The 115,343-nt window shown below is 55.2% G+C and carries 100 protein-coding genes and 2 pseudogenes (2 of these 102 cut by a window edge); 56 read left to right on the top strand and 46 right to left on the bottom strand.

Translation table 11 applies throughout. From position 1 onward, the window contains the following. Positions 1-95: the 3' portion of an HIRAN domain-containing protein gene (locus MKZ35_RS12825; protein ID WP_482513665.1), read on the top strand. 238 nt of this gene lie to the left of the window's left edge; 95 of the gene's 333 nt are visible here — the last part of the coding sequence; its start codon lies off the left edge, out of view; the stop codon is at positions 93-95. Positions 96-101: 6 nt separating this feature from the next. On the opposite strand, the gene MKZ35_RS12820 is transcribed toward MKZ35_RS12825, so the two are convergent. From MKZ35_RS12820 to MKZ35_RS12810, 3 genes are all read right to left on the bottom strand, one after another. Beyond that, complete coding sequence (locus MKZ35_RS12820) at positions 102-248, bottom strand: hypothetical protein (protein WP_482513664.1); 147 nt, start codon at positions 246-248, stop codon at positions 102-104. A gap of 121 nt (positions 249-369) precedes the next feature. Beyond that, positions 370-732: a hypothetical protein gene (locus MKZ35_RS12815; protein WP_482513663.1), complete on the bottom strand. Its 363-nt coding sequence runs from the start codon at positions 730-732 to the stop codon at positions 370-372. A gap of 139 nt (positions 733-871) precedes the next feature. Continuing rightward, entirely contained in the window at positions 872-1,276 is a 405-nt protein-coding gene (locus MKZ35_RS12810) for a DUF4268 domain-containing protein (RefSeq protein ID WP_482513662.1), read from the bottom strand. Positions 1,277-1,467: 191 nt separating this feature from the next. Between MKZ35_RS12810 and MKZ35_RS12805 the strand changes: the two genes are divergently transcribed. Next, positions 1,468-3,459, top strand: a complete 1,992-nt coding sequence (locus MKZ35_RS12805) for a monovalent cation:proton antiporter family protein (protein WP_482513661.1) — start codon at positions 1,468-1,470, stop codon at positions 3,457-3,459. A 74-nt stretch (positions 3,460-3,533) separates the two neighbouring features. Here MKZ35_RS12805 and MKZ35_RS12800 read toward each other — a convergent pair whose 3' ends face one another. Beyond that, complete coding sequence (locus MKZ35_RS12800; RefSeq protein WP_482511450.1) at positions 3,534-4,547, bottom strand: IS701 family transposase; 1,014 nt, start codon at positions 4,545-4,547, stop codon at positions 3,534-3,536. A 286-nt stretch (positions 4,548-4,833) separates the two neighbouring features. Between MKZ35_RS12800 and ruvB the strand changes: the two genes are divergently transcribed. Together ruvB and queG are read left to right on the top strand one after the other, a co-directional pair. Beyond that, on the top strand, positions 4,834-5,889 hold the full coding sequence (gene ruvB / locus MKZ35_RS12795) for a Holliday junction branch migration DNA helicase RuvB (protein WP_482513660.1): 1,056 nt from the start codon (positions 4,834-4,836) through the stop codon (positions 5,887-5,889). A gap of 178 nt (positions 5,890-6,067) precedes the next feature. Further along, positions 6,068-7,057: a tRNA epoxyqueuosine(34) reductase QueG gene (gene queG, locus MKZ35_RS12790; RefSeq protein WP_482513659.1), complete on the top strand. Its 990-nt coding sequence runs from the start codon at positions 6,068-6,070 to the stop codon at positions 7,055-7,057. Between the two features lie 45 nt (positions 7,058-7,102). Here queG and MKZ35_RS12785 read toward each other — a convergent pair whose 3' ends face one another. The 5 genes from MKZ35_RS12785 to MKZ35_RS12765 form a co-directional block, all read right to left on the bottom strand. Continuing rightward, the gene (locus tag MKZ35_RS12785) at positions 7,103-7,291 is read right to left on the bottom strand and encodes a hypothetical protein (protein WP_187309951.1); all 189 of its coding nucleotides are present in this window, start codon (positions 7,289-7,291) and stop codon (positions 7,103-7,105) included. Positions 7,292-7,552: 261 nt separating this feature from the next. After that, positions 7,553-8,434, bottom strand: coding sequence for a ferritin-like domain-containing protein (locus tag MKZ35_RS12780; RefSeq protein ID WP_482513658.1), 882 nt, complete (start codon positions 8,432-8,434; stop codon positions 7,553-7,555). Positions 8,435-8,457: 23 nt separating this feature from the next. Further along, positions 8,458-9,165, bottom strand: a complete 708-nt coding sequence (locus MKZ35_RS12775; protein ID WP_482513657.1) for a ferritin-like domain-containing protein — start codon at positions 9,163-9,165, stop codon at positions 8,458-8,460. Positions 9,166-9,365: 200 nt separating this feature from the next. Beyond that, positions 9,366-10,358, bottom strand: a complete 993-nt coding sequence (locus tag MKZ35_RS12770; RefSeq protein ID WP_482513656.1) for a ferritin-like domain-containing protein — start codon at positions 10,356-10,358, stop codon at positions 9,366-9,368. Positions 10,359-10,407: 49 nt separating this feature from the next. Continuing rightward, on the bottom strand, positions 10,408-11,178 hold the full coding sequence (locus MKZ35_RS12765) for a ferritin-like domain-containing protein (protein WP_482513655.1): 771 nt from the start codon (positions 11,176-11,178) through the stop codon (positions 10,408-10,410). Positions 11,179-11,499: 321 nt separating this feature from the next. Here MKZ35_RS12765 and MKZ35_RS12760 point away from each other — a divergent pair, with 321 nt between their 5' ends. The 3 genes from MKZ35_RS12760 to MKZ35_RS12750 all read left to right on the top strand — a co-directional run bounded on the left by MKZ35_RS12760 (position 11,500) and on the right by MKZ35_RS12750 (position 15,038). After that, on the top strand, positions 11,500-12,963 hold the full coding sequence (locus tag MKZ35_RS12760; RefSeq protein ID WP_482513654.1) for a BatD family protein: 1,464 nt from the start codon (positions 11,500-11,502) through the stop codon (positions 12,961-12,963). A 201-nt stretch (positions 12,964-13,164) separates the two neighbouring features. Then, the gene (gene aroC / locus MKZ35_RS12755) at positions 13,165-14,244 is read left to right on the top strand and encodes a chorismate synthase (RefSeq protein ID WP_482513653.1); all 1,080 of its coding nucleotides are present in this window, start codon (positions 13,165-13,167) and stop codon (positions 14,242-14,244) included. A gap of 170 nt (positions 14,245-14,414) precedes the next feature. After that, complete coding sequence (locus MKZ35_RS12750) at positions 14,415-15,038, top strand: NifU family protein (protein WP_482513652.1); 624 nt, start codon at positions 14,415-14,417, stop codon at positions 15,036-15,038. 84 nt (positions 15,039-15,122) lie between these two features. Here the strand turns inward: MKZ35_RS12750 and secDF are convergent, their stop codons facing one another. The 5 genes from secDF to MKZ35_RS12725 form a co-directional block, all read right to left on the bottom strand. Further along, positions 15,123-18,101 (bottom strand): protein translocase subunit SecDF, encoded by a 2,979-nt coding sequence (gene secDF, locus MKZ35_RS12745; protein ID WP_482513651.1) that lies wholly within the window; start codon positions 18,099-18,101, stop codon positions 15,123-15,125. A 142-nt stretch (positions 18,102-18,243) separates the two neighbouring features. Beyond that, complete coding sequence (locus MKZ35_RS12740; RefSeq protein ID WP_482513650.1) at positions 18,244-18,609, bottom strand: hypothetical protein; 366 nt, start codon at positions 18,607-18,609, stop codon at positions 18,244-18,246. Positions 18,610-18,825: 216 nt separating this feature from the next. Further along, positions 18,826-19,452, bottom strand: a complete 627-nt coding sequence (locus MKZ35_RS12735) for a uridine kinase family protein (protein WP_482513649.1) — start codon at positions 19,450-19,452, stop codon at positions 18,826-18,828. A 206-nt stretch (positions 19,453-19,658) separates the two neighbouring features. Next, on the bottom strand, positions 19,659-20,243 hold the full coding sequence (locus MKZ35_RS12730) for a non-canonical purine NTP diphosphatase (protein WP_482513648.1): 585 nt from the start codon (positions 20,241-20,243) through the stop codon (positions 19,659-19,661). Positions 20,244-20,328: 85 nt separating this feature from the next. Further along, positions 20,329-20,691, bottom strand: coding sequence for a hypothetical protein (locus MKZ35_RS12725; RefSeq protein ID WP_482513647.1), 363 nt, complete (start codon positions 20,689-20,691; stop codon positions 20,329-20,331). Between the two features lie 187 nt (positions 20,692-20,878). Between MKZ35_RS12725 and MKZ35_RS12720 the strand changes: the two genes are divergently transcribed. From MKZ35_RS12720 to MKZ35_RS12695, 6 genes and pseudogenes are all read left to right on the top strand, one after another. Beyond that, positions 20,879-21,124, top strand: coding sequence for a type B 50S ribosomal protein L31 (locus MKZ35_RS12720; RefSeq protein ID WP_187309963.1), 246 nt, complete (start codon positions 20,879-20,881; stop codon positions 21,122-21,124). Between the two features lie 178 nt (positions 21,125-21,302). After that, entirely contained in the window at positions 21,303-22,532 is a 1,230-nt protein-coding gene (locus MKZ35_RS12715; RefSeq protein WP_482513646.1) for a GlmU family protein, read from the top strand. Between the two features lie 21 nt (positions 22,533-22,553). Next, on the top strand, positions 22,554-23,687 hold the full coding sequence (locus MKZ35_RS12710) for a DNA polymerase III subunit (protein ID WP_482513645.1): 1,134 nt from the start codon (positions 22,554-22,556) through the stop codon (positions 23,685-23,687). A 222-nt stretch (positions 23,688-23,909) separates the two neighbouring features. Continuing rightward, positions 23,910-24,878, top strand: a complete 969-nt coding sequence (gene hemC / locus MKZ35_RS12705; RefSeq protein WP_482513644.1) for a hydroxymethylbilane synthase — start codon at positions 23,910-23,912, stop codon at positions 24,876-24,878. A gap of 81 nt (positions 24,879-24,959) precedes the next feature. Then, a pseudogene (locus MKZ35_RS12700) lies at positions 24,960-25,600 on the top strand (peptidylprolyl isomerase). An 87-nt stretch (positions 25,601-25,687) separates the two neighbouring features. Next, positions 25,688-26,593, top strand: coding sequence for an SDR family oxidoreductase (locus MKZ35_RS12695; RefSeq protein ID WP_482513643.1), 906 nt, complete (start codon positions 25,688-25,690; stop codon positions 26,591-26,593). A gap of 124 nt (positions 26,594-26,717) precedes the next feature. Here MKZ35_RS12695 and MKZ35_RS12690 read toward each other — a convergent pair whose 3' ends face one another. The 5 genes from MKZ35_RS12690 to MKZ35_RS12670 all read right to left on the bottom strand — a co-directional run bounded on the left by MKZ35_RS12690 (position 26,718) and on the right by MKZ35_RS12670 (position 31,419). After that, entirely contained in the window at positions 26,718-26,939 is a 222-nt protein-coding gene (locus tag MKZ35_RS12690; protein ID WP_482513642.1) for a hypothetical protein, read from the bottom strand. Between the two features lie 327 nt (positions 26,940-27,266). Then, entirely contained in the window at positions 27,267-27,986 is a 720-nt protein-coding gene (locus MKZ35_RS12685; RefSeq protein ID WP_482514744.1) for an ABC transporter permease, read from the bottom strand. 280 nt (positions 27,987-28,266) lie between these two features. After that, complete coding sequence (locus MKZ35_RS12680) at positions 28,267-29,088, bottom strand: ABC transporter permease (protein ID WP_482513641.1); 822 nt, start codon at positions 29,086-29,088, stop codon at positions 28,267-28,269. Between the two features lie 237 nt (positions 29,089-29,325). Next, positions 29,326-31,062 carry an ABC transporter substrate-binding protein gene (locus MKZ35_RS12675; protein ID WP_482513640.1) on the bottom strand — a complete coding sequence of 579 codons (1,737 nt, stop codon included), beginning with the start codon at positions 31,060-31,062 and terminating at the stop codon, positions 29,326-29,328. 147 nt (positions 31,063-31,209) lie between these two features. Further along, complete coding sequence (locus MKZ35_RS12670) at positions 31,210-31,419, bottom strand: hypothetical protein (RefSeq protein ID WP_482513639.1); 210 nt, start codon at positions 31,417-31,419, stop codon at positions 31,210-31,212. Between the two features lie 364 nt (positions 31,420-31,783). Here MKZ35_RS12670 and MKZ35_RS12665 point away from each other — a divergent pair, with 364 nt between their 5' ends. Further along, on the top strand, positions 31,784-33,313 hold the full coding sequence (locus tag MKZ35_RS12665; RefSeq protein ID WP_482513638.1) for a hypothetical protein: 1,530 nt from the start codon (positions 31,784-31,786) through the stop codon (positions 33,311-33,313). A gap of 74 nt (positions 33,314-33,387) precedes the next feature. Here MKZ35_RS12665 and MKZ35_RS12660 read toward each other — a convergent pair whose 3' ends face one another. The 3 genes from MKZ35_RS12660 to MKZ35_RS12650 form a co-directional block, all read right to left on the bottom strand. Beyond that, on the bottom strand, positions 33,388-34,101 hold the full coding sequence (locus tag MKZ35_RS12660) for an OmpA family protein (RefSeq protein ID WP_482513637.1): 714 nt from the start codon (positions 34,099-34,101) through the stop codon (positions 33,388-33,390). Continuing rightward, on the bottom strand, positions 34,053-35,423 hold the full coding sequence (locus MKZ35_RS12655; protein ID WP_482513636.1) for a tetratricopeptide repeat protein: 1,371 nt from the start codon (positions 35,421-35,423) through the stop codon (positions 34,053-34,055). The genes MKZ35_RS12660 and MKZ35_RS12655 overlap by 49 nt, the downstream gene beginning before the upstream one ends. A gap of 99 nt (positions 35,424-35,522) precedes the next feature. Next, entirely contained in the window at positions 35,523-36,584 is a 1,062-nt protein-coding gene (locus MKZ35_RS12650) for a tetratricopeptide repeat protein (protein ID WP_482513635.1), read from the bottom strand. A 290-nt stretch (positions 36,585-36,874) separates the two neighbouring features. On the opposite strand from MKZ35_RS12650, the gene MKZ35_RS12645 reads away from it, so the two are divergent. Then, entirely contained in the window at positions 36,875-37,297 is a 423-nt protein-coding gene (locus MKZ35_RS12645) for a BrxA/BrxB family bacilliredoxin (RefSeq protein WP_482513634.1), read from the top strand. A gap of 98 nt (positions 37,298-37,395) precedes the next feature. Here MKZ35_RS12645 and recQ read toward each other — a convergent pair whose 3' ends face one another. Then, complete coding sequence (recQ, locus tag MKZ35_RS12640; RefSeq protein WP_482513633.1) at positions 37,396-39,594, bottom strand: DNA helicase RecQ; 2,199 nt, start codon at positions 39,592-39,594, stop codon at positions 37,396-37,398. A 256-nt stretch (positions 39,595-39,850) separates the two neighbouring features. Between recQ and MKZ35_RS12635 the strand changes: the two genes are divergently transcribed. The 3 genes from MKZ35_RS12635 (at position 39,851) to MKZ35_RS12625 (ending at position 43,175) form a co-directional block, all read left to right on the top strand. Next, positions 39,851-40,828 carry a KpsF/GutQ family sugar-phosphate isomerase gene (locus MKZ35_RS12635; RefSeq protein ID WP_482514743.1) on the top strand — a complete coding sequence of 326 codons (978 nt, stop codon included), beginning with the start codon at positions 39,851-39,853 and terminating at the stop codon, positions 40,826-40,828. 139 nt (positions 40,829-40,967) lie between these two features. Next, positions 40,968-42,056, top strand: a complete 1,089-nt coding sequence (locus MKZ35_RS12630; RefSeq protein ID WP_482513632.1) for a mannose-1-phosphate guanylyltransferase — start codon at positions 40,968-40,970, stop codon at positions 42,054-42,056. 168 nt (positions 42,057-42,224) lie between these two features. Next, positions 42,225-43,175, top strand: a complete 951-nt coding sequence (locus tag MKZ35_RS12625) for an IS481 family transposase (protein ID WP_482513631.1) — start codon at positions 42,225-42,227, stop codon at positions 43,173-43,175. Here MKZ35_RS12625 and rlmB read toward each other — a convergent pair. From rlmB to MKZ35_RS12600, 5 genes are all read right to left on the bottom strand, one after another. Then, complete coding sequence (gene rlmB, locus MKZ35_RS12620; RefSeq protein ID WP_482513630.1) at positions 43,172-44,104, bottom strand: 23S rRNA (guanosine(2251)-2'-O)-methyltransferase RlmB; 933 nt, start codon at positions 44,102-44,104, stop codon at positions 43,172-43,174. The two genes, MKZ35_RS12625 and rlmB, sit on opposite strands and share 4 nt — an antisense overlap. Continuing rightward, a complete protein-coding gene (locus MKZ35_RS12615; protein ID WP_482513629.1) occupies positions 44,065-45,237 on the bottom strand; it encodes a GWxTD domain-containing protein in 1,173 nt (390 codons plus the stop codon). Before MKZ35_RS12615 ends, rlmB begins: the two co-directional genes overlap by 40 nt. Before the next feature lie 214 nt (positions 45,238-45,451). Continuing rightward, positions 45,452-48,421: a glycosyltransferase family 117 protein gene (locus MKZ35_RS12610; protein ID WP_482513628.1), complete on the bottom strand. Its 2,970-nt coding sequence runs from the start codon at positions 48,419-48,421 to the stop codon at positions 45,452-45,454. A gap of 217 nt (positions 48,422-48,638) precedes the next feature. After that, positions 48,639-49,226, bottom strand: a complete 588-nt coding sequence (locus tag MKZ35_RS12605) for a T9SS type A sorting domain-containing protein (protein WP_482513627.1) — start codon at positions 49,224-49,226, stop codon at positions 48,639-48,641. 284 nt (positions 49,227-49,510) lie between these two features. Then, positions 49,511-50,287, bottom strand: a complete 777-nt coding sequence (locus MKZ35_RS12600) for a biotin--[acetyl-CoA-carboxylase] ligase (protein WP_482513626.1) — start codon at positions 50,285-50,287, stop codon at positions 49,511-49,513. A gap of 44 nt (positions 50,288-50,331) precedes the next feature. On the opposite strand from MKZ35_RS12600, the gene rsfS reads away from it, so the two are divergent. Then, positions 50,332-50,742, top strand: coding sequence for a ribosome silencing factor (gene rsfS / locus MKZ35_RS12595; protein ID WP_482513625.1), 411 nt, complete (start codon positions 50,332-50,334; stop codon positions 50,740-50,742). Between the two features lie 47 nt (positions 50,743-50,789). Then, positions 50,790-52,897, top strand: a pseudogene (ftsH, locus tag MKZ35_RS12590) (ATP-dependent zinc metalloprotease FtsH). Positions 52,898-52,963: 66 nt separating this feature from the next. On the opposite strand, the gene MKZ35_RS12585 reads toward ftsH, so the two are convergent. Further along, the gene (locus MKZ35_RS12585) at positions 52,964-53,986 is read right to left on the bottom strand and encodes a hypothetical protein (RefSeq protein WP_482513624.1); all 1,023 of its coding nucleotides are present in this window, start codon (positions 53,984-53,986) and stop codon (positions 52,964-52,966) included. A 173-nt stretch (positions 53,987-54,159) separates the two neighbouring features. Beyond that, positions 54,160-55,143 (bottom strand): sulfatase-like hydrolase/transferase, encoded by a 984-nt coding sequence (locus MKZ35_RS12580; protein WP_482513623.1) that lies wholly within the window; start codon positions 55,141-55,143, stop codon positions 54,160-54,162. Positions 55,144-55,302: 159 nt separating this feature from the next. On the opposite strand from MKZ35_RS12580, the gene MKZ35_RS12575 reads away from it, so the two are divergent. The 5 genes from MKZ35_RS12575 to MKZ35_RS12555 all read left to right on the top strand — a co-directional run bounded on the left by MKZ35_RS12575 (position 55,303) and on the right by MKZ35_RS12555 (position 61,966). Beyond that, positions 55,303-55,956 (top strand): LutC/YkgG family protein, encoded by a 654-nt coding sequence (locus MKZ35_RS12575; protein ID WP_482513622.1) that lies wholly within the window; start codon positions 55,303-55,305, stop codon positions 55,954-55,956. Continuing rightward, positions 55,931-56,719: a UDP-2,3-diacylglucosamine diphosphatase gene (locus tag MKZ35_RS12570; RefSeq protein ID WP_482513621.1), complete on the top strand. Its 789-nt coding sequence runs from the start codon at positions 55,931-55,933 to the stop codon at positions 56,717-56,719. Before MKZ35_RS12575 ends, MKZ35_RS12570 begins: the two co-directional genes overlap by 26 nt. Next, complete coding sequence (locus MKZ35_RS12565; protein WP_482513620.1) at positions 56,673-57,710, top strand: NHL repeat-containing protein; 1,038 nt, start codon at positions 56,673-56,675, stop codon at positions 57,708-57,710. The genes MKZ35_RS12570 and MKZ35_RS12565 overlap by 47 nt, the downstream gene beginning before the upstream one ends. A gap of 234 nt (positions 57,711-57,944) precedes the next feature. Then, positions 57,945-59,105 carry a zinc-dependent alcohol dehydrogenase gene (locus tag MKZ35_RS12560; RefSeq protein WP_482513619.1) on the top strand — a complete coding sequence of 387 codons (1,161 nt, stop codon included), beginning with the start codon at positions 57,945-57,947 and terminating at the stop codon, positions 59,103-59,105. Positions 59,106-59,386: 281 nt separating this feature from the next. Next, positions 59,387-61,966, top strand: coding sequence for a S8 family peptidase (locus tag MKZ35_RS12555; RefSeq protein ID WP_482513618.1), 2,580 nt, complete (start codon positions 59,387-59,389; stop codon positions 61,964-61,966). Positions 61,967-62,106: 140 nt separating this feature from the next. Here the strand turns inward: MKZ35_RS12555 and MKZ35_RS12550 are convergent, their stop codons facing one another. Next, positions 62,107-62,919, bottom strand: a complete 813-nt coding sequence (locus MKZ35_RS12550; protein WP_482513617.1) for a M57 family metalloprotease — start codon at positions 62,917-62,919, stop codon at positions 62,107-62,109. Between the two features lie 1,091 nt (positions 62,920-64,010). Between MKZ35_RS12550 and MKZ35_RS12545 the strand changes: the two genes are divergently transcribed. The 3 genes from MKZ35_RS12545 to MKZ35_RS12535 are packed head-to-tail and all read left to right on the top strand — an operon-like array spanning position 64,011 to position 65,982. Next, positions 64,011-64,847 carry a PSP1 domain-containing protein gene (locus MKZ35_RS12545; RefSeq protein WP_482513616.1) on the top strand — a complete coding sequence of 279 codons (837 nt, stop codon included), beginning with the start codon at positions 64,011-64,013 and terminating at the stop codon, positions 64,845-64,847. Further along, complete coding sequence (locus tag MKZ35_RS12540) at positions 64,811-65,503, top strand: hypothetical protein (protein ID WP_482513615.1); 693 nt, start codon at positions 64,811-64,813, stop codon at positions 65,501-65,503. Before MKZ35_RS12545 ends, MKZ35_RS12540 begins: the two co-directional genes overlap by 37 nt. Positions 65,504-65,505: 2 nt before the next feature. Further along, the gene (locus MKZ35_RS12535; RefSeq protein ID WP_482513614.1) at positions 65,506-65,982 is read left to right on the top strand and encodes a gliding motility lipoprotein GldH; all 477 of its coding nucleotides are present in this window, start codon (positions 65,506-65,508) and stop codon (positions 65,980-65,982) included. Positions 65,983-66,176: 194 nt separating this feature from the next. Here MKZ35_RS12535 and MKZ35_RS12530 read toward each other — a convergent pair whose 3' ends face one another. Beyond that, positions 66,177-66,371: a cold-shock protein gene (locus tag MKZ35_RS12530; RefSeq protein WP_084446316.1), complete on the bottom strand. Its 195-nt coding sequence runs from the start codon at positions 66,369-66,371 to the stop codon at positions 66,177-66,179. A 221-nt stretch (positions 66,372-66,592) separates the two neighbouring features. Continuing rightward, entirely contained in the window at positions 66,593-66,784 is a 192-nt protein-coding gene (locus tag MKZ35_RS12525) for a cold-shock protein (protein ID WP_133271788.1), read from the bottom strand. A gap of 285 nt (positions 66,785-67,069) precedes the next feature. Here MKZ35_RS12525 and MKZ35_RS12520 point away from each other — a divergent pair, with 285 nt between their 5' ends. Together MKZ35_RS12520 and MKZ35_RS12515 are read left to right on the top strand one after the other, a co-directional pair. Next, entirely contained in the window at positions 67,070-67,294 is a 225-nt protein-coding gene (locus MKZ35_RS12520) for a hypothetical protein (RefSeq protein WP_482513613.1), read from the top strand. A 59-nt stretch (positions 67,295-67,353) separates the two neighbouring features. Then, the gene (locus MKZ35_RS12515; protein WP_482513612.1) at positions 67,354-68,460 is read left to right on the top strand and encodes a hypothetical protein; all 1,107 of its coding nucleotides are present in this window, start codon (positions 67,354-67,356) and stop codon (positions 68,458-68,460) included. A gap of 107 nt (positions 68,461-68,567) precedes the next feature. Here MKZ35_RS12515 and MKZ35_RS12510 read toward each other — a convergent pair whose 3' ends face one another. Together MKZ35_RS12510 and MKZ35_RS12505 are read right to left on the bottom strand one after the other, a co-directional pair. After that, the gene (locus tag MKZ35_RS12510; protein ID WP_482513611.1) at positions 68,568-69,449 is read right to left on the bottom strand and encodes an SDR family oxidoreductase; all 882 of its coding nucleotides are present in this window, start codon (positions 69,447-69,449) and stop codon (positions 68,568-68,570) included. A gap of 84 nt (positions 69,450-69,533) precedes the next feature. Beyond that, positions 69,534-70,403 carry a hypothetical protein gene (locus tag MKZ35_RS12505; protein ID WP_482513610.1) on the bottom strand — a complete coding sequence of 290 codons (870 nt, stop codon included), beginning with the start codon at positions 70,401-70,403 and terminating at the stop codon, positions 69,534-69,536. Between the two features lie 162 nt (positions 70,404-70,565). Here MKZ35_RS12505 and MKZ35_RS12500 point away from each other — a divergent pair, with 162 nt between their 5' ends. After that, positions 70,566-71,369, top strand: a complete 804-nt coding sequence (locus MKZ35_RS12500; protein WP_482513609.1) for a phosphatase PAP2 family protein — start codon at positions 70,566-70,568, stop codon at positions 71,367-71,369. A gap of 74 nt (positions 71,370-71,443) precedes the next feature. Here the strand turns inward: MKZ35_RS12500 and MKZ35_RS12495 are convergent, their stop codons facing one another. Next, positions 71,444-72,439 carry a ComEA family DNA-binding protein gene (locus tag MKZ35_RS12495; RefSeq protein WP_482513608.1) on the bottom strand — a complete coding sequence of 332 codons (996 nt, stop codon included), beginning with the start codon at positions 72,437-72,439 and terminating at the stop codon, positions 71,444-71,446. 236 nt (positions 72,440-72,675) lie between these two features. Between MKZ35_RS12495 and MKZ35_RS12490 the strand changes: the two genes are divergently transcribed. The 3 genes from MKZ35_RS12490 (at position 72,676) to MKZ35_RS12480 (ending at position 80,582) form a co-directional block, all read left to right on the top strand. Then, the gene (locus MKZ35_RS12490; RefSeq protein ID WP_482513607.1) at positions 72,676-73,284 is read left to right on the top strand and encodes a DinB family protein; all 609 of its coding nucleotides are present in this window, start codon (positions 72,676-72,678) and stop codon (positions 73,282-73,284) included. Between the two features lie 499 nt (positions 73,285-73,783). Then, complete coding sequence (locus MKZ35_RS12485) at positions 73,784-80,038, top strand: alpha-2-macroglobulin family protein (RefSeq protein ID WP_482513606.1); 6,255 nt, start codon at positions 73,784-73,786, stop codon at positions 80,036-80,038. Between the two features lie 151 nt (positions 80,039-80,189). Beyond that, complete coding sequence (locus tag MKZ35_RS12480; RefSeq protein WP_482513605.1) at positions 80,190-80,582, top strand: hypothetical protein; 393 nt, start codon at positions 80,190-80,192, stop codon at positions 80,580-80,582. A gap of 175 nt (positions 80,583-80,757) precedes the next feature. Here the strand turns inward: MKZ35_RS12480 and MKZ35_RS12475 are convergent, their stop codons facing one another. From MKZ35_RS12475 to MKZ35_RS12465, 3 genes are all read right to left on the bottom strand, one after another. Beyond that, positions 80,758-81,087 carry a 2Fe-2S iron-sulfur cluster-binding protein gene (locus MKZ35_RS12475; RefSeq protein WP_482513604.1) on the bottom strand — a complete coding sequence of 110 codons (330 nt, stop codon included), beginning with the start codon at positions 81,085-81,087 and terminating at the stop codon, positions 80,758-80,760. A 206-nt stretch (positions 81,088-81,293) separates the two neighbouring features. Further along, on the bottom strand, positions 81,294-82,310 hold the full coding sequence (locus MKZ35_RS12470) for an NAD(P)/FAD-dependent oxidoreductase (protein WP_482513603.1): 1,017 nt from the start codon (positions 82,308-82,310) through the stop codon (positions 81,294-81,296). A gap of 424 nt (positions 82,311-82,734) precedes the next feature. Continuing rightward, positions 82,735-83,703 (bottom strand): DUF2971 domain-containing protein, encoded by a 969-nt coding sequence (locus MKZ35_RS12465; RefSeq protein WP_482513602.1) that lies wholly within the window; start codon positions 83,701-83,703, stop codon positions 82,735-82,737. A gap of 70 nt (positions 83,704-83,773) precedes the next feature. On the opposite strand from MKZ35_RS12465, the gene MKZ35_RS12460 reads away from it, so the two are divergent. Then, a complete protein-coding gene (locus MKZ35_RS12460) occupies positions 83,774-84,787 on the top strand; it encodes an IS701 family transposase (protein WP_482511450.1) in 1,014 nt (337 codons plus the stop codon). Positions 84,788-85,114: 327 nt separating this feature from the next. Here MKZ35_RS12460 and MKZ35_RS12455 read toward each other — a convergent pair whose 3' ends face one another. Next, positions 85,115-85,957, bottom strand: coding sequence for a LexA family transcriptional regulator (locus tag MKZ35_RS12455; RefSeq protein WP_482513601.1), 843 nt, complete (start codon positions 85,955-85,957; stop codon positions 85,115-85,117). Between the two features lie 101 nt (positions 85,958-86,058). On the opposite strand from MKZ35_RS12455, the gene MKZ35_RS12450 reads away from it, so the two are divergent. The 19 genes from MKZ35_RS12450 to MKZ35_RS12360 all read left to right on the top strand — a co-directional run bounded on the left by MKZ35_RS12450 (position 86,059) and on the right by MKZ35_RS12360 (position 110,612). Then, the gene (locus tag MKZ35_RS12450) at positions 86,059-86,307 is read left to right on the top strand and encodes a hypothetical protein (protein WP_331144254.1); all 249 of its coding nucleotides are present in this window, start codon (positions 86,059-86,061) and stop codon (positions 86,305-86,307) included. A gap of 2 nt (positions 86,308-86,309) precedes the next feature. Further along, the gene (locus tag MKZ35_RS12445) at positions 86,310-86,615 is read left to right on the top strand and encodes a helix-turn-helix domain-containing protein (RefSeq protein ID WP_482513600.1); all 306 of its coding nucleotides are present in this window, start codon (positions 86,310-86,312) and stop codon (positions 86,613-86,615) included. Between the two features lie 12 nt (positions 86,616-86,627). Next, positions 86,628-87,236 carry a hypothetical protein gene (locus MKZ35_RS12440; RefSeq protein WP_482513599.1) on the top strand — a complete coding sequence of 203 codons (609 nt, stop codon included), beginning with the start codon at positions 86,628-86,630 and terminating at the stop codon, positions 87,234-87,236. A gap of 1 nt (position 87,237) precedes the next feature. After that, positions 87,238-87,948 carry a DUF1376 domain-containing protein gene (locus MKZ35_RS12435; RefSeq protein WP_482513598.1) on the top strand — a complete coding sequence of 237 codons (711 nt, stop codon included), beginning with the start codon at positions 87,238-87,240 and terminating at the stop codon, positions 87,946-87,948. Positions 87,949-88,126: 178 nt separating this feature from the next. Beyond that, positions 88,127-89,584 carry a replicative DNA helicase gene (gene dnaB, locus MKZ35_RS12430; protein WP_482513597.1) on the top strand — a complete coding sequence of 486 codons (1,458 nt, stop codon included), beginning with the start codon at positions 88,127-88,129 and terminating at the stop codon, positions 89,582-89,584. A gap of 9 nt (positions 89,585-89,593) precedes the next feature. Beyond that, complete coding sequence (locus MKZ35_RS12425; RefSeq protein ID WP_482513596.1) at positions 89,594-90,253, top strand: hypothetical protein; 660 nt, start codon at positions 89,594-89,596, stop codon at positions 90,251-90,253. A gap of 126 nt (positions 90,254-90,379) precedes the next feature. After that, a complete protein-coding gene (locus MKZ35_RS12420) occupies positions 90,380-93,646 on the top strand; it encodes a DEAD/DEAH box helicase (protein WP_482513595.1) in 3,267 nt (1,088 codons plus the stop codon). A 1-nt stretch (position 93,647) separates the two neighbouring features. After that, positions 93,648-95,456 carry a DUF1998 domain-containing protein gene (locus MKZ35_RS12415; RefSeq protein ID WP_482513594.1) on the top strand — a complete coding sequence of 603 codons (1,809 nt, stop codon included), beginning with the start codon at positions 93,648-93,650 and terminating at the stop codon, positions 95,454-95,456. 52 nt (positions 95,457-95,508) lie between these two features. After that, positions 95,509-96,447 (top strand): SNF2-related protein, encoded by a 939-nt coding sequence (locus MKZ35_RS12410; protein ID WP_482513593.1) that lies wholly within the window; start codon positions 95,509-95,511, stop codon positions 96,445-96,447. Continuing rightward, positions 96,357-97,700 carry a helicase-related protein gene (locus MKZ35_RS12405; protein WP_482513592.1) on the top strand — a complete coding sequence of 448 codons (1,344 nt, stop codon included), beginning with the start codon at positions 96,357-96,359 and terminating at the stop codon, positions 97,698-97,700. Before MKZ35_RS12410 ends, MKZ35_RS12405 begins: the two co-directional genes overlap by 91 nt. Continuing rightward, a complete protein-coding gene (locus MKZ35_RS12400) occupies positions 97,648-98,481 on the top strand; it encodes a hypothetical protein (protein WP_482513591.1) in 834 nt (277 codons plus the stop codon). Before MKZ35_RS12405 ends, MKZ35_RS12400 begins: the two co-directional genes overlap by 53 nt. 68 nt (positions 98,482-98,549) lie before the next feature. Next, a complete protein-coding gene (locus tag MKZ35_RS12395; protein WP_482513590.1) occupies positions 98,550-99,299 on the top strand; it encodes a DUF3800 domain-containing protein in 750 nt (249 codons plus the stop codon). 788 nt (positions 99,300-100,087) lie between these two features. Continuing rightward, a complete protein-coding gene (locus MKZ35_RS12390) occupies positions 100,088-101,665 on the top strand; it encodes a hypothetical protein (protein ID WP_482513589.1) in 1,578 nt (525 codons plus the stop codon). Continuing rightward, the gene (locus MKZ35_RS12385; RefSeq protein WP_482513588.1) at positions 101,638-102,531 is read left to right on the top strand and encodes an Eco57I restriction-modification methylase domain-containing protein; all 894 of its coding nucleotides are present in this window, start codon (positions 101,638-101,640) and stop codon (positions 102,529-102,531) included. The genes MKZ35_RS12390 and MKZ35_RS12385 overlap by 28 nt, the downstream gene beginning before the upstream one ends. 28 nt (positions 102,532-102,559) lie before the next feature. After that, positions 102,560-103,507, top strand: coding sequence for an IS630 family transposase (locus tag MKZ35_RS12380; protein ID WP_482512977.1), 948 nt, complete (start codon positions 102,560-102,562; stop codon positions 103,505-103,507). 195 nt (positions 103,508-103,702) lie between these two features. Next, positions 103,703-105,751: a type IIL restriction-modification enzyme MmeI gene (locus MKZ35_RS12375; protein ID WP_482513587.1), complete on the top strand. Its 2,049-nt coding sequence runs from the start codon at positions 103,703-103,705 to the stop codon at positions 105,749-105,751. Positions 105,752-105,762: 11 nt separating this feature from the next. Then, positions 105,763-106,635 (top strand): hypothetical protein, encoded by an 873-nt coding sequence (locus MKZ35_RS12370; protein ID WP_482513586.1) that lies wholly within the window; start codon positions 105,763-105,765, stop codon positions 106,633-106,635. Between the two features lie 16 nt (positions 106,636-106,651). After that, entirely contained in the window at positions 106,652-108,301 is a 1,650-nt protein-coding gene (locus tag MKZ35_RS12365) for a sacsin N-terminal ATP-binding-like domain-containing protein (protein ID WP_482513585.1), read from the top strand. Further along, positions 108,279-110,612 (top strand): protein NO VEIN domain-containing protein, encoded by a 2,334-nt coding sequence (locus MKZ35_RS12360; protein ID WP_482513584.1) that lies wholly within the window; start codon positions 108,279-108,281, stop codon positions 110,610-110,612. The genes MKZ35_RS12365 and MKZ35_RS12360 overlap by 23 nt, the downstream gene beginning before the upstream one ends. 22 nt (positions 110,613-110,634) lie before the next feature. On the opposite strand, the gene MKZ35_RS12355 is transcribed toward MKZ35_RS12360, so the two are convergent. From MKZ35_RS12355 to MKZ35_RS12335, 5 genes are all read right to left on the bottom strand, one after another. Further along, positions 110,635-111,000: a hypothetical protein gene (locus MKZ35_RS12355; RefSeq protein WP_482513583.1), complete on the bottom strand. Its 366-nt coding sequence runs from the start codon at positions 110,998-111,000 to the stop codon at positions 110,635-110,637. A gap of 48 nt (positions 111,001-111,048) precedes the next feature. Then, the gene (locus MKZ35_RS12350) at positions 111,049-111,348 is read right to left on the bottom strand and encodes a hypothetical protein (RefSeq protein WP_482513582.1); all 300 of its coding nucleotides are present in this window, start codon (positions 111,346-111,348) and stop codon (positions 111,049-111,051) included. 185 nt (positions 111,349-111,533) lie between these two features. Continuing rightward, positions 111,534-111,734 carry a hypothetical protein gene (locus tag MKZ35_RS12345; RefSeq protein WP_482513581.1) on the bottom strand — a complete coding sequence of 67 codons (201 nt, stop codon included), beginning with the start codon at positions 111,732-111,734 and terminating at the stop codon, positions 111,534-111,536. Positions 111,735-111,956: 222 nt separating this feature from the next. Beyond that, positions 111,957-112,442, bottom strand: coding sequence for a M15 family metallopeptidase (locus MKZ35_RS12340; protein ID WP_482513580.1), 486 nt, complete (start codon positions 112,440-112,442; stop codon positions 111,957-111,959). Then, the gene (locus tag MKZ35_RS12335) at positions 112,435-112,716 is read right to left on the bottom strand and encodes a hypothetical protein (RefSeq protein WP_482513579.1); all 282 of its coding nucleotides are present in this window, start codon (positions 112,714-112,716) and stop codon (positions 112,435-112,437) included. The genes MKZ35_RS12340 and MKZ35_RS12335 overlap by 8 nt, the downstream gene beginning before the upstream one ends. A gap of 515 nt (positions 112,717-113,231) precedes the next feature. Between MKZ35_RS12335 and MKZ35_RS12330 the strand changes: the two genes are divergently transcribed. After that, positions 113,232-114,359, top strand: coding sequence for an IS110 family transposase (locus MKZ35_RS12330; protein ID WP_482512062.1), 1,128 nt, complete (start codon positions 113,232-113,234; stop codon positions 114,357-114,359). Between the two features lie 60 nt (positions 114,360-114,419). Beyond that, positions 114,420-114,836, top strand: a complete 417-nt coding sequence (locus tag MKZ35_RS12325; protein WP_482513578.1) for a hypothetical protein — start codon at positions 114,420-114,422, stop codon at positions 114,834-114,836. A gap of 398 nt (positions 114,837-115,234) precedes the next feature. On the opposite strand, the gene MKZ35_RS12320 is transcribed toward MKZ35_RS12325, so the two are convergent. Then, positions 115,235-115,343: the final stretch of an SLOG family protein gene (locus tag MKZ35_RS12320; RefSeq protein ID WP_482513577.1), read on the bottom strand. It continues 251 nt past the right edge of the window; 109 of the gene's 360 nt are visible here — the last part of the coding sequence; its start codon lies off the right edge, out of view — the gene reads right to left on this strand; its stop codon occupies positions 115,235-115,237.

Here is a 115,343-nt window from a genome sequence, read left to right as displayed (position 1 = left end):
ATGCTGGATTTAAGTTGGCTGGCCGCCTTACCCATAAAGCCTGGGAAGATGACTGGCTGTATTTGGAAATGGACGTGCTGCTGGTAAGTGAGTAGGGAGGTCTAAGGCCCTATTCGAGAGTAGCTAAACTGGTTGTTGGCCGCGCGAATCAGCTCACTGATTTCACCGATGCTATTAGCTTCAGCAGCTTCAATCACCTGTTTAAGTGGTGTTAGATTAAAGTTCATCGCAAAAAAGCCCCCCAGCATACTGGGGGGCTTTTTTGCGTTTGTTTAGTGGCTTCGTTAGCTCATATTACAAACGCCTAGGTATTTCTACCAACGGCTGAGGTCGGCGGCCTGCTGATTTTGTCGTCGGCTGCCGTGGGCTTTACTTCTTCTCCAAGTAATAAATCGTTTGACTGAAAACGGTGTTGCCACCGGCGGCAACATCGCTGGGCGCTACGCTGACGATGCGCCAGCCCTGGCCCTGGTATTGATTGAGCACGAGCAAGGTAGCTTTGTGCACTTCCGTCATGTTACCGGCCATCTGCTTCGCGCTGAAACGACTGAACTCTAGCTCCTTTACTTCTTGCTTGCCATCGGGCTGAATAGTGACGATGCTGGCCTGCGCATCAAACCCCAGCGACACGCGACTGATAATCATCATGTAGCCGGTGCCGTCGGCTTTGGCAGGATGGAAGGTGAGCCCCAGGCTCAACAGCAAAATGAATAGGACTAGGCGACGTAGCATAACGATTGGAAAAGGGGAGAGAAAGAGGAGTAGCAGGGAAAGATAAGGGCTGGGAAGAATATATAGAAATACTACAACGCCCCTCACCGCAACTCCTCAAACGCGTACTGTGCGTCATTCCAAAACGCATCCAGCGCTATCAGGCGAGGTTTAAAAAAGAAATCAGCTGGGGCCAGTCGTCGCGGCTGAACAGGTTGACGGGCTGCAGCTCCTGGTAAATGCGGCTGATGGCTTGGCCGTTGGCATTCTGAGCTTCCAACCTCCAGATCCAGGCTTCACCCAACGTTTCCTCCAGCATCGTTTTCAACTGCTCTAACTGCTCGAAAAACAGCTGCCGAATTTCTGGGTCGGAATGGGTAAGCTCGATGCCAATGCGGGCGTGGCGGTTGTCGGCGTGCAGGCGGAAAGACAGATTTTTATAACCTGTCTTATAGTTGATCCAGTTGGTAGGTACACCCTCCGCTGAGGGTACCGGGGCCATGTATTGGCCAAACGTGGTCCAGAAGGCTTGACGTAGTTGGACTACTTCTGCTTTACTATACATTCGCTAGATGCGCTTTGTGCGTGTTCGGGAGTTCTTACTACGCAATACTAAGTACAGCGGCTTATTGGTTTTGTGGCGCTGTAAACCAGAACTTAGTAGAGCCTTTGTTACTATTGGTCCCTTGAGGCAAAACTTGGAGAAGCTTTATAGCAAGATTTGCCCCCAATCTCAATTCCTGTTACTGAAAGCCTATGCACGTTCCTATATTTTCGGATGTAATCATTATCCTGCTGCTCTCGGTGGGGGTAATTCTGGTGGTTAATAAGCTACGCCTGCCCTCCATCGTAGGGTTTCTGGTCACGGGTATTGTAGCAGGCCCGTCGGCGCTCCGGCTGGTGAAGGCCCAGGATGATGTGGATATGCTGGCCGAGCTGGGTGTGATTCTGCTCATGTTTACCATTGGCCTGGAGTTCTCGCTTTCCAGCCTGTCCCGCCTGAAGCGAGCCGTATTTCTGGGGGGCACTTTGCAGGTCGGCCTGGCTATTGGCGCCACTTATCTGCTGGCTATCAGCTTCGATTTCTCCACCCCGGAGGCCATCTTTTTGGGGTTTTTACTCTCCTTGAGCAGCACGGCCATTGTGCTCAAGCTGTTGCAAGACCGCCTCGAAATGGAGTCGCCACACGGGCAAGTCACGCTGGCCATCCTCATCTTTCAGGACTTGATTGTGGTGCCCATGATGCTGCTCACGCCCATGCTGGCCGGCAAAGGCGTCGGCAATCCGTGGGCTGATCTGGGCATCCTGGGGGGCAAAATCATTGGGGTATTGGCGCTGGTGTGGTTTGGGGCGCGCTACATTATGCCGCGTCTGCTATTTATAGTAGCCCAAACGCGTAGCCGCGAGCTATTTCTGCTCACCACCATTGGCACCTGCCTGGGCGTTGCCTGGCTGACTTCTACCGTGGGGCTTTCGCTCGCACTGGGAGCCTTTTTGGCCGGCCTTATCATTTCCGAGTCGGAGTACAGCTACGAGGCGGTGAGCAATATTCTGCCCTTCCGCGAAATATTCGCCAGCTTCTTTTTCGTCTCCATCGGTATGCTGCTGGATGTCCGGTTCTTCCTGAACAATCCCATAACTATTTTGCTGATTACCCTGGCCGTAATGGCGGTTAAGCTGCTGCTCACCGTGGGGGCGGCATTGGCGCTGCGCCTGCCTATGCGCTCGGTGCTGCTCGTGGGATTAGCCTTGTGTCAGGTCGGGGAATTCGCCTTTATTCTTTCCAAAGTTGGCTTAGAGGCCGGCATTATGCAGGAGCGGCAGTACCAGTATTTCCTGGCCGTTTCTATCCTGACGATGAGCCTGACACCTTTGGTGATGCTTGGCGCCGAGCCATTTACAACTTTTCTGCTGCGCCTTCAGCTTTTCAAAACATTGGACCAGGGCTTACGCACGCAAACCGACCAATTGCCCCCCGAGCAGGAAAAAACCCTGAACGACCATTTGGTGGTGATGGGCTATGGGTTCAACGGGCGCAACCTCGTAAAAGCAGCCAAATATGCCAAGGTGCCTTATGTAATTATCGAGACGAACCCCATTACCGTGCGCCAGGAGCGGGAGCGGGGCGAGCCTATTTTGTACGGTGATGCCTCGCAGGAACATGTGTTGGAGCAGGCCCAAGTAGAGCACGCCCGCGTAATGGTAGTCGCTATTTCGGACCCGGCCAGCAGCCGCCGCATTGTGGTGGCGTTGCGCAAGATGAATCCGAACTCCTGCATTTTTGTGCGTACTCGCTACATCCACGAAATGGAGGAGCTATACCGCTTAGGAGCCACCGAAGTAATTCCCGAAGAGCTGGAAGCATCCATCGAAATCTTCTCGCGGGTGCTGGCCAAATACTTAGTGCCAATGCCCGAAATCGACAAACTTATCAGTGAGCTACGCGCTGGCCGCTATGATATGTTGCGCCGCCGCTCCCTTACTGAAGGCGAGTGGTCGTCTATGCATGTTTCCCTTGCTGATGCAGAAATGTCAACTTTTCAGGTGTCGCCTGAAGGAGAGCTAGTTGGCAAAACCTTATCCGAAACTGAAGTGCGCCAGCGGTTTGGTATTAGCTTGCTTGCCATTCGCCGTGGGGGGCAAATGTTGTATGAAATGACCGGCGACACGGTCATTAAGCCTAATGATACACTTTACATCTTCGGCCCGCCGGAACGCGTGCAGGAGTTTGCCCGTAGCGCCGATTAGGTGACTCTGCAAGCCCAGGTGGTCATGCAGAGCGGAGGAAAGGATCTTTTGTGTCTTGTTTACAATAGTAGGACTTACGCACTTGCGGGGAGCAGGGCAGGAATGAGGGGCTTGGCGAGCAGCTGGCTCAAGTAGGGAGCCCATTGGTGCTGGTGGGCCTGATAAATCGTTTGGGCCGTTGATCGGGCAAACTCGCGCAGGGACACCCACGCCAGGTAGCAGCAGGCCAGATGGTTGCGCTGGGCCTGGGCACGGCGGCACTGGCATTTCTCGGCCCCGGTCAGCTGCTTGAAGCTGCGGTGAAACTCTTCCACCTGCCAGCGGGTGCGGGTGGTGGCCTCGACCAGCGGTTGGGTAAGCGTAAAGGCGAAGTTGTTGGTCACGACCCATTCAATGTCGCCGTTTGGGGCGACCAGCCGGAACAAGCGCACCGCAAACGGCACCTTCTGCAAGCGTACTTCCAAGCCGGTGCTCCACCCACCCGGCGGCGGGGCTACGTCGGCCAGGGACTGGTAGCCCCCCTCTTTGCTGGCACTCACTAACCGGTTGCTTTTCAGGGTCGTGAAAAACGTCCAACCGGCCCGCTGAATCAGCTTCAGGTTGTCGCTGCCGCTGTACCAGGCATCGAACAGGAGCGTGCGGGCCTGAATTTTATTTTCCGCCACGACGTGGGCGAACATGGCCTGGAAATGCTCGTTTTTGGTCAGGCCATCCAGCTCCGGGGCATAGACGCGGTAGTCCAGGGGCAGAAAATCCCCGGCCTGTCCGCTGCTGTGGACCAGGTTAACCAGGCAGATGCCGGTGACCAGGCCATGTTCGTTGCCCGAATACTGGCGTTTGGCTACTTCAATGAAGCGACTGTAGCGCTTGTCCTGCACGCTATCATCGACCAGCAAAAAGGCCTCCGGCGAGTCGTGGAGCAAGGGCAAGACCAACTCGCGCAACTGCGTGGGCGAAAACGAGCTGCGGCGCAGAAATCGGTTCACTTGATCGTGGCTCACCTGCGACAGGTGCTCGGCCAAGTGCGTACACGTATAATTGCGGGGCGTACTAAGCAGGTACTCGATGTAAGTCGCTTGCGTCACCATAAAGCCAGGCTTTTTCTCAAGTTACTACTAAGTGCGTAAGTCCTAAATAGAAAAAGAACGTCATGCAGAGCGCAGCGAAACATCTCGCCAGCGGTAGTAGGATTACTAATCTTGGGTCAGCACGCGAGATGCTTCGCTGCGCTCTGCATGACGTTCATCTGTAGGAAGTTTACCTGTATTGCTAATATAATTAGTCATACAGGTAAACTAAATATTTTTACTAAAACGGGAAGCATTTTGCCCCCAAAGTGTTACCTTTATTCAACGCCAAACCTATTATTCCGTTATGCGCGAAGCATTTCTCACTGGTGAAAACGACCACATGGATCCTTCCGAGAAGGAGATTGACAAGGCCCTGCGGCCGCTCAGCTTCTCCGATTTTACGGGTCAGGATAAAATCGTCGAGAACCTGAAAATATTCGTCGCTGCTGCTCGGCGGCGCGGCGAAGCTCTCGACCACGTACTCCTGCACGGCCCTCCCGGCTTGGGCAAAACTACGTTGTCGCACATTATTGCGGCCGAGTTGGAAGCGGGTATCAAAATGACCAGCGGCCCGGTGCTTGACAAGCCTTCTGACCTTGCTGGTCTGCTTACCAATCTGGAGACCAACGACGTACTCTTCATCGACGAAATACACCGCCTCAACCCGGTGGTTGAGGAGTATCTGTACTCGGCTATGGAGGACTACCGCATCGACATTATGCTCGATTCGGGTCCGAATGCGCGCTCGGTGCAGATTTCTCTGTCGCCGTTTACCCTTATTGGGGCTACTACGCGCTCCGGCTTGCTGACCTCGCCGTTACGAGCTCGTTTTGGTATCAATGCTCGCTTGGAGTATTACGACTCCGCCTTGCTGACCAGCATTGTGAAGCGCTCAGCCGAGATTTTGCAAACGCCTATCCACGATGATGCGGCCTTCGAAATTGCCCGCCGCTCACGCGGTACACCACGTATCGCCAACAACCTGCTGCGCCGTACCCGCGACTTTGCCCAGATTAAAGGCACCGGCACCATCACCGTTGACATCGCTCAATTTGCCCTGAACGCCCTTGACGTAGACCAAAACGGCCTCGACGAAATGGACGTGCGCATCCTGACAACTATCATCGATAAGTTTAAGGGTGGACCGGTAGGCTTGAGCACCATTGCTACGGCTTGCTCCGAGGAGTCGGAGACGATTGAGGAAGTGTACGAGCCGTTCCTGATTCAGGAAGGCTACCTCAAGCGCACTTCGCGGGGCCGCGAGGCTACGGAAGCTGCTTATCGCCACTTGGGTAAGCTGATGCCTCAGCACCTGCGTGGCAATTCGCCCGGCGACTTATTTGGGGAGCAGCCAGTTTAGTAAGTAGCTTCTTACTTGATTCGACTACTGCATGGAACGCACCGCCCACGGCGGTGCGTTCCTTTTTCACCCGTACTTTACCGCAGAAAGGCAACTTCTACCTTGTGTGTCAGTGGGCGCTAAGTTGCTGCCTCATCCTGCCAAATAGCCGTTAGAAACGGTTTTTTCAGTAAACTTTGTGACTGTCGACGAATCCATTCAAAGCCGTAATACCTCCTTTATCAAGCGCCGGGCGGCGGAGCTGGGCTTTATGTATTGCGGTATCTCGAAGGCGGAGTTTCTGGAAGAAGATGCCCCCCGCCTCGAAAACTGGCTCAACCGCCAGATGCACGGGCAGATGGGCTACATGGCCAACCACTTCGATAAGCGCCTCGATCCGCGCCTGTTGGTAGATGGGGCCAAATCAGTTATTTCGCTGCTGCTCAACTATTACCCCGCCGAGGAAGACCAGCAGCCCGCCGATACCTTACAGATAAGCAAGTACGCCTACGGCCGCGATTATCACTTCGTCATCAAGGACAAGCTCAAAACGCTGCTGGCCGATATTCAGCAGGAAATAGGGGAGGTGGGCGGCCGCGTATTTGTCGATTCGGCGCCGGTGATGGATAAGGTGTGGGCCAAGAAAAGCGGCCTGGGCTGGGTGGGCAAGAATTCCAACCTTATTACGCCCGGTGTAGGCAGCTTTTACTTCATAGCTGAGCTGATCGTTGATCTGGATTTAGCCCCCGACGGCCCCATCAAAGACTATTGTGGCACCTGTCGCAAGTGCATGGACGCCTGCCCCACCGACGCCATTTCAGAGCCTTATGTGGTGGATGGCAGCAAGTGCATCAGTTACTTCACGATTGAGCTGAAGGATCAGGTTCCAACGGAGGTGGGGGGCAAATTAGGCAACTGGGTGTTTGGCTGCGACATCTGCCAAGACGTGTGCCCGTGGAACCGCTTCGCCAAGCCCCACCAGGAGCCGCAATTCAAGCCGCATCCGCAGCTCAAAGAAATGAGCACCAATGATTGGCAGGAGATTACCCACGAGCTGTTTACGGAGCTGTTCAGGCAGTCGGCGGTGAAGCGTACGGGCTATGCTGGCCTCACGCGCACAATTCAGTTTGTAACGGAGCCGCAAACCGATTTCCTCTACAAGGAAAAAGCCCCCAGCGAGGAGGCCTGAGTGGCTGCTCGCTGGGGGCTTTTTCTTGGTACTGCTTACTGTACTCTAAGCGGCTTGGGCAAAAACGCGGTTGAGAATGCGTTGGTAAATGCTCGCGAATTGCTCGTAGCACCAGGTTTTTAGCTGGGTGAGCTCTTCTGGTACGAGCATGCGGAGCGCTTTCCGTAGCTCCTTCTCAAATAGAATTTTGTCGAAGCTCACCTTGAGCAGAATGGTTTTTGCATATTCCAACATTGTAATGAATAGTAAGTAAGGTGGGTGGTAAAGGGTGGTGTATGGGGGGATAATTGTATACGAAAGCCCACATAAAAAGGCTTCCTCCAAGGAGCAAAGCGGTACCTTTTTTCCGAAAGTGTGCAACTCTTTAACAGGATAGTCTCAAAGATAGCTTCAGCCCTCTATGGGGCGCAAGCTCAAGAACAAAAAAAGAACGACCTAAGTCGTTCTCTTGTTGCTTTTTACGTGTTAAATCTACGTTAATAAGCACCTGTATATTTAATACGTAAAAAGACTGACCAATGTAGCCGCCGTGCTGGCTGGCACCGGCTCATCGAAGGCTTCGGCCACTTTCGCCACGGCTACTACGGTGTTCAGGGGTGCCTGATCGAAGGGTACTTGCTTGAGGCCAGCCATAAATTGGTTGACCAAGTCTTCGCCCGCGTATACGGCGTCGGTTTTGCCGGGCACCGCAATGCTGGTGTCGCTGGCGCTCACCCAGTTCTTGACATTTGCCCCCCGCGCCCGCCGCATCGTGCGGATTTGTGACGCGTGCCGCGCCTCTACCGAGTGAATGCGCAAGGCCGCTTCCAGCAATGAATTATCGGTTTGTAAGAACCCTGCTTGCCCTTTGTAAGCTCGTACGCCGGCATCTTCCAGGGTTTGGGCTACTTGCAGAAACGTGTCGAAGTTGGTGAATACATCAGCGAATAAGGCGGGTTGAGTGCCATTCTTGCTGCCCGTAAAGTCGAACCGGGGCTTGGCGGGCAGCGTGCCGCCCGATGCCAGAATAACGCGCTCCAGAAACCGCACATGTAGCTGCTCGTGCAAACGTATGGTTGAGATGGCTGGGCGGGTGCCAGCTGGAAAGAAGTTGGCAGGTACGCTGGGGGCGTTTGGCCCTTCGCCCAGAGCGCGGCCATAAAACTCGCTTTCTAAGTATTCCAGCGTGAGCGCAAGGTTCAAGGAATCGAGGATGGTACGGATGTCGCGGGCCTGGGCTGGCATTATGGCGGTGCCAAGTGCCAGGGGCAACGCTGCCAGCGCCGCCTTGCGACCCAATTGGCTAAGGGGAGCAAAAGCGGCCCGACGCGAGCTAAGCTGGTCGTATAGCGTAGGATCTGTGTCGGCCAGATCGGCGAGGAGTTTAAGAATATTCATGGCGCGGGAGTAACCGAAGAAGCTTAGCCGGGCAGGCTGGCCGCCGAGATAGTGATGTTGAGAAAAGTGTTCACCACGGCTAGGACTTGAGCCGGCGTTTTGGCCGCGTCAAGGCCGTCGAAGTCGCCGCCATCGTTGGCTACTACATCGGCGGCTGCGAATGAATTAGGCAGCAGCAACTCACGGACCAGTGCCGCATGGCGCGCTTCCACGGAAACTATTTTGCCCGCCAGACCCAGATAAACCGGATCAGTGAAAAGCTTGCCGGCACCGTTGTAAGCAGCTACCCCCAAGTCCTCCAACGTTCGCGCCGCCGTGAGCACACCCGCGCGCGTGGTGAGCGTAAAGGAGGAGAAGTCAAACATAGCCGCGCCGATGGCGTTCGTGCCCAGCGCAAACTTGAAGAATTCGCGGTGAATGACTTCGTGGTCGCGCATGTCGGTGAGGTAAGTCAACTCGGCGGCCGACATATCAGCGGGCGGCGCGGCTACCACTTTATCGTAAAAAGCGGCCTCCAGCTGCTCCAGCAAATAAGCATAATTGAGCAGGCCAGTGTCGCCGGTGCCGAGGGTAAACATCTGCTCGGGCGTAACCTCCGGCGTTTCATCATCTTTCGCGCAGCCCGCCAATACCAACGCCGACGAAGCGGCCGTAGCGCCGGCTACTTTGAAAAAAGTGCGTCGCCGCACCGGTCGCGCCGAAAGCAGGCGAGAGAAAGAGGTAGAATTCATATGCATATAAGCGGAGAAATTAATCCAAAAAGCCCCCCAGAAGCAAAAGCGGGCGCAACACAAGCAAAGATAGCCCGATAAGCCAACGCAGGTTATAAATATGAGCCTATGAAGCAGCAAAGTGTTGCATGGTTGAGCTAAAAAACAAAAAAGGACGGCCTATAGGCCGTCCTTTTTAAGGCAATAACTGAAAGCAGCGATTAAATGAACGTGCTGCCAGTAATAACAAACGTACGAGCGATATCCGATACTACTGGTACGGGTAGTGCTTCGTCGAAAGCTTCCGAAAAAGCCGCCGCTGGGAAGTTCAATGAAGCCAAAGCTGTCTGCAGATTCACACCACCTTGTGTCACGTTGTCCTCAGCAGGGAAAGTGATGACAGCAGGCGTATAGGCGGGCGCAACGCCCATAGCGTATACCGGAGCCGTTTGGGCTGGCGCTGGTCCACCACCATCGGTACCGGATATCCAGCTTTTTGGCGAAGCGCTACGGTCGGTGCCGGCAGCAGCCGTTTGCGAAGCCGCATTGTTCATGGCACCAGCACGACGCATCGTACGGATACGCGAGGCGTGACGAGCTTCTACCGAGTGGATGTTCAACGCAGCGGTCAGCACGTCTTTGTTGCTGGCCAGGTAAGGAGCACCGCCTTTGTAGGCACGTACACCCGTATCTTCCAGCGCCTGAGCTACGGCCAGAAAGGTAGCAGGCGAAGTAAACACCGTGGCAAAAGGACCAGGCGTACCACCTTTGCCACCAGTGAAGTCGAAGGTGTTAGCTGCAGGCTCAGCAATGGCGTTGGTGCTTAGGGCCGAGCGGAGGTAGGCAACGTGAGCCGTTTCGTCGTTACGAATTTTGTCTAGAGCCGCCAGGTTAGTGGCGCTGAAGCCAGCGCGCAATGCTGTTTGAGCAGCCGTAGCCGTAGCGCCCATTGCACCTAAGCCTTGGTTGTAAAAGGCTGCCTCCAGATATTCCAGCTTCAAAGCGAAGTTGAGAACATCATTTACGCCGGGGGCCATACTGGTTTGTGCATAGGCCTTGTTCAGGACGGCACCGAAGGCCATCGGAACCGCGGCGGCAGCCAGGGTTTTGCCCATGCCGCTCATGTGCTTGAAAATGCTGCGGCGGGAGTCAAGACGATCGTAAACCTCGGGGTCTACTTTCTCGATTTCAGAAATTATTTGGAAGATGTTCATAACTACAAGTCAATGATTGAGTGGGGGTGAAGACGACAAGCAACCTGCTTTAGACAATGCCGGAAACATTCAGCTTAGAGCCTTCAGCCAGGAACGTATTAGCCGCAGCTACAACCTCCGTTGGGGTCTTAGAAATTTCTAGGCCACTGGCGTTAATCACGTCAGTTCCAACGAAGTTGCCTTCCTGTAGCAAGTCGCGGATAACGGCAGCGTGACGAGCCTCTACCGACACGATTTTGCCGGCCAGCAGCAAGTACAGTGGGCCGTTGCCGGTAGTAGAAATAAAGCGGCCAGCACCATTGTAAGCCGATACGCCCAAGTCCTCAAATGCCTTAGCGGCACCTAATACGCTTGCGCGGTCATTGAAATTGATAGCACCAAAATTGGGATCAAGGTTCTTAATCGGCGTAGCTCCAGCACCCGTAATTGCAGCCTTAAAGAACTCGCGGTGAATAACCTCGTGATAATAAAGGTCGTCCAGAATCTGACGCTCGGCGCTGGTAGCATTCAGGCCGGTATAGTAAGTGCCGGTTCGCAGCTGCGTATAGAAAGCGGCTTCAAGCTGCTCCAGAGCGTAAGCGTAGTTCAATACACCTACATCACCACTACCCACATTAACTAGGGTAGCGCCGGGTGTCGTGGGTGGTGTAGGCGGCGTGGGGTCTGCAAATACATCGTCGTCATCGCAACCCGACAGAAGGAGGGCCGTGGCGCCAGCCGTAGCGCCGGCGTACATGAAGAAAGAGCGACGCTTGATGGGCACGTAGAGCGGCTTATCAAAGCCAGTATCGTCTCCGCCTGCTTTGGTGATTTTGGACATGAGAAAAAAATTAGGGTGAATATAGAAAAGGTAAGGCAATAACTTTTTAGGACGCCTTCGGATGGCGTTTTTGTAATAATCTTAGAAGAAGAGATTATTTAAACACCACTTACGGCTCAGTTCGGAATATGGATTTACTTTTATTACTTTTTTTATTTACATGGCCTTTCAGGCAGATGATTGACAAGTATTTAGACGGGATGTATACATGAGGCTACAGGCATAAAAGCCACTTTCTGCGTAGCTTTGATAAAGACGTCTCATGTTGCTATGCTCAGTCGTTGGTTTGCTCTTTGGGGGGCTTTTTTTCTGGGTTTGGTTATGGGAGGAAGCGTTCGGGCGCAAGCTCCTGTTCCGCAGGCGCGCATCATTCTGGGCAAATCGGACTTCCCCATCAATGAATACTACACCATCAGCTTTAGCCTGAGCGGGACACCGCTTGAGCGCTATTCCGCTTTTCCGGATTTGGAGGGCTTCAAGAAAAGTGGAAAATCCAGCACCACTACTACCCGTATCGTGAACGGGCAAAGCTCGTCGGAACTGACCATCACGCAGCGCTATGCAGCGTATAACGAGGGCGAGTTTGTAGTGAAGCCTTTCGCCATGACCATCAATGGGCTGACTGTCCGCTCATTGGGCGCTACTCTCACGGTGAAGCCGCAACCAGCCGCTGTTCCAACTCTAAGCGCGCCAGCTACTCCGGCCCCGGCGCCAGTTCAGGAGCCACCAGGCATCGGGCTGTTGGATCAGCTGTTTGGCAAGCCCAAGCCGCAGGAATATGTAGAGCCCAAAGACAACGCTTTTCTTGCCCTGGTCCCCGATAAAACGACCATTTTTACCGGCGAGGGCGTACATATTGGGCTGTACTTCTACCTCACGCCCGCCGATCAGGGCTTGCTGGCCTTTCATAATTTTGCCGGCCAGCTCCCCGATATTCTGCGCCAATTGCGGCAGCCTACTGCCTGGGAGGAACCATTTGACGAGCAGGAGATTTATCCCGAAACAGTAGTAGCGGGGGGCAAAACCTACTTGCGCTACCGTTTGTATGAGGCGGAGTTTTATCCGCTCAATGCCCAGCCTCTGGTATTTCCGGAGGTGGCTTTGGAAATGGTGAAGTACCGCATTGCGAAGAAACCCGAAGCGGGCCTCGATAACCGCTTAGCGGGGTACAAAACGTATCGCACTACGGCTCGCACGATTCCGGTACGGGTGCTGCCCCCTCATCCGCTCCGTGACCAAGTGCCCGTGGGCAACTATCAGCTGCGGGAAGCCATCGACCGCACTGCTTTTCGCACCGGGCAAGCATTTACTTACTCGTTTGTGGTGGAAGGCGAAGGCAACCTGACCACGCTAAATGCCCCCCAGTTGCCGCAGCCCCGGCCGGGGCTGGAAATTTACGGCCCCGATGTGCAGCAGGAGCTTACTCGCCAGAGCGGGAGGGTAGGCGGTAGCAAGCGGTTTCGCTACCGTCTGGTGTCAAGCAAGCCGGGGTTAGTGCCTCTTGACAGCTTGTTTTCGCTTATCGTGTTTAATCCGACCACGGCCCGCTACGATACATTGCGGGCCGAAATTGCCCCCCAGGTACAGGGCCGGGCACAAGCCCGCGCCGCCTTCCGTGCCCGGTCCGATGATCCTTTTTACCAACAGGTACTAACCTCCGCCGACAACACCCTGCAACCGGTGGATGCGTACGTCGCCGTGCGTCGCTACGCCAACATTATTTTAGGTGCACTCTTGGTGTTGGCGGGTGTTGGCTGGTGGCGCGGCCGGCGAGTGGAGCCGTAGTGCTTCGTCAAACTCAAACAGACAGTTCAGCACGGACTGGCATCTAAGGATTAGCGCCTCGTAATAAGCAACGTGGTATAGTGGGGCAGCCCGACTGCGCACTGCGTTTGGCAGAACCAGCCGCCGCTTTGTTAGTAGCTTTGAAGCCACATTATTATCAGCCTTCTGAAGGTCTGGCTTCTAAATCCTAGCTTTTTTCATATGAGTAACTCTTTTGGTAAGCTATTTCGGATCACCACTTTCGGGGAGTCGCACGGCGTTGGCATTGGCGTAATAATAGACGGCTGCCCGGCCGGCCTGGCCGTTACGGCTGACATGATGCAGACGGCGCTGGATCGGCGGCGGCCCGGCCAATCAGACCTGACTACGCCCCGCAGCGAGGCCGATAAAGTTGAAATTCTATCGGGGATGTTTGAGGGCAAAACGACCGGAACGCCCATTAGCTTGCTCATCCGTAACCAGGACCAGGCCAGCCACGACTATGCCCACGTAGAGCACGCCTACCGCCCGTCGCACGCCGACTACACGTATGATATGAAGTATGGCCGCCGCGACTACCGGGGCGGGGGCCGCAGCTCTGCCCGCGAGACGGCAGCCCGCGTAGCTGCCGGCGCCGTGGCCGCTCAGCTATTAGCCCACTATGGTATTGTGGCGCAAAGCTACGTGTCGCAGGTGGGGGCCGTGGCCGTGCCGGTGGGGCATGAGCAGCTTGATTTGAATCTGATAGAAAGCAACGCCGTGCGCTGCCCCGACCCGGCTACGGCCGAGCGCATGATCAGCCTCATCCGCCAGACCCGCGACCGGCAGGATACCGTGGGCGGACTGGTGACGGGTGTGGTGCGAGGGGTGCCTGCTGGCTTGGGCGAGCCCGTATTCGATAAGCTGCATGCGGAGCTGGGGAAGGCCATGCTCAGCATTAATGCCGTGAAGGGCTTCGAATACGGCTCCGGGTTTGCCGGTACGCTGCTGTTTGGCTCCGAGCATAACGACGCCTTTTACACCGACGAAGCCGGCGTCGTACGGACCCGTACCAATCACTCGGGGGGCATTCAGGGGGGCATCTCTAACGGGCAGGAAATTTATTTTCGGGTTGCCTTCAAGCCCGTGGCTACCATTTTGCAGCCCCAAACCACCATCAACGACCAGGGCGAGGAAATTACGCTGGCCGGCAAAGGCCGGCACGACCCGTGCGTGCTGCCCCGCGCTGTGCCCATCGTAGATGCCATGACGAATCTGGTGCTGGCTGATATGGTGCTGCGCAGCCGGGCTAATCAGGTATAAGGCAGCAACGGTGAGGCGTGAGGTAAGAGGAGCAGCCACAGCATTCCCTGGCGTTTTGGTATCTTTGCAACATCCGCAGGCGTAGGTGGTTTTAGCTTTAACAGGCTAGCAATTCACCGCCAATCTGCGTAATTTCTCTTCGTATTCTCGCTTTTAAGCCCTTCAACCTCATGGCTGAACTAACTGCCCCGGCCGCTCCGGTTTCCATATATGCCGAAGCCAGCCCCAATCCTGAATCCATGAAATTCGTGCTCAACACCCAGTTCCTCAGCGAAGGGGTGAGCGTGGATTATCCCAACCTGGAAGCGGCGACCAACTCGCCCCTGGCCCAGGAACTGTTCAATTTTGACTACGTGGGTCGGGTGTTTATCGCGGCCAACTTTGTTACCATCACCAAAACCACCGAGCACCAGTGGGCGCATCTTATTCCCGAGCTTCGCAGCTTCCTGAAGTCGTATGTGGAGTCGGGCGGACCTATTTTCCTGGTCGATCCGGCGGCTGAGCAGAAAGCTGCCCAGGAGGAGGCCGCCAACGGCAGCGACTCGGAAGAAGACCAGCAGACCAGCCAGAAGATTATCGACCTGCTCGATAACTACGTGCGCCCCGCCGTAGAGCAGGACGGTGGCAACATCACCTTCAAAAGCTACCAGGACGGCATCGTGACCGTGAACTTGCAAGGCTCGTGCTCCGGCTGCCCTTCGGCCACGGTTACGCTCAAGTCGGGCATCGAAAATCTGCTCAAGCGTATGGTGCCGGAAGTAAAAGAAGTTGTTGCGGAAGGCATCACCATCTAACAAATTCGGTAGCTGCCAATATAAGAAAGCCCCCCAGAACTATTCTGGGGGGCTTTTTTATATTAGCAGCTAGGCTGCAACTACCTAGCGTACGGCCGTCGAGATGCGCGGCGCGTCGGCATCGGGCGTATCGGTGGCTACCGTAGCCTGACGGATTTCCTTGTCGCCGTACGTATCCAGAATGATTGGGGTGGCGATAAACAGCGACGAGTACGTGCCGAAAATTACCCCAATAATCATCGCGAACGAGAACGAGCGAAGCGTTTCGCCACCGAAGATGTACAGTACAACTACCACCAATAATACCGTAGTAGCGGTGATGATAGTCCGGGAGAACGTGCTGTTCAGGGCGGGGTTAGCCACCTGCTTAAAAGTCAAGTTTGGGTTCTCGGTCAGGTATTCCCGGATACGGTCGTAGATAACTACCGTATCGTTGATGGAGAAACCAAGAATAGTAAGGATAGCGGCCACAAATACCTGATCCATCTCAAACGTGAGTCCGAACAGACGAGCAATGGGGAAGGCGGCAATTACAACCAGCACGTCGTGCAACAGAGCGATAACGGCGGCCAGCGAGAACTGCCACTTTTCGAAGCGGAACAGCACGTACACGAAGATCCCCAGGATAGAAAGCAGCAAACTCACGGCGGAGGCTTGCTTGATATCGTCGGCAATGGTTGCGCCCACTTTCGACGTGCTTACAATTGTGGGGTTGTTGGCAGCGTACTGCTGCAAGCCCGTCTTTACGGCTTGTTCTACCTTCTGGTCTGCTTCAGTGCTTTCATCGGTGGCGAGGTAGCTGGTGGTGATACGAAGACGGCTAGGGGTACCAAACGTTTTTACTTCAATCCCCGAGTTCTGCAACTCATCAGTTAGCGCGGCGCGTACGTCGGACGCTACCATTTCTTTGTTGAAATCGACAGTGTAGCTGCGGCCACCCCGGAAGTCAACCCCCAAGTTTGGCCCGCCTTGCACGGCCATCAGCACAAACCCGAGCACGATAATGCTCGTCGAGAAGATATAAGCAATTTTGCGCTTGCCCACGATGTCGTAGTTGACATTCTTGAACAGATTGAGCGAAAAGGGCGTGGTGAACGTCATGTTCGACTTGTCTTTCGTGATCCAATCAATGATCAAATGCGACAAGTACACCGCCGTCAGGAAGGAGGTGAGTACCCCGATGCCGAGCGTGATGGCAAAGCTTTGTACCGGACCCGTGCCGAAGAAGCCCAGAATGACGGCGATAAGCAGGGTCGTAATGTTGGAGTCGAAGATGGCCGAGAAAGCGCGGCTGTATCCTTTATTGATAGCGTCCTTGAGGGTGAGCCCTTGCGCTAACTCCTCCCGAACTCGTTCAAAAATCAGTACGTTGGCATCTACTGCCATACCGAAGGTGAGCACCAGACCAGCAATACCCGGCAGCGTGAGCGCCGTGCCGAACTGGGCCAGTATTCCCAATACCAGGAAAATGTTGAAAGCCAGGGCCAAGTCGGCCACTAAACCAGCTTTGCCGTAGTAAATCGCCATGAAAATCATGATGATTACCAGACCCGCTAGCGAGGAATACAGGCCTTGGTCAATAGCTTCCTGACCCAGCGACGGGCCAACAACAGCCTCTTCCACGATGCGGGTAGGAGCGGGCAGCTTGCCGGCCTTTAGTACGTTGGATAAGTCCTGCGCCTCTTCAATCGTGAAGTTGCCGGAGATGCTGGAATTGCCCCCCGCAATTTCGGCTTGCACAACGGGTGCCGAGTACACATTGTTATCAAGTACGATGGCAACCTGACGGCCCACGTTTGCGGCGGTCAGCTTCTGCCACCGGCGAGCACCGGTCGGGTTCATTTGCATGGAAACCTCAGGGCGTCCGCCCTGGTCGTAGTCCTGGCGGGCGTCGCTTACTACCTCGCCACCCAGCGGGGCTACTGCGTCGGTCGTTTTGCGGATAGCATAGAGCTGCAGGTATTCCTGCTTGTCTACTACGGTAGGCTTCACATCCCACAGGAATTTCAGGTTGGGGGGCAAAACTGCGCGGGCCTCTGCGCTGGCCAACAGGTCATTCACACGAGCTGTGTCGCGTACATTGGAACCCAGTGCGCCGGGCATCGTAAACAGGCGGGCCAATAGGCTGCTCTGCTGCAGGTTGGTCGAGTCGGTGGTAGCAGTAGCATTCTTTTTGGCAAGCTGGCTGGCCAGCGAAGTAGAGTCGCCAGCGGCGGCGGTAGCAGCATCGGTAGTGGTGGCAGCCGCGGCTACAGCAGGCTTGGCGGTAGCATCTTTCGCTACCAGCACTTCGTTCAGCTGGTTGAGATAGGGGGCAAATTCATCGTTGCGCCATACTTCCCAGAATTCCAGCTTAGCCTGGCCTTGCAGCAGCTTACGTACACGCTCGGGGTTGTCGACGCCGGGCAGCTCAATCTGAATGCGGCCTGTGCCTTTTACCCGCTGAATGTTGGGCTGATTGACGCCGAATTTGTCAACGCGAGTACGCAGAATGTTGAATGAACGGTCGATAGCTTCTTCAACTTCCTTGTCGATTGCCCCAATAATCTGCTCGTTCGAAGAATTGATATCAATGCCGCGGCTCTTATTGGTTGTGTTAGCAAAAATGCGAGCCAACCGGCCCTCAGGCGCTACTGAACGGTAAGCCTGTGCAAACAAAGTCGTGAATGGCGTACCCGAATTAGTTTTTTGCAACTCCTGGGCTTGCGCCAGCGCCTTAGTGAAGGCCGCATCCTTGGAATTGCCGGACATGGCCCGCACTATCTCCACCGGCGATACTTCCAGCGTCACATGCATACCGCCCTTCAGATCAAGGCCAAGGCCCAGTTCACTCTGACGCACATCTTTATAGGTGTAGTCTACACCCAGTACGTTGATCACTGGCGCGCGCCACACCGAGTCGAGGTAGCGCTGACGCTTCAGCTGGTTTACCTCCCCGTTGCGGGTGGCATACGTTTCAGCCTGCTGCTGCACCCGGCGCGATACCATGGTGAACGACAGGAAGTAAATGCACAACACCGATACAATAAGGGTGAGGGCGATAATAAGTCCTTTATTACGCATACTAAGTAGTTGATTTGTTACTGTGCTATTGTGCTGAGTACTCCGAAAGTTGGTTTTCCACTGAAGCGGATTGACGAAAGCGATATGCAACCGGCACTAGCGGCGCATCAGCTTTTTATTCAGTAGAAAAGCATCCAATCAGCTAGGGAGCCTGCGGCGAGAGCGCGGCCAACAGCAGGCGGGCGCGGAAAAAATCCGGCAAAGCACCGGGCTGGGGGGCAAATTTCAAGGTCTGCGCCAGCAGGCGAGGCCAAGTAAGCGGCACCGACGCCGGAAACCAGGCGTCAGCGGCGGGTGCCAGCCAAACGGGCACGCTGTCCGTCGCTTCGAGGGTTACTTTCTGCTTTACGACGGCTGCCTTCGGAGCCGCGCCAATTCGCGCCATTTGGCCCCCCGGTATCCGTAGCGTAGCTACTGCCCGGTGGTTCAGCCCTAGCACAAACAGCAGCGTAGCCGCGAGCAGCACGAAACGTAAATGAGCTAAAAAAGTGAGGCGAGCAGAAACCATGAGCAAACTAAGCGCTACAAATATAGCCATTTGGGCTGCGTAGCCCAAAATAGCTACGGCTCGTGAGGTTGTTTTAACCGCTAAATGCAACTACTGTCACCGCTGAACAATCAAAAGACGCCTCGCGAAACTTAGAGTTATAGCCATTGTAACCACAAAGAGCGCAGCCATGCAGCCGCGCTCTTTGTGCTTGCTTCTCTATGAAAAAGACTACTCCTAACGAGCTGCTACTACTTTGTTGCGCAAGAACGACACTAAGACCTCCAATCCTTTGTCAAAATGCCGATTGTTGGGAATCACGATGTCGGCGTCCTGCTTGAAGGGCTTGATATATTTCTCGTAAGTGGGCGCTACGTGGTTGGTGTAGCGGTACAGCACATCCTCCAGATCGTAGCCCCGCTCGTCGCGGTCGCGCACAATGCGGCGTTGCAGCTTCACATGCTCGCGGGCATCGATGTACACCTTGAGGTCGAGTAGGCGAGCGACTTCCTCGAAGTAAAAAACAAAAATGCCCTCCACCACTACAATCGGGGAAGGGCGAAACACCAGCTCTTTAGGCTGAACATTTGGGTTGTTAAACGTGTACTCCGGGCGCCGTACCTCCAGCCCCTGACTGATGCGCAACACATCGGCCGCGTAAGCCGCCGAGTCAATAGAGGACGGTAAATCAAAATTGGTGACGCCATTAGGGTCTACCAACTGGCTCTCACGCGGATGATAATAGTTGTCCTGGGATATCAGACAAATATCGTCCTCAGGAAAAGAAGCGAGCAGACGGCGCAGAAACGTGGTTTTGCCGGAGGCGCTGCCACCCGTAATACCGACGATAAAAGGATGTTGCATGGGGTGGGAAAGCGGCCCGTACCAGCAGGGCCAACCGTGCAAAATTAAGCAAAATGACGCCAGCGTTACGTCTTTTTGAAAAAACGTAATCTAGTCAGGCCAACTACTTCGCTGTATCGAGCTGGTTCAAATGGATATTTAGCCACCAGCCAGCGAGCAACGAAAATCGCGTTGGGGGGCTTTTTTACAGAAAACTACGAAACTTTCTAGCTCTCCCGCTCGGCCAGAAAAACTATCAGTTGCGCTACCGCCCGGCCCCGATGGCTCAACCTGTTCTTCTGCTCAGGCGTCATTTCGGCAAACGTTTGGTGATGGCCCGCGGGCTGAAAAATTGGGTCGTAGCCAAAGCCGGCCTGTCCGCGCGCTTCCTCCATAATGCGGCCTTCTACCACGCCATTAAATTCCTGCCACTCCCCAGTGGGCAGCACCAGCGCAATGACAGTGCGAAACTGGGCGCTACGGTCGGCATTGGGGGGCAAATCCTGGAGGAGTTTGGCCATATTGTCGGCTGCGCTGCGCTGGGGGCCGGCGTAGCGCGCTGAGTACACGCCGGGGGCGCCGCCCAGGGCATTCACCTCCAGGCCGGTGTCGTCGGCAAAACACGAGGTTTGGTAGTGCTGCCACACGTATTCGGCTTTTTGCCGGGCGTTGCCCGACAGCGAATCCTGCGTTTCGGGCAGCTCTTCGTGGCAGCCGATATCCTGCAAACTCACCAGCTCAATCGTAGACGGCAGTAACGCTCTGACTTCGGTAAGCTTGTGCTCATTATTCGTGGCAAAGCAGATACGCATGTGATTCAACTAAGTAAAGGGGTAAAAACTATTTGAGATGGTATCTGAAACGGACTTAAATAGCTTCAAGCCAGTCTGGCAATGATTATCGAAACATCTCCCTGATGCTGTGCCAGGCCTGTTCCAACTCATTTGAAACAGAATCCCAAAACTGGAGGAAGCCGTCCTGAGGTCTTTTTGGGATTTGATAATCAGCCAACTGCGCGGCTTCTGTATGCGAAGCGCTGGAATCGGTGGCTGCGCTGGGCAAATAGAGCGCACGGCTAAGCTGCGACGCTACTTTTTGGGCGGAAAACTGATACGCTAGCGCTTCCGAAGCAAAGGGCAATGGCTGAGTCGTACCTGCTGCATACTGAGCATAAGAGTAAGCTGGGGTAGCTGGTGGCAGGGTGGAAAAGCGAAGCTGTAAAGCGAACGTAACCAAGAGAAAACCAGTTGAATACACCATAAATTAATAGTAGAAGCAAAATAAGTATAGTGCCCAAAACTAATCAAAACCTGCTAGTATGCTCACTGCGAGGCGCAAGGAGTATGAAATGCCTCTCATAAGTTTTTAATTTCAAATGGAACGCGTACTTTTGCAATCCCTTCCGCAAAATCGGCAGGCATAGAAGGTTTTAACGGTATTTCCGACCATGAAAAAAGACATCCATCCCGAGTACCGCGAAGTCGTGTTTCAGGACACTTCCAGCGACTTCAAATTTATCACTCGCTCCACGATGAACTCTACCGAGAGCATCACGATGGAGGATGGTAAGACTTATCCAGTTGTAAAAGTGGAAGTTAGCAGCGCTTCGCACCCTTTCTACACCGGCAAAAACGTATTTATTGACACTGCTGGCCGCGTGGAGAAGTTCCGCAACCGTTACCAGAAGAAGTAGTCATTCGGTTATCCGTTCTGCGTTGTTCTTGGTGGCAACCTAGAGAGCATAGTATTAAAACTCCCGCTGGCATGTCTGGTGGGAGTTTTTATTTGTGCCAACTTGCCGACGAATACATCTGTGGGCCACCTTGCCCTAGTTTTGATTACCGATTCGTGACACCTGTCATCAGAAAGCTATGCACGTCCTACTTTTCGACGATCCTGCTATTCGGCCGCGCCTGTTGCCCTTCACGTTTACCCGGCCCGTGGCTGCCCTGCGTTGCGGCATCCTGACCATCGCCGAGAAATGGCAGCATCGCTTAAGCCAAGAGGTTTTTTACCTGACTGAATCTTACCTGCAAGCTAAATTTCCGGCTGGAGCCGTAAGCGGCCCAGCCCTGGTAATCAACGGTGCCGTGCTACCCGATGAAGCACTCGCGCGACAGGTGCAAAATTTGCCCCCCGGACAAGCATTAGTTGACGGCGAGCTGCTGGTAGCCGCTCATCTACCCGACGCCAGCAAAGTAGCTGAGCTAATTCAGGATGGCTTGGCCAGCACCAGCGAAGTGGCAGAGCCCGTCACCATAATCGGTGAATTGTGGCACCTGTTCCTGCGCAATGGCGCCGAAATTCGGCAGGATTTTGACCTGCTCACGCGTGGTCGAAAGTCCGAGCCCATTGGCGATGCACATACCATCGTTTATGGGGCTGAAAATATCTTTATTGAGCCCGGGGTGAGGATTCGGGCGGCTATTTTGAACGCGGAAAATGGCCCGATTTATCTGGGCAAAAACTCCCAGGTCCACGAAGGCGCTATCATAAAAGGCCCCTTGGCTTTGTGCGAAGGCTCCCACATCAACGTGGGAGCTAAAATGCGTGGCGACAACACCGTGGGTCCTTACTGCAAAGTGGGCGGTGAGGTGGCAAACTCTATCTTTTTCGGCTACGCCAACAAAGGCCACGAGGGTTACCTGGGCAACTCTGTGATAGGGGAGTGGTGCAACCTGGGCGCCGACACCAATACTTCCAACCTTAAGAACAACTACGCCCCGGTCAAAATCTGGAGCCACGTGGCGGGCCGCTTCGTGGATACGGGCCAAACCTTCTGCGGCCTGATGATGGGCGACCACAGCAAGTGCGGCATCAACACGATGTTTAATACTGGTACGGTGGTCGGCGTGGGGGCCAATATTTTCGGGGCGGGCTTTCCGCGCACCTTCATCCCGAGCTTCAGCTGGGGCGGCTCAGCCGGTTTTGAAACTTTTAAGCTGCCCAAAGTAGCCGAAGTGGCCGAGCGCGTCATGGCCCGGCGCCGGCTGGAATATGATGCCGCGGAGCAGGGAATCATGCAGCATGTGTTTGAGGCAACAGCCAAGGATAGAGTGTGGGAGAAAGCTGGCGGAAGACAGCCATCAGTTATAGAATAACCTAACCAAGCGACTACGTTCATGCGCTTCGCTGAAATTCCTGATCAAACCAAAGTCAAGCAGTTGCTGGTGCAGTCGGTGCAGCGTCAGCACGTGGCACACGCGCAGCTTTTTCGGGGCGCTGAGGGCTCGGCTGCTTTGGGATTGGCGCTGGCCTACGCTACGTTTCTGAATTGTGAGGGCCGCAGCCCCACCGATGAGGACTCTTGCGGGAAGTGCTCAGCTTGTCAGAAGATGGATAAGCTGATTCATCCGGACTTGAATTTCATAGTGCCCGTCACCAGCACCAAGCAAGTGCCGAAGGATGCGGTCAGCAGTAAGTTCGCCGCCGACTGGCGCACCTTTGTGCTGGATAATTCTTACCAGGGACTTAATGACTGGATGCAGCACATTGGTGCTGAAAACAAGCAGGGCAGTATTTCCAAGGAGGAAAGCCTGCAACTACTAAAATTAGTATCACTCAAAGCGTTTGAGGGCCGCTTCAAAATCGTGATTATCTGGCTGCCTGAGTTGATGCATCCGGCTGCTTCCAACGCAGTGCTGAAGCTGCTGGAAGAGCCGCCCGCCGCCACTATTTTTCTGCTGGTCAGCCACGCACCCGAACAACTCTTGCCGACAATTATCAGCCGCGTGCAGCCCGTGGTAGTGCGACCTTTCACCGAAGATGAACTGACGGCTTATCTGCACGATGAGCAACATATACCCGAGGCCAAAGCCCGCCAGCTCGCCCAGATAGCTGATGGTAACCTCGGGGCTGCCCTGGCTGCCCGCACCGCCCCCGACAACGACTACTTCGCCTTTTTCACCGAGTGGATGCGCCTGTGTTTCCAGGACAACTTTGCCAAAGTGCTGGAAAAAAGCGATGAGTTTCAAAAGATGGGGCGTGAAAATCAGAAGGAGTTTTTACATTACGCCCTCGGACTGCTACGCAAAGTGCTGCTTTACGGCCTCGATGCACAGTTAATCCCGCATCTGCCCGCCGCAGAGCAACAGTTTGTGACCCGCTTCAGCCGCTTTGTGCATCTTAGAAATGCTGAGTCTATTACCACTGAGCTGAACGATGCTCACTACCACGTGGAGCGCAATGCCAATCCGCGCATGGTCTTCGTGGATACCTCTTTGCGCGTAGCAGAATTGCTAAAAATACCTGTTTAAAGGCTATTAAGCCATAAAATACGTTTTGCTAATTAGCTATAGTTACTGCTAAACGAGCTATAGCCAAGCCATTACTGAAGGCATTTGTAGCTTTGCACTACCACAGAGAAGAGGGTGATACAAGCAGTCTAAGCGTCGTCTTGCTAGGCTCGCCGAGGTATGCAGGAACTTAAATTGCCCCCCAGCAAGCTTTAGTCAGAAGTCATTGATCAAAATACTTAGTTGAAAACTACGCTCTTCGATCGTCCCATCCGCATAGGTACCCGTGGTAGCCGATTGGCACTGTGGCAGGCTAACCACGTAGCGGCCTGCTTGGAGCGGGAGTTATTTCTAACCGAAATCGTTATTATCACCACGAAAGGTGACGTGGTGCTCGACCGCTCCCTCGATAAAATTGGGGCCAAAGGCGTGTTCACGGAAGAGCTGGAGGAAAGCCTGCGCAATGGCACAATTGATATTGCCGTACACAGCGCTAAAGACGTGCAGAGTACTATTCCGGATGATCTGGAGCTGCTGGCCTTCATGGAGCGGGAAAAGGTGAACGACGTAATCGTCAGCTTCGACCCCAGCTTCTCTCTCCAGCAGCCCAACATTGTGCTAGGTACCAGCAGTACGCGGCGTCGCTCTATGCTCAAACGCTATTACCCTGATATCATCACAGCAGAAGCTCGCGGTAACCTGCAAACTCGGTTGCGCAAGCTGGAAGAAGGACAATACGATGCGCTGGTGCTGGCCTTTGCCGGCGTGCACCGTATGGAGTATGACCACCTGATTACGCATGTGCTGCCCGAAACGCAGTTCGTGCCGGCGGCCGGCCAGGGAAGCGTCGCTATCGAGTGCGCCAAGAATCTGGACCTGGGGCGTAAGGTTGCCCTGCAGGGTATTCTGGATCACGCTGACACACATGTATGTCTGCGCGCCGAGCGAGCGTTTCTGCGCACTATGGAGGGCGGCTGCAGCATTCCATCCTTTGCCCTGGCTACGTACACCGATGAGGGCTTGCTTCAGCTCCACGGTGGCCTCATTAGCCTCGATGGGCAGCAGTACGTAGAGGAAATCAGCGCCATCACCGACGTAGACCAAGCGGAGGCTATGGGCGTCAGCTTAGCTGAAACGGTGCTTAGTCGTGGTGGTAAGCAAATTTTAGCTGAGATCCGCAGTCATCGGGAGTCGGAGTCAAGTACGTTTTAAGCTGATTCAGCCTGAAATGCGGGTTCGGCATTTCATAAACTCACCTAATTTCAATCAATTACTACCACAGTTCTTAGTGTTATGAATAGTGTTTTCCGCGTTTGGACGCTGGTTTCGGCTTTTTTATTACTTCTTTCACCTGCTATTAAGGCTGAAAAAGCCCCCCGCAAAAGCAAAAAGGATGAGGTAGTCACCATCAATACCAATCTGGGTGAAATAAAGCTGATTCTTTTCGGTCAGACTCCTCAGCATAAAGCTAACTTTTTGACGTTGGCTGAAAGCGGCTTCTATGATGGCACCACCTTTCACCGTGTTATCCGGGATTTTATGATCCAGGGGGCGACCCAAACACCAAAGACACCGATCCTAACAACGATGGTGCTGGTCAGCCTGATGCCGCTTCTATTCCTGCCGAAATTCGGCCTGAGCTACAACATAAGTTTGGGGCGGTGGCTGCCGCTCGCCAGGGCGACTATAGTAATCCTACCCGCGCCAGCAGCCCATCACAGTTTTATATTGTCCAGAATCATCAGGGTACCAAGCATTTGGATGGTGCTTATACAGTATTCGGGCAGGTAATTAGTGGGCTGGATGTAATCGATAAAATCGCCGCACAGCCCACTGGCCCCCGTGACCGGCCTACTACCGATGTGAAGATGACAGTGAAGGTGGATAAGCTGAAAAAGAAGAAAATCACGGAACTGTACGGATACCAATACTAAGGCCATGGCTGCTAAGTTATTCGTTGCGAACGACTTAGCAGCCTTAAATACTTGTGATATCACTCAGCTATAAAATCCAGTCAAATTATGCGTATTCTACTCACCGGTTCTAATGGGTTGTTAGGCCAGAAGCTAGTTGAATTGCTTCGGCAGCAACAAAGCGTCGAAATCATTGCCACTTCGCGTGGCGCTAACAAGCTGGCAGATCATTACCCTGACCTCCGCTTCGTGCCACTGGATGTAACCGACCGAAGCCAGGTGCAGCAGGTGCTAGGCACCGAAAAACCTACGCACGTTATTCACACGGCCGCCATGACCAATGTGGATGAGTGCGAGCTGAATCGGGAACCCTGCTGGCTGCAGAACGTGACGGCCGTAGAGCACCTCGTGGAGGCCTGCGAGCAGCACCAGATTCACCTCACCCATGTAAGTACGGACTTTATATTCAGCGGCGAAAAAGGCCCCCTGACGGAAGAAGAAGTGCCGGCTCCCATCAATTTCTACGGCGAAAGCAAACTGGCCGCCGAACAAGCGGTACAGGCTAGTAAGGGCTCATGGGCTATTGTGCGGACGGTGCTTGTCTATGGTATCGTGCATGACTATGGCCGCACCAACATTGTGCTTTGGGTACGCGACTCGCTGCGAGCTGGTAAAGAGATTAAAGTGGTGGACGATCAATTTCGCACGCCTACTTTAGCCGAAGACCTGGCTCAGGGCTGTTGGTTGGCGGCGCAGCACAACGCGGCCGGCATCTACAACATCAGTAGCAGCGAACTGCTGACACCTTATCAAATGGCTCTGCAAGTGGCCGATTATTTTCAACTCGATAAGTCCTTGATAGTAAAAGCGGACGGAAGTACGTTCTCGCAGCCCGCTAAACGCCCCCCACGCACTGGTTTCATTATCACTAAGGCCCAGCGAGAGTTAGGCTACCAGCCGCATACCTTTCAGGAAGGAATAGCCCTGCTGGCACGCCAAACCGAAGAGGCATAAGTATAAACGCAAAAAACCCGCGGGCAGAACCTGCGGGTTTTTTAACACACCTATTGCAACAACCTTTATTGTTCCGGCGGCGCTGCGAGCAAATGCCGCGTGCCGAAACCATTTATTTTTAATTCTACCAATTACTATCCGTTGCTGAGGCAACCATACCTACCAGCAAATTGCCAACCATCACTGCCCGGCCACTGCTTAAGGCAGCTTGTGCCACAGTGTAAGGGATTAAGTCTCCATCAATGGTTTCAAAACCTGACATCTGGGGGGCCGATTGCCGCGCCATTTCTATCAATAAGTAACGCAAAGCGTACCCCTGACGACGTTTTAAAAGTAGTGAGCGCATAAGAGCCAGATCAGATAAGCGGAGTGTTAACCAGCAGCGCTTCTAGGCGCTACCCGATCTTCGTTACAATAGTACAACCACAACAGGCCTAGTTGAAAGGAACATAAACCTGCTTTTGTGACTTGAATTATTCTAATATTTTTTAATTATTCTTGTTTGCTTGAATACAGCTGGCTCGATGAGAATAGCATTAATGATCCTTTTTAAAAGGTTTCAATGAATTATGAAATTTGAAACCGCGTTGAACGGCTATTAATGCATGTGCAACTATATGCCGCTTAAAAAGGTATATTTTGTTTGATTTTGTGACATATATAAAACTATATATTAAGCAGAAATTTTGTTAGCAGTTAGCTGCCGTAGTGCTAACGTGGTTCCGGCCAGCGCTAAAGCAGGAAAAAGAACAAGCCACCAAGCTGTAGGATCGAGCCGAGCGGCAGCTAATGTGCGGCCCCAACTAGGTATTTCGGATGGAAGCCCGACACCAAGGAAGGAAAGAGTGGTCTCTAAACTAATAAGGGTACTAAGGCTGAGTGGAAATGCCGCGCGGACGGTTCGCCAGGCGTTCGGTAAAGCATGGCGCCACAAAATTTGCCCCCCAGACAACCCCATAGCTCTGGCAGATTCTATAAAAGGTAAAGCGCGTACTCTTAAAAGCTCAGCCCGTACGAGATGGGCTGGTTCAGGCCAATACGTAAGGGTTAATAACAAGAAAAGGCCTGGTAAGGAGGCGTCCTGCACGGCAGCTAATGCCAAAATGAATACCAAGCGTGGTACAGACGCTAACAATGAACCCGCCCCCAGCACCAATCGGTCAGCCGGAAAGGGCCAGGCGCGACGCAACCCAGGGACGCGCAGTAGCAGTTTGCCTAAGCCAATAGCTACTGCTATGCCTAAAAGCAGGTGCCACCAAATCGGTGCAGCAACAGATAGAACTTCTACTGCCCCCAGCAATAGTAGGCCAGTTAGCAGCCAGTAAACTATTGGAATACGAAGGCCGGAATTACCCCAAAAACCGGCTGCGCTGCCCAAGAAGGTGCCTAACATGGTTGCAAACAAGGCAGCGGGCAAACTCACAAATAATGCTGTGCGCGCTCCGTACACCAAGGCTGTTAATACGTCGCGACCAAAACCATCGGTCCCCAGCCAATGAGCAGAAGTATTTGGTGCGCTGGGGGGCAAAAATGGAGGCTGGGCAATATGATTAAGATCTACTGAATCGGGGGGAAGGGTAGTGGTAGCCAAGGTGCTACTGCCGCTGCACTAGCTACTAATACCAGCCAGCAAACGGCCACCAGGTGCTGAGTAACTCCCTTATACCGAGGTCTCATGCCTGCAAACGAATCCGTGGATCGGTCAGAAAGTATAGCATATCAGCCACTACAAGCCCGATCAGACGCATAAGCGCTACCAGCAAAACGCCCCCCACAAGAACCGGAAAATCGTGCGTAGCGGCAGCCTCAGCGAGTAAGCGGCCCATACCAGGCAAAGCAAAAATCACCTCTACTACTACTGCTCCGGCCACAAGCGCAGGCAGTAAATCGGTGAGTAAGGCAATGACTGGCAGCAGCGCATTGCGTAAAGCGTGCCGCGTCGCCACCTGATAGAGCGACAGGCCTTTAGCGCGAGCGGTAGTTGCATAATTAGCCTTCAGTTCATGACAGAGGGCGTCATGGAGCTGCACAACTAAGGATGGCAGCTTCACCAAAACCAAGCTAGCCAGTGGGAGAGCACTGTAATATAGATAAGTGCCGATTTGGTCGTTCCAGGGGGCATTTTCAGCAGTTTGCTGGCCCATACCATATGCTGGAAAGAGTGGAAGCATATCGGGATTGGCCAGTAGCAGTAGCAGCCCTAATGCTACTACGAATAGAGGTAGAGCATCTATTCCATGCAAAATACTGAGCAAAAAGGCAGGTCCACCACACACGAGCCACAACGCCAGAACTACGGAGAGAATAGTAGCCACTAACGCCGCGCTGGTAGTTAATGGCAACGTAAACCGCAGTGCCTCAGCTAATACGGTCGTAACTGGCTGGCCGCTACGATACGATTGTCCTAAATCGCCCTGCACCGCATTTTTAAGCCATCGATGGTATTGGTTGTTACTACCGTTCCACTGCCAAACGGCCCCATTGGCCGAAGGCACATGTGAAAAGTAAAATAGAGGACCAGTAAGCCCTAGCCGTTGCTGTATCCTGAGAAGTGCGGCTTCGCGTTCGGCTGTGGTAATGCCCCTGCTCCCTACACTTTCATTACTCAGGGTCCGACCTATTAAATCAGTGGTAGGAAGCGTACGACTAAGCAAAAAAACAAGCGAAACAATAGCCCAGGTGGCTGGAATAGTGCGTAGAAGTCGGTACAGAAGAAAACGCCCCATGCAGATTTAGCTTTCCGGCAGGGGTTCGACGGTCATAACTTCATATCCCGGTCGTAGCCCCGATATGCGCAGATTAGTAAGCCGTCGGTCGGCAGCCAGGCGGTAGCGATTAAAAAACAGCACTACCATGGGGCTTTCAGTCCGCATGATAACCTGAAACTTACGGAGCATTTGCGCTTTTCGGTTCGGATTTTCCTCGCGCACGATGGCTTTAATAAGCTTATCACTTGTCGGCGTCCCAAAACGGGTAAAATTGCTGATGTCAGTACTCTCAGAATGCAGCAAGGGACTGAAATCGTAAGCAAAGGGATTTCCTGACAGCGTACGCAGGTAAATATCAAAGTTGCCAGCACGCAGCTTACCAAGCAACAGAGTCGATTCGGTGGGTCGCAACTGAATGGGTATACCAAGCTCGGCTGCGGCATTGCGTAGCTGTAAAGCAATGGTTTCAAATGCCGCCTCGCCCGCCCGATAGGTAATATTTACCTCCAAAGGTTGATTTTGGCCTCCTGCCGTGGGCCGTATCCAGCCGCCTTGGCCTTGCCGCGCCCAACCCGCTTGTCTCAATAGCACTTCCGCTTGTTTAGGATCGTAGGTGAGAAGCGGTAAGCTGTCATTGTAAACTGCTTTTTCCTGAGGATTGATGAGACCAACACTCGGATAGGCCATGCCATTTTGGGTCGCCTTAATAAGAGCTGGTATATCAAATAAGTGACTTAGCGCCTGACGCGTCAGGTGGTGGTCGAGCGGCGCGCGCCTAGTATTAAAACCTACCATAACCATTTCGTACGAGTCAGCGGTGTAGAATTTTAATGCCTGCTGACCACCCTCTGACGTACGAAGGCGATTAAATTCATTGGCCGGCACCATGGGGTAGATGTCTATGTCGCCTCGCCGTAACGCGAGCAAAGCCGTAGCGTTGTCCGGAATTATCTGAAAATCAATCTGTTTTGGGCAGGCTACTAACTGGGGCTGCTGCGCGGGCAGTCGGTCGGCCCACCAGTTTATTTTACGGCGAAAGGTTAGTGATTGTCCACTGCGCCAAGCAGTCAGCTGATAAGGCCCCGAGCCGGGGAGATTCACTGGACTCTTATCCAGATTAGCTGCGTTATAGCGCTGCACAAAGGCCTGTAATACAGGATATTCACTCAACGAAACAGACGCAGCCTGTGTTAGAGCTGCCAGTGGAATAGCGCGCAGCAGCCGTTGCGGGTCCAACGCATACTCAGGTAGAATAGGATAATCGCCAGAGACGTATGTGTACTCTGGGGCTCGTCCTTGGCATACGAGCGTAAATTGGCGCACGTCGGTTGAGTCTAGCCGCACATCTCGGATGAAGCTAAAACGGCTTCGGGCTCCTTCATTTGGCAAACCCGGAGAGTTCATCACTTTCAAGGTAAATACTACATCCTGAGCTACTATAGGTTGGCCACTATCCCAGGTAGCAGCCTCTCGCAGACGGTAAGTAAGCAGCATCAGCGAATCTTGGTATTGTACTATAGGGAGCTTTTCGACAAGCAATGGTACATATTCCTGTTTCTGGTTATCTATGGTCAGTAAATTTTGGTATAATAATCCGATGGCTTGATCGGCAATATCATTGGGATTTAAGAGAGGATTTAGAGACTCCGGGTCGCGTACCCACCGTACCCGAACAGCACCAGAAGACGATGCTTGTGTTTTGCAAGCGGGCAATAAACCAATAAGAATGTAGAGCCCCAGCCCCCAGAGTAGTCGCCGCATAAGCTAACAACCGCGTAGAAACGGCGTCGGGCAAGTTAGCTAAGATTCCCCAACTGGTGGAGATACATCTTAGCTACCTTGCCCGAAGCGTTTATGAAACGGTAGATATAATAGGTATCTACCGAGCGTTTCTAGTAGTTGTCGAACCTAGCGAGCATTGCCGTCGTTCCAGCCGCTGCTGCCGCCAACATTCTGGGTCGTCACGTTGCCGTCATTCCAGCTGCTGCTGCCGCCAACATTTTGGGTCGTCACGTTGCCGTCATTCCAGCCGCTGCTGCCGCCTTCAGCAGTTGCATTAGTAGGAGAGGAAGCTAAAGTAGCAAATTGGAGAAGGGCGAGAGCAAGTAATTCTAGCATGGTTTCAGTTAGTTGTGTTTGTAGTTCAATTGTTGAACTGCACAAATGTGGGACGTTATAAGAGGATAAGAAAGGAAGATTAGGTCCTAAATATGACTAGGATATTATAAATATTATTTTGACTATAAGTAATACAAAAAAACAAATCTATGCTTAATTATATAAGATTTTTTATAGGTTTATGGCTATGTTTGATACGGTTTGGACGATTTGAGTATAAGAATAAGACATAGGTTGATTATGAAATTACTCAGCCTTAAATCGGCTTATTGTAGGTGAGTTACTTATTTTAGAAGTGTAAAGCACTGATATTCGCTCCTTCACTTACTAGACGTATCTTAGTTTCTAAAATTGTATTCTATCCATGGAAGACATTAGTAATCTGGCCAAAATAATTATTGATAGACGGGTTGGAATGCCGCCTTTGATTGATTTCAGCGCCAAATCGTCATTCAACAAAGAAATTGACCTGGTACAGATGCTGAGTAGTGAACAACAAGCTACTCAGCTTCAGGTAATTAAAGCATTATATGGGAAAGTAAATACAATGAATCAGGCTGCACTTCGCAAACTCAAATCGAGGGTACAGAAGAAGCTGCTAAACCATTTGTATTTTCTAGACCATACTGATCCGCGTCAATTTATTTCGAAGCGGTATGAATTACAGTGCCTGGAACTCTTTCATCAAGCAAGCATTCTATTTAAAGAAAGTGAAAGCGAGCTGGCTGAGAGACTGGCACGCAAGTGCTTACGCCTAGCACTTGATGGAGAGTTTACTCAGTATGTGGTTATGAGTTTGGGGTTCCTTCGTCACCTGTATGCTCAACTCAGGAAGCCGAAGCATTACCATGCTATTTCCAAGCAGCTTAAGCACTATCAGGAGTTAGCCAACGTAGAAGAAGAGGCACGGCAGCTATACTTAGACGTTCGAATGGAGCAAACTCAGACTGTACGGTCGCGGCGGTTTCTGCTTAACGAATTATCGGCTCACATAACCAAAATGGAAGGCCTGCATCGAAAGGCCAACACTTATAGCACCTTTGAGTATCTGTATCGGCTGCGCTTAATGCGAGAAGAGCTCTTAGGTAACTTTGAGCAAATTATTGAGATAACAGGCACTACGTCAGCACTATTCGATAAGGGTAAAGTCAATAAGAAACGCTTCGATATTCGCTTTAACAAATTCATGAGTGTATGGGCGCACTTGCGTAGCAAGCAGGTAGTTCAAGGGTTAAACCTGGCGGAGGAATACATCAAAGATTTTCACCCTTCTTCTGATAATTGGTTCTACTTTCTGGAGCACTACATGCTACTGGCATTGCACGCTAAAGAGTACAGTAAAGCATACGAAATACTGCGTTTAGCGCGCAAAAATCCCTACTACGGTAAGCAGCGCGCAGCAGCTATACAGCGCTGGGATCTGTTCGAGGTGTATCTGCACTTTATTCAACCCGAGGGCACGGCTCTGCGGCTACAATTCAGCCAGTTTATTCAAACCGTGCCTGACTATAGCCGAGATAAGCAAGGCTACAACGTGGCTATTCTGGTGCTGCAGTTTCTGTACTATCTGCGGCAGCGCAACCTGGATGCGTTGCTTACCCGTCTGGAAGGGCTGCGGAAGTATGAGCAGAACCACTTGCGGGACCCAGCTACTTTGCGAAGTCAACTGTTCTTTCGGCTGTTGCTGCTAATGGTGCGGGAAAATTTTGCCCCCCAGGCCTGCGAAAAGAAAGGCCAAAGTTTGCTAAACCGTTTGCGGGAAGCTCCACAACCTGGCGATGCGTATGCGGAAAGCGAGATCATTCCCTACGAAGATCTCTGGGAATTAACGCTCAATATTTTGCGGGTAAATGCTGAAGCCAAAGTCGCCGAAGAAGCAGCGCACGAACGATAAGTTTAGCAGTACTCACCATAAAAAAGCTCCCCAGAATATTTCTGGGGGGCTTTTTTAGGCTTTACGTTGCTCATCTATTTGCCGGTTACTTTAAACTCTGTGCGACGGTTGAGCTGGCGACCAGCTTTGGTGGCATTAGGTGCCACGGGCTGGGCATCGCCGTAGCCAGCGAAGGTGAGGCGCGCTTTATCAGTGCCTTTGTTCACCAGATAATCAACTACCGCCTTAGCCCGGCGCTGCGACAAATCTTTATTGTAAGCGCCTTGGCCAACGTTGTCGGTGTGGCCGCTGATTTCCAGGCGCAGAGCTGGAGCTTCCGTCAGTAGTTTCTGTAAGCGCTCCAGCTCGCTGGTGCTTTCGCGCCGTAACGTGGCTTTATCGAAGTCGAAGAAAATATTGTTGAGCACGACTTTAACCCCGACATCCAGCTTTTTAAGGCCAATATCTTTGACTACTTCTGCGTAAGCAGCACCAGCTGGCAGATCAAAATTTTCGGAGTGAAACAAGTATCCCTCCTGACGCACCACGATTCCGTAATTAACGCCCGAGGGAAGCGACACTAGATAACGGCCCGACTGAGCATTGGCTAGAAAGGAAGCAATAACCTCGTTGCGCTGGTTATCAATAACTTCAATGGTGGCTTCCAGTGGTTGCTTCGTTACATCATCCGTCACCACACCTTTCAGAATAGTTACCTGAGCCGTAGCGATGGGTACGGGCGGAGCCAGCAGGGTTTCCTTCACAGGCTGGGCCCGACTAGCCAACAATTGGTCTTCCTGGGAGAGCATGGGGGCTTTTCCGGACCGAGAAAAGTGATTTGGTAAATGTCTTTGCCTCCCAGGCCTTCTTCGCGAAAACTGGAATAATAGCCGTGGCGACCGGAGGCAGAAATCACAAAAAACACATCATCGTCGGGGGTGTTAATGGGCCAGCCAAGGTTTTCGGGCGTGCTCCATTTACCGTTTTCAAATACCGATTTAAAGATATCGTAGCCGCCCATCGAGTTGTGGCCTTCCGAACTGAAATACATTGTTTTGCCGTCGGGGTGCAGAAATACGCCTTCCTCGCCGTAGGGGGTGTTGATGGTAGATCCCAGATTTTGGGCTGGGCCACGGCCTTCCAACTCTACTTTATAAATGTCGCGGCTGCCTAGTCCGCCTTCCTTGTCGCTCACGAAGTAGAGGCTGCGCCCATCAGGCGTGTAAGCCGCCGACGACTCGTGGCCTTTGCTGTTAATGCGGGCTCCTAAGCGCTGGGGCTTGCGCCACTCGGCACCGCGCAGGGTTGCTTCGTGCAGGTCGCCGCCATTGTCCTCCACGTACACCAACATGCGTTGCCCGTCGGGAGAAAGCCCAACCGTAGCATCATGACCATCGGTGTTCACTGGCTCTTTTAGATTGCGAGCCGCAGTCCACTTCTGGCCGGTGCGCGCGCTTTGATAGATATCTTCGAAGAAGCCGCCGGTTTCAGGGTCGGTTTGCTCTCCGGTCGAGTTTTCGCGCCGCGAGGTAAACAGCAGCACCGATTCATCGGCCGAAATGACTGGGCTGTAATCGGCGTAGGGCGAGTTCACAGTTGGGCCGGCGTTATCGATAAAAGCCCGAACGGGCTTCTTACTTATCTTCTGCCCGTTCTCGCACTCAGTTATTTTCTTACGAATATCAGCTAGGAGTGGAGCCGTATTTTTGCCCCCCGTGGCGGGTTGAGCGGCTTTATATTCAGCAATAGCTTCCTGCCATTTTCCATTTAAGTGTAGGCCTCGTCCCAACAAGTAGTGAATGCGCGGATCAGCATCGGGGCTTAACTTATACGATTTCTCCAAATAGCTGAGTGCTCGCGGCTTGAAACCGGAGTGCAGGTAACAGTCACCTATTTTAAGGTTTAGCTCCGCATTGTCCGGATTAAATTTCTGGGCGGCTAGGTAGTGAGGCAAGGCCTGCTCGTAGCGGGGCGGGTCCATATCGTAACTGCCGTCGCCCTCTTTTATTTCGCGCAAAGCAGCTTTTAACCCTTCTTTATCATTACCAAAACGGTCTTTGCTAAACTCAACGCTCTGCGCGTGGGCTGCTTGTGATAAGAGCAGAATGGCCAATAGAAATAGCTTATACATTGTGTTGAGTAATATTCTAACGTGTTCTCTCTTAAGCTGGTCAGCATCAGGGAGTATGTGGCATTTGCCGTCATGCGGCTCGCCGTATGTGTGCCTGCTTTATTCGTTGCTACAGCCGGAGTTAGAGGCATAGCTGCTGCCTGCTTCCAGGCCAAGCTCGGCGGCTTTGCGCCAATCCTGGCAAGCGCCGGCCGCATCGCGGATCATTTCGCGCGCGTGGCCGCGGTTGAGGTAGGCTTCAGCATATTGTGGGTTGAGACTAATGGCTTTGCCCGCATCGGCAGCCGCTTTTTTGTAGTCTTCGAGCTTTAGGTAAGCTGCCGCCCGGTTATTCCAGGCAAAAGCATAAGATGCATCGAGGCTGAGCGCCTTGCTGAAGTCTTCGGCCGCTCCGCGGTAGTCTGCGGCCTCGTAGCGCGTGCTGCCCCGGTTGCAGTAGGCAATGGCGTTATCCATTTTCTTGGTCAGATACTCATTGTAATCGGCTAAGGCACCTTTTAGGTCACCAGCGCGGCGGCGCGTTGCCGCCCGATTCAGTAGCGCCGGGAGCAGCTCCGGTTGTAGCGTCAAGGCTTTCGTGTAATCCTGAATGGCGGCCGTAAAGTTGCCCAGCTGACGTTGCGCGCTGGCCCGATCGTGGTAAGCGTAGGCATAGTTCGGGTCGGCTTTCAGCGCCTGATCAAAATCGGTCTTAGCCGCTTGATATTCGCCTTTTTCAAATCGCAGTGCGCCCCGATAATACCAGGCCGGAGCAAAATCGGCTTTGGTTTCAATGGTTTTTGCATAGTCCTGCTCTGCTTCGGGGCGCTGGCCCATTGCCTCGCGGGCTTGGCCCCGACCAAAATAAGAAGTATGGTCCGTCGGCTCCAATCGAATGGCCGCATCATAATCCTGCACGGCCTGCGGGTAATCTTTCAGTTCGTAGCGAGTGGTAGCGCGGTTGTAGTACGCTTTGGTAAAGTCAGGGCGCGCAGCCAACGCTTTATCAAAATCCTGAATTGCAGCCTGATAGCTCTTGTTGTTGTATTTCGTTACGCCACTATTGTAAAGTTTCTCAGCTAGCTGGGCCGGCGGTAACGTAGTGGCGCGCACGGTGTCTACCTGGGCGTAGGCACTAACAGCGAAACCTGACAGAATAGACAGAATATAGATACGTAGCATGTTACCCGGTATAAATGATTTCTAAACGTTAAATATAATTTTATTTGCTCAATAAGGCTTACAAGTTGCTTTAAACTTAAAATATTTGTGTTTTTACAAGATTTATTTGGCTTCGATTTTAGGTCTGCTAGTACTGAGTTGCCAAATGCCGCACATCTGATCATTTAAATTTGAGCAGGTGCGCAACCACTGCTACTAAATAATGGTTGTGCAGACAGCACCGAAGTTTGCGTATTTTTGCGCTGCCTTCGGGCTTATCGTTTGATTTTCCATTTCAGCCTATATCTCTCATGGCAACCTATCCTGAATACATGGTAGCTCCTATCCGTCAAGACCTTACGTCGGCCGGCTTTGAGCAACTTATGACCCCTGAAGAAGTCGATTCAGTGCTCGGCGAGCAGAGCGGAACCGTACTGGTAGCCGTTAACTCAGTATGTGGTTGCGCCGCTGCCAAAGCCCGCCCCGCCCTGAAAATGGCCTTAGCCAGCGCTGACAAGAAGCCTGCTAAGCTAGTGACGGTATTTGCCGGCATGGAAACTGACGCCGTTGACAAAGCCCGTCAGCACATGCTGCCTTATCCACCTTCTTCACCGTGCATTGCTTTGTTTAAAGATGGTGAATTGGTACATATGATTGAGCGCTACCACATTGAAGGCAGCGACACCATGCGTATCGTGAACAACCTGCAAGGCGCGTTCGATGAGTATTGCTAGATCTTTGGTTTAAATAGCGCTGTTTGTAGCGTTATCAAAAAAGCCCCCTAGATAAGTCTGGGGGGCTTTTTTGTGCTTGAGAAAGCTCAATTTTCCGCTTAGTTGGCGTACTCGCTTAGAAACTTGATGCGCATAAGGCGCAAATCCTCCTCCGTGTACTCGTCGGGGCCGAGTTCCTTGAGGGCCACAGCAATATTGTCAGTATTAGACTGCAGGAAATACTCCGTGATTTCGGCCTGTCGGTCGTGGTCCAGCACACCATCGATATAGTAGTTGAGGTTGAGCTTAGTGCCAGCGTAGCAGATGTGCTCAATTTCCTCCATCAATTCGCGCATGTCAATTCCCTTAGAAGAAGCAATTTCTTCTAAATCCATCTTCTTGTCGATTTGCTGAATGATGTAAATCTTGATTTTCGACTTGTTGACGGCCGATTTCACAACTACATCGGCGGCAGTCATAATGTCGTTATCCTCAACATACTTCTGAATCAGTTGCAGGAAAGGTGTCCCAAACTTAACAGCCTTGCCCTGGCCAACGCCGCCTACGTGAGCGAGGTCGTCCATCTTTACGGGGAAGGTGGTGGCCATTTCCTTCAATGATGGGTCCTGGAACAGTACGTAAGGAGGCAGGTTTTTATCCTTCGCCATCTTCTTACGTAGGGCCTTCAGCATTTCAAACAGGGCCTCGTCGTGGCCGGCGGCCTGTTGCACCTCTTCCTGCTGCTGCTCCTGCTGCACTTCCTCGTCGTAGTTGTGGTCCTTGGTAAGCTTAATAGAGTGAGGATTCTCCATGAATTCCTGACCCTTAGAACTCATCTTTACAACGCCGAGATTCTCAATATCTTTCTCCAGAAAGCCATTGAGCAACACCTGCCGAAGCACCGAATGCCAGAACGCGGCATCGTGCTCTTTGCCCTGTCCATACACTGGTAGTTTGTTGTGGCCATAGCTTTCTACGTGGGCATTGTTCATACCCATCAGCACCGTGCCGATGTGCTCAAGGCCAAAACGCTCCTCCGTTAGCATTACAGCCTTCAAGGCCATTAACACCTCTTCTTTAGCCTCAAAACGCTCTTTGGGGTGCTTACAGTTGTCGCAGAAGCCGCAGTCTTTTTCAAACGTTTCACCGAAATAATGCAGCAGCTGCTTGCGCCTGCACACTGCCGAATCGGCGTAGTTGGCCATTTCCTGCAAAAGCTGCTTACCATTGTCGCGCTCCGTAACGGGCTTGTCTTTATTAAATTTCTCCAGCTTCACGATATCGTCGTAGCTGTAGAACATGAGGCAATTACCCTCCAGGCCGTCGCGGCCGCCCCGGCCCGTTTCCTGATAGTAGCCTTCAATGCTCTTGGGCGTATCGTAGTGGATCACAAAGCGCACGTCGGGCTTATCGATGCCCATGCCAAAAGCGATGGTCGCTACAATAACGTCGGCTTCCTCGTTCAAAAAAGCATCCTGATTGGCCATCCGCACCTGCGGGTCGAGGCCAGCATGGTAGGGGAGGGCCTTTACGTCATTCACGCGTAGCAGCTCCGCAATTTCCTCCACCTTCTTGCGCGAAAGGCAATACACAATGCCGGCTTTGCTCTTGTGCTGCTTTACGTACTGAATCAGCTGTTTTTTGGTGTTGTGCTTGGGCCGGACTTCGTAATAAAGGTTGGTGCGGTTGAACGATGTTTTGAACACCGAAGCATCATCCATTTGCAGGTTTTTCTGGATATCCAGCTGCACTTTAGGCGTGGCCGTGGCCGTGAGCGCAATAATGGGCACGTTGGCCCCCAGATTGTCAATGATGCCACGAATCTTGCGATACTCAGGTCGGAAATCGTGGCCCCACTCCGAAATGCAGTGCGCTTCGTCAATGGCTACGAATGAAATGGTAGCCTTTTGCAGGAAGTCAATGGTTTCGTCTTTGGTAAGTGACTCGGGAGCAACATAAAGCAGGCGCACCTCACCGCTTATTACATCTTTTTTCACCCGATTCATCTCCGATTTCGACAGCGTCGAGTTCAGAAACTGGGCATTCACGCCAAAAGCATTCAGTTGATCGACCTGATTTTTCATCAAGGCAATCAGAGGCGAAATCACGATGGCCGTGCCCGGCAGTACTAGCGCCGGCAGCTGATAACAGAGCGACTTTCCCGCCCCAGTTGGCATGATAACGAAGGTGTTATGACCGTCGATGACGTTTTGGATGACGGCTTCCTGGGTGCCGCGGAACTGGCCGTACCCAAAAACTTCCTTTAACTTGCCTTTCAGATCAGCCGTGGGCGCTGTTACTTGTTTTAGGGCTGGCATGGTCTCTCTCACTTACTCGGTTATGGATTGCGAACGGGAGTACAAACACGCATGTTGAACTCTCAATCTAATGGTTTTTTGGTATTTACGAAACAGCAGTTGGTTGCTAATTATTTAAATACAGTGTTAAAGCACGGTACATGCCATCAAAATAGCAATACAACTAACAACCATAAGTCTAGAGATTGAAACCAACGACGGGATGAACAACCAACTACTCGACGCCGACTACTCGGTACCGACTATCAAATTTAGATTGAAACCGCAGAACGAACTCAACTCAATTGCAAAAAAAGTGCTTCATGAAGAGGCCAGCGCCATTCAGGGCGTAGCTGAGGCCTTAGATAACACACCAGATTTTGCACAATGTATAGAAGCAATACTATCTTTGCGTGGTAGAGTAGTGGTGACGGGCATTGGCAAAAGCGCCCACATCGCAGCCAAAATAGTGGCTACACTGAACTCTACGGGTACTCCAGCCCTGTTTATGCACGCCGCCGACGCTATTCATGGCGACTTGGGCATGATTCAGGCAGAAGATTTTGTCATTGCCATCAGTAAAAGCGGTGATACGCCGGAAATAAAAGTGCTGGTGCCCTTACTGAAGCGGAAAGGGGTGCCGTTAGCGGCTTTAGTTGCTAATGCCGATTCCTACTTGGCGGTTCAGGCTAATTACGTTCTGCACGCGCCTGTCACTCGTGAGGCTTGCCCGCACAATCTAGCCCCTACAACCAGTACAACCGCCGCGCTGGCCCTTGGCGATGCGTTGGCAGTATGTCTGCTCGAATCGCGGGAGTTCACCTCGGCCGACTTCGCTCGTCTGCATCCGGGTGGCACGCTAGGGAAAAAGCTTTATTTGAAAGTCGGAGACTTGAGTCGGCAGAATCAGGCGCCGCAGGTCCTGGAAAATGCCCCCCTGCGCGAGATTATCTTGGAAATATCGGGTAAGCGTTTGGGAGCAACCGCTGTGCTCAGCGAAGGTGACAATCGCCTGTTAGGCATCATTACCGATGGCGACCTGCGCCGTATGCTCACTAATTTCACTAATCTGGAAGATGTGCGGGCCCATAATATTCTTACGCCATCGCCTATCACTATTGATATTGAAGACTTTGCTGCCGAAGCCCTGGCTCGCATGCAGCAGCGCAATATTACGCAGCTCATTGTGACAGACGCTGGTCGGTTTAGCGGCTTTATTCATCTCCATGATTTGCTGCGCGAAGGTTTAGTATAGAAAGAAGAAAGGCGCGTCTGAACCTGCGGTTTTAGCCCTCACGTTTTGGCCGGATTCGTGCAGAAGGGGGCACAACCCTGAAATATTTCGGACCTTCGCCCCGATTTTACTTTAACCCGGCTTCCGTGAGGCCTGCTCTATGACTCAAAACACGTATCTCGTCGTGATGGCGGGCGGCATTGGTAGCCGCTTCTGGCCCTTTAGCCGCACCAATCATCCCAAACAGTTTCATGATGTGATGGGAGTAGGCCGGTCGATGTTGCAGCTTACTGTAGATCGTTTTGCCGGAATTTGCCCCCCAGAGAATGTTTTTGTAGTAACCAACCGCGATTACAGCGAGCTGGTACAGCAACACCTGCCCGATTTGCCCCCCGACCAGATTCTGGGTGAGCCAATTGGCCGCAACACGGCGCCGTGCATTGCCTACGCCAGCTACCGCATCGCACAGCGCGACCCGCAAGCGGTCATCATCGTGACGCCCGCCGATCATGCCGTGCAGCGTGAGGACGAGTTTCGGGATATTATTAGTCAAGCTGTAGCAAGTGCCCGCGCCCAGGACATTCTCATTACGCTCGGCATTCAGCCCTCCCGACCCGACACCGGCTACGGCTACATTCAGTTTATTGATGGCGACCAGAGCGAGTTATATGGTAGCCTGCGGAAAGTAAAAACCTTCACTGAGAAGCCCAATCTGGAGTTGGCAAAGATGTTCGTGGAGAGCGGCGACTTTCTGTGGAATTCGGGTTTATTTATCTGGCGTGCCGAAGTGATTATGCAGGCTTTCCATCAGTATCTCAGTGACATTGCAGAGGTATTCGACGAAGGACTCGATCAGCTGGGAACCAGCAAGGAGGAAGATTTTATCACCAATGCCTACTCCCGTTGCCGCAACATCAGCATCGACTACGGCATTATGGAAAAGGCCGACAACGTGTACGTGCTGCCCGCCGACTTCGGTTGGAGCGACCTAGGCACCTGGGATTCACTACACCGCATTGGTCGCGGCGACGAGAATGGCAATGTGGTTGATGGTGATGCCATCCTCTATGATACCCGCGAGTGTGTAATCAAAACTCCCTCTGAGCGTTTGGTAGTTGTGCAGGGCCTAGAAGGCTACATTGTGGCCGAGTACGACAACGTATTGCTCATTTGCAAGCGTACGGAGGAGCAGCGGGTAAAAGAGTTTGTGGCAGATGTTCGGGCCAAGAAGGGTAACGGGTATAATTAGGCTGCAACCAGATCCAGTAAAAATCAGCGCCCGGCGGCCAACTCACTGAGTCGGCCGCCGGGCGCTGATTTTTGTAACCAAGTCTTAAGCCAGGGACTGACTAACAGCTAGTTGTATGGTCCCAGAGGATAATGGGGTAACTTTGGGGTCTGCTTACAAAGCAAATCTATGGGAAAAGTACCACATGGCTGCGCCCGCACAACGCCGGCAACTCGGCGCCTTATCCAGCAAAGTACAGAAAGCTTACAAACGCTAGCCGCGCGCTTCGGCATCGACCCCAAGACGGTGGCCAAGTGGCGTGACCGGACCACCACGGAAGAGGCCGTGCGGGGCCCCAAACCCGCCTCAACCGTCCTCACGCCCGCCGAAGAAGCCGCCATTGTCGTGTTTCGCCAGCAGACCCTGTTGCCCCTTGATGACTGCCTCTACGCCCTGCAAGAGGCCATTCCCACCTTGAGCCGCTCGTCGCTGCACCGCTGTTTACAGCGGCACGGCCTCAGCCGCTTGCCGCCCGGCGAAGAAGAGGGGAAGAGCAAAAAAGCCGCGTTTAAAGCCTACCCCCTCGGCTACCTGCACCTCGATTTTGCCGAGGTCCAGACCGAAGAAGGCAAACAGTACCTGGACGTGGCCATTGACCGCACGAGCAAGCTGGCCTTTGCCGAACTGCACCCCCACGCCACGCAGGCCGTCGCCGTCGATTTTCTGCGACGGGTGTTAGCCAAACTCCCGTATAAAGTACACAAGCTACTGACCGACAACGGCATCCAGTTCCGAAATTTGCCGCATCACCCGCACGTGGGCCGTCATCCGGTCGGGCAGCTCTGCGACGAATGGGGCATTGAGCAGCGCTTTACCAAGCCGGCCCATCCCTGGACCAACGGCCAGGTCGAACGCCTGAACCGCACACTGAAAGAGGCCACGATTAAGCGCTTCCATTACGAGACAACCCACCAGCTCAACACGCACTTACAGACCTTTTTACTGGCGTACAACTTCGCCAAACGACTCAAGCGCCTCAAAGGACTTACGCCCTACGAATTTGTTTGCGCCGAATGGAGGAAAAATCCTAGTATATTTCACCGAGACCCGGCTGACCTTACTCCGGGACCATACAGCTAGTAGCTTTGCAGACGCTGCCGCAGTACCTCGAATAGCATAATACCGCTGGCGACGGATACATTCAATGAGCCAATTTGACCAGCCATTGGAATGCGCACTTTATGGTCAGCAAGTCTTAAATATTCGGGCGAAATACCATCTTCTTCGCTGCCCATAAGTACTGCTACGGGGCCAGTGAAGTCTATGTCGGCTGTTTCAAGGCTGGTTTCGGTCTTTTCCGTACAGGCTACCACCTGCACGCCTGACTGCTGGAGGAAGGTGATGGTTTCCTTTAAATTAGGCTCCCGGCATACCGGAATCAGATTCAGTGCTCCAGCGGAAGTTTTGAGCGCGTCGCCATTTATCTGGGCAGCGCCACGGCTGGGAACTACAATAGCGTGGACGCCCAAACACTCCGCGTTGCGGGCAATTGCACCGAAATTACGCACGTCCGTTACACGATCAAGCAACAGAAGCAAAGGTGTTTTGCCCGCCTCAAATAAGCCCGCCAGAATACTGTCTAGAGGAGCATAATCGATGGGTGAAACGAAGGCTACCGCGCCCTGGTGATTTTTGCGCGTCAGGTCGTTGAGCTTCTCCAGCGGCACCAGTGACACCGGAATAGTGGCGGCTTTGGCCAGTTCCGTTATTTCCTGCGTAATGCTGTTTTTAGTACCGCGCAGCAGAAAAATCTTCTCCAGCGTGCGGCCTGCACTCAGCGCTTCCTGAATGGGACGCAAGCCAAACAGCATATCGATGCTGCGGTCGGCGGCTGGTCGGTGCGGGTAGCGCGGCTTGTAGTCAGGCTTATCCGCTGAATTTCCGGAGCGGGCAGCATCTGGCCGGTCACGGTCGCGGCGGGGCTCGTGGCGCGTACCGTTTTCATCGTAAAAGGTGCGGCGCTGCTCGTTCAGCGGGCGGGACGGGCGTTCGTCAGGGCTTTTCTCCATTGCTCCACGGCGGCATACCAAAGCATTTCGTGCTCTGGTCGGCGCACCAATTCATAGTGTTCGGGGGCAAAGGTACTGGGTTTGGCGCGGAACACATACGTGCTGTTGCCCACGTCGGGCTGACGGTATACCCAGCGTTCCTCAGTGGCTGTGCGGTACACGGCATCGGGTGGCCCCATCACCACGTAAAGCATGCCTCGGTCAGTCATCCAGCCGGCTTTATAAGCGGAGAAAAGCTGATTAGCCGCTGCTACCCGGCCGTAATAGGTGCGAATGAGCTGGCGAGCTCCGGCCTGCTGGCCATTAGCTGCATTAAGCCAAAATTGGTCTACTGCTTTTTTAGGAGAGGGAGCATCGTACAGCTTTTTCCGCTCGACGGACGACGTGAGGTAAATAAGCGGCTGGATAAGGTCGGCAGCAGTTGCTAGTTCCGGGAAGCTATTCTCCTCGACTAACAAGCTGCTGGCCGGGCCTCCGGAACCGTTGTTCAGCAAATACAAACCGGCACGTTGCAATGCAACCAATTGCCCGGCCTGAAAGGTGATGGAATCCTGGACGCCTAAGGTGCGCGGAGCCGGTGGCTGTGCCGCCGGATTGGTCATGGGGGGCAAAGCGGCCGTGAAATTGCTTTCGTAGCGCCGCAACAGTAAGGGCTGATTCAGGCCGTAAGCGCTTACTTCGAAAGGTTCGCTTGCGTGCACATAACGGCGCAGAAGTGGAACACCCACTGAATCGACCAGGATAAAGGGCCGCGCTAGCCGCTCGGCGGTGAGCAGGAGCCAGGCTTCGTCGCCGGTGTCGGCGGCGTTGGAGCCCGGTTGCAGACTTAGCACTTGTCCTGCCCGCAGCCGAGTGAGGGGCACACAGAATTCAACCAGCGCTGCCGTGCCTACGCGTTTTGTGTGCTTAATAAGCTGATTTATCGTGTCTTGCCACACGGGCTGCTGGGCGTCGTAGCTCGGCCAGAGTGCTATACGCAGCGGCTGCCCCGACCCGACTACGCTCCCATTAGGAAAGCGAACATATAAGCGCAAACTATCCGCTTCCCGACGAGTATCTACTACCACGCGCCGCGCCACGCTGTACTGCCCGGCGAAGTCGCGGCGGCTGGCGGCGGGCTTGCTGGCTATCATACAAACCAAAAAGCAGAGAAGTAGCAGGACGGGGTATCTAATCATGGATTACATTATATACAGCCTTGAACGAATTTTAACGGCTGCTCAGCAATTAATAACGAGTTAGCTTTATTTTAATTGATTAACACTAAAAAGCCCCCCAGTACCAACCTGGGGGGCTTTTTACAAAATGATTCCTAATCCAATTCCAGAAATCAGCTCAGCCTAAGCTCTACTGACGTGGATAATACTGATTCAGCAACTCCACTGCCTTGGCGGCGCGGGCCTGGTCCTTGATCTGCTCGGCGGCCTGATACACGCTTTGCAGGGTCAGCAGGTTGCTTTGAATTTCCATCTCAAACAGGCTGCCATTCGTTGTCGAATAATATGCCAGCGCCTGTTGGGCGCGGTTGGTCATCGTATCCAGAATGTCGGTGGCTTTCTTCCGTTCGCCTACGGCTACGAGCGGCCCCACAAATTGCGGCGTGTAGTAATCATACGGAATAGACGCATCAGGCATGACGGCGAAGGCCTTTTCCAGCACCTGCTTCGCTTTTACTTTGTCGCCGGCCGCCAGGTAAGCCTCGGTTAGGCGGGCAAACTTCTCCCGATAGTTAGCGGGGAAACGCAGGCTGTTCTCGTCGTAGTAAACGTTGGGGTCGTTGAGGTTGCGGAAAGCGAACTTCTTCATCATGTTCTCAAACATGAGGTCCTTGGCCACGTATCCTTCGTTGCCGCGCGGGTCGTAATTGGGGTCGCGGGCGGGTAGGATGCGGTAGGCCATGCCTTCGAGCTGGAAGTAAGGCTGCAAGTTCATCATGTCGGAGGGCACCACGGTGCTGGAGAAGTAGATGGGCCGCTGCCAGTTATTGGTAGCCAGCATATCCAGAATCACCAGGTTTTTCTTCTCAATGGCGCCACCGCCCATGTCCCACTCCATACGGGGCACCAGCTGCTTGCGGCGCTCGGCCGGAATAATGCCGGAGCGCATCACCGCGGCCGTGTCTACGGGCAGGAAGAACTTCTTGGTAGGGAATGACAGCAGCGACCGGCCGCTCTGGGTCTGGACTTGCAGCAGCTGGCTATTCTCATCAACCAGCTGAATAAACTCCTTCAGATTAACCTGCTGCACGGCCGGATTTTCCACAAAAGGTAGATAATCGTTGGTGCCCTGCACGTAGTTCTGCGGCTTCATCGAAATAGGCAGCGGCTGCGACTTATAAGCGCGGCGGCGCATCTGCTCGATGTACCAATCGGTGTTCAAATAGCTTAGTACGGCTACGCGCACATCGGTGCGTACGCCTTCTACTTCCTGGGCATACCAGAGCGGGAATGTGTCATTATCGCCGTTGGTAAACAGGATAGCGTTAGGAGCCAGCGAGTTAAGTAGGTTCTTTGCCGAATCTACGGAGCTGTAACGGTCCGAGCGGTCGTGGTCGTCCCAGCCCTGAGCGGCCATGATGCCGGGCGCTAAAAGGCCAAGAGCAAGTGCCACTCCCGCCCGCACGGTATCGGCCTTAAGCACGCTGCGCAGCAACTCTGCTAAGCCAAGCACACCCAGCCCAATCCAGATGGCGAAGGCGTAGGTGGAGCCTGTAAAGGTGTAGTCACGCTCGCGGGGCTCGATGGGCGGCTGATTCAGGTATAGCACAATGGCCAAGCCGGTAAACAAGAACAAAAGGCCCACAATGAACGCATTGCGGCCGTCGCGCTGGGCGTGGAAGAACAGCCCTACCAAGCCCAGTATCAGCGGAATAGCGAGGAAATTGTTGTGCGCTTTGCTGCCACCGATACGAGCCGGCAGCTCGCTCGCGCCGGCACTGGTAGGCCACACCACGCCCGCTTGCTGCACGTCGCTTTCGCGGCCCACGAAGTTCCAGAGGAAGTAGCGCCAGTACATGTGGCCCATCTGGTAGCGGAACAGAAAGCTCAGGTTCTGGCCCATGGTAGGCTTCACTTCCGGCTGCACGTCTACCCATTTCTGGTAGTAGCGAATGTGGTCGGGCTGCGGACTGTAGAGGCGGGGCAGCAGCATCTTGTCTTCAGCCCGATAGATGGTTTCGAGGCGGCGCTCCGCAATCACATATTTGTCGCCCTCGCGCACGTAGCGCGGCGCACCCTCAATCTGATCAACCGGCTGAGCGCTAAACTGCGGGCCGTAGAGCAACGGCCGGTCGCCGTACTGCTCGCGCTTAAGATAGCTCACAAAGGAGAGCACATCGTCGGGCTTGTTTTCGTCGATCGTCGGGTTGAAGCCCGAGCGAATCGGCACGATCAGGTAGGACGAGTAACCGATCAGAATAAACACGAACACCAGCATACCGGTGTTCACAAGCTGGCTGCCTTTGCGGAAAGAATAGCGGAAGCCGAAATAAATAATGGCCAGCAGCAGCAGCACAAAGATGATAACGCCCCAGTTGAAAGGCAGGCCTATACTATTCACGAAGAACACCTCGAAGGCGCCGGCAATAGTTGGAAGGCCAGGAATGATACCCGCCAGAATTGACCCCACGATAACCATACTCACGACCAGCGTCAAAATGCCCCCCAACAGGGTAGGATTGGCAGTGCGGCGGTAATAGTAGATGAAGCCCAGTGCCGGCAGCGCCAACAGGTTGAGCAAATGGACACCAATAGACAAGCCAATGATATAGGCAATCAGAATCAGCCACTTGTCGGAATCGGCTTCGTGGGCGCGATTTTCCCACTTCAGCATAATCCAGACTACAACCGCCGTACACAGCGACGACATGGCATATACCTCGCCCTCCACGGCGTTAAACCAAAACGAATCGGAGAAGGCAAATGCCAAGGCTCCCACAGCACCGGCTCCCAGAATAAGGAGGGTTTGGCCAAAAGTAGGCTCCAGATTAGGCTCTAGGTTTGGAACAGCGCGGTGCAGTACCAGCTTTTTGGCCAGTATGGTGATGGTCCAGAAGAGAAAGAGCACCGTAAAGGAACTGCTCAGCGCCGACAAGGCATTTACCAGAACCGCTACCTTGGTCACATCGCCGAAGGAAAACAGCGAGAAAATGCGTCCTAACAATAGGAAGGTAGGAGCGCCGGGAGGGTGCGGTACCAGCAGCTTGTAAGAGCAGGCAATAAACTCGCCGCAGTCCCAGTAACTAGCGGTGGGCTCCAGGGTAATCAGGTAAGTAAGTGTGGCAATGGCAAATACAAGCCAGCCAATTAGGTTATTCAAACTTTTATAACGGTGCATACTTGCTTGGTCAGAGAAGGGCCAAAAGTAGATAATAAATCCGGCCGTACCGCAGATTTGCCCCCCAGTTCATTCCTGACTGGTTTTGGCACACAAAAAAAGCAGCCGATTGGTTCGGCTGCTTTTTAGAATGCGGAATACGCTGTAAAAGAACATCAGGCAAAGAGTTGCATGACGAGCTGTTCTAGTGTTGGTTAATCTAGTGCTGTAATACCAAACGCTTCGTGCTTACCACTTTGTCTTTCACAAGCAGGCTGTAGAAATACATGCCGGCCGGCAGATCCGAAAGGTTCATAGCAATGCCGGTGCTAGCCATATCGGCACGCAGGGGAAGGGTGCGCACCTCGCGGCCGATGATATTGCTAAGACGGAATTTGTAATCGGGACCAGGAGTTTGTGAGAGGCTAACAACTACCATTCCACGAGCTGGGTTAGGGTACACGCTTAGGGTCGGCATGTTAAGCCGGGCGTCCTGTACCGAAGTTGCCTGGGCACTCACAGCCTTTGCGACAGATTGCCCCCCAAGACCCGAAAATGGGCTGCGGAACGCAAAAATGGTAGGCGCTGGCAAGTTGCTAAACGGCGTATTCCGAAAGGTATTGGTAGAAAATTCTGTGCGCAGAGGTGTAGTAAGGCGGCTTGAGCGGCTGCCCAGACCCATTTGGTATTGTTGGGGGCCGCCACCGGCCGGTGGCGGGTATTGGGGCGGATGCACCGTAGTGGCAACCGCCGAAAGCTGCGCCAGAAACAGCGTCAGCACTAATAACAAACGAGTAGAGATAACCATGGTGTGTTTAGCTAGAATGAACCTGGAGCCGGAGCAACCAAGTAGAAAGTGGGTAGTTAGAAAAGCTCCCAGGTTTTATGCAGTAGATTAAAACAATCACCGTGCCTGCTCCTACAGCTACTATTTGCCCAGCGGATAGATACTTCCTTAGATGCAAAGGTTGCAGGAAGGTTTATTGTTCCATTAAATTATTTGAATGTAATCAAAAACCACGATGTTACTATACTTTATAGACTAACAACATAGTTATCTAGATGAAACCTTCATAATTGTGGGGTTATGGTTTACCCTAAGAGAGTATTGGGAAGATATTTTATCTGTTGTAAAGCAAAGTGTCGCAGCTGCTTATCAATCACTACAAGCAGTTGTCCGGCCTCATCAATACCTACGATCCGGCCGGTTACAGGTCGTCCGTCCACTTCATAAGGATGAATCTCTTGGTAGCGATATAGCACTTGCAGGTAGGCTTGGTGGAGGGCCGCCACCTGTCCAGCCCGCAATTGCAGATAGCGTTTCTCCAGGAACTCAAGCAGGCTGGTAGCCAGTGCGGGCAAGGCATATTGCCGGCCTGTGAGGCAAGCCAAAGATGTGGCCGTAGGCACTGCAAATTCGCGTTGGTTTATATTTAAGCCCAAACCAACGATGCTAGATTGAATTTTAGGGCCGCTTAACGTGTTTTCGATTAAAATGCCCCCCAGCTTTTGCTCCCCGAAAAAAATATCGTTCGGCCACTTCACCCGAAGCGCGGGGTCGGGGCCGAGCAGACCACTAGCCCAATCGTAGACGGCCAAGGCTACGGCCTGGCTTAACTGAAATTGATCGGGGGCAGCTAAGAATGTGGGGCGCCAGACGACCGACATGGTCAGGTTTTCGCCGGGCTGAGCTTCCCAGCGGTTGCCGCGTTGGCCGCGGCCGGCGGTCTGTTTGTCGGTAATGACCACGCAGCCGTCGGTGGCGCGGTTTTGGCCAATTAAGCGCTGTGCCTCCGTGTTTGTAGAGGCACATTCGGGCAACCAGATTAGCTGTTGGCCCGTGAAGAGGGTTTGGGGGAAAATAACCACCGCCTGATTTTCTTACTTTGTGATTTCAAACCTAACAATACCCTATGAAAAGTACCCTGGTTCGGCAAGATTCGGACAGTTTGGCAGACGTGGTTGTGCACGGCATGCAGGAGAAAAAGGCAGTTGACATTGTTGTGCTCAATCTTAAGGAACTTAAGAACGCCGTTGCCGATTACTTCGTTATCTGCTCCGCCTCCTCCGACACCCAGCTTGATGCCATTGCCCGCTCAGTAGAAGAAGAAGTAGAAAAGATAACTGGTCAGAACCCTTGGCAAACCGAAGGGCGCACCAACCGCGAGTGGGTGTTGCTGGACTATGTAGATGTAGTAGTACACGTTTTTCTGCGCGACCGGCGTCAGTTTTACGCTCTGGAAGAGCTTTGGGGCGATGCCGATATAAAGTATTTAGAGGAGGAAAACGTCATCGTTTCTAACGCAGTGGGAACGAACAAATAGCGCAGGCGGCGTGTTCCGCCTTTGTCTTTCCCTGACATATCTTATTCATGCCTAATACAACACCCAAAAAGAAAAAGCCCATGCTGCCGACGCCCACGCCGCGGCCTAGCATGCAGCTTTTGGTGCTGGGCGGGTTGGTATTGTTCATCTTCGCGATGTTCTATTTCAACCGCAGCAACTCCACGACCGACATTAACCAGCAGCGATTTGAACAAATGCTGCTGGCTGGTGACGTCCGCGACGTGACACTCGTGAACGACCGGGCCGTAGAGGTGACGCTGAAGCCGGAAGCCGCCAAGAGTGCTAAATACAACGATGAGCTGTCCCGCCGCGGACCGCTCACCCTCGAGCAAGGCCCACAGTTTGCCTTCCGAGTCGTAGATGGCAAAACCTTTAAAGAAGACCTTGATAAGATTCAGGCAAACCTGCCGCGCGAGCAGCAAGTAGGTCTGAATATCGATCAACGTCAGGATGGCTACGGCCTGCTATCTAGCTGGGGCTTGATTATCCTGTTGATGGTTGGTTTCTGGTTCCTGATGCGCCGCATGAGTGGGGCAGGCGGTCCTGGGGGGCAAATTTTCAACATCGGCAAGTCGCGCGCAGCTCTTTTTGAGGGTGGTGACAAGGTGAAGATCACCTTTAAGGACGTAGCTGGTTTGGAAGAAGCCAAAGAGGAAGTAGAGGAAATCGTAGAGTTTCTCCGCAACCCTTCGAAGTTTACGGTTCTGGGGGCAAAATTCCGAAAGGCGCTCTGCTGATAGGTCCTCCCGGTACGGGTAAAACCCTCATGGCGAAAGCTGTAGCTGGTGAAGCCGACGTTCCGTTCTTTTCGCTCTCGGGTTCCGACTTCGTCGAAATGTTCGTGGGTGTAGGTGCTGCTCGGGTACGTGACTTGTTTAAGCAAGCCAAAGCCAAAGCGCCCTGTATCATCTTCATCGATGAGATTGACGCCATTGGTCGCAGCCGCAGCAGCGGTAAAATGCCCGGCGGCAACGATGAGCGCGAAAACACCCTGAACTCGCTGCTGGTAGAGATGGACGGTTTCGGAACCGATTCCGGGGTTATCATCCTTGCCGCTACCAACCGCCCCGATACGCTTGACTCGGCGTTGCTGCGTCCCGGTCGCTTCGACCGTCAGATAAGCATCGATAAGCCCGATATCAACGGCCGCACCCAGATTTTCCAGGTGCACTTGAAGCCTCTGACGCTGGGTCCTGATGTGGATGCACGTAAGCTGGCTGCTCAAACGCCTGGTTTTGCTGGTGCGGAAATAGCCAATGTCTGTAACGAAGCCGCGCTTATTGCCGCCCGCCGCGACAAGAAGATGGTGACAATGCAGGACTTCACCGATGCCGTTGACCGCGTAATTGGTGGATTGGAGAAGAAAAACAAAATCATTTCGCCTAACGAAAAGAAGATCGTGGCCTACCACGAGGCTGGTCATGCCATTACGGGCTGGTTCCTGGAGCACGCCGATCCGTTGGTGAAAGTGAGTATTGTGCCGCGTGGCGTTGCTGCGTTGGGTTATGCTCAATACCTGCCGCGCGAGCAGTTCCTATACAACACCGAGCAGCTCACCGACGAGATGTGTATGGCCCTTGGTGGTCGCGCGGCTGAGGACCTGGTGTTTGGCAAGATCTCGACTGGTGCCCTGAGCGACTTGGAGCGCATCACCAAGATGGCGTACAGCATCGTGACCATGTATGGTATGAACGAGAAGCTAGGCAACATTTCCTTCTATGATTCGAAGGGGCAGAATGAGTATGGCTTCAGTAAGCCGTATTCGGAAGCTACCTCCCAGATGATTGATGAAGAAGTGCGCACCATCATCTCCGATGCCTACGAGCGCACGAAAGCGTTGCTCACCGACCGTCGTCATGAGCTGGAGATTGTAGCCAAAGAGTTGCTGGAAAAGGAAGTGCTACTGCAAGACGACTTAGAGCGTCTGGTAGGTAAGCGTCCTTACGATACCCAGACCAGCTACCAAGCTCACATGGCCGGCACTGACCGTAGCGAAACCCTAAGCGAGCGTAAGGGCGAACATCCTATTCCGCTCAGTGACGACCTGCCCGCGAGCAATCTTCCCGGCCTGGACTATGGTCCTGATAATAGCCCCGAAGGCCGTCAGGATGCTCCCGTAGGAACGACGTTGTAGATCAACAGATGCGAAAAAGCCCCCCGGATACATATCTGGGGGGTTTTTTTATGTCAAATTCTAAAATTACTCTAACCCTTTAACGTTCGTGTACCTTTGCCCATTTCGGATTCCAGCCCGCACAATACTACGCTCAAAGTCTTTAGAGCTATTCAGCGTTTTATAAAAGTCATTCAGATACCTAGTAGCAAATAGCTTCTCTTCCTGGGTCAGATAAGGGCACGATAGATAGACATTGTAGATAGCTGGTTTTCGGGTGTTAAATAGCTTGCTGACTTCTGCATACGTCTCTGGAGGAAAGTTATAGCCCCGGAAAAGGCGCTGCCGCACCGATGTGATGCCAAGTTGCTCAGGAGGCACCGCATAAGGTGCCATTACTAGGCCGCTGTAATCAAAATCATAGGCTACGGGAACCGGCTTGGCTTGCGGGCTTATGTTCAGCATTCGGATGTTGTGCCGATAAGGAACCGACCAATCCGTATTCCCTATCATGTATTGAAAAAGCGCGAGCGTAGCCATGTCTTTCTGATTCATGTGCTCCATGCCAATGAAAAATTGCTTTGGAACTAGGATCGCACCGTTGCGCGAGGCCATGGCCTTCGCATCCTCCAGAAAGAAAGCGTAATAGACAGTTGCCTTGCCTTTGCGGCCATTATCCTGATAAGTGATGCGGCACAGCCTAACCCGAAAACTCTTGTCGGTCAGAGCATTATAAACCTTGTACACCAGATATTCACGCAAAGTATAAGTGTCCTCCAGGCAATGGGTTATGAGCTTCAACTCTTGTACCTTACCAAAAGGAGAACTCATAATGTCGGGTGGAAAGCTCACCAGCAGCGGCGGAAAGCCGCATACCGTAGGGTCTTTGCGCCGGTTTCCACGGACCTTCACCTGCACTGCCACCGCTTTTAGGGCAGCCGCAGTATCCCGATAAGTAAGTACCGCCGGATGAAAGCTAGGAGTAGCTCCCCGGTCTTTCAAAATGTTCTCCAGGGGTAGAGCAAGCGTGAGTTCTACTACTTCGTCTCGGGAAAAGAAAGGATTATCGTCGGCTTGCGTATATAGCTTTTCCTGGTTGCCAGCCGGCATGGTTGGCGGCTGGAAAACCAGCAAACTCAGGCTTGCCAGAACCGATAAAATCCGGACTATCACAGCGAAATGCCATCTTATAGCTAAGGATTTGAATAGCCTGTATTATGAAGCAGTGAACAGCAGCGCCAGAAATGCTTTTCGCTTCAGGCTATTATGAAAATAGCTAATTATCAGCGCTTAAACAAGCTTTCAATTGCCTTTCCTTGACTTTGCTCTAGCGGGAATCCTAGCAAAAAAGCCGCGGTCGAAGCTACATCCGGCAGGGTGTAAGTTTCAGTTATGGTCCGGCCTTTCTTAAAGTCCGGCCCTAGTGCTAGGAGGCTAATATGCCGACACCCTTCGCAGTCGTCGCCATGGTCCACGAAGCCTGAGCCAATGCCGTCGAGGTGGCGGCCGTGGTCGTTGGTGATAAGTAAAGTCGTAGTGTTTCTATAGGCTCTATTCTTCTGCAGAAAATCGTAAAGCTCGCCCACGTATTTATCATCGCGGACTATGCCTCGGAGATAATTATCCCAGTTGCCAGCGTGCGCGTAGCCATCGGGTTCCATAAAGTTGATAAGCACCAGATTGGGCTTGTGCTCGGTCAAAATTCGCTTAGCGGCTACCAACGTCAACGAATCGGCACGATAGCCACTGCCAGGGCCACTTATGCCGCAGTCAATAGAAGGCTGAAACTGGTCTTTCCATTCTGGGTTCAAGGTATTGGCCAGAATGTGCAGCTTGTCTTTACTGGTAATCAGCCAGGCTGCGGTAGCAGGCTTGCCGGTAGCTTTGCGCCAGATCTGAAAAATGGAGGGCTGCTGGGGTAACTCCGACTCAAAGTTGTCTATGGGCTGATTGATGCCCGTGGTGAGGGCGGTGTGGCCCGAGTTGGTGTAGGTGAAGCCGTTGTTGTAAAAGTTGGAAAAGAATATGCCGCGGGGCTTTAGCCGCATAGCCATCTGAGGAATAATGCCGGGAGTGGCGCCCCACGTTTCGGAATATCGGGGACCATCAATGACTACGATGATGACATTTTTGGTGCGCAGGCCTTTTTTTGCGGGCGGGGGAGCAAATGAAAAGAGGATCAGCAGCCAAAAGAAAAGGACATACCGCCGCCAGTTGCTGCCAGCTATAAAGGAGCTTTGTCGTGCATAATGGACTAGGAAAGCCATGGCGTTTAGCCGAATAAGGAGCGTTTTTGCTTTCGATAATCTGAGCTAAGAAATTGAAGACGCATGGTATATAACTGCTAATCAATATATAAAATAATCGCCACTTGTCCAATAGAGAGTGGAGCGTTGCTTGGTTTGACTCTGCTACCTTTGCCTATCATGTCTGATACCTCCCGCGACCGTATGCTGCGCCGCATCCGCGAGGCGCTGCTCCAACCGGCGCCCCAGCCGGCTGCCCCCGATTTTTCTGCTCCGCTACACCCTCCACTAACCGACGATCTGGCCATTCACTTTGCTCAGAGCTTCGCTAGGGTCGGGGGGGCTTTTTACTACTGCGAGTCGGAGGAGCACTTCTTCGATCAGCTATTCGTCTACAAAAAAGACAAGCAGCTGGATAACCTCTTCGTCTGGGAGCCGGAACTGAAAAAGATGCTCCACGAGGGCGGCGTAGCCTTTAGCGGCGACGAAACCAACTTCATCAAGAAAGCCGATGCGGGCCTTACCACCTGCGAAGCCCTGGTGGCACGCACGGGCAGCATACTGGTAAGCGCCGCTTCGGCTGCCGGGCGCCGCCTGAGTATTTACCCCGATCAGCATTTGGTGCTGGCCCGCACCTCTCAAATTGTGCCCGACATCGGCGACGGCTTAGCAGTAGTTACGGCCCGCTACGGCGACCGGCTGCCCTCCATGATTTCGTTGACTACGGGGCCCAGTCGCACGGCTGATATTGAAAAAACGTTGGTGCTCGGAGCGCATGGTCCGCGTAGCCTCGTGTTGTTTTTATTGGATGACGCCCCCCTTGCAACTACCTGATCTGGCGCTGCCGACCGGCCGCAAGGTGTACTTCGCCTCCGATTTTCATCTCGGCGCCCCCGACGCCGCCAGTTCCGCCGCGCGGGAGCGCCGCATTGTGCGCTGGCTCGACACGGTAGCGCAGGATGCGGGTGCTATTTATCTGCTGGGAGACATTTTCGACTTCTGGTTTGAGTATCGCCATGCTGTGCCGCGCGGCTTTATTCGCCTGCAGGGCAAGCTGGCCGAACTCACCGACGCAGGCCTACCCGTTACCTTCTTCACCGGCAACCACGATATGTGGATGTTCGACTACTTTACCAAAGAGCTGAACATCCCCATTCTGCGCCATCCGGTAAGCCAGCGCATTGGCAATAAGCTGTTTCATATTGGGCACGGCGACGGTCTCGGGCCAAAGGACCACACGTATAAAGTGCTCAAGCGGGTATTTGCCAGCCCGGTGTCGCAGTGGTTGTTTGCGCGTCTGCATCCGAATTTTGGAATCGGGCTGGCCAACAAATGGAGCCGTCGCAGCCGAATTCAGAACGCGGCCGCTGACGAAAAGTATTTTGGAGAAGATGAATGGCTGCTAGTGTACTGCCGCGAGCTAGAGCAGCGCCACCACCACGACTACTACGTGTTTGGCCACCGCCACCTGCCGCTCGATGTGCCCGTAGCGCCCGGCAGCCGCTATCTTAACCTAGGCGAGTGGGTCAATTATTGCTCTTATGCCGTGTATGACGGACAAGATCTGGCGTTGCAGCACTTTGAATCGGAGAAGTGAGAGAGCAGAAGTGAGTGGGGAGAAGCGAGAAGCGAGAAGCAAGAAGCAGCCTATTGTCTCACTTCTCACTTCTCGCTTCTCACCTCTATTCATCATCTTACTTCTCACTTCTCACCTCTTACTTCTCACCTCTATAAAAGCCCAAACCACGGCACCTCGTGCCGGCTCCGTCGTGCCGCCCGCCCGCACCGCGCCCGATTCAGTGAACAAAGGGAAAATTGCCCCCCAAAGCGCAGTTGTCTCAACTAATGGCTGGACGCTGGTTCGCACCATTAACTTACGTCAGCCCGGTGCGGCTTCCTTGGATCGGCGCGGCAACCTCTACGTAGCTGACGGCCAAGACAACATCCACCAATACGGGCCCGACGGCCAGCCGCTCAACGTGTACTCGCCGCCCTTGCCGGGGCACACCGCCCAGCTGGAAGCCTGGAACGTGTCCAAGATTATGGCTTTTTACGACGACCGCCAGGAAATACGCCTGCTCGATCGGTTTTTGGCCCCCATCACCCAAATCCGTCTCGGCGACTATTTCGATGGCCTCGTCCGGGTAGCCACCCTGGCCCCCGACGATAAGCTGTGGCTGCTCGACGAAAGCGACTTGACCCTGCGCCAGTTCGATCCCACGCCCCAGCGCTTCGGGCAAAGTACGCCCCTGGATTTGATTATTGGCCGCAGCAAACCGGATTTTCGCTTTCTGCGACAGTATCAGAACAACCTTTACCTCGTGGACCGCACCAGTGGCATCTTCGTGTTCGATAACCTGGGCAATTACCGCAAAAAGCTGCCTTTCGTTGGTTTAAACACTATAGGATTTCGTGGTGATGAGCTGTACTATCTGGCGGACGGGGTACTGCACTTTTTTCAGCTCTATACCCTCGCCGAGCGCACGCAGCCGCTACCAAACGTAGAAGGCAGTACGAGCCAAGTGTTGATGGGCGAGCAATTTGCGTATTTGATAACACCCACATCTGTGTTGGTGTACAAGCTCTGATTGCTGAGGTTGTAGAGACGCGAATCCGCGTCTCTACAAACGCTATTAGCTAAAAAGCCCAAACCGTTCAACCTTTCCGCCTTGAGCAGAAGGGTTTTTTTGTGTCGCTGCTTTACTATTCCCAGACCTGACCCAAAGTAACCTCAGTCGGAATCTGCCCGTTAAGCTTTCTATTACTCAGGCACTTCTAGCGCTTCTGCTCTTCTTACTTTTTCCAAAACCAACCTTATCACTATGAAAGCACTCGTGTTTCACGGGATGAAAGACGTTCGCGTTGACAACGTGGATGATCCCCAGATTGAAGAGGCCCGCGACGCCATTATCCGCGTGACCAGTACCGCCATTTGCGGCTCCGACTTGCACATTTATAACGGCGGCATTCCCCAGCCCCGACCCATGGTACTCGGCCATGAGTTTATGGGCATCGTGGAGGAAGTGGGTAAAGGCGTGGGCAACCTCAAGCGCGGCGACCGGGTAGTAGTACCCTTTCCCATTGCCTGCGGAACGTGCTTCTTCTGCAATCACGAGTTGCCTGGCCACTGCGAAAACTCCAACCCTGATCATTATGGCCCCGAGGGTGGCGTAGCTACTCAAAAAGGCGGTGCTCTATTTGGCTACACCGATCTGTATGGTGGCTACAACGGCGGGCAGGCTGAGTACGTGCGCGTACCTTATGCCGATTTTGGCCCCCGCATCATTCCAGACAGCCTGACCGATGAGCAGGCTTTGTTTCTAACCGACATTTTCCCAACCGGCTATTCCGGCATTGACTGGGGCGAAGTGAAAGGTGGGGAATTTGTCGTCATTTTCGGCGCTGGCCCGGTAGGCATTATGGCTGCCAAATCGGCGTGGCTGCGCGGCGCGGCGCGCGTACTGATTGTCGATCCGCTGGAATATCGCCTCGATAAAGCTCAGCAGACGGCCAATTGCGAAGCTTTGGTGTGGCACGACCATAAGCAGGTGGTAGAAGTCATTCGCGAGCTGACGCAAGGCCGTGGAGCCGATGTGTGCGTGGAAGCCGTAGGCTTTGAGCCTGTACGCAATCTGGCCGACCGCGCGAAGGCAGTTATCAACTTTGAAAAAGGCTCTATTAAGGTGCTGGAAGCCTGCATGAGCGCCGTGCGCCGGGGCGGCATCGTAACCGTTTTGGGCGTGTACGGCTCGCCCTACGATAATTTCCCCGTGCATCAGTTCTTCGATAAAGGTATTACGCTGCGCGGCGGACAAGCACCTGCTCATAAGCACATCGACAAGCTGCTTAAATACGTGGTTGATGGCAAGGTGAAGCTCGATGACATTATTACGCATAGCCTGCCCCTGAGCCAGGCGGCGCATGGCTACGACATCTTCCGCAATAAGAAAGATAACTGCGTGAAGGTAGTGCTCAAACCATAATCAAATGCATTGTTTTCTCTCATAAGAGAAGCGTCCATCGCCAGTGATGGACGCTTCTTTTATGAGTTAGGAGTCTGAGAAAGGCCCTTTTTGGATGGAAGTAGAACGCTACAGTGTCGGCAGGATTCTACTTATATTTGGTCAAGGACATTAACTTAAATCGGGCCGGGCCCGCTGCCAATCTATACGTTCGGTGCATGGGTGATAACTACGAATCTAGCACACGCATATTGGCAAGAAAATGCGGGCTGTGGCTGTTGTGGCTATGGTGTTTGCCGGGCGTGAGTTGGGCACAAGAATATTCGCTGGCCCCGTCGGCGGCGCAGTCGAAGCTTGCCCCGCCGCTACGAACTGCTAAACAGCCAGCTACTAAATCTTACCGCGTAAGCGTGCAGTCCACCGCTGAATTTAAGGCCTGGATGCGTCAGGAGCTGCCTTCTGTGGATATCAGCCGGCATGTTGCGCACGGTAGTGTCTATACCCTGAGCGGCGTAAATACCCGACAATTAGCTAAGCTGCTTACTTGTTCTTGGGTCACTTTCGTGGATGTGCCCAGCCGTCAGGCCCGCGAAGAACGCCCCCTGGACAACTCCGATTTGGTCGTCAATGCCATTGCTCCGCTTCATGTCCGGTTTCCCGACCTGGGCGGCCAGGGAATGATAGTTTCGGTGAAGGAAAGACCATTTGATGCTGCTGACATTGATTTTCGGGGCAGAGTTGTGGCAGCGGCAGGAGCCGCACCGGCAGTTTCGGCCCACGCCACGGCTATGGCTACCCTAATTGCGGGCGGCGGCAACTCGGCGCCATCGGGCAAAGGGGCTGCCTGGCAGGCCCGGCTAAGTACCGCCGACTTCAGCGAGCTGATGCCCGATGATGGTGCCCGCCTGACACAAACCGGGGTGTCAGTCCAGAACCATTCCTACGGCGTCGCCATCGAAAACTATTATGGTCTGGAAAGCCGCGCCTACGATGCTCATGCCACGCAGTATCCACAGCTGGTGCACGTTTTTTCCTCCGGCAATGATGGTAATAAAACCAGCCCTAGTGGCAGGTACGCCGGCCTGGCGGGCGTAGCCAACATGACCGGACAGTTCAAAATGTCGAAGAATACGCTGAGCGTGGGCGCCACCGACAGTCGCGGCAAAGTGGTGCCGCTCAGCTCGCGTGGTCCGGCGTACGATGGGCGCGTAAAGCCGGAGCTGGTTGCGTACGGGGCCGATGGCTCCTCCGATGCGGCAGCCTTGGTTTCGGGGGTGAGCCTGCTGATACAACAAGCCTCCAAAGAGCAGCTGGGGGGCATTTTGCCCCCCGCGTCCCTCGTAAAAGCAGCATTACTTAATAGCGCCAACGACACCGGCCGTCCGGCCATAGACTTTGAGAGTGGCTATGGCCAGGCCGATGCGCTGGGCGCAGTCCAAACGATTCGTGAGCGGCGCTTTTATACGAGTTCAGCTACTCAGAATTCCGAGCGGATATTTACCATATCGGTGCCGGCCGGCAGTCCTGAGCTGAAAATCACGCTGGCCTGGCACGATCCTGCCGCTGCCCCCGACGCAACTCAGGCTCTCATCAATGACCTTGATTTAGAGCTAGTCCAGCCTGCCACCAAGCAACACTGGAAGCCGTGGGTATTGAGTCATTATCCTCACCTGGATTCCCTGGCCCTGCCGGCCCGCCGCCGGCCCGATCATCTTAACAACGTAGAACAAATTACGGTGGCTGCGCCTGCTGCGGGCGTTTATGAGCTGCACGTGCGCGGCTTCTCAGTATCTCAGGGGCCGCAAGCCTTCAGCGTTGCCTATGAGTTCGGGGAGACAGGTTTTTCTTGGCTCAACCCGCTCGGAGGGGCAGTTTTTGCCCCCGGTTCTGCCCAAGAGCTGCGCTGGCAGTGGGCAGGTGCCACCACCACGGCCCGCCTCGAATACCAGCCGCTTGGCAGTTCCGCTTGGCAGGTAGTTAATTCGGCGGTAGAGTTGAAAACCGGCTTTACTACTTGGAAAACACCCAATTCTGCTACCGTCGCTCAGTTGCGAATGGTGGCGCCAGCTACTGTGTACCTCTCTGAAACGTTCCTGATTCATGCGCCGCTAAGCTTACAGGTCGGGTATGCCTGTCCGGAAGAAGCGCTGCTGCAGTGGCCGGCGGTGCCCGGCGCTACCGAATACCAGTTGTATGGCCTAAGCGCTACTGGCCTGGAACCTCTGCGCCGCAGCCAGGATACAGTAGCTCTTCTTTCCGCAACGGAACTGCCGTTACAGTATTTCGCCGTGGCACCAGTGCTGGGGGGCAAAATGGGGAAGCGTAGCCCTAGTATAGAATACAGTCAGCAGGGCACGGGCTGCTACGTGCGTGCTTTCATTCCGCGCCAGGCTGTTACGGATACGGTTTTGCTCGACCTTGAAATTGGCACCGCCTACGGTTTGGCAAGCCTGCATCTGGAGCGGCAAGCCCCCGATGGCAGCTACGAAACTATCCAGACCATCGCGCCCGTGCAGGACTTGCAATTTGCCCTCACTGATCCGACGCCATATTCTGGGCTCAACCACTACCGCGTCCGGCTAAATACGGCTGGGGGGCAAATTTTCTATAGTTCGGTAGAAGACGTGCAATACGCGCGCACCAGGGAGTTGCTCGCGTATCCTAATCCGGTGCGAGCGGGCGAGCCCCTTCAGCTCATCACGGGTTCCACGGGCTCCATCCATATCCAGCTCTATGATCTGTTGGGGCGCTTAGTGCGCGAAGCCACGGCTACTGGCACCATCAACCCACTCGATACCAGTGGCTTGCGTAGCGGAACCTACCTCGTGCGCGTAACGCCTGAAAGCGGCCCTGGAATCACACAGCGCATTATTGTGCTGTAAAAGCGCCGCAATACGTAAAGCTCAAAAAGACAAGAAGCCCCAACTCCACTGGAGTTGGGGCTTCTTGTTTGCATCCGTTCAAGATACTTTTAAATGATGATGCGTACGGGCATCGGTACTAAGCCAGTGGGTGAGACTGGTTAGTATAAGTAACGAAGTGCCGTACGGTCGTTGGCGTTGAAATAGCGGTTAGCACCAGTGCCGATGCAGGCTAGCATCCAGGAGTTAGGATCGGCGCTGCTTGGTGTGCCGGGGATAAGAATGGCGCCCACCGTGCTGGCTCCTTCGTTGGTATACTGACCACCGCAGCTATAGCTCCGGTCCATATAGTCGGTGTGGCGGAAGCCAATGCAGTGACCAACTTCATGGGCCAGAATAGTAGCCAAATAGTTAGTATTAGGGTTGGAGCCGATAGCGCCCGTGTTTACCTGCACGCGGTTGAAAGGATTACCGCCCGATGGAAAGCCAGCCGAGGCCAGGTAGTCGGAGCCACTGGGCGCTGCGGTCAGCAAGATGCCATAGTTGGACGACACCCGCTGAAAGCGAATCAGCAAGCCCTCTGCGTTGTAGCGGCGAATAACTTCGTCAACGGCTGCTACATAAGTGGATGGCAGGCTAGTGGAAATGGCAATGCCAATCGTGCGCCCCGAGCCCACGCTCACCAGATTGTTGGTGCGATACTGCTCTTCTTCACCCACGCGCAGCATTTTGTAGTCCGGCTTGCTGTCTAGGTCAGCCTCGGAGAGTAAAATATCGCCCTCTACCAGGTAGCCGTCGTCTACGCGCTTGGCATTCTGGGTGCTGAGGCCCAGTTCTTGAATTTTGGATTTAACTTCTGCTGAAATTTCATTTTTAGCGACTACTTGGTTGCCGTCTTCTTTTTGGCAAGAAGAAAGGGCTACTACCGAGCAGGCAAGCAAGGCAAGCGATGAGAGGTAATTTTGGATTTTCATACAGAATTGATTTGGTTTTGGGTGAAAGTGGGTGGAAAAGCGAACGGATGCGGGATGCGGTAAATGTTCTAAAAGTTCAAAAGCTTTACGTTGTGACTTTGCATAGGAATTCCCTGCTGCTTTTCACAAATGAAAAAACACGTTTGAAAGCAGGAAAAAGCGGTAGCTTGTAGCCTAGCAAAGGCTATAAGCTAAGAAAGTAGTACGGCCAAACAGTGCTTAAGCAACTGCCCTAAGCTTCATACAACCAAAAAAAGCGGTAAGGGGGAGTTGGAGGCCTGATATTGCCTTCGCGCCAAAGCGCGAGGTTAACTTGCAGCCGGAGAGGCAGGCAAGTTGAACAGACAATGTGCTGGCGACCCGGCCAAGCTGAGGCGGAGCGGTTAGCAGAAACAGCGCGTAAAAAATAGCCCATAGCACACCTTATGTCCGACGACGAGTTTCGTCAGATGGTACTGTTGCCGGAAAGGTGTGGGGTAGAAAGGGCGGGAGCGAATCAGAATAATCTAATTCCTGATGACTTTACGAAGATGTATAAATAAAGTGATGATTTAAGGGAAAAAAGATGAAAAATATTCTCCTTAATTTCATATGTGTCTGATAATCTGTAAGATTATTTTATGCACAAGACCTCGAAAACGTACAGATATAGTCTGTTGAACAAGCAATCAGTAAAAGATGCTAGGGAATCACCCTTTGGCAACACTAGTAACAGGAATTGCTGAGAAGTAATCCGGTTGATTTTGCCCTCTTAGCCTGCCGGCTGCTTGCCGCGCTTTTCTGGCAAACTAGCAGCTGCTACTATTTTCTTCCGGCTGATAGGAATAAAAGAAAGCCTTTCGTTGTTAGAGCGACCGATATTTAGATGGGTTGTAGCTTTTAACTGAAGCTTATTACCAGGCCCGGAAGCACGCCTTCTAAATGCCTATCTTTGTTCATAATGGTTTCCGTGCGGATTTTAATGCCGCCTCACGATATATATACTTCAAGCCGTGGCTTGCACATCTTGTTCCTCCGGTGGGGGCTGTTCTACAACTGCTAAGGGCTGCGGCTCGAAAGGCAGCTGTAGTTCGGGCTGTACCCGCCTCAACGTGTTCGACTGGCTTCAGGACGTAGCCCTGCCCAGCGACTTTAAAGAGTTCGATATTGTGGAAATCCGCTTCAAAGGCGGCCGCAAAGAGTTTTACCGCAATAAAAGCCGTGTGCCTCTGGTGACGGGCGACGCCGTGGTAGTAGAAGCTGCCGGCAACGGCTGGCATCTGGGCCACGTGTCGCTGAAGGGCGAACTGGTGCGCTTGCAAATGCGCAAGAAAAAAGCGGAGGTAGACGCCAAAGACATGCGCAATATCCTGCGGGTGGCCACCGAGCAGGATGAGGAGCGCTGGCAAGCCGTGCGCGACCTCGAAACAGGCACCATGTTCCGGGCGCGCTCGGTAGTAGAAGAGCTGCGCCTCAAAATGAAGCTGTCGGACGTGGAGTACCAAGCCGACCGCACCCGCGCTACCTTCTTTTACTCCGCCGAAGACCGCGTCGATTTCCGCGACCTTATCCGCCGCTTAGCCGATGAGTTTCGGGTACGGGTAGATATGCGCCAGATCTCGCTGCGCCACGAAGCCGGTCGTCTGGGAGGCATTGGCTCCTGCGGCCGCGAGCTGTGCTGCTCCACCTGGCTCACCGATTTTAAGAGCGTGAGTACCACGGCCGCGCGCTACCAGAACCTGAGCCTGAACCCAGCCAAGCTTTCGGGCCAGTGCGGCCGCCTCAAGTGCTGCCTGAACTACGAGCTTGACACCTACCTCGATGCCCTAAAGGACATTCCGCAAGTGCAGCGTCCTTTGCTGACGGAAAAAGGAGAGGCCTTTCTGCAAAAAACCGACATCTTCAAAAAAGAATGTGGTTTGCTCTGCGCGGCGACAACAACTGGGTAATGCTGGACACGGAGCGCGTGCGCGAAATTCAGGACATGAATAAGCGTGGCGAAAAGCCCGAAAGCCTGCTGCCACCCGTACGGGAAGAGGAGCGTGCCCCCGAGGTATCGGCGCACGTAGAAGGCAACCTCGACCGCCTCGACGACAAGATAAAAGGCGGCAAGCGTCCTAAGCGTCGGAAGAAGAAGGAAGGGGCCGAAGACAGCGCCCCTTCTGCTACTGCGCCAGCCCGCACGGCCGTATCAAAGTCTAACCCTGATGCTTCCAGCGGAATAGAAGTGCCCGCTGCTCCCTCCGATGAGGCTCGTCGGCCCAGGGGCGCGGCGGCGCGGCCGCTCAATCGGCGCAACAACCGCTCACGTTCCGAAGGAGGCCGCTCAGGCGAAGCACGCTCCGAAAACAAGCGCCCTGATGCTCCCCGGCCCGAAGGCAACACAGCTGCGCCACGCCCCCCACGCGGCGAAAATCGCCCCCCACGCGAGGGCGGAGTTCGACCCGCTGGTGACGCTAATCCTAATCGTGACGCCAATCGGGAAGCTGGCGCAAACCGTGGCGGCCGCGAAAATCGCCCCCCACGGCGCGGCGCACGGCCACCCCGGCCAGGAGGAGGAGGTGAAGGCAATGCAGGTACCTCGCCTACGCCCTCAGCTTCTTAAGTATGCGCTCTTACCTCCGACTTTGGCCGGTGCTTTCTCTTTTTCTGCTGGCCGCCTGCGACTCGAATCAGGTATTTGAAAAGAATGCGGACTTCGACAATTATACCTGGACAGTACAGGAAAAGCCCACGTTTGAGTTTGAAATTCAGGATACTACTCAGCGTTACGACATTGGTTTCAATGTGCGCAATGCTTCCATCTATGGCTACTATAATCTGTATGTGAAGCACCAGTTGTTCGGGCCAGATGGCAAGCCGATGTCCACTCTGCTTCATCAGATGATCCTCATGGACCCGCTTACGGGAGAGCCTCGCGGCAAAGGCACTGGTGATATTTACGACCATCAGTTTGTGGCCTTGCGCAACCAGCGGTTTCGCCAGCCCGGCACATATAAAATCGTGCTCGAACAGTACATGCGCCAGGATCAGCTGCCCGGCATCATGGCTGTGGGTGTGCGTGTAGCAAAGGCTGAAGACTAAGTGGACTTGCAATTGCCACTAAAAAAGCCCCCCAGCGTATGGCTGGGGGGCTTTTTTAATGGCAATTCGGCAAAGCTAGTATATAAGACTTCTGAGTAGCGGAAATTTAATTAGAAAGAATAAGCCACAAAAAAATCCCGTCTCAGCTAGAGCTAAGACGGGATTCAGAGTGCAGCGTTGGCTGTCCGAAAGGACTATTGTACGATGCGCACGTTTACGGCGTTCAGGCCTTTTTTGCCTTGCTGAACCTCAAACTCTACGCGGTCAGTATCGCGGACGGGCTGCATAAGGCCGGTAGCGTGAACGAAGATATCCTCGCCGCCGCCGTCGGGGGTGATGAAGCCAAATCCTTTGGTTTCATTGAAAAATTTTACGATACCGGTGCTCATAATAAATGAAATGTGGTGAAGAATGGGGCAAAGATAGTGTTAATTCCGACTTATGCTGGTCAGCGTCAGCCGCAACATCATCTGGAGGCTAAGAAAGCAAGCTAAACCGCTGGCTGTATTATTTGTCAAATGGCGAAAATGTGACCCTGGGGGAAGGGAAACAGCGTTTTACGCAAATTTTAACTAAGAAAGGTGCTGAGAGCCTACCTTCTTAATTGGTGCTAAATGCGCTCAACCTTCACGGCGTTCAGTCCTTTTTTGCCTTCTATTATATCAAATGATACCCGATCATTTTCGCGAATCTCGTGAATCAGGCCTGTCTGATGCACGAATATTTCCTGATTGTCCTCATCCTGAACGATAAAGCCGAAGCCTTTTGACTCATTAAAGAATTTTACTTTGCCCGTTTTCATTGACTGATACTAACTAAGGTTGGGGTTGAATAGTGGCCAAAATTAAGGCTATTTTCTGATCACTGGTACTAGTTGAGTTTATAAATACCCGCTGGTAAGGAGGTTTAAAAGCTTGCCTGGAGCATATAGGGCTACTAATGACAAAGAAATGAGGGTGTTTTCATCATCCAGTAGGATAGCGTCAGCGGGTTTTACTGGCCGCTCGCTAAAATCAACTCTGCGCCGGAGGCCGCGTATAGTTCTGGTGACAACATCCTTGTTTTTCCATCCTAAATAGTGCGCCCCATGAAAAACGAACCCATAAATCAGAACGAGAATGCGAGCCCCGAAAGCCTTTATAATGATTCGCACGCCGCCGCGTCGAGCGAATCATTGGTTGCTTCGGAAATGAGCGTCGGGAAAGGTGCCGTGACGGGCGAAGAAGGGAAGGAAGAAAATAAAGAGGCCAACCCTGCAGTAATGGGGCAAAACCCGGACAGAGAACGGCTGTCGGGCAACCGGACCAACTAAACTGCCAAGCAAGCAGGGCAATAACCTAAGCAGCTCATCGCCAACTGCTACCCGAACTTATGGAAAACGAACAGCCCGATCAAAACGCAAAGCTTAACCCTGAAGCAGGCAACCCGCTGGCCAATAGCCGCACCCAGCCCGAAACGCCGGGCATGACGGGCCACTCGTCTGCCGGGGCTCCGCTCCCCAAAACGGCTCCGGCTGCGGCCGCCAGCCCCGAAAATATAAATGACCAGCCAGCAGTAGCATTGCCCAATCCATACGTTGACCTCGCTAATGATCCGACCATTGAGGTGCCGTATGGGGGTAATTTTGGTAATAGCACCCAGCCCATTTTTCACGATGATGATAGGCGGGAAAACCAGCTGAGTGGGCCAGGCCGTGGTGAGTTTGGCCCCCAGGATGCTGGCTCTACCCAAGGCGGCTACGGCAATCAGTACCGCGCCGACGAGGTGTACGGAGGCAAGCTGGGGCCTCAGCAAACTACCCGAGGTGGCTACGCGGGTGGAAAGCCAGAAAACAATACGGCCCCGACGGAAGCGCAATACTCAAGTGCGCCGAGTCCGGACCGGCCGGAAGGCAGCACCTTTGGTACTGAGCCCGGCACTCCGCGTAGCGGCACAACGGTAGATAGCCATTATGCTAATGACAATGACTCGCCCCGCAGTGGAACCGGATATAGTGATGATTACGGGCGGACGTCGCTAGGCGGCGCTTCAACCGCTGGCGCCAATTTGCCCCCCAACCAACGTAACCAGACCGAAGACTACCGCCCCTCGCAGGATGGCCACGACAGCGACGGACTGGCTTATCAGCCAGTAGCTACTGAGCCGCGCACCACCGAGCTAGGCGGCCGAGATGAGCCCGGCCCGACTGGTGAGCCAGATTCGCCCACAAAAGGCAGTGGCTCTGCCTCCCGCACCGGCTACGTAGAGTCGGATGGGGAGCGTAGTCAGAGCGGCGATGTGGCGGAAGGTATTGGGTCGCGTGGCGGCTCTTATAATGACTCCAACGCCAATAAAAACACGGGCGGCGCGTCAGCAGAAGAGACTATCCGAGCCGATGATAATCAGGCACCTGTACCGCCACGCGCGAATGAGACCAGTGACTACGGTACCATGCCGCGTCGTAATGCCGGCCGCGACAACGATTCAGAACGGGAATAAAGCGGAAGAACTCTTTCCTTATCTGTATTGAATACGCTATCAAAAAAAGCCCCCCAGATAGTCTGGGGGGCTTTTTTGTGAGGCTAAGCTTTGGCTTTGAACGCAGCCTAAGAAGCAGGCTGAAAATGGCGGCAGTAGTCGTGGGCAAACTGCTCCATTGCGTGGGGCCCATGACCCGTGAGATCTTGCACGGCAGAGGTGGTATCGGCTGCGTAGCCGGCCTTACTGATGGCGTGCAGCTCCAGTAAAGCATCGGTCATCCAGGCGGGCAGCTGGGCCATTGCCTGCCGGGCGGCCGCTTCGGGGACATCTACATACGACACTTCCCGGTCACAAGCCTGGCTGATGGCTTGGGCCACTTCCTGCCCACCAAGCGCAGCTGGCCCGGTAAGAGTGTAGGCTTGGCCGTGGTACTGGTTTATGTCGGCCGTCAGAATGGTGGCAGCTACGGCAGCAATATCGCGCACATCGATATAAGCTACTTTTGCGTCTCCCAACGGCAGATAAAACTTGCCCTCGTGCCGGATGGAGTCGCTGTATTGCTCCACAAAATTCTGCATAAAGCTGCTTGGCCGTAAAATGCTGTACAACAGACCGCTTTGCTCCAAATACTTTTCTATTTCGCGGTGCCAGCGCCCCAGCTGAATACCCGGCTCGGCCTCAGCGCCAGCGGCCGACAGCCGCACAATCTGGCGTATACCCGCTTGCTTGGCAATATCAATGAATTGCTTGCTGATAGCCACCTGGTCGTCGGTGAAGGGCGTAATCATAAACACGCGGCCCGCGCCGGTAAGCGCGACGCGTAAGGTTTCGGGCTTATGAAAGTCCATTTCGACCAGCTGCACGCCCGAGGTAATGTGACTGAATCGGTCGCCCTTGATAATAGAGTGCACGCCAGCGCGCACCGTCAGGCCACGATTGGCCAGAGCCAAAACCAGCTCCGAGCCGACAGTGCCCGTTGCGCCAGTAACCAGAATTGTATCAGACATTTGGTAAGTGTTGAAGGTGAAGTTGAAAGAGCCAGTGGCATGCGGTAGCGAGTCAAACGTACTGCTTCCTGCTCTCAGCAGTTACTATTTCTTCTGATAGGTCGCCTGGAAGATTTTGCCTCCCTCATTACTCAGCAAAAAATCGTGGTCGTTGATAAAAACAATGGCTTCAGCCTGGCCGGTCTGCGAAAGCGGCAGGCAGCTTTTGGCCCCATCAAAAAGTTTGGTGTCCGCCGTGCGCTCAATCAGGTAAGCGTAGCCGTAGCCCAGCAAGGCCACCGTGCGCCCATCGGGGCTGATGTCGGCGGCCGTAATCCAGGTGTTCGTCTGCATGCTATCCACGAGGCGGGCGGTGTGGGTGCCGGGGCGCGCGGGCAGCACATAATACTTAACCCATTTGCCCTCACCGCGGTTTTTGGTGAATAAGTGTAGGCTGTCCTGATGAAAGAAAAATGCCTCACAGTCGAAGTTGCGGGCAATTTTTTTGGGCGGAAACGCTCGCTGGTCGGGGTACTCAAACCGAATCGTATCGATTTCCCGCAGCTCGGGGCCGCTGAGGCGATAAATGGCCAAGTTGCGGCGCTTATTCTGGTTATTGCCAAAGTCCCCAATGTAAATGTTGTCTTCTTCATCTCGCGCCAGATCCTCCCAATCGATGTTGGTGAGCGGCGCCAGATCCAACTCCTGGAGCCGGTCGCCCTGCATAGTCACTTTGTAGAGCTTGGCGGTATTGCCGCCGTCGCCGTGGGTCCAGAGGTCGCCCTCGTCATTGGCAATTTCCAGCCCGGAGCTTTCCACTACTTTGTCTTTCTGCATGCGGCCCACCTGCTTCACCTGGTAAGCCTGGCTAACCCGGTCGAAGTCGCCGCGCCCTTTGTCGTTAGCGCAGCCGCAAAGAACAGTTTGAAAAAAAACGAGGATAGGAAAAAGCTTGTCGCGTAGCAATAAGGCCATGAGATAGTGAGTTAGCAAACCTCTGAGCGTGGTGCGCCTGAGCTGTTGGCGCTGGGCATTGGCCATCCATACGAAAGGCAAACCCAAATGGGCGAAGCAGGGCGCAAAAGGCAAAAGATTAGCGTAGCTTACACGCTCTATTATTTAGTATTAAAATCACTGATGCTGAGTTTCTTCAAGTATAGTATTGGACTGTGCCTGCTATTAGCTGCTTCATCGGCACAAGGACAGATAGTTGCAACCGTGTTGCCGGCCGCCGACTCGGTGCTGGCGGCTCATGCGACGTCGCCTAAAGTGCGCTTGCGGCCAACTGCGGCTACGTGGCGAGTGGCAGTGCCCGTCGCCCTGATTGGCCTGGGCTACGTTGGGCGCAACGAAAACTTTCTGGATGAGGCCAAGGAAGCCATTCAGCATGAAAGCCGCGAGGCTTTTCCCCAATTTCATACGCACCTGGATGACTACTCGCGCCATGCCCCTATTGTAGCGGCTTTTGCGTTGCAGGCGGCTGGCCTGCATGGCGAGCAAGGGTTTGTGCCTTTCACGCTGATTTATGGCCTGTCACACGTCGTAAACACCACGCTCACCAGCGGGCTCAAACGCCTGGCTCAGGAGCGTCGGCCCGACGCTGCCGCTGATTTTTCCTCCTTTCCTTCCGCCCACACCAGCGAAGCCTTTATGACGGCCACGCTCCTGCACGAGCAGTTTGGCCACGCACACCCTTGGTTAAGCGTAGCTGGCTACTCGGTGGCCGTAGCTACCGGCACTATGCGCGTCCTCAACGACCGGCACTGGGCTTCGGACGTGGTGGCCGGCGCGGCAGTTGGGTTTCTCTCGGCCGAAACGGTGTGGCGCTTGTATCCGGTGCTGGCCCGGCAGCTACCAGGGCATTGGGGCCAAAAAATGCTTTTGGTACCCACCTACGCGCCCGGCGGCGCGGTGGGAGCAGCACTAGCGGTCCACCTTTAAGGAGTATTCAGAAGTAAAAAAGCCCCCCAGGCTATTTCTAGTGGTTGGGTTTGGCTAAATGCGCACTATCGAGGCTAAAACCGCAGGTAGGGTTGCAGCTTCTCAAACGTCGCGTCGTCGAGGATGCGGATTTTGCGCAGGTCAGTGGCTTGCTGATAAGGGCCGTGCTGCTGGCGGTAGGCTACCAGCACGCGGCCCAGGCGCAGACCCACGTACGGATGGTCTTTTAGCTCGGCCAGCGTGGCGTTGTTTACATCAATCGGCGTAGGAGCAAAGCCCGCCGCGACGAACGTATACTTGCGTAGACTATCCACGAGGTCGGGGGGCAAATTGAAGATTTCGCCCAGCTGCTCTTCCCGCGAAAAGCCCCCCAGGCGTGCCCGATACGCCACTACCCGGCTCGACAGCCCCCGCCCGATACCCCGAATCTGCATGAGCTGGGTGGTGTCGGCCGCGTTCAGGTCAAAAGGAGCCAGGTTGGTCGGCTTACGCGGAAACTTGCTGGCCGGAAAAGACGAAATACGCTCCGGATAGCGACTTTTGGTGGAGGCATAAGTGGCCCGCGCTGGCAGCTCATCGGGCAATTGCATATAAGGCGCGAGGCGAGCGTACACCGAATCGGGAAGGCCGTAGGTGCGGCGAATCTGTGCTTTGGCTTTAAATCCCTGAATAACGTCGCGGTACTTTACTATGCGCTGGGCCACGTAGCGCGGCACCCCGCGCGCCTCCCAGTCAGGTGCCGATAAGGCATTTGGGTCGAAAGCAGAAAGGGCTACCCGCGCTACGGCCGGCTGGGGAGCTTTTCGGCGCGGATAGCGGCTAGCGTAGGTACGCGGCTGACGGGCAGCGGCCAGCTCGGCGGCTAGCGCGTCAAGCTGCTGTTGGTCGGCTTTAGGGTCGTAGTGGGGGAGGGCCGGCTGGAGCAGTTGAGGCAGCGTAAGCCAGAGCACGAGTAGGAGCAATAGCACCACAAACCCGGACGTCTCGCGGCGTGAGAACCCGAAATACCGCCGTACCGCGTCGCGTAGGACTATATGCGGGGCTTTGCGCGGACGCTGACGACTAGGCACGGGGAGGGCAGAATATTCTAATAATGGACACTGCTAATTCGCATAATCAAGTTTCTCATTTGCACAAATCAAGCCTTAACGGCTCCTTCGGCTCTCAATCAGAAAGAAAATAGGATGAAATAACGCTAAACACCCTTATAACCGGAAGAGGGAATGGTGCCTAAAAATTGGCGAAAACCGCTGTAGCCCGTATCATTACGTATTCGTTTTTCGTTCTGCTGCCCACACCCGCACCTATGCCTTCCGCCGTCGTCCGTACTCCTGAGTTTTTCGATCAGCTCGCTGCCGCTGTGCGCTCGGCGCGGGAGGTGGCAGCACAGCGGCTAAGGCAGTTAAGTGAAGACCAGTTGAACCGTCGCCCCTCGCCGGATAGCTGGAGCGTGGGGCAGTGTCTGGAGCATCTTACCATCGTGGGGGGGCATCATCTGCCCATTGTGGTGCGCAAAATTAAGGCGGCCGGTGAGCGGGGCTCTAAGCCAGCCGATACTGTCAAGTCTGGGTTTATTGGCGGCCGCCTCATACAGTCTATGCGCAACCCTATTAGCCAGAAAGCCCTCAAAACGCCCCAGCGCTACGCGCCCAGCGGCAGCCGCCTGCCACGTACGGTAGTAGAAGTATTCGGCCGTCAGCTCGACGAGATGCTGCACCTGATTGATCAGGCCCGGACCATAAACGCCAACCGCGTACGCATTCCTAATCCGCTGATTCCGCTGCTCCGGCTGCGCCTCACCGATGAATTTGCCTTCTTGGTGGCGCACATCGAGCGGCACATGGCGCAGGTAGAGCACGTACTGCAAGCCACCAAGCGTCCCCAGGACGAAGCCGAAGGCAGGCCAGCCGAGTAAGTGATAGGAGTAAGCGCCAACCCACGAGGCGGAAACCACACTCACACGGCCACCAATTGGCTTTTCAATACTCGCAATAGAGTTGCTGTGTGCTGATAAATAGCCAATGGACAGGATGTAGCGCGAACTTTTAGTTCGCGTATCGTTAGTGAATGGTTAAAAAAGCCCGGCAATTTGTTCAACGATACGCGAACTAAAAGTTCGCGCTACATCCTGTTTACTGGTTTCAAAACTGCTTTAAGGTCAGTTTCCGCACTACTAAACCGTAGTGGTGATGCGGATTTACGTTTGCTCATTGCTAAGATTAGTCACCCGATTGTGGTCATCTCAGGAAGCGCTTACGACTACATACGGATGATTCGCGCTCTTATGGAAACGCATGAGTAAGTCGTTGTAAACACACAGTCAGAAAAAAAGGAAGACCACTTTGTGGAATCTGTGCCGCTTGCGCATCAGGTTTTTGCCAACTTGTTCTGCCGCTTTCCATTATTCTGCCCCTATGCGTCTTCTCGGCTTATTGTTTCTGCTGTTGCTCGTCATGATTAGCCCTGCTTCTACCTCGGCGCCCGACCCCAAGAAGTGGCGGCAGATTGATGCGCTGCTGGCCAAAGACCAGACGGCATCTGCTGCCAAGCTGATTGATGAAATCTACCAGCAGGCCCGGCAGCGCCAGGATACGCCGGAATATCTGCGGGCGGTGCTATACAAGCTGCGCGTGCTGAAAGAAAAAGAGGAAGAATCGGACGAAAAGGCTATTGCCTTGGTAGAGTCCGACCTGAAAACGGCCAGGTTTCCGGCCCGCCCTATTCTGCATAGCCTGCTGGCCCAGCTCTACGGCACCTATTACGAGCAGCATCGCTACCAGCTCTACGACCGTACCACCCAGGCCCGCCCTGATTCTATCAGTGCCGCGGATATTCGCACCTGGGATGCGGCCCGCCTGGGCAGCGCCGTGGTGCGCCACTACCGCGCGTCGCTGGCTGATGAGCCCCAGCGCCAGCAGCAACTAACTCTAAAAGAGCTGGGCTACACCGTGCGCCTCGGCGACGCGGAAGGCCAAACGCTCCGCCCAACACTGTATGACTTACTGGCTCATCGGGCGGTAGATGGCTTAGGAAATGATGAATTCTACATCACGAAGCCGGCCCAGCAGTTTGAGCTTCAGGATAAGGCCCTGTTCAGCCCCGCCGCCGAGTTTGTTCGCCTCAAGCTCACCGCCCCGACCGCCGATTCACTGAACGGACAGTTTCACGCGCTCCAGGTATTGCAAACGCTCACCGCGTTTCGGTTGCAGGATGCCAAAAACCCAGCGGCCCTGGCCGACGTGGAGCTGGAACGCCTGCGCTTCGTGCACGAGCACACAGAGCTAGCCGATAAGGACGAGCTATACCAAACAGCCCTGGCCCGCAGCACGGAAACATTTAAAGCCCTGCCGATATCGACGGAATTCTTGGTGGCACAGGCGGAAAGCCTTCAGGAAAGCCAGCCGGCCCAGGCGCGGGAGCTGGCTCTGGAAGCCGAAAAACGCTTTCCAAAATCCCGTGGGGGGCAAAAGGCGCTGGCTTTGCGCCGGCGTATTGAAGCCGTGGAGGTAGGCTTCACCACGGAAGAGGTGGTGCTGCCGAAGCAGCCGTGGCTGCTGAAGCTGGATGTGCGCAACACCACTACGCTCTATGCGAAAGCGTACCGGGTGAGCAATGCCGCCGCCATGCGCCAGCAGGAGCGCCCTGAGTTGTATCAGGACCAAGCGTTTCAGAAAAAATACGCCAGCGCCCTGACCGCCGTCCCCGCCGCGGCCTGGACGCTGAACGTGCCTGGCCCGGCCGATTATAAAAGCCACTCGGTGCAGTATGCCGGGCCAGCGCTGCCGCTGGGCCAGTATCTTATCATCCTTAGCACAAATAAAGAAAACCCGGCGAAGGAACGGACCGGCGTAACTACCGCCTTCGCCTTGGTGAGCGTGAGCGAGCTAAGCCACATTCGGCGGGGCGCCCGCACGCAGGAAGGACCGGAGCTGCTGGTGCTGCACCGCCAAAGTGGGCAGGCGCTGGCCGGGGTGCGGGTAGTGCCGTTTTTTCAGTACTACGACCAACCGAGCCGGGAATACAAGCGCCGTCGGGGTGCCGTGCTCACGACCACCGCGGAAGGCCTGGCGCAGGTTCCGGTGGGCCAGACGACGGGGCAGAACACCCAGCTCCATGCCCTGCTGCTCACCAAAGGGGCCGACTCGCTGCTGGTACGCGAAGGCAACTACTACTTTCCACGCCGCAACCGCAACGTCCAGCCGGAACAGGCCGAGCGGCGCACGTTTCTGTACACCGACCGCGCCATCTACCGGCCCAGCCAGACGCTGTATTTCAAAGGTATTCTAACCGAAAATACCGCCGGCAAATCCCGGCTGCTGACCCGCCAGGCTGTTTCCGTGCGCCTCGTGGATGTGAATGGGCAAACCGTACAAACGCTGCCTTTTACCACTTCTGAGTTCGGCAGCTTCCACGGCTCCATCGTGCTGCCTACGGGCCTGTTGAATGGCGAAATGAGTCTGCAAACCGACTACGGCAACGTCAGCTTTGCGGTGGAAGACTACAAGCGGCCCACGTTTCAGGTTACGTTTGAGCCCGTGGCGGGCACGCCTGTATTGGGGCAGGAGGTAACGATGCGCGGCACCGCCACCGCCTACGCCGGCCAACCAATTGACGGAGCCGCGGTAAGCTACCGCGTCACGCGCCGCACGCTGTGGCCGATGTTTGGCCGGGGATTTGGCGGCGGCCGGCCCGAAATGGAAATCCTGAGCGGTACGGTCCAAACTGATTCAGTGGGGGGCTTTTTGGTGAAGTTCATTGCGAAAGGCGAGGAGCTTGGCCAGAATAAGCGCGGCCCCTGGCAGCCCGGCTACGTGTTTGAGGTAACCGCCGACGTCACCGACGCGGCCGGCGAAACCCGCACCGGCACGCAGCACGTGAGCGTGGGCAAAGAAGCCCTCACGTTGCGCCTGGAACTGCCGGAGCTGCTGAATCGCGAAAAATTGCCCCCCATCCGCCTGTTCAGCACCAATGCTACGGGCGAGGCGCTGCCCGTCCGCGGTATGCTCCAACTCTACCGCCTCGCGCCACCGGCCCGCGCCCTGCGTCCCCGCGCCTGGGAACGGCCCGAGCGCGAAGCCCTGAGCCCGGACGAGTTTAAGCGCCTGTTCCCGCTGGATGCCTACGCCAAAGAAGACAACGACAGCACCTGGACCCGCACGCTGGTGCTAACCCAAGAGTTCGACACCGAAAAATCGCCGCTTCTGCCGCTCTTGACTGCGCCGCTAGCCCAGTTGGCTGCCGGCCGCTACGTGCTGGAAGCCACGGCGGCCGTTGCCAACACTCAGCCAGCCAAAACCGAGCAGCGCTTTACCCTGTATGTGCCCTCGGCCAAGACGCTGCCCATCCCCACGCCCGACTGGTTTATCTCGCTTCAGGATAGCGTAGCGCCCGGCCAACCGGCTCGCTTTCTGGTAGGCAACTCGGAAGCCGGTACGCGCATCTTGCTGGAAGTCGAAGCCCAGGGCGAAAGCCTGCGCAAAGAATGGCTTACGCTGGCGGCCGGCGAACAGCGCCTGGTCGAATTTCCGGTGCCGGCCAGCCTCAATGAAACGCAGCTGTACGTGCATACCACGCAGGTGCGCGATAACCGCCTCTACACCCACACGGCTACGATGCAGGTAGCTACGCCGCCCACGCCGCTGGTGCTCAGCATCGCCACCTTCCGCGACAAGCTGCAACCCGGCCAGCGGGAAACCTGGCGCATTGCCGTTCAGCAAACTAACGGCAAGCCAGCCGACGCGGAACTGCTCGCCACGCTCTACGACCAGTCGCTGGACGCATTCCGTCCGCATTCGTTTAGGACGCTGGAGTTTCTGAGGCCTTATTATCCGGCTGCGTTAATGTGGCATGGCCGATTTGATACGAAAGAGTCAGAGGGGCTGATGAACCAGACCGTGTACGGGCCGAATGTGCGCGACATTATTTATCCGCATATTAACCTGTGGAGCCTTGATGGAGGCCTAGGATATAGGAGCGGAAACCTTGCGGAAGTAGTCGTATCTGATGGTGTTTCAAGATCACTACAAGGACGAGTTGCGGGCGTACAGGCACAAAGTAAGGGCATAAAAATACGAGGTGCTTCTACAGTAGCAACCGCAGCCCCAGCAACTCAGGCAATGGATATGGCTGTCGATTCCAAACAGCTTAATGAAGTTGTCACTACCGGTTACGGAACACAAAAGCCCCCCAGCAGTCCACCCGACCTTTCCGGTGTCCAGGCCCGCAAAGACTTCCGCGAAACGGCCTTCTGGCTGCCTGAACTACGCACCAATGCCCAGGGCGAAACCGTGCTGGAATTCCAGATGCCCGAAGCCGTAACGCGTTGGCAGCTTCTGGCCCTGGCCCACGACCAGCAGCTCCACTCTGGTCTGCTGCGCCGGGAGCTGGTCACGCAGAAGCAGCTCCAGGTAACGCCCAACGCCCCACGCTTCTTCCGCGAAGGCGACCAGCTGCGCTTCACCGCCAAGCTCAGCAACCTCACCGACCAGCCCATGCAGGGCACAGCCCAGCTGTTTCTGCTCGATGCCCGCACCCAGCAGCCCCTGGAAGGCACCATTCTCAAAAGCGCGGCGAACCTCCCGTTTGACTTAAAGGCCAACCAAAGCAGCGCCCTCGCCTGGGACCTCGCCATTCCGGAAACCGCCGAAGGCAAGGTGCCGCTGGAGGCCATTACCTACCGCGTAGTGGCCCAGGGGCAATTAGTAATGAAGAATGAGGAGTTAAGAATTGGGAAGGCAGCGCGCAAAAAGACCAAAAGCCAGAAACCAAAAACCAAAAACCAAGAAACATTTTCCGATGGGGAGGAAAACACGCTCCCCGTGCTGCCCAACCGCCTGCTCGTGACGGAGAGTCTGCCGCTGCCGATTGTGGGGCCGGCCACGCGGGAATTTGAGCTGAAAAAGCTCACCAGCACCACCTCACCCACGCGCCGCAACTACTCGCTCACGCTGGAAATGACCCAGAATCCGGCCTGGTACGCGGTGCAGGCGCTGCCGTATCTGATGGAGTACCCCTACGAGTGCTCGGAGCAAATCTTCAGTCGGCTGTACGCCAATCTGCTGGCGGCCAAAATCCTGCAAAGCAACCCGCGCCTCAAAACGACTCTGGAAGAGTGGAAGCGCGCCGCCCAGGCCGGCGACAAAGCGGCGCTGGCCAGCAAGCTGGAGCAAAACCAGGAGCTGAAGAGCCTGCTGTTGCAGGAAACGCCCTGGGTGCGCGATGCCCAGTCGGAAACGGAGCGGATGCGCCGCCTCACAGAGCTGTTTGATGAGCCCCGCCTGCAAGCCGAAACTACTCGCGCCCTCACCAAGCTGGCCCAGATGCAAAAGTCCAACGGCGCCTTCCCCTGGTTTGAGAGGATGCCCGACGACCGCTACATCACCCAGCTCATCGTGGCCGGGTTTGGTAAGCTGACCAAGCTGGGAGCTTTCGACGCCAGCCAAAACGAGGCTGGGGGGCAAATTTTGCGCAACGCCCTGCGCTACCTCGACGAGCAAATGCAGCGCGACTACGACAATCTGCGCAAGCAGCCCAAGGTTGACCTCAAGCAAAACCACCTCGCCGACCTGCACATTCAGGCCCTGTACGCCCGCAGCTTCTGGCCAAATGTGGTTGTTGCCAAACCCGCGCAGCCGGCCTACAATTATTATCAGCAGCAAGCCGTCACGTATTGGCCTGCCCAAACCCGCTACCTGCAAGCCCAGACGGCCCTGGCTTTACACCGCGGCAAAACGGCTCCCACCGCCGTGAGCAACATCCTGCAAGCCCTCACCGAAAACGCCCTACATTCCTCGGAACTAGGCATGTACTGGAAGGAAGTGCGCGGCGGCTACTACTGGCGCGAGGCGCCCACCGAGACCCAGGCTACCTTAATCGAGGCCTTCGACGAAGTGCAGAACGACCAGAAATCGGTGGATGAAATGAAGCTCTGGCTGCTCAAGCAAAAGCAGACTCAGAACTGGGAGAGCACCCGCGCTACCGCCGACGCCTGCTACGCCCTGCTCCTGCGCGGCTCCGATTGGCTGCAGCCCACTCAGCCTATTCAGGTAACGGTAGGCGGAGTGCCAGTGCAACCCACCGCCCAGCAAGTTGGCACGGGCTACTTCAAAACCACTTTCCCCAGTGCCACCATCCAGCCGGCCCAGGGGAAGGTGACCGTGAAAAAGACAGATGCGGGCGTGGCCTGGGGGGCACTTTACTGGCAATACTTTGAGCAGCTGGATAAAATAACGCCCGCCGCCACGCCTTTGCAGCTGGAGCGTCAGCTATTTCGGGAGCAGCGTGCCACCGGCGGCCCCAAGCTGGAGCGCCTGAGCGCTGCCAATCCCATACGGGTCGGTGATGTGCTGGTCGTGCGCCTAATATTGCGCACCGACCGCACCCTGGAGTACGTGCATCTGAAGGATCAGCGAGCTGCTGGTTTGGAACCAATAAGCCAAGTGTCGGGCTACCGATACCAGGGCGGTTTGGGCTATTATGAAAGCCCGCGCGATGCGGCGACCAACTTTTTTATGGGGCAATTACCCAAGGGAACCCACGTGTTTGAGTACCGCCTGCGGGCGGCGCAAAGTGGCGATTTTTCGGGTGGATTAAGTCAGATTCAGTGCCTCTACGCCCCCGAATTCACAAGCCATTCCGCTGGCCAAAGGCTGTGGATTGCGACTAACTAAGCTCCTTAGTCAGCCAAGTTTTTTGCCCCCAAAAAACGGGCTCGACAGTATAGAAATGGCGTTTCCAGTGAGCTAAGGCCTATGTAGACTTGTCTGGGCATGGTTTAGGTCTTACTTTTGCGTCCTCTTAGCCTCTTTTAAAGCGATGCTGATGCGTAAAATATATGTGCTTGCCGGACTGCTTTTGTGCAGCGCACCGGTGCTTGCCCAAGGCAAGAAACCCAATGAAATTTCGAAGTCTGCTGGTCACTTTACAGTACCCATTACGCCGGCTTTGCCCGGCGAGGAAAAGCTCTCCGCCCGGGAGCGCGTCGAGCGGGATTTGCTGATGCCTGTGCGCCGCAAACAAGCCGCCCTCACCTTGCAGGAGGCCAAGCAAGCCGCCGCCGACATTACTGCCCAGGGCGTAGCAGCGGCCGAAGCCAACGCCGCTGAGGAAGCCAAAAAAGCCCCCCAGCCCGCCGCCGCTGAGCCGCACGTTATCTTCTCCACTGCCGACCGCAAACCGAGGCCAGCCGCTAAGAAATCTAGCCGCCGTCGCTAAGTTTGAATCGCGGATTTTGCTGATTAGTCGGATTTCGTGGATTTTGGTGACGACACTTTTTAAATCTAAAAAAAAGCCCCCAGAGAGATTCTGGGGGACTTTTTCGTTCATCAAATAGTAGAAAGCAGTCGTCACCAAAATCAGTGGAATCCGACTAATCAGCAAAATCCGCGATTCAGATAACAGGCATCAACCGCACTACCAATCCATCGAGGCGGGGCGTGATACGGATCTGGCAGGAAAGGCGGCTGCCGGGGCTGAGTGCGGGCAGCGTTTCGAGCATATACATTTCTTCGTCGCCGGGCTCGTCGAGGGCGGGGCCGGCCAGTACTTCCACGTGGCAAGTAGCGCACAGGGCCATGCCGCCGCAGGTAGCCTGAATATCGTAGCCGCTGGCCTTGAGCACTTCCATCAAGCTGAGGCTCATATCGGTAGGAGCCTCTATTTCGCGCCGCTGGCCGGGAGCCTCCTCCACGTACACTCGAACTTCGGTAGCGTCAGTCATATGATTGGGCGTTCTTGATTGTTAGTAATCAGTAGTCGCAGCACCAAACTTATCAATTAAAATTATTGCCCGGAAAAAAAGCGTTGTCATCCTGACGCAGGAAGGACCTTCTCACACCCAAACAGGTCGTTGCTACAACACTTGTTATTCCGTGAGAAGGTCCTTCCTGCGTCAGGATGACAACGATATTTAACGAACAGGCTTAGTTACATCGTAGGCACCCCGTTCACGGTCGTGTACTTCAGCACGTACTTCTTATCCGGGAACATATACTTGTAAGCACCCTGCGCCATCAGGGCGGCCTCGTGGAAACCGCACAAGATCAGCTTTAGCTTGCCCGGATACGTGTTGATGTCACCAATGGCGTACACGCCCGGCACGGAAGTCGAGTAGTCCAGCGTATCGACCTGCACCGCGTCGTTATTTAAGCCTAGGTTCCACTCACCAATAGGACCAAGCTTCGGCGTAAGGCCAAACAGCGGAATAAAGCCATCAACCGGCAAACTTTCGGTTGTGCCGTCGTTGGCGGTGATGGTCACGGCCTCCAGGTTGTCGATGCCATGGACGTGCGTCACGTTAGACGACAGCACGAGGCGGGCCCGGCCGGCTTCGTGCAGGTTCTTTACCTTCTCCGCCGAGTCAGCCGCGCCGCGGAAGGTGGTGCCGCGATGCACCAGTGTTACCTCTTTAGCAATATCAGCCAGGAAAATAGTCCAGTCGAGCGCCGAGTCGCCGCCGCCGGCAATCACGATGCGCTTGTCGCGGAAGGTTTCGGGGTCGCGCACCATATAGTACACGCCACGGCCCTGCTCAAAGCGCTCTAGCTCATCAATGGCAGGCTTGCGGGGCTCAAACGAACCCAGGCCGCCGGCAATGGCTACGGCTTTGCAGAGCACCTCGGTGCCATCGGTAGTGAACAGTTGGAACGAGCCGTCGTCGAGCTTTGCGAAGCGCTCTACCCGCTCACCGAGCGTGAAAGTGGGGTGGAAGGGCTCAATCTGGCGCATCAGGTTGCGCACCAGGTCGCCGGCCAGCACCTCAGGGAAGCCCGGAATGTCGTAGATAGGCTTCTTGGGATAAATCTCGGTCAATTGACCTCCTACGGCGGGCAGCGCATCTACCACGTGGCAGCGCAACTTCAACAACCCAGCCTCAAACACCGCAAACAGCCCCACCGGGCCAGCTCCGATAATACAGATATCGGTCGAAATAGTATTCAGCATGCAATCAAGAATCAGCGAAAAACAAACAAACGGCCCTCGGCCGCTTGAGTAACAAACAAAGCCCCGGAATCGTTGGGCCCGGCGCCACGAATGATGCGCGGCTACCAGGCTTAGGCGTTGCGGGCGCAAAGATAAGTTCAGCCAGCCGCGTTTTTGGTATTGGAGGCAAAATGTACTGGAGCTTGGGATTGACCTACCTTATGCCACTGTACTGATAAACTGGCTAACAGAGGACAGAGTAGAATAAAAAAGCCCCCCAGAGATATTCTGGGGGGCTTTTTTATGGTCGTGTAAGCCGGCGTAGGAACCACGCCAGCAAGAAGAGCGTGCCAATCGGGAGAAGCATGTCCATGCAAGCAAAAATAGGTACTTTCTTTCTCCACCAATACCAATTTCATACGTTCTTCTAAAATCCTCACACGCATTACCAATTTCGGTAAGGAACTTCTGAGTTTGTGACAACTGCTGAGTGTGAACGGCCTGGAGTCAGCCGATTTAAGAAAGCTTGGCACGCAACCTTAGCGAGCTCTTGTTGGGCCCCGGGACTAACAACTACTTTGGTAATGCTAACTGGCTCATTTTCTTTAACTAACGGAATCTTGATATAGGGAATTAGCGTGCTTTTGCCTTCGCGAAATTCCACATTCTTCTCATACAAAGCACTAATAGGAGATAAAGAATGGGTGTGATAAATAATTCTCCACTCTTTCTCTTCCTTGAAGGAGGGGTGTTTTAGTAAAATGGGAATCTCAGGTATGCTATAACGTAACGTTTGTTGACCGTTGAACAATTCCTTATCAGGATTACCAGGGGCTCGATATGGACCTGGATCATATTGCGGGTCGAGTGATGCAAGTTCTGTTTCTAGGGCCTGTTTCTTTTCGGTTTCCTCTTCTGTTAGTGCAGCAGGGATCTTATGTTTAAATTGATTTAACTTGTAATAGATACTGTTATAATGCTGCATTCCTAGATAATATTTCTGTCGTTCTGGTGATGGCATATGAGCTGAGAGGAAAGTTTTAATGTATTTTACTTGCTCATCTTTATCGTATATGCATTTGCCAATCTTCAGAAACTTCCCTGCATGATGATTTATAGATGGAGGAGTTTCATAGGACAACAGAGTATTTAACTGTTCGCGATCAAAGGCAAATGAGTAGCCCCCATTCGGGCAGTAGCCTCGCCATTGGCTTAACAAATCTCCCTCTTCTGTCAAAGACATGGAGAAGGTAGGGGAAAACTTTTTTTCTAGTGCATCAACTCTAAAAAGCGGTTCATACTCCTTATCCATCACCTCTTGCACTAAATTTAAGCCATAGGAATATTCCTGTGCGTCATTTAAATAGGCAACATGGGAAAGCCAAACATGCTTTTGATTAACTATTCCAAGCAAGCCAGCGCTTGAAGAATAATGGTATTAGGACTTACGCACTTAGTAGTAACTTGAGAAAAAGCCTGGCTTTATGGTGACGCAAGCGACTTACATCGAGTACCTGCTTAGTACGCCCCGCAATTATACGTGTACGCACTTGGCCGAGCACCTGTCGCAGGTGAGCCACGATCAAGTGAACCGATTTCTGCGCCGCAGCTCGTTTTCGCCCACGCAGTTGCGCGAGTTGGTCTTGCCCTTGCTCCACGACTCGCCGGAGGCCTTTTTGCTGGTCGATGATAGCGTGCAGGACAAGCGCTACAGTCGCTTCATTGAAGTAGCCAAACGCCAGTATTCGGGCAACGAACATGGCCTGGTCACCGGCATCTGCCTGGTTAACCTGGTCCACAGCAGCGGACAGGCCGGGGATTTTCTGCCCCTGGACTACCGCGTCTATGCCCCGGAGCTGGATGGCCTGACCAAAAACGAGCATTTCCAGGCCATGTTCGCCCACGTCGTGGCGGAAAATAAAATTCAGGCCCGCACGCTCCTGTTCGATGCCTGGTACAGCGGCAGCGACAACCTGAAGCTGATTCAGCGGGCCGGTTGGACGTTTTTCACGACCCTGAAAAGCAACCGGTTAGTGAGTGCCAGCAAAGAGGGGGGCTACCAGTCCCTGGCCGACGTAGCCCCGCCGCCGGGTGGGTGGAGCACCGGCTTGGAAGTACGCTTGCAGAAGGTGCCGTTTGCGGTGCGCTTGTTCCGGCTGGTCGCCCCAAACGGCGACATTGAATGGGTCGTGACCAACAACTTCGCCTTTACGCTTACCCAACCGCTGGTCGAGGCCACCACCCGCACCCGCTGGCAGGTGGAAGAGTTTCACCGCAGCTTCAAGCAGCTGACCGGGGCCGAGAAATGCCAGTGCCGCCGTGCCCAGGCCCAGCGCAACCATCTGGCCTGCTGCTACCTGGCGTGGGTGTCCCTGCGCGAGTTTGCCCGATCAACGGCCCAAACGATTTATCAGGCCCACCAGCACCAATGGGCTCCCTACTTGAGCCAGCTGCTCGCCAAGCCCCTCATTCCTGCCCTGCTCCCCGCAAGTGCATAAGTCCTAGGTATAAATCGGGAGTGCCAGGTGGTAGCTGGTTGTAGAGCATGACCAATTGCTGAAATTACTTGCTATTTAGAATTCGGAAAAGTAGAAGAGGGCAGGGGCTATTTTTTATACTGTCACACACTCGGTCACACACCGAAAAAGAGAAACCCCATTCACGGTCTGTAAATGGGGTTTTTCTAGTATTCTAGTGGTCGTGTAAGAACTACAGTACCCGGTCCCGAAGTCTCGCTAACCTATTTTTTATCAACTACTTACCCCGTCACTAAAATTATCCCTCCAAAAGTGGGGGCGCAAATGGGGGCGCAGAATCCAAATTACTTATTCCGCCACCAGCTTCACATCATACCGGGCCGCCACGTCCAGCAGAATGCTCCGCAGGTGCTGGGAGTCGTGTGCCAGCATCTCCAGCAGCACCAGCATCCGGTCAAACGTCTCGTTAGTGTTGGCCGGGATGCTGCCGGTCAGCAGCGCGTTTACCTGCCACAACTCTTTCAAATCCTTTTGAGGCAGGAAAAAAGGGTCGTAAAACCGGTTGTCCGATAGCAGCTCAATGGGCTCGTTTTTCTTCACCGGCCCGCGCAGGCGCTTTACCATTAGCCGGTCATGCGTCACGACCACGTAAATGTGCTTGGGCTGAATCAAGTCCAGGCGCTCCGTAAACGAAGCAATAACCAGGTCGCCGGGGCTGATGGTCGGCTGCATACTGTCGCCGGCCACCTCGAAGGCCCGCACCGACTTGCCGTGGTAGCCAGGAATGCGGATGGTATCTAGCTCTTCTAGCGTCTCTTCCACGTCACGCGCAATCAGGTAGCCTGCCTGCGCCTTCGTGCTCACGATGCTCACTTGCTCCTCGCCCTGGGTGTTCACCGTCACCGCGTAGGGGACGCCGGGGTAATCATTCGCCGTTTTAGTGGGCTCCGGGGCCGCAGCCGTCCGAATCATCGGCGTTTCCCCGCGCATCAGCCATTCTGCCCGCAGCTCCGGATAGTTTTCCAGGATGTCCATTAAAGTTTCGTAGCCGGGCTTCGATTTATTCTGCACCAGCTTGTACAACTTTTGGGGACCTTCGTAGCCCAAATTTTTGGCTAATTGGTAGGCAGACAGGCCATAATGGTTCATTAAGGCACTAATACGGTCGCCAACGTGCGCTCTTTGTTCCACTTTTATTGCTTTTACTGGGTAAACTTTTTTTGCTTATTTCAACTTTGGTAGCCAGGTTTGTACGACCAACGTCTAAACAAAGATACATAACAGCAAACAAAATGGAACACTTGGCAAAGATTATTTCCGAACTGCGTGCTACGCTGCCCAAGCGCAACGACTACGCCCGCCGCACCGTCGAATTGCTGGCCACCCAGGGCAAGACCTACTCCAAGCAGCAGGTCTACAACATCCTGACCGGCCGCTACCACAACGCCGACGTGGCCGAGGCTTTCATTAGCGTCGTGGAAACCGAGAAGAAGCGCGTTGCCGCTCTCGAAGCCCGCGCCACCAAAGTCACTGCCGCCTAGCCATGCAAGTTGCCCTACTCGTCCCCGAACAGGAGTGGCAGCAGTTGCTGGCCGACGTGCAGCGCCTCAAGGCCACCGAATCCGCTATGCCCAAGCCCGCCCCGCCAGCTCCCGACCGGCTTTTGACCGTCCGGCAGGCTGCCGCTTACCTCAACATCAGCCCCGAGGGTGTGCGCAAAGCCCGCCGGGCGGGCCGTCTCAGCGGCTTGCGCCTCAACGAAAAGGAGTGGGGCTTCCGCGAATCCGAGCTAAACCGCCACCTCAACCGCTACAACCGGCCGCTGCCCGCGCTGGCGCAGGCGGCCTAACCCAATCCGCTCATGTCCCAACTGCTTCCTATCGTCGGCCCTACCGGGTCCGACCCGAATAGCCCTGCTGGCCAAGCCGACGAAGCCACTGCGTCCATCATCACCATTCAAAAGGCCAAGCTCAAAGACCAGCATCTGACGTGCGAATTCACCGAGCAGCGCACGCACGATGCGCCGCCCCGCGCTTTTGCGCTGACATGCGCCGAGCAGGTACACCCCGACCTGACCCACGCGCTGAGCCGCCTGGTGCCGCACCTCTGCCTGCTGGCCGAGCAGCTAACCGAGACACCCGACTACTGGCCCGACGAGTCCGAGGAGTTGCCGGCCCTGTTCGAGCCGTTCACCGTCACCGGCTTCTCCATGGGCCGCCACCAAAGCGGCGTCACGCTCATCGGCCAGCGCGAGCTAGCCGCCGGCCGCGCACTCAATCTGACCACGCCCTACCAGTCGTTCGACGACGAGCAGGCCAGCTACTCCTACGCCGGCTTGCTGGAAACGACGCTTGCTACGGCTCTGCTTGAAGTTGAAGCGGCCCTGCGCGGCAAATGCACCGACTACCGCCAGCTCGATTTGTTCGAGCAGCCGGCCGCCGAGTCCCACCAGTTAACGGTCACCCGCTAGCATGAAGGCCCCCGCATTTATGTTTTACACCGGCGACTTTCTCAGTTCGCCCGATGTGCAGCTCATGGAAGTGCATGAGGTCGGGGCCTACTGCCTGCTGTTATTCAATTCCTGGCAGTCCGACCGCCCCGGCTACCTGCCAGCCGACGAGAACCGCATCCGCCGCACTGCCCGCCTCACCACCGAGCAGTGGGCCACGAGCCGCGAGCTGCTGCTAAGCAAGTTTCCGCTAGCCCCCGACGACCCTTCCCACCGGCACAACCCGCGCCTGGTGCAGGAAGCGGTAAAACAGGCCACGAAGCGCGAGCGGCTGGCTGCCAACGGCCGCAAAGGCGGCCGGCCCTCAACCCAACTGCTTCCTGAAAATAACCAACTGGTTTCCCAAAATCTGCCCGCCGCGCCAGCAATTCAACCAGCAAAGCAATTGCTTTCCCCAGCTAAACAAAAGCTTTCCAGCAAAAAGCAAAAGCCCCCAAAATCGAAAGCAATTGAAAAGGCTTTCAATTTCAGTTTCACTACTTCTAAAGAAGTAGAGGGAGGTGAAGGGGCTGACGCCCCCGCACTCACGCCCACTGCTGCGAAGAAAAAAATACTGTTCCCACGCTGTCCGAGGTACAGGATTTCGCCACCGCTCAGTACCCCGACAGCACAGACGCCCAAGCCGAGGCCGCGGCCTTCTGCGACCACTACGAAAGCAACGGCTGGCGCGTGAGCGGCAAAACCCCCATGGTCAACTGGCGCGCCGCTTTCCGCAACTGGATGCGCCGCCGCCCGCAATTCCAGGCCTCGGCCGCCGCCCGCAGCGGCAGCGGCCCGCCCGTCCCAACCCGGGCCCGCACCTCTCCCAAACCTCTTGACCCCACTCGCTGGAGCTAACTCCCCAATCCGTTATGTCCGAAAATCAACCCAAGCCCTACGCTGTCCGCCGCCCCGCTACTTCAGCCCCCAGCAGCGGCCACCTGCCACCCCAGGCCCTCGACCTCGAAGCCGCCGTGCTCGGAGCCGCGATGCTCGAAGCCGACGCCCAGCGCACCCTGCTGGCTATCCTGCCTAGCGAGGAAGTGTTCTACTGTACCGCCCACCAGCAGGTATACCTGGCCATCCGCGACCTGGTGCAGCAAGGCAGTCACGCTGACTTACTCACCGTCACTCAGCAGCTGCGCCAGCGCGGCACCCCGGAGCGTACTGGTGGCCCGCACTTCGTGGCCGGCCTCACTAGCCGCATCAACTCCGCCGCCCACTTCGAAACCCACTGCCGCCTGTTGCAGGAGCAGCACGCCCGCCGCGTTGTCATTCGCGTCGGCACCGAGCTCACCGCCCACGGCTACGACCAGACCCGCGACCCACTAGAGCTGCTGGCTGATGCGCAAACCCGCCTCACCAACCTCCACCGCATTCTCGAAACCCGCCCCGGCCAAACCGCCGCCGCTGCTTTCGACCCCACGTTTGACCGACTCGCCCAGGCCGTCCAACAGCGTGGCCTCACCGGCATTCCCACCGGCCTCGCCGCTCTCGACGGCCTCACCGGTGGCTGGCAGCCCGGCGACCTGGTGCTTCTCGCCGCCCGCCCCGCGATGGGCAAAACCGCCGCCCTGCTGCATTTCGCCCGCACCGCCGCCCTCGACCACGGCCATCACACCGCCATTTTCAGTCTCGAAATGCCCACCCTGCAACTCATGCAGCGCATGGTGGCCAGCGAGGTTCCCGGCTACTCTAATTCCGACCTGCGCCGCGGCAACCTGCCCGGCGGCCTCGAGCAAGTAGCCCACATCCGCAGCCAGGCTCAGCGCCTGCGCACCCACGGCCACGCTTTGCACTTGGACGATACGCCCGGCCTGAGCATCCAGCAACTGCGCGCCAAATGCGCCCGCTTGCATGCCCAGCACCCCTTGGGCCTGGTCTTGGTCGACTACATCCAACTCATGCGCGGCGACACCAAAGGCAACCGGGAGCAGGAGGTAGGTAGCATCAGTCGTGGCCTCAAGGAACTAGCCAAGGAGCTCAATGCCCCCGTTATTGCGCTTAGCCAGCTTTCCCGTGATGTCGAGAAAAGGGGCGGGGAGAAGCGTCCGCTGCTCTCGGACCTCCGCGAGTCCGGCAGCCTGGAGCAGGACGCCGACTGCATCGTGTTCATGTGGCGTGGCGAATACTACAACATCCCCGAGTACGAGAACGGCACCGCCACCGCCGATACCGTCCTTTTCGACATCGCTAAGCACCGCAACGGCGCCACGGATGAAGTCATAGCGGCCTGCTCCATGCGCCGCGGCACCTTCCAGGACCTTGCATCCTTTGGCGCAGGCCACGGCGGACTACCAGCGTCTCAATTCGACCAGCCCACTTTCTAACCCGCCCCCATGCCTTCCCCAATCGTCATTAGCTGCTTCGACCTCACCACCACGCTTGTGCAACCGTGGGCCAATGCTGGCTACCTCTGCTACTGCGTGGACCTTCAGCATCCGCCCGGCGAAACCCGCGACGGCAATATTATCCGCGTGGGGGCCGATGTGCGCGAATGGCTGCCGCCCTACGGCCCCGTCGCCTTCGCCGCTTTCTTCCCGCCCTGCACCGATACCGCCATTTCCGGCCGCGCCCATTTCCGCCGCAAGGGTCTCAGCAGCGTCATCAAGGCTCTGCAGCTGTTCGAGTGGTCCGCTCGCCTCGCCGCCTGGTGCCAGGCTCCCTATTTCATCGAGAACCCGGTGAGCACCGTCAGCACCTATTGGCGACCACCAGACTTCCGGTTCGACCCCTGCGACTACGCCGGCTACCTGCCGGCCGAGCGCCAGCTCAGCGAAGCCTACACCAAACGCACCTGCCTGTGGACGGGTGGCGGCTTTCAGCTACCCGCCCACAAGGCCGTGGTGCCCATCTTGGGCTCCAAAATGCACAACCTCCCCGATTCAAAGAACCGCGCCAACCTGCGCTCCGTCACGCCCGCCGGCTTCGCCCGCGCTGTTTTCGAAGCTAATCATACAGTCAGCACAGCTAACTTCCTCGCACTCTTGCCACCTTAGAAAATAAGATAGGGCCAAACAAAATTTATTGTCTGGTAGCTAAGGTCAGAAGCCGCGATAGCACACATTATTGCCTTATCTTGACAACTTGTTTGCTGTTGTTTGCAGACTAGATGGTCAAGCTTTATGAATGTATTTACCCTACACAAACAGCTGATTGCTGACTACCAATCCTATATCAAAGGCTTCATCAATATCAAGGATGAGGCAATTCGGGCCAGAGTCGCGAGCGAGCTGGAAGGAGATAAGCTCTGGCCCAAACCATTGCTGCAATTTAATCCAGCCTTCAAACCGGGCCAATCCATAGCGTCTTTATGCGAGGAGGGGATACTACACCCTGAGATGGCCCAGGTGTTTAAAGGGTACGCACTATATGAGCACCAGGTACAAGCCGTGCGACGAGGTAGTGCTGGCCAAGGCTTCATAGTTACGTCAGGTACTGGCTCGGGCAAGTCGCTTACGTACATGGCCACCATCTTCAACGATTTGCTGAGGAATCCGCCGGCTGGGCCGGGCATCCGCGCAATCATCGTTTATCCGATGAACGCCCTCATCAACTCGCAGCACGAGGAAATCAAGCGTTACGCCGCACAATACCTTGAGGCAACTGGCAAACCCTTTCCAATAGAATTTGCCCAATACACCGGCCAGGAGAAAGCCACGGTAAAGGATGAAATTCGGGCTGCGCAGCCGCATATTCTGCTTACTAACTACATGATGCTCGAACTCCTGCTGACCCGGTCGCAGGAACAGCCCATGCGTGAGACGCTGTACAAGAATTTGCGCTACTTGGTATTCGACGAGCTGCATACCTACCGCGGCCGGCAAGGAGCCGATGTGTCACTGCTCATTCGCCGCCTGCACGCGCATGCCTCGCAGTCACTTATCTGCATCGGCACCTCCGCGACAATGGTTTCAGGGGGTACTCTTAGCAACCAGCGCGAACAGGTGGCAAATGTTGCCAGCCAGATATTCGGCACTCCCTTCGGCCCCGACGACGTGGTGATGGAGAAGCTGGTACCTTCCCTCAGCACCCAGGCCAAGCTCCCTACGGCCGACGAGCTGGCTGCCGCATTAGCTACCCCCATAGACCCACACGGCCCCGAGGAGCAGCTGCGGTGGCATCCTTTAGCTAATTGGTTGGAGAGCCATGTGGCCTTGGCCCAGCAGGAGAATGAATGGATTCGCAACAAGCCCAAAAAACTGGCGGATATCGTTGATGAATTGCTTCAGGCGCAAAGCCAGGCAGACCGTGACACGTGTGCAAGCCGGTTGAGCGAGGTCCTGGAGTGGATAAACAACGTGAATACTGCCCGTCAGGCCCGTGGCGAGCGGGTTACATATTTACCTTTCAAACTCCACCAGTTCATTTCTCAGACTGGCTCCGTGTACGTTAGCCTGGCCCCCGGTCCCGACCGCATTATTACGCTCGAACCGGGCGTGCGCCGCAACGACCCGACTACCCAGACCCTCAAACCCATCTACCCCGTCGTATTTAGCCGACAGTCCGGCCACGAATTTATCTGCGTCACCCTTCGTCCCGATACGGCTCAGGTAGAGCCGCGAGAATTCCGCCAAAAGCCCGCCGGTGACGAGGGCGCACAGCCTGGCTACCTGCTGTTGGGCGAGGATATTTGGGACCCAGCCAAAGATTTGGACGAGTTACCCGATGCGTGGCTGAACCATCGCAAGGATGGGTCCGTGGCAGTCGTAAAAAAATACCAGGACCGGATGCCGCTCAGGGTATGGTTTGATGACGACGGTAACTACTCAACATCCTCTTCACCAAAGTTGACTTTGGAAGGTTGGTTTATGTCGGAAAAACTACTTTTCGACCCAACCAGCGGTACTTTCTACGACCCTAAAACCAACGAGGGAACCAAGCTCACAACGCTCGGCAGCGAAGGCCGCAGTACTTCCACCACTGTCCTCTCCTATGCGCTGCTGCAACATCTGGCTCCCGTAGTAAACACTACGGCGGAGCAAAAGCTGCTCAGTTTTACCGACAACCGCCAGGATGCGGCCTTGCAATCCGGGCACTTCAACGACTTTGTGCAGGTCGCTCAGTTGCGGGCCGGTATCTACCGGGCTGTTGCACAAGCTCCCGGCCAACGGCTTGGTCATAGTCAGCTGCCAGATGCTATTTTCAAGGCGCTGGCCCTTCCGCCTTCTGCGTATGTCAACTCCGACATCGTGCCCACGTTTGCCGCTCAGATTCGGGGATACCAGGAGGCACTGAAAGACTTTCTGATGTACCGGGCTCTGTACGATTTGCGCCGCTCCTGGCGCGTCATCATGCCCAATCTGGAGCAGTGTGGACTCCTTCAGATTGACTACGAAGCCATCGAAGAAAACTGCGCCGACGACACCGCCTGGCAGCCTACGCCCATCTTCAACCAACTCACCGCCGCGCAGCGCGCCGAGGTAGCCCGCCAGCTGCTCGACTACTTCCGTAGCTCCTACGCTCTCTACAGCAGCGAGTACCTGACGCCCGAAGCCATGCGCAACAAGGGCACGGTCGTACGGGAAAAGCTAAAAAATCCGTACCGAATCGAAAAGGATGACGAGGAGGAGCCTGCTTATATGTGCATTACGCCCCCGCCCGCCGGTGGGCGTTATTTCACTGTTAGTGCAGGCCGGCAAAGTGCAGTCGGAAAATACCTGAACCGGATAGCGGAAAAGCATTGCCCAGGGCTCGATATGAGGCTGGCTTCCTACAATCTAATCATGCAGGAGCTGCTCAAAAAGTTCTGCGAAGCGGGCTGGCTTCAACCCACCAAAGTAGGAGTGGATGAAGAAGGCAACCCGTTGTATGTGTATCAATTGCGCGCCGACCAGTTGCAGTGGCAGCTGGCAACCGGTACCGCCCGGCGTGATGAGGTGCGCCAATACAGCTACAAGCAAGCTGCGGCTCTCAAGCCGAGCCAGTTCTTCCGCGACCTATACCAAACCAATTTCAGCGAGCAAAAGCAGCTGGTCGGTTCTGAACATACTGGCCAGCTCAATACCGACCAGCGCCAGGAGCGCGAAACCAAGTTCAGAGCCGGTGAAATCAGTGCGCTTTACTGCTCCCCAACGATGGAGCTGGGCATCGATATATCGTCGCTTAACGTGGTGCATATGCGCAATGTGCCGCCCAATCCGGCCAACTATACGCAACGCAGTGGCCGCGCCGGTCGCAGCGGCCAGGCAGCCTTGGTCGTTACGTATTGCTCTTACTACTCACCGCACGACCGCCACTACTTTGCCCGCGCTACCGAAATGGTGGCCGGCCAGGTAGCCCCCTCGTCTCGACCTGACGCAGGAGGAGCTGCTCATTTCTCATCTCAATGCCTTATACCTAGCCGAAGTCGGGGCCCATGCGTTCGAGAATTCGCTGACCGACGTCATTGAGATGTCGCATCCCGACTTACTCCTGAAGGACTCGGTGCGGGCATCCCTGGAGGCCACCGACGCAGCCAAATCCCGGATTCGGGGTGCGTTTCAGCGCATCGTGGCCCGGCTTCCCACGGCTGTGCAGTCCAAGTACTCCCTGAGTTGGATTAACCTGCACGTCGACCAGGTGCCCAGTGTTTTAAATCGCACACTAAACCGCTGGCGGCGTTTATACCAGGCCGCCGAAGTACAGTTGCGCGATGCTCAGGCCATTATTAGCCAGAACATTTACCTCGATGGTACGCCGGAGCGCAAGCGTGCTTTCCGCCTCGAGCGCCAGGCTACCAAGCAGCGCGACCTATTGCGCAACGACCTGGGCCGGCAAAACAATGCTGCCTCCGAATTCTATCCTTTCCGCTATCTGGCGGCCGAAGGGTTTCTGCCCGGTTACAATTTTACCCGCCTGCCCATTCGCACCTTCTTGCCCAAAGGCGACTTCGACGGTGAATTTATCTCCCGTCCCCGCTTCGTGGCCCTGCGCGAATTTGGTCCGCGCAACATTGTCTATCACAACGGCAATAAATTCCGCATCGACCAGCTTCAGATTTCCAACCTGGAGCAAAGCCTGCAGTCTGCCCGCGTAAGCCGGGCGGCCGGTTATTTCCTGACCGGTGCCGAGTTGACCCGCAACGTCTGCCCGTTTAGCAATACTCCGCTCGACAACGCCAGCTCCAAAGAGGAATTCGGGGAAGTACTGGTAGAAATGACCGAAACCCGCAGCGAAGAAATAGAGCGTATTTCCTGCGAAGAAGAAGAGCGCCGTTCCGAAGGATTTCAGATTGAAACGTATTTCAACGTGCCCGGCGGAATGCACACCGTAGTACGCGCCGAAGCCCGGGCTGCGGCCGAGCCCTTTTTGCACATCCGCTACATTCCCTCCGCTCAGCTGGTTCAAGTAAACCGCAAATGGCGCTCCGCTCGTGAGCAGGGTTTTTTAGTTGATATGGTATTTGGTCAATGGATGCGCGAGAATGCTGCCCCCACGGCCAGAGTCACGCCTGGGCAGTTGCCGCCCCGCCGTATTCAATTGTTCACGACCGATACGGCCGATGCGTTGTACCTGGAGCCCATTGCTGCCTTGGCACTGTCCGACAAAGGCGTGGTCACGCTTCAGTACGCCATCAAGCGAGCCATCGAAAATGTCTTTCAGGTCGAATCCAATGAGATTGGCGTCACACTGATGGGGGAGGGGCGCAACATCTTCCTTTACGAAAGCGCGGAGGGCAGCTTGGGTGTGCTGGCTCAATTCGTCCACGACAAAGACATCTTCCATCAGGTGATGGCCGAAGCGCAGCGCCTGTGCCGTTTCGACGACCCCAACTACCGCGAGCCTGCCTCTTACAACGACCTGCTTAGCTACTACAATCAGCGCGACCATCTGCTCATCGACCGTTTCGAAATTCAGGATGCCCTCGAAAAGCTGGTGGCTTGCGACATCCAGCTGCTTACAAACTCTGATTTCGACAGCTACGAGCAGCAGTACGAGCACCTTTGGCAAGCACACGACAAGAGTTCCAGTACTGAGCGCAAGTTCCTCGCCCACCTCAAAAAGCATAAACTGCGCCTACCTGACAAAGCCCAGCACCGGGTTGATGGCATTTACTGCCAGCCTGACTTTTATTATGAGCCGGGCATTTGGGTCTTCTGCGATGGTACTCCCCACGACGAGCCTGCCCAAAAAGCGCAGGATAAGCTGCTCCGGGAGGCCATCGAAAACCGGGGGAGGAGGTGCTGGTGTACCACTACGCCGACTCTTTGGAAGAGATGACCGCCAAGCGCCCCGACGTGTTCTACGCTGTTAATTAGTCCATCCCGCTACGATGCCGCTGTACGAGGCTGGCAGCACCCAATTCCTGTTTCTGCTCCTGTTTTCCTTCTGTTATGAGTTATGCCCCTGGCTCCCTGGTCCACGTCCGAAGCCGCGATTGGGTCGTCATGCCTTCCCCCAGCCCGACGAGTTATTGTTGATTCGCCCTTTGGGCGGGAGTGAAGAGGAAACCACCGGTATTTATTTGCCGCTGGCCTTCAAAGAAGACTTGCCAACCTCAGCCGAGTTTCCCAAACCCGTGCCGGAAGACCTTGGCGATTTTGCCTCCGCAAGGTTGCTGTACAACGCCGCCCGCCTTTCGTTTCGCAGCGGAGCCGGCCCGTTCCGGTCGTTGGCCAAGCTTTCCTTTCGGCCGCGGCCCTATCAGATGGTGCCGCTCATCATGGCCTTGCGCCAGCGCCCCAACCCCGTGCGCTTGCTCGTGGCCGATGACGTGGGCGTGGGCAAAACGGTAGAGGCCATTCTCATTCTCAAAGAATTGCTGGAACGTCGCGAAATTGAGCGTTTCGCCGTTATCTGCCTGCCTCACTTATGCGAGCAGTGGCAGTCTGAGCTGCGCGACAAGGCCGGCATCGAAGCTGTTGTCATCCGCTCCAACACCCAGGCCCGGCTCGACCGCGAGGTGCCCGGCCACGTCACCAGCGTGTACCAGCACTACCCGTACCAGGTCATTTCCATCGACTACATCAAAGGCGACCGGCGCGACGTATTCCTGCGCGAGTGCCCCGAATTTGTCATCGTCGACGAAGCCCACACCGCCACCAAGCCCGCCGGAGCCCAAAAAGCCAGCAGCAGCGTTACCACCTGCTGCATAAGCTGGCCGCTAACCCCCGCCAGCACTTGCTGCTGCTTACCGCCACCCCACACAGCGGCAAGCCCGAAGAGTTTAGCGCCCTGCTGGGCCTGCTCAACCCCAGCTTCGAAACGCTAGACATTCCCAATGCCACTGCTACCCAGCGTCAGGAGCTGGCCCGTCATTTCGTGCAGCGCCGCCGTGCCGACGTGGAGCAGTGGTTGGGCGAAGACACGCCCTTTCCCACCCGCGAGCCCGATGAGCGGAGCTACGCGCTGGCCCCTGCTTACCGCGAAGTCTATGCCGACGTATTGGCCCTGGCCCGTCACCTCACCAAGTCGGCCCAGGGCCTGCGCGGCGGGCAACAGAAATTTCATTACTGGACGGCTCTGGCCCTGCTGCGTGGCGTGATGTCCAGCCCCGCCGCCGGCGTCGAGATGCTGCGCAACCGCCAGCAGAATGCCCGTCCCGAGCCAGTTGGGGAAGATGCTGTGCCAATCGCCCCCGAAACGCTCGAAGCCGACCCTGCTGCTGACCAGCCCAATCCCGTGCTGGACAATGATTTTGGTTTTGAAGGCGATTATACTCCCGCCCAGGTAGTGAGCCGCACCGATTTCACCAGCTCCCAGCAAGCCAAGCTTCGTGAGCTGGTGGCCAAGCTGGAGGATTTGCAGGGCATCGCCAAAGACCAGAAGGCTGCCGAAACCCTCACGCTCATTACCCAGTGGCTGAGCGAGGGCTTCCACCCCGTCATCTTCTGTCGCTACATCGCCACTGCCAAATACTTGGGTGGCCTGCTGCATCAGCACCTCACCAAGGTGGGCCGGCAGGCCGTGCGCGTCGAAACTGTTACCAGCGAAGACCCCGATGAGGTACGTCGCCAGCGTATTGAGGACATGGCCAGTGCCCCCATGCGGGTGCTCGTCGCCACCGATTGCCTCAGCGAGGGCATCAACCTGCAGCATCTGTTTTCCGCTGTGCTGCACTACGACCTGCCCTGGAACCCCAACCGCCTCGAACAGCGCGAGGGCCGCGTTGACCGCTACGGCCAGCCCGCTCCCCGCGTTAAAGCCTATCTGCTCTATGGCAAAGACAACCCCATCGATGGCGTGGTGTTGCGCGTCATCCTGCAGAAAGTCCGGGAAATCCGCAAGGCCACCGGCATCACCGTGCCTTTCCCCGAAGACAGCAAAACGGTTATGGATGCCGTACTAACCGCCGTGCTACTCAGTCCCCAGGCTGCCACGCCTTCCGCTGTTCAATTAGGCCTCGACTTCGGCGAGTCTGACGTGGTGCGCCGCCAGGAGCAGAAGGTAGACAGCGAATACCGGGCGGCCGTTGAGCTGGAAAAAGTCCCGCTCCATCTTCGCCCAAAACGCCATCAAACCTGACGAAGTATCCGATGACCTTCGCCTGGCCGACGAGGCCATTGGGAACCCCGCTGCCGTCGAAGCCTTTGTTACCCAGGCGCTGCCCGCGCTGCTTGGGGCCCAAATCACTCCGCACCGTACCAAAACCGGCGAAGGCGCCGGCTATACGCTGTTCACCACCAACCTGCCCGCCGAGCTGCAAAGTCACTTCGCCGGGCAGCCAACCGTGTCGGTCAGCTTCGTGTCGCCCACGCCTGCCGGTCATCAGTACCTGGGCCGCAACCACCCCTTCGTCGAGCAGCTTTGCCAGGCACTGCTGGCTAACGCCGTGTATCGCAAGGGCCAGGCACCTGCCCGCGCCGCCGTACTCCGCACTGCCGCCGTCACCACCAAAACCACCCTGCTGCTCTTCCGGGTTCGCAACGTCATTGCCGAGCGCGCTTCCCGCCGCCAGCTCGTGGCCGAGGAGATGCTGCTGTGGGGGTATCGGGGCAGCCCGTCTGAGGCCAACTTTCTGACCCACGACGAAGCCCGCGACCTATTGTTCCTGGCTGTTCCCGGCCCCGACCCCAGCTCCCCCGAAGCCCACGCCAACTTCCTCACCCGCGAGCTGGCCCGCCTCTCCGACCTCGAAACGGCCTTCAACCAAGTGGCTGAGCAACGTGCCGAAAACCTGGTGGCTGCCCATGACCGGTTCAGCCACGTGGTAAAGGCCAACCGCTACCAGGTTGTCACGCCCGTGCTGCCAATGGATGTGATGGGGTTGTACGTCTTGTTGCCTTTGTTGCAGGTAGGCAGTTAGTGCATGAATTGAGCGGGTAACAATTCCATAGTCCTGACCTTACCTTAGTCTACCCACCATCTGAGTAAATGCCCGATATCACCACCCCTGAACCCTACACACTCTACGTTGACGAAAGCGGCGACTCCAACCTGGTTATCATCAACCGCGACTTTCCGCTGTTCGTCCTGTGCGGGGTGCTGGTGTCCAACAGCGAGTACCAGGCTGTGCGACGTGCCCTGAATGACTTGAAAGTAACGTTTTGCGGCGGCAAGCAAACCGTTCTGCACTCTCGCGACATTCGTAAGCAAACCGGGGCGTTTACCTGGCTGCAGGTGCCCCAGCTACGGCAGGCATTTTATGATGCCATCAACGCGGTGGTGCAGGAGCAGGCCTACCTGTCCCTCGCTGTTGTGGTGCGCAAAGCTGCTTATGTGGAGCAAGTCGGCCGCCTCACTGAGGATGCCTACGCCATTGCCCTGTCCACGCTGCTCGAAAATGCCGTTTTGCTGCTGGCCCGCTTGCCTGGTCCCCCTTCTCCCTTGCACTTGGTGCTCGAACGCCGTGGTAAGCGCGAAGACCAGGACCTAGCCCGCAACTTCCAGCGCATTCTGCAACTCGGTACCGCGCATCTCACGCCTGCCCAGCTTGCCGCGTATGCGCCCACCATCGACTTCCGGCCCAAGTCCGACAATCTCAACGGCCACCAGCTGGCCGACTTGCTGGCTTATCCCATTGCCCGGCACGTACTGGCTGCCCGCAATACCAACCCCGCCTTCGAAGTCCTTAGCACCCACCTCGACCCCAGCCACGGGCTGTGCATTATCCCTACCCCCTAAAATGAGAACAGGAAGCCAGCCCGAAGGCTGCTTCCTGCCGGCCGGGAAACCCCAGCCCACTAGTTCTCAATGATGCGGGAACTACACCGCCGACCGAGAAACCCCGGTCCACTGCTACTATCAAGCGGGAGCACGACCGCCGACTTTTTCAATGGCTTGCACCACTTCGAAGTCAAATACTAAACGCTGCTTAACTCCGAAAAGTTGAGTAAAAGTAAAGGAAAGTAAGCTAAAGTCAAGCAAAGTAAAGCAAAATGTAACCAAGTGTAAGGCCTGTTATCCTTCGGAAGTCATGCTTTTTATGCCTTGCAGTAGCCCCTGATTGGTTTGTCAGTCGTCCGGTTTCCCAATCCATAGGAGAGGGGCCAACAGGGTGGGGTTCCGCCGGGCCGTCGGTTGTTGATGAAAAGAGGAACAACGGGTGCCTCCGTGCCAGCGAAAATAAAATTCCCCGGCAATCATCCGCAAACTATCTTGCATACCCCTGGCATCCCGCTGTTTCCATTTGCTTTCTCCCTCGTCCACGATTCTTTCATCACGTCCCCTGCTACCAGTCTAACGCTCAAATTATTACCCACTAACTTCAAAGCTGCATCATTCAGCCGGCCAGCCAGCCCGGGACCTTTTCATCAGAAGGCTTCACTTCCTCCGCTGCATCAGCGGCCGAGGAGTAGCGCCAGCTGGAAGGTTTTATTGGTTTCGCCACTGCGCAATTTCGTCCTCGCTCCATCCCGGAGCCAGGGCTAGGGAAGGGGTATCTATCGGCCGGCTGCGGGGATGATTCTCCTATGCGCTTCCCTACCATCCGCATCGAGGGTTCCATCCTCTCGGCCGACATTCTCGACAAGCTCGAAAATGCTGACCTGACCGGCCAGCGCCCCGCCGATTTTGGCTTGCCCGCCACCACCAAGGTTAAAGAGGAGATAGTCCGGGCCTGGACCGATGCCCAGGGCCTGTGGCGCGTGTTCAAGCGCCAGATGGAGAATGTGGCCCCCGACAAGTCGGGTACCGCCGAAACCCGCCGCTACTGGATGCTGCCCCTGCTGGGTCTGCTCGGCTACAACCCTGAACTGCTGCGCGACGCCCCCCGCCTCGACGATAAAACCTACCCCATCAGCCACGCCGATGCCGGCCGCGGCAACCTGCCCCTTCACGTGATGGGCTTCCACGACTCGCTCGACAAAAAGCGCGAGTCCGGTGGCCCCCGCCTGTCGCCCCACGCCCTGGTGCAGGAATACCTCAACCTGCACGAGCACCTTTATGGCCTCGTCACCAACGGCCTGCGCCTGCGCCTGCTGCGCGACAGCAGCCGCCTTGTGCGCCTGAGCTTCGTCGAGTTCGACCTGGAGCGGATGTTCGACGAAGACCATTTCGCCGATTTCGCCGTGTTCTACCGGCTGCTGCACGCCACCCGCCTGCCCGCCGCCGAAGACAAAGGAGCCGACTCGCTCATCGAGCACTACCACCAGGACGCGCTGGAGTCCGGCTCCCGCATCCGCGAGGGCCTCAGCCAGGCCGTGTTTCAGTGTCTCACGGCCTTCGGCAATGGTTTCGTGCAGCACCCCGACAACGCCGCCCTGCGTGAGTTGCTGGAGCAGGAGAAGCTAACCCCCAAGCAGTACCACCACGCCCTGCTACGTCTCGTGTACCGCCTGTTGTTTCTGCTCGTCATCGAGGAGCGCTACTTGCTGTTTCCGGCGCTGCCCGCCCCCGGCGACGAAGCCGCCCGCCAGGCCTCTGCCACCCAGCAAGCCCACGAGCAGCTCTACCAGAAGTACTACAGCTTGGCCCGCCTTCGGCACCTCTGCGAGCAGCCCCACCTCACCCACGATGCCCGCTTCGCCGACCTCTGGCAAGGCCTCGTGCGCACCTTCCGCCTCTTTGAGAGCGAGAGCCAGGGCGCGCCCCTCAGCATCCGGCCGCTGGCCGGCGAGCTGTTTGGGTCCCGCGCCCTGGGCACCCTCATCGACTGCCAACTGCCCAACCACGTGCTGTTGGGCTGCCTACGCGCCCTCACCGTGTTCCGCCACGCCACCACCAACCAGATTACCCGCGTCAACTACGGGGCCCTCGACGTGGAGGAGTTTGGCTCCGTGTACGAAGGCCTGCTCGACTACCAGCCCATCATCAGCGCTGCAACTTCCGGCCGCTGGTCCTACGTGCTGCACAAGGATGACAAGGACCGCGCCGCCAGCGGCTCGCACTACACCCCCGAACAGCTCGTTCAGCCCCTCATCCGCCACTCCCTCGAACACGTCATCACCGACAAGCTGACCACCTCCAAAGCCCAGGTACTAGAAAAAGCCAGCGTAGCCAAGTCGTCCGGCTCCCCCTCTTTTTGGAGAGGGGGTTGGGGGGTGAGGTAGCCCAGGCCCAAGCCGCCGCGCTGCTTTCCATTCGCATCTGCGACGTAGCCTGTGGGAGTGGCCATATGCTGCTTTCCGCCGCCCGCCGCCTGGCCGTGGAAGTGGCCCGCGTCCGCACCCAGGAAGACCAGCCCAGCCCCACCGCCATGCGTCAGGCCCTGCGCGAAGTCATCAGCCAGTGCATCTACGGTGTCGACTACAATCCCCTGGCCGTTGAGCTGTGCAAAGTGGCCCTCTGGCTCGAAGGCCACAATTCCGGCGAGCCCCTCAACTTCCTCGACCACCACATCCGCTGCGGCAATGCCATCGTGGGCCTGGCCCGCGCTGAAGACCTAGAGCGCGGCATCGCCACCGAGGCCTTCAAAACCCTGCCCGGCGACGACAAAGAGGTTGCCAGCGCCTTTCGGAAGCGTAACAAGCTGGAGCGTGAAAACCTAGTGCAAACGGCTACCGACTTTCAGCAATCCGTTGATAGCAGCTTGGGCGCAATTAGTCAGCAGGCCGAGGCCGTGCGTTCCATGCCTGACCACACGCCCGCTCAGGTGGAAGCCAAAGCCCAGGCTTATAGTCGTTTGCGCGGCCCTGAGCTGCAACGGCTTGAGCTATTGGCTCATTTACAAGTAGCGCCGTTCTTCACTGCCAAAACGCCCAATACCAAAGACCGTATCCTGACCAATGCGGCCTACCGCCGCCACCTCACCGGCAAGCATTCCATTCAGGACATAGCCGCCGCCTACGCTACCGAAACCGCCACGGAAAAGCGGTTCTTCCACTGGTTTCTGGAGTTTCCCGATGTGATGGAAGGGAATGGAGGGTTTGATGTGATAATTGGTAATCCGCCATACTTAGAGCGATTCTTAGGTTGATGTATGGGTTTGGGCGTATCTTTTGGATATGAAAGCGTATTCGAATGATTTACGGGAGCGGGTGGCGGCGGCGTGCGCCGCGCCCGGTGCCACGCAAACCGCCGTCGCCGCCCGGTTCTGCGTTTCGGTCTCGTTTGTCGAAAAGCTGCGCCAGCGCCAGCGGGCGAGTGGGTCGGTGGCCGCGCTGCCCCACCGCAGCGGCCCCGCGCCGTTGCTGGACGCGGCAGCCCGCGCCGAGTTGGCGGCCTGCTTGCGCCAGCAGCCCGACGCGACCCTGGACGAGTTGCGCGTGTGGGTGGCCGCGCTGGGCGGCCCGAGTGTGAGCCCAGCCACGATGGGCCGCGCCGTGCAGGCGCTGGACTGGCGGCGAAAAAAGAGCGTCCACGCCGCCGAGCGTGATACCGAGCGCGTGAGGGCCTTGCGGGCGGCCTTTCTCGAAGACGTGCAAGCCGAAGAGTTTGCCTGTTTCAAATTTGTGGACGAAACCAGCACCAACCTGACCTACTGCCGCCGCTACGCCCGCGCCGAAGGCGGGCAGCGCGCCCCGCAAGCCACGCCCCTGCACGGCGGACCGAACGTGACGCTCGTGGCGGCGCTGACTCCGAACGGGTTGCAAGCGGCCATGACCGTGAGCGGGGCCCTCAACGGCGACGTGTTTGCCGCCTATCTCGACCAGGTGCTCGGCCCCACGCTCGTGCCCGGCGACGTGGTCGTGCTCGACAACCTGCCGGCCCACAAAGTGGCTGGCCTGGCCGAACGCGTCGAAGCCCGCGGGGCCCGCCTGTTGTATTTGCCGCCGTACTCACCCGATTTCAACCCCATTGAGCTCGCCTTCAGCAAGCTCAAAACCTGGCTCCGCACGGCCCAGGCCCGCACCCGCGACGCCTTGGAGACGGTCATCCAAACGGCCATCGAATGGGTGACCGAAGCCGACGCGAAAAACTGGTTTGACCATTGTGGCTACCACGTACACTAACCTGAAAATTGCTCTAGGTCATAAGAAGCTGAGTGGTTCGTATGGGGATGATAATCTCAACTGGTTGGTGACAGAGTTCGCACCGGCAGGAGCAATAGACTTAGTAGGGTATTTTTTAGGAGAACATTCTCGTTACTGAGGCCCGAAGGTTTTCAAGCACTTATTGCAACTGGGTCAATTGCCCAGGGAGCAACTATGGAAGGAAGCTTAGGTGTAATACTAAGTGAGGGTGGCGAGATAAATTATGCTGTAAAAAGCATGGCATGGCCAGGAGAGGCAGCTGTAGATGTGGCGTTGATAACTATAACTAAACAAGTTTGGAAGGGGCGCAGATACTTATCCGACCAAGAAGTTGATTACATAGCGCCTTATCTAGATAGTTCCGAAAAAGCAGATGCCCCTTTTACACTTTTTTGCAATAGCAATAGAAGCTTTGTTGGCTCAGTGGTAAATGGAACAGGTTTTATTTTGACTGATAAGCAGGCAGAGTACTTTATTACTTCAGACGAAAGGAACAGAGATGTCATCAAACCATATTTAAATGGTGATGATGTAAATAATAGCATCGACCAAGGACCAAGTAGAAGAATCATTGATTTTCAAGATTGGGATGAGGCATTTTGCGAGAATAACTACCCGGATTGTTTTGAACATATAAAAAAGTATGTTAGACCACACCGTGAGACGGTAAAACGTGCATCTTATAAAACCAGGTGGTGGCAATATGCTGAGCGAGTCGCTAAATTGTACCAAACGATAAGCACCCGTAAGTCAGTGCTCGTTACATCAGAGGTTACTAAGTATTGCACTTTTGCCGCTGTCAGCACTGATAAGGTATTTATGAATACCGTAAAAGTCATTGCTGATGACTCATGGTTAACCGCATCGATTTTATTAAGCAATTTTCATGTTCATTGGTCGTGGAAGTATGCTTCAACAATGGGCGCAAGCACCCTGCGATACATTCCAACGAAAGCGTTTGAAAATTTTCCTTTTCCTCAAAACATCTCAGTCGAGACCCACGCGACGCTAGACCTTATAGGCGAAACCTACCACGAGCACCGCCGCCAACTCATGCTGGATTTGAACCTCGGCCTAACCAAAACCTACAACCTCTTTCACACCCCCGACCTTACCCCGGCCGCCCTGGCTAAAGCTGCTAAGCTCCCCGCCACCGCCGACGCCCCGGCCTTGCACCAGCGCCTGCTACGCCTGCGCGAGTTGCACCGCCAGATGGACGAAGCCGTGGCAGCCGCCTACGGTTGGTCCGGCCTGAACCTCGAACACGGTTTCCACGAGCAGGAATACCTGCCTGAGAATGACCGGGTGCGCTATACCATTTCGCCCGCCGCCCGCCGCGAGGTACTCAGCCGCCTCCTAAAGCTCAACCACGAAATCCACGCTCGCGAAGTAGCCGAGCAAGCGGCCCTGGCTCTGGCCACCAAAACCGCCAAGCCCGCCCGCAAAACCAAAGCCCAGGCCACCGCTCAGCTGCCCCTCACCACCGCGCCCGAGGCCGCCGCCACCTCCGCCGAGCCAGTCGTGGTGATGACCGCCGCACCCCTCGATTTCCCCGAGAGCCTTCCTGAAACCGAAGAGCTGGCCCCCGCATCCGCAGCGCGCCCATCCCGCCGGGCCGCGCCTTTCGAGCGCACCGTATTGGGCGGCGAGGTCATCCACCAGCTGCACGGCTCCCCCGGCTTCGGCCGTGTCAAGCTCATGAAAGGCATGGTGCTACTCGACCTGCACGTCCTGCCCGAAGTAGACCTCGACACCCATTACTACCGTCAGGCCGCTGGCCCCTACGACAACGCCCTCAGTCGCTCCCTCGACCGGCAGTTCGAGCAGCAGAAATGGTACAAGCCCGTGGGCCTGCCCGGTGGCGGTGTGCGCTACGAGCGCCTCGCCAAAGCCGGTGGCCACCAGAAGTACTTCGCCGGCTACTGGGGCCAGTACCAGCCCGAAATCAACCGGGTGCTGGGCCTGCTCCGTCCCCTCAGCTCACAACAAGCTGAAATCGTCGCCACCCTCTACGTGGCTTGGAACGACCTGCTCCTCGACCAGGTCCCAGCCCTCACCGATGCCCGCATCCAGCAGGAAGCCACCACCGCCTGGCACGACAGCAAGCTCCGTATCAGCGCCGAAGAGTGGGCGTGGGGCTTCCAGTTCATCCGCCAAAACGACCTGGTGCCCCGCGGGCAAGGCGAACACTCCCGTATCACCCCTTCAGCTAAAAAGCAGTAGCGGCTCCATTTATGCCTAAGCTGCCACCTCCGCCCGCCGTGCCGGTACCTCCACCTCCGGTTTCGGCCAAAAACTACCTAAACCTGGACAAAGCAGTGGCCTTTAGTGTGCGCGCCGCTTACCAGGCAATGCGCGGTTGGCTACGTGGCCGCCCCCTCGACGAGGTGGCCCTCATGAGCCGCCTGGTTGAAAAGCTGGTGTACAATCCATGCCCACCGTGGCGCTCACCGGCTTATTCTCTTGACCGTCGGCTATTTCTATTACACCGGAAGGGTAAAAAGCAGGTAGATAAGTACGGGGCTGATTTGGCTGTTGCCGTCAATATCTTTGATGAGAGAGCATGGAATGGAAAAGCAGGTGCCAAGCATCTGTTTTCTAAAACTGCCTTGTTTCAATTGAAAAAGGGAGACAACTACGAAGCCAAGCTAACCAGAACCCAGTTGCTGCAAGCCGGCATTTTTGCAAACCGCAGCTTCGTGCTGTATGCACATGAAACAGCGGGGGAGTACCGAATTAAGGCAAGTACCGAGCTGCTGGCCGAGTTCACCAGGCCCGGACAGCAAAGCAAGAAGTTCGATGCCCGGGACTGGTATACTTTGTCGGAGTGGCTCGTACTCTGGCTTACGTGCCAGCAAGGCATTCCCAGCGACGATGCCAGTCGAATAGCTACCGAAGCTCAGTTAACGGCTGAATTGGTGGAAGCAAAGAAGGAGCCCCTCACCTTTTTTGTGAATGGATTTCCAGTAGACAGGCCTACGCAACCTAGTATCAATAACGAGCGCGCTGAACTTAACCAGCAGGGGCGCAATAGCACAATTCGGCTGCCTACAGCTTGGGTAGAAATAAACTTTGCCTTTCCAATCCAGCGAGACCAGCGTCAATAGTCACAAAAAATACAAAATGAGTAAGCAAGCTTTTATCGAAGCACTTTCCGCCGAGTGCTCTAACTATAACCACCCGCGCCAGGCGGAGATGGCAGCGAATCTATTAGATACCGTTTCCAGCGACATCTACTCCGAAAGCCAGCGGTTTGTATTCGAGCTTATTCAAAATGCCGACGATTCTTCCCAAGGCACGGAGAACGAGGTTTATTTTGACTTCTACGACAACTACATCGTTGTCTCGCACAACGGAAAGCCGTTCACCGAAGCCGACATCCGCGCCATCACCAGTGCAGGCGCGAGTGAAAAGGAGGCCGACCCTACTAAAACCGGGTACAAGGGCATTGGCTTCAAGTCTGTGTTTGGCAAATCTAATTGGGTAGGCATCTTTTCCGATGGGTACAATTTCCGATTTGAGAAGGCCCACCACCAAACCCGGCTTCCTTGGCAGGTAATCCCCATCTGGACGGAAGGCACCGAGTTGGATTCCGATGCTGTAAAATACCTGACCCAGGAAAAATACCAGGTATCGACCGTAATATATCTTTCCGAAACGGCCAGCCTCCAGGCCGAGTTGGAAGAGTTGCTGAGCAATGCTCAGATTCTGCTCTTTTTACGTCGGGTAACCAAGATATCAGTTTCAATAAACGGTGTGGACCACTACACCATTTCCAAAACTTCTGCCAGTCCGGAATCCGCTTTTCAGCGAGTCTCCTTATGGAAGAACACGCAGGAAATCAGCTCGTGGCTGGTCAAGTATTTCGATAGCATCCCCATCGACGTCCACACCCGGCAGGAGTTGAAAAAGGACGAGAAAACCCCGCTCAAGCTGAAAGAAGCGGAGTTTACCGAAATAGCCTTTGCTGCCCGCGTCGAAAGTGACCGAATCAGAGCACTGAAAGGTGATGAAAGCCTGGTATTCACCTACCTCCCCACTAAAGTTGCAGACTTTGCTTTTCCCTTCCTGGTCAACGGCAGCTTCTTGACCAATGCGGCCCGCGAAGCCCTACACGAAGACCGGATTTGGAACCAGTGGCTAATCGGGGTCGTAGCTACCAAGCTGTTCGACTGGCTGCAGGAGCTGGCCCTGACCAGTCATCGTTTTGAAATTCTGCACCTGCTGCCTCCGGCCTTTGCTGGTAGCGGCCACGAGCTTAAGAGTGCTTTCGCAACCAGTGCCGCCGCTGCCATTGCTACCCAGGCATTCATTCCATCCAATACGTTAAGTCTAAAGCAGGTCAGTGAAGTCGTAATTGATGACACCGGCCTTGCCAGCTTACCCTTCCTGTCTACGGAAGCCGTCGTGACCTTCGTCAACGACAAAACCGGGAAGTCATTCGACCCGGATTCCTTCGCCAACCGCGACCTGCAGCAGATGAATAAGCTGCGCCCGCTTGGTGCTACCTTCTTCGACGCGGACAATCTGGAGCAATTCTTTTTGTCTGACACATTTACCGCCAGCCACCAGGTCGAGGATAATCATGCCCTCATCGAGTACTTCTTCAAGAAAGCCACCAAATTCGATAGCTCGGGTGAATGGAATCACAAGCTGAAGCTTATACCATTCATTTACAGTGATGACGAGGAGCTTAAATCGCCCGCTACCATCTGCTTCCCTTCCCTGAGTAGCTTCCAGACAGAGTTTGGTGAAAACAGTCTCTGTCATTAACCCCACTGCCTACGCCAAGCTTGAAAGCAATGCCGACCTAAAAAACTGGCTCGAATCACTAGGCGTCAAAGAGCCATCCTATACCGCTTACCTCGAAAATGAAATTATTGGCAATATTGAGAAGTGTATCACCAAGGAGAATTTCCAGAAGGTGACCCGATATCTATTCAATCAAAATAAAAAAGGAACATTATCACAAGCTCACCTAGCTAAACTACAAGACATCCGTTTGCTGTGTTCAAACGGCAAGCTGATTGCAGCAAAAGATTGCTACCTATCCGATTTGTACGAGCCAGCCCTTAAACTGGAGCAGGTAAATAAACTCGCAGAGTATGTTTCCGCTGAGTACAAGCAGCCGCAGGATTTTACCAGCGAATGGAAGACCTTCTTCCTGAAAATCGGGGTGAGTGAAAATATCTCGCTCATTTATGCCTCATGTAAAAAAACCGATACGACGGGCGTGATTGAAGGGGAGTATTTCGACTTGGTGATAAAAGAGGGTAAAGCTAAAAATGGTTATCCGAGCTGGATAACTGAGCTTAATCATGTCTCACTCGATAAGATTCGTTCTTCGCATTATGCTCACAAGTACGATTTTTCTAAGCTGTTTTGGGAGCAGGTTTTTAAGACGGTCAAGCTAGACCAAGTAAAACCGCATGCACTCATTCCTTGGGGAATGTACGGTAGCATTGAAAGAGTGACGAACTATTTTCACTGGTTCTTGAAAAATGTCGCGGTTTTTCCCACAACGCAGCGTACCTGTTTAAAAGCCTCCCAGGTTTATATTAACCTAAAGGAAATAAATGAATTAGCTGGTGCCCATCTGCCGGTATTCGATTATGGCCAACAAATGCCGGACAACTGGAAGGCCTTATTGGACTTCAAGAAACAGCTGGAACTGTCTGATTATTTGAAAATCCTGGAGAGTATCGCTAAGCCTGCTGAGAATGACGGGGGAGAGGTTAGTAAGGCCGAACGGAAAAGAATAGGTCTGATTTATAATAAATTAGCCGCTTTCATTTCCGAGTGCTCAACTGCCGATAAGGCCACGCTTCATGTATGGTCTACCCAGCATCACTTGTTAGCTACGACCGGTGTTTTCGAGATAGCATCAAGCTTGAAGTGGATTAAGCGTGACGGTTTCAACGTACTCAATGGTTCTTTGAAGCCCCTGTACGTCCCTGAAAATTGCGACTCAAAATCCCCTGAATTCACACAGTTCCTGTCATTGCTTCAAATCCAAAGCATTGAAGAGTTTCAATCAGAAGTAGAAGCAGAGACGGAAAGTCCACAGCTCAAAGCACGACTATTAAGCGTATTGCCATATTTGGCATTACTCATTGAGAAGAAGACCTACAAGAGTGCAGAAGCTGAGTTTACTCGAATGAAAGATATTCTGGTCAGAACTACCTTTTATAGTGCATCAGCCATCTATCTGTCATTGGTTTTCCAAGGTGAAACCCATCGGGGCCAGGCTATGAACGTCTTTCAGGACGGAAATGGCGCCTTGTATTTCAAGGGCAGCTGGCGAAGTAACCCACTTACTGTGTTTAACCTTCTTCGGGAGTTAAGCAGCCTCTTGAAAATCAATGGTCTGAATGAGGAGCTACGGGTTCTGCTTGAACTGCCTATTGGAGAAATTCCGGTATGGTTGCTCGATATAGGGGTGCCTGCCGAAAAGTTGGGGCTGGCTCACACATGGATAGGTGGTGCAAATTTAGGTAATGTCGCTCAGCAAGAAATTGCTTTGGACGAAGATGCGGATGAGCTTGTTGATAGTGAGGGCTCTGATGTATTAGATTATGGTTATGAGCAGGGTTTTAGTCCAGAGGTTTCAGCTAGTGAAATCGACTTAGGGAGCGTCCAGGTACATACACGTACGTTCCTGCCAACCCTTCAAACTTCAGTGGCAGGCCACTCGGAAATCAAAGACCAGGGGGTCAGGTTCGAAGTCGGTAGATGGAGTGAAGAATTGATATACAGCTTTTTTGTTAATAACAACGCTGACTTTTCAAACGTCGAATGGCAGAATAAAGACGGAGAGAGCGGTAAGCCCTACGATTTTAAAGTTGTCCATCATGGCGTAGAAAAATATATCGAGGTAAAGGGCACTCCTTCTTCAACCAAAGACGTCATTTATATGTCCAAACACGAATGGCAGTTGATGTTCGAACAAGGCGAGAAATACGAAATTTACCGTGTTACAAGTGCGGGCATTACTGCTTCGGTCAAGATTGACATTATCACCAATCCTAGTAGCAAAATCAAGCTGGGTGAATTGATGCTTACTCCAATTCAATTACAGGGTTAGCGTATATACCTTGTCTTTTCGTTCAGCGCTTGCGCTGCTGTCGCTCTTTCAGCTGCTCCCAGCACCACACCGCCGCCTCAAACGCCTCGGCTGACAGCGTGACCACCGAGTACCGCACCCGGTCCCGCAGAATATAGTCTCCAATGGTATCGTGGTGCCCCTGCCGGCGCAGTTCATCCGCCTGGCCCGGCTGCAGGGCAAGCGCCAGGTGAATCTGGTAGCCGCCCGTCGGTGTGGTGATGACGCTAATGCGCCGGTTGTGCAGCCGCCGCGTAAAGCCGCGACGGCTCTCGTACTGCGCCGGGCTGCCCGGCAGGTGCGCCGGCGGCGTGAGGTACTGCTTCTTCCGCAAGGGTTGTGAGGCGGCCTTCTTTCGTGGGGTCTTCATAAAAAACAGGTTCAGTAAGTAAAAATCAGGGAGCAGCTGCGCGGGGCTTTACGCCACCAGCTGCCCGTTCCATTTCATGAATTCTTCGCCATTCGCCTGCGCCAGTGCTACCCACACTACCGCCACCACGCCCAGCCACCCTACCCGCTTCGCGTCGTCGTAGGCTTCCTCGAAGTAGCGCGTCGCCACGTATTTCACCAAGGCAGGCGTCACCGGCCGCTGGTCCAGCAGGGCCGGTAGCGACAGCCGCCATGGCGCGACTTCATCCGGCCGGGAAATCTCGATTTCCCGCTCCAATCCCGGCCGCTCCGCAATGAACGCCCCCAGAACAAAAGTTGTATTTCCCATCGCTGTACAGTAGAATAAGTGGTTACTAATCGTCTGGCTTGGGTCATCTTTCTTACTTGTCAGGCTTCTCCATATCGAAGAGAGGGTAGGAGGTGAGAGGTAGGAAAAGGCACAAGCGTATCCATCCCCGTTTCGGTAAGGGGGCAGTGAAGGAAGCTCAGTAACTGTAAAGTGGGTTTTGGTAGCTATTGCTCTTTTAGTCTCAATGGCCCCGTCAGAAACGAAGCGTCCGGGTGCCGCAACATCAGCCGGTTCAAATCCACTAGTTTCGATTCATAGTCGGCGGCTGGCCACGAAAACCCGCCAGGCAGCACCATGTCAACCAGCGGCAGCGGTTGCGCCGACAGCAGGGGGTAGGCCGGACCAAGAATAACAACATGGTTCATACAGAAAATGCGACTAAGCATTTTTGGTTGTTTAGCTGCCGCAAGTATACAACACTACTAATAAATTTAGTTTAAAGTGTGCTAAAGAAATTGTCTGCTTATAAGGTAAAATATTGACTGTATGATTATTAAATTTTTATTGGTCTTCCGTAATTCCCGCGTAGCCAACGCACCATCCAAACGAAACGAGCGGACCATCTGGCCCGCTCGTTTCGTTTTTCTTTACACCTCAAAGTGAGGTCTGTCCTTAAACCCCGGCCAATCCCCGCCCCAGCGCACCCGCGCATCCGCTGCCTTCATCAACCGCGCAAACATGCTCAGTAGTAGCCCCGACCACGACACCGACCCATCGGCCAGCAGAAAGGCCACGTCCAGCGCCCGGCTCGGCAGCGTGTTGTGCTTCGATTCGCCGCCGCGCTTGTACGTCACCACCGGCCCCGGCGCGCTCCGGCCGCGAGTGTACAGCTCATCTTGCCGTTCTGGCGACCGGTACCCTTCGGTCACAATCGGCAACCCCAACAACCGCAACACCGGGTCGCCCGACCAGCGCCGCAGCGCCACCTGGTACGCCGCTACCAGCTCCGCCCGTACCTCCGCCAGCCGCGCCGCCTGCCGCACCATCTGCGTCACGTTCAGCCGCGGGGCTACCCGCTTGGCCGGTGTGCCCACCGGCTGGGGTGTTCCGCTCCCGACCGGTTTGTCACTCAAGGCCAGCGTTGCCATTTCGTTCGTTGCTACCAGTTGAATCCTTGGGGGTTGGTCGTGCTTCCGCCGGCACCTTCATCACTTCCTCGGGCCGCTGCAACGCCTTGCGCACCGTCGCCCAAATCGTGACAATAGCCACCAGCGCCTGAATTATCAGGCGGCCGTAATTCTCGATTTTCGTAGGGTCGGGCGGAACAAGCTCGTGGCTGGCCACCTGGCCAAGCAAGGCCGTCATGCCGATGTGGGCCAAGTGCCCGGCTTTCGTGCTGCTAAACATGGTTGTTAGGTCTATAAAAGTTGCTGGTCATTATTGGCATTGCAAATCTACACTGAATAAGCAATTTTGGTTGCATAGCAGGTGTGACTTTTATTATTCAATTTATTGTATTTTATTAAGTAAGCTGAAAAGCATGATTTTGATTTGCCGTAGTTGGGCGGCTCCCCGGCCCTCCGCTTTGCTACGAGCCGGGGCCAGGCTGTCCAGGGGTCCGCTTCGCTGCCGTGCTACGCACCGCTCCCATTGGTCGCGCCCTTCCCATCCTTCGTATGATTGTGCTGCCGTAAATTATCGGCGTTACCGGCAAGGAAGGCGGGGTCACCACCCATCCATAAGCACGCCGCCATTCGGCGGTGATGCTGGGCGACAGAGACTGTGCCCCGCCTTCTGTTTTTGCCCGAAGACTGGACAGTATAAAGGGAGCCCCGGCAGCGGCGGCATCCCGCATGAAACGAGGAAAGTTGCGGTGAAAACCTTGCGGGTGGCCTGTTTTCCACCTTTTATTCCCTTTTGTTATGCTTGCCACAGCCCCGGCCGCCCCGCCGCCCGTCTTGCTCAAGTATGTTGTCGGCATCGACATCGCCAAGGCCACGTTTGCCGCCTGCCTGGGCAGCATCGACGCCGCCCAGCGCCTGCGCCTGGGCAAAGTGGTCGAATTCCCCAACAACGCCGCCGGCTTCGAGGCCCTGCGCCGCTGGGTGGCCGCCGGCCAAGCCGAACCCGAGCGCCCGCTCTGGTTCGTGGTCGAGGCCACGGGCGTGTACTACGAAGAACTGGCCTACTACCTCAGCGCCCAGCAGCAGGCCTTGAGCGTGCTCTTGCCCAACAAGGTCAAGCACTTTGCCCGCAGCACGGAGCAGAAAAGCAAGACCGACGCGCTGGACGCGCGCCTGCTCTGCCGCCTGGGGCTGGAGCGCCAGCTGCCGGCCTGGCAGCCGCTCACCCCCGCCATGCGCCAGCTGCGTTCGCTCACCCGCGAGCGGGCCGCGTTGCGCACCCAGGCCGCTCAGGCCAAGAACCGGGCCCACGCCTACGCCCATAGCTACGAGCCCGACCCGCTGGCCCTGCAACGCTTGCAGCAGCGCCAGGCCCTGTTCGAAGCCCAAATGGCCGAGATTGACGCCCAAACCGCGGCCGTGGTGGACGCCACGCCCGCGCTGGCCCGCAAGCTGGCCCAGCTCACGAGCGTGCCGGGCATCGGCCTAACCACGGCCGTGACCATCGTGGCCGAAACCAGTGGCTTCGCCCTGGTTGAAAACGAGCGGCAATTGGCCAGCTATGCCGGCCTGGACGTGGTGCAGCGCCAGAGCGGCAACCTGGCCCGGCCCACGGCCATTTCCCGGCGCGGCAACGCCCGCCTGCGCACGGCCCTCTACCTGCCGGCCGTCAGCAGCCTGCGCTACAACGAACAGCAAAAAGCCTTTTATGCCCGGCTACGCGCCCGCTCCCCCAACGGCAAGGTCGGCGTGATTGCCGTCATGCGTAAACTGCTCCTGCTCAGCTACTCGCTCTGGAAAAACGACCAAGACTACAACCCCCACTATCACCCGGCGACGGTCCTGCCGCAAAAAGTAGCCCCGACCACCGGGGCCGAGGCTACACAGGATGCACCAAACGGCGCTCCTTTGACAGCCCAAATCTAACAAAAAATTGGCCCTCCGGCTTGTTTTTCATCACAGTATCTGCCGCATTCCTCCCATTCAGTGGTTGCTCAGCGCGACATCGTTCTACGCTCCAGCCCGCCTCTCTTCGCTCCTTCCGCCAACGCTGCGCTACGTTCACTCCTTCGCTTCGTACCTCCGCTCAGTCGCTCGCTACGCTTGCTATGGCTCCAATCGCTCTTTTCGGCCAGCCTCCGCTACCGCCAACCTGCCGCACCCGCCCGGCTCAATTCCGCTCCGTCGGCTTCGCGCTGCTCCGCTGCCTCCGCTCCATTCGCCCGGCTCTTCCCACCGCCCCGATTCGACAGCTACCAGGCACCGCCACCTGCCGCCCAGCCTACCCAATGCCCACCCGGCGCGTCAGGCCGCGGCACCTCCGATACTTCAGTTGCAACCCCTGACGCCAGCCCACCCAAGCGGCCCGCCTCCCGCTGGTCGGCCCACCGCCCCACACCCTGACGCCTGCCTGCCGCACCGCCGCCGGGCCGCGCAGGGCCAGAACAAGGCCCCACGCCACCCGTCGCCACCTCCCCAATTCGGCTGCAGGCCGCAGGCTGAAAAAAGCCCGCCGCCCGCGAATAAAGTTTGCGTTCAAGCCACGCAGGCAGAAGCAAGGCCCGCTTCGCGGAGGGTTTCATTGGGGAGAACCCCAAACCCCCGCCACCATGCCCAGGCTGAAAAAGCCCGGTCATCGGCCTCGGGTTCCGCAGCCTGAAAACGGCCGCTACACCCTCATAGGGTGCCCTTCGGGCCGGCTCATTGGGGGCCTCTAGGCCGGCCCCCATCCCCCTGGCCGTGGCATCTAGCTGGTTTGGTCAGGTGCCCGCGCCCGCCGGTTCCGTGCGTCTGGTGCCGCCCTAGTCCAGGGGTAGCAGCTCGCAGGGCCGCCCCAGCCGCCGCGCTGCCCGCAGGGTGCTCAGCGCGCCCTTGCTGCGCCCGTCCCACACCACCAGCACCAGCGCGGCC

This window comes from Hymenobacter sp. R533113 (assembly GCF_056835965.1).
The sequence above is the reverse complement of the archived record's forward strand: the minus strand, read 5'-3'. Positions and strand labels throughout refer to the sequence as shown.

What these genes read in the sequence shown, in the direction of transcription:
- recQ (WP_482513633.1), bottom strand. Translation starts at nt 39,594, where the DNA reads ATGCCAGCCCTAAAACAAGTAACAGCGCCCACGGCTGATCTGAAAGGC.
- rlmB (WP_482513630.1), bottom strand. Translation starts at nt 44,104, where the DNA reads ATGGAGAAAAGCCCTGACGAACGCCCGTCCCGCCCGCTGAACGAGCAG.
- MKZ35_RS12670 (WP_482513639.1), bottom strand. Translation starts at nt 31,419, where the DNA reads ATGCTAGAATTACTTGCTCTCGCCCTTCTCCAATTTGCTACTTTAGCT.
- secDF (WP_482513651.1), bottom strand. Translation starts at nt 18,101, where the DNA reads ATGCGTAATAAAGGACTTATTATCGCCCTCACCCTTATTGTATCGGTG.
- dnaB (WP_482513597.1), top strand. Translation starts at nt 88,127, where the DNA reads ATGTCCGAAAATCAACCCAAGCCCTACGCTGTCCGCCGCCCCGCTACT.
- MKZ35_RS12345 (WP_482513581.1), bottom strand. Translation starts at nt 111,734, where the DNA reads ATGAACCATGTTGTTATTCTTGGTCCGGCCTACCCCCTGCTGTCGGCG.
- MKZ35_RS12690 (WP_482513642.1), bottom strand. Translation starts at nt 26,939, where the DNA reads ATGCGCTCACTACTTTTAAAACGTCGTCAGGGGTACGCTTTGCGTTAC.
- rsfS (WP_482513625.1), top strand. Translation starts at nt 50,332, where the DNA reads ATGAAAAGTACCCTGGTTCGGCAAGATTCGGACAGTTTGGCAGACGTG.
- MKZ35_RS12420 (WP_482513595.1), top strand. Translation starts at nt 90,380, where the DNA reads ATGAATGTATTTACCCTACACAAACAGCTGATTGCTGACTACCAATCC.
- MKZ35_RS12660 (WP_482513637.1), bottom strand. Translation starts at nt 34,101, where the DNA reads ATGCTCTCCCAGGAAGACCAATTGTTGGCTAGTCGGGCCCAGCCTGTG.
- MKZ35_RS12735 (WP_482513649.1), bottom strand. Translation starts at nt 19,452, where the DNA reads ATGCAACATCCTTTTATCGTCGGTATTACGGGTGGCAGCGCCTCCGGC.
- MKZ35_RS12775 (WP_482513657.1), bottom strand. Translation starts at nt 9,165, where the DNA reads ATGAATTCTACCTCTTTCTCTCGCCTGCTTTCGGCGCGACCGGTGCGG.
- MKZ35_RS12490 (WP_482513607.1), top strand. Translation starts at nt 72,676, where the DNA reads ATGCCTTCCGCCGTCGTCCGTACTCCTGAGTTTTTCGATCAGCTCGCT.
- MKZ35_RS12475 (WP_482513604.1), bottom strand. Translation starts at nt 81,087, where the DNA reads ATGACTGACGCTACCGAAGTTCGAGTGTACGTGGAGGAGGCTCCCGGC.
- MKZ35_RS12550 (WP_482513617.1), bottom strand. Translation starts at nt 62,919, where the DNA reads ATGAAAATCCAAAATTACCTCTCATCGCTTGCCTTGCTTGCCTGCTCG.
- MKZ35_RS12380 (WP_482512977.1), top strand. Translation starts at nt 102,560, where the DNA reads ATGAAAGCGTATTCGAATGATTTACGGGAGCGGGTGGCGGCGGCGTGC.
- MKZ35_RS12785 (WP_187309951.1), bottom strand. Translation starts at nt 7,291, where the DNA reads ATGTTGGAATATGCAAAAACCATTCTGCTCAAGGTGAGCTTCGACAAA.
- MKZ35_RS12530 (WP_084446316.1), bottom strand. Translation starts at nt 66,371, where the DNA reads ATGAGCACCGGTATCGTAAAATTTTTCAATGAAACCAAAGGATTTGGC.
- MKZ35_RS12480 (WP_482513605.1), top strand. Translation starts at nt 80,190, where the DNA reads ATGCGTAAAATATATGTGCTTGCCGGACTGCTTTTGTGCAGCGCACCG.
- MKZ35_RS12390 (WP_482513589.1), top strand. Translation starts at nt 100,088, where the DNA reads ATGCGCTTCCCTACCATCCGCATCGAGGGTTCCATCCTCTCGGCCGAC.
- MKZ35_RS12560 (WP_482513619.1), top strand. Translation starts at nt 57,945, where the DNA reads ATGAAAGCACTCGTGTTTCACGGGATGAAAGACGTTCGCGTTGACAAC.
- aroC (WP_482513653.1), top strand. Translation starts at nt 13,165, where the DNA reads ATGAGTAACTCTTTTGGTAAGCTATTTCGGATCACCACTTTCGGGGAG.
- MKZ35_RS12730 (WP_482513648.1), bottom strand. Translation starts at nt 20,243, where the DNA reads ATGCGTATCTGCTTTGCCACGAATAATGAGCACAAGCTTACCGAAGTC.
- MKZ35_RS12630 (WP_482513632.1), top strand. Translation starts at nt 40,968, where the DNA reads ATGACTCAAAACACGTATCTCGTCGTGATGGCGGGCGGCATTGGTAGC.
- MKZ35_RS12765 (WP_482513655.1), bottom strand. Translation starts at nt 11,178, where the DNA reads ATGTCCAAAATCACCAAAGCAGGCGGAGACGATACTGGCTTTGATAAG.
- MKZ35_RS12445 (WP_482513600.1), top strand. Translation starts at nt 86,310, where the DNA reads ATGCAAGTTGCCCTACTCGTCCCCGAACAGGAGTGGCAGCAGTTGCTG.
- MKZ35_RS12800 (WP_482511450.1), bottom strand. Translation starts at nt 4,547, where the DNA reads ATGGTGACGCAAGCGACTTACATCGAGTACCTGCTTAGTACGCCCCGC.
- MKZ35_RS12605 (WP_482513627.1), bottom strand. Translation starts at nt 49,226, where the DNA reads ATGGTTATCTCTACTCGTTTGTTATTAGTGCTGACGCTGTTTCTGGCG.
- MKZ35_RS12760 (WP_482513654.1), top strand. Translation starts at nt 11,500, where the DNA reads ATGGGAGGAAGCGTTCGGGCGCAAGCTCCTGTTCCGCAGGCGCGCATC.
- MKZ35_RS12585 (WP_482513624.1), bottom strand. Translation starts at nt 53,986, where the DNA reads ATGCCGGCTGGCAACCAGGAAAAGCTATATACGCAAGCCGACGATAAT.
- MKZ35_RS12415 (WP_482513594.1), top strand. Translation starts at nt 93,648, where the DNA reads ATGTCGCATCCCGACTTACTCCTGAAGGACTCGGTGCGGGCATCCCTG.
- MKZ35_RS12625 (WP_482513631.1), top strand. Translation starts at nt 42,225, where the DNA reads ATGGGAAAAGTACCACATGGCTGCGCCCGCACAACGCCGGCAACTCGG.
- MKZ35_RS12435 (WP_482513598.1), top strand. Translation starts at nt 87,238, where the DNA reads ATGAAGGCCCCCGCATTTATGTTTTACACCGGCGACTTTCTCAGTTCG.
- MKZ35_RS12505 (WP_482513610.1), bottom strand. Translation starts at nt 70,403, where the DNA reads ATGGCCTTATTGCTACGCGACAAGCTTTTTCCTATCCTCGTTTTTTTT.
- MKZ35_RS12650 (WP_482513635.1), bottom strand. Translation starts at nt 36,584, where the DNA reads ATGCTACGTATCTATATTCTGTCTATTCTGTCAGGTTTCGCTGTTAGT.
- MKZ35_RS12460 (WP_482511450.1), top strand. Translation starts at nt 83,774, where the DNA reads ATGGTGACGCAAGCGACTTACATCGAGTACCTGCTTAGTACGCCCCGC.
- MKZ35_RS12335 (WP_482513579.1), bottom strand. Translation starts at nt 112,716, where the DNA reads ATGTTTAGCAGCACGAAAGCCGGGCACTTGGCCCACATCGGCATGACG.
- ruvB (WP_482513660.1), top strand. Translation starts at nt 4,834, where the DNA reads ATGCGCGAAGCATTTCTCACTGGTGAAAACGACCACATGGATCCTTCC.
- MKZ35_RS12725 (WP_482513647.1), bottom strand. Translation starts at nt 20,691, where the DNA reads ATGGTGTATTCAACTGGTTTTCTCTTGGTTACGTTCGCTTTACAGCTT.
- MKZ35_RS12375 (WP_482513587.1), top strand. Translation starts at nt 103,703, where the DNA reads ATGGAAGGAAGCTTAGGTGTAATACTAAGTGAGGGTGGCGAGATAAAT.
- MKZ35_RS12410 (WP_482513593.1), top strand. Translation starts at nt 95,509, where the DNA reads ATGCCGCTGTACGAGGCTGGCAGCACCCAATTCCTGTTTCTGCTCCTG.
- MKZ35_RS12770 (WP_482513656.1), bottom strand. Translation starts at nt 10,358, where the DNA reads ATGAACATCTTCCAAATAATTTCTGAAATCGAGAAAGTAGACCCCGAG.
- MKZ35_RS12720 (WP_187309963.1), top strand. Translation starts at nt 20,879, where the DNA reads ATGAAAAAAGACATCCATCCCGAGTACCGCGAAGTCGTGTTTCAGGAC.
- MKZ35_RS12675 (WP_482513640.1), bottom strand. Translation starts at nt 31,062, where the DNA reads ATGCGGCGACTACTCTGGGGGCTGGGGCTCTACATTCTTATTGGTTTA.
- MKZ35_RS12820 (WP_482513664.1), bottom strand. Translation starts at nt 248, where the DNA reads ATGCTGGGGGGCTTTTTTGCGATGAACTTTAATCTAACACCACTTAAA.
- MKZ35_RS12395 (WP_482513590.1), top strand. Translation starts at nt 98,550, where the DNA reads ATGCCCGATATCACCACCCCTGAACCCTACACACTCTACGTTGACGAA.
- MKZ35_RS12355 (WP_482513583.1), bottom strand. Translation starts at nt 111,000, where the DNA reads ATGAAGACCCCACGAAAGAAGGCCGCCTCACAACCCTTGCGGAAGAAG.
- MKZ35_RS12665 (WP_482513638.1), top strand. Translation starts at nt 31,784, where the DNA reads ATGGAAGACATTAGTAATCTGGCCAAAATAATTATTGATAGACGGGTT.
- MKZ35_RS12520 (WP_482513613.1), top strand. Translation starts at nt 67,070, where the DNA reads ATGAAAAACGAACCCATAAATCAGAACGAGAATGCGAGCCCCGAAAGC.
- MKZ35_RS12350 (WP_482513582.1), bottom strand. Translation starts at nt 111,348, where the DNA reads ATGGGAAATACAACTTTTGTTCTGGGGGCGTTCATTGCGGAGCGGCCG.
- MKZ35_RS12615 (WP_482513629.1), bottom strand. Translation starts at nt 45,237, where the DNA reads ATGATAGCCAGCAAGCCCGCCGCCAGCCGCCGCGACTTCGCCGGGCAG.
- MKZ35_RS12500 (WP_482513609.1), top strand. Translation starts at nt 70,566, where the DNA reads ATGCTGAGTTTCTTCAAGTATAGTATTGGACTGTGCCTGCTATTAGCT.
- MKZ35_RS12515 (WP_482513612.1), top strand. Translation starts at nt 67,354, where the DNA reads ATGGAAAACGAACAGCCCGATCAAAACGCAAAGCTTAACCCTGAAGCA.
- MKZ35_RS12685 (WP_482514744.1), bottom strand. Translation starts at nt 27,986, where the DNA reads ATGTTAGGCACCTTCTTGGGCAGCGCAGCCGGTTTTTGGGGTAATTCC.
- MKZ35_RS12365 (WP_482513585.1), top strand. Translation starts at nt 106,652, where the DNA reads ATGAGTAAGCAAGCTTTTATCGAAGCACTTTCCGCCGAGTGCTCTAAC.
- MKZ35_RS12710 (WP_482513645.1), top strand. Translation starts at nt 22,554, where the DNA reads ATGCGCTTCGCTGAAATTCCTGATCAAACCAAAGTCAAGCAGTTGCTG.
- MKZ35_RS12570 (WP_482513621.1), top strand. Translation starts at nt 55,931, where the DNA reads ATGACGCCCCCCTTGCAACTACCTGATCTGGCGCTGCCGACCGGCCGC.
- MKZ35_RS12655 (WP_482513636.1), bottom strand. Translation starts at nt 35,423, where the DNA reads ATGTATAAGCTATTTCTATTGGCCATTCTGCTCTTATCACAAGCAGCC.
- MKZ35_RS12425 (WP_482513596.1), top strand. Translation starts at nt 89,594, where the DNA reads ATGCCTTCCCCAATCGTCATTAGCTGCTTCGACCTCACCACCACGCTT.
- MKZ35_RS12565 (WP_482513620.1), top strand. Translation starts at nt 56,673, where the DNA reads ATGACGGACAAGATCTGGCGTTGCAGCACTTTGAATCGGAGAAGTGAG.
- MKZ35_RS12750 (WP_482513652.1), top strand. Translation starts at nt 14,415, where the DNA reads ATGGCTGAACTAACTGCCCCGGCCGCTCCGGTTTCCATATATGCCGAA.
- MKZ35_RS12815 (WP_482513663.1), bottom strand. Translation starts at nt 732, where the DNA reads ATGCTACGTCGCCTAGTCCTATTCATTTTGCTGTTGAGCCTGGGGCTC.
- MKZ35_RS12510 (WP_482513611.1), bottom strand. Translation starts at nt 69,449, where the DNA reads ATGTCTGATACAATTCTGGTTACTGGCGCAACGGGCACTGTCGGCTCG.
- MKZ35_RS12535 (WP_482513614.1), top strand. Translation starts at nt 65,506, where the DNA reads ATGCGCTCTTACCTCCGACTTTGGCCGGTGCTTTCTCTTTTTCTGCTG.
- MKZ35_RS12575 (WP_482513622.1), top strand. Translation starts at nt 55,303, where the DNA reads ATGTCTGATACCTCCCGCGACCGTATGCTGCGCCGCATCCGCGAGGCG.
- MKZ35_RS12525 (WP_133271788.1), bottom strand. Translation starts at nt 66,784, where the DNA reads ATGAAAACGGGCAAAGTAAAATTCTTTAATGAGTCAAAAGGCTTCGGC.
- MKZ35_RS12440 (WP_482513599.1), top strand. Translation starts at nt 86,628, where the DNA reads ATGTCCCAACTGCTTCCTATCGTCGGCCCTACCGGGTCCGACCCGAAT.
- MKZ35_RS12740 (WP_482513650.1), bottom strand. Translation starts at nt 18,609, where the DNA reads ATGGTTTCTGCTCGCCTCACTTTTTTAGCTCATTTACGTTTCGTGCTG.
- MKZ35_RS12780 (WP_482513658.1), bottom strand. Translation starts at nt 8,434, where the DNA reads ATGAATATTCTTAAACTCCTCGCCGATCTGGCCGACACAGATCCTACG.
- MKZ35_RS12715 (WP_482513646.1), top strand. Translation starts at nt 21,303, where the DNA reads ATGCACGTCCTACTTTTCGACGATCCTGCTATTCGGCCGCGCCTGTTG.
- MKZ35_RS12810 (WP_482513662.1), bottom strand. Translation starts at nt 1,276, where the DNA reads ATGTATAGTAAAGCAGAAGTAGTCCAACTACGTCAAGCCTTCTGGACC.
- MKZ35_RS12645 (WP_482513634.1), top strand. Translation starts at nt 36,875, where the DNA reads ATGGCAACCTATCCTGAATACATGGTAGCTCCTATCCGTCAAGACCTT.
- MKZ35_RS12485 (WP_482513606.1), top strand. Translation starts at nt 73,784, where the DNA reads ATGCGTCTTCTCGGCTTATTGTTTCTGCTGTTGCTCGTCATGATTAGC.
- MKZ35_RS12370 (WP_482513586.1), top strand. Translation starts at nt 105,763, where the DNA reads ATGCCTAAGCTGCCACCTCCGCCCGCCGTGCCGGTACCTCCACCTCCG.
- MKZ35_RS12470 (WP_482513603.1), bottom strand. Translation starts at nt 82,310, where the DNA reads ATGCTGAATACTATTTCGACCGATATCTGTATTATCGGAGCTGGCCCG.
- MKZ35_RS12695 (WP_482513643.1), top strand. Translation starts at nt 25,688, where the DNA reads ATGCGTATTCTACTCACCGGTTCTAATGGGTTGTTAGGCCAGAAGCTA.
- MKZ35_RS12330 (WP_482512062.1), top strand. Translation starts at nt 113,232, where the DNA reads ATGCTTGCCACAGCCCCGGCCGCCCCGCCGCCCGTCTTGCTCAAGTAT.
- MKZ35_RS12540 (WP_482513615.1), top strand. Translation starts at nt 64,811, where the DNA reads ATGTGGTTTGCTCTGCGCGGCGACAACAACTGGGTAATGCTGGACACG.
- MKZ35_RS12805 (WP_482513661.1), top strand. Translation starts at nt 1,468, where the DNA reads ATGCACGTTCCTATATTTTCGGATGTAATCATTATCCTGCTGCTCTCG.
- MKZ35_RS12580 (WP_482513623.1), bottom strand. Translation starts at nt 55,143, where the DNA reads ATGGCTTTCCTAGTCCATTATGCACGACAAAGCTCCTTTATAGCTGGC.
- MKZ35_RS12450 (WP_331144254.1), top strand. Translation starts at nt 86,059, where the DNA reads ATGGAACACTTGGCAAAGATTATTTCCGAACTGCGTGCTACGCTGCCC.